Source organism: Streptomyces sp. NPDC048606 (assembly GCF_040650855.1).
In the GTDB taxonomy this organism is placed as follows: Bacteria; Actinomycetota; Actinomycetes; order Streptomycetales; family Streptomycetaceae; genus Streptomyces.
Window position 1 is genome coordinate 55,647 of the sequence record NZ_JBEZIB010000014.1, and the last position, 115,343, is coordinate 170,989.

The following is a 115,343-nucleotide window of genomic DNA, read 5'->3' on the forward strand; positions in this document are numbered from 1 at the left end:
GTTGGAGGGCGTTCATCGGCCGGCGCCTTCCAGTTGGGCCGCGGCCGTCCGGTCCGCGGCCGCCGCCCGGTCCCTCGGGGCGCTCGGATCGGCCTGCCGGCCGGGTCCGGTCGGTACGGGGAGGCCTGCGTCGACGCGGACGCCGGCGCGCGCGGCCCCGGCCGTCGGGGTCCCGGTCGCGGGGGTCCCCGCGGCGGGTACGGTCGTCAGCCGGACGAGCCGGACGCGTTCGGCGCGGTTGCGGCCGACGCGGCGGACGGAGACCCTCCAGCCGGGCAGCTCGGCCCGGTCGCCGGGGGCCGGGATGCGGCCCAGCAGGTCGGCGACGAGGCCCGCGACGGTCTCGTAGGGGCCCTCGGGCACCTCCAGGCCTATGCGGCGCAGGGTGTGCACGCGGCAGCTGCCGTCGGCCTCCCAGGAGGGGCGGCCGTCCTCGGCGGGTACGGCGGTCAGTTCGGGGCTGTCGTCCTCGGCGAGGTCGTGCTCGTCGCGGACCTCCCCGACGAGTTCCTCCACGATGTCCTCCAGGGTGACCACGCCGGCGGTGCCGCCGTACTCGTCGACCACCACCGCCATGGGCTGCTCGCTGCGCAACCGTTCCAGCAGCGGCTGCACCGGCAGGGAGCCGGGCACCAGCAGGGGGGCGACGCAGATCCGGCCGACGGTGGTGCGGGAGCGCTCGGGCTCGGGCACGGCGAGGGCGTCCTTGAGGTGGACGACGCCGGTGACCTCGTCGATGCGCTCGCGGTAGACCGGGAAGCGGGACAGGCCCGTGGCGCGGGTCAGGTTCAGCACGTCGGCCGCGGTGGCGGTGTGCTGGAGGGCGCTGACCTTCACCCGGGGGGTCATCACGTGCTGGGCGGTGAGTTCGCCGAGCGACAGGGTCCGTACGAAGAGGTCGGCGGTGTCCTGTTCGAGGGCTCCGGCCTGGGCCGAATGGCGGACCAGGGAGACCAGTTCGCCGGGGGTGCGGGCGGAGGCCATCTCCTCGGTGGGCTCGACGCCGAGCGCCCGTACGAGCCGGTTCGCGACGGCGTTGAGGCCGGCGATCACGGGCCGCAGGGCCCGCGAGAAGAGGGTCTGCGGGCCGGCGACGAAGCGGGCCACCTGGAGCGGCCGGGAGATCGCCCAGTTCTTCGGGACGAGCTCGCCGACGACCATCTGGACGGCGGAGGCGAGCAGCATGCCGATGACGACGGCCACACCGGGGACGGCGCCCCGGGGCAGGCCGGTCGCGGTGAGCGGCCCGGACAGCAGGGCGGCGAGGGCCGGTTCGGCCAGCATGCCGACGACGAGGGAGGTGATGGTGATGCCGAGCTGGGTTCCGGACAGCTGGAACGACAGCTCGCGCAGGGCCTTGACGACCGTACGGGCGCGGCGGTCGCCTTCGGCGGCCGCGCGTTCGGCCTCGGGTCTCTCCACCGTGACGAGGCCGAACTCGGCCGCCACGAAGAAACCGTTGGCGAGGATCAGGGCGAAGGCCGCCAGGAGCAGGAGTAGCGGGATGGTCATGCCGCCGCCTCCGCGGGGAGGGCGGCGCGGGTACTACCGGACGATCCGTCCATTGCTGGAGGGAGTCACTCCTCTGGTCGCAGGTGCCCACGGGCCACGGGAACCCGGGGCGGGTGGGAGGGCGCGCTGTTGCGCCCCGCCACCAGGGTAGTCATTGAGGTCGCGGCCGCAATGGGACGCAGCCACGAGGTCGACGGCCGCTCAGTCGTCGGCGCCGGTCCCCCGGGTCTCGGCCAGGGCGCGCAGGGCGCGGGCGTCGCCGATGGCCTGGGCCCGGGCCACGCCCGGCTGGATGCCGAGGACGGGCAGGCTGGTGCCGTCGCTGAGGTCGAGGAAGACCCAGGGGTCGCCGGGGCGGAGGTTGACGCGCAGGATCTGAGCCCACGCCAGGCGGCGGGTGGTGGTGAGGTTGACCACGGTGACCCCGGCCTCGTCCGCGACCACCTTGGGGCGGCTGAGCAGGACGAGGACGGAGCTCATCAGGGCGGCGGTGAAGACGAAGCTGATCCGCTCGCCGGTGCTGAGCCGCTCCAGCATCAGGGCGACGGCCGTGATGGTGGCGAACATGGCGAACCCGACGCTCAGCAGCACCGCCCGCGTGCGGGTCGGCCGGAAGGTGACCGGCAGGGCGGGGGGCGCGGGCTGTGCGACGGGCTGGCTCATGGTGCTGGTGATGCCTTCTGCGGGTGGGCTGGGCGTACGGGGCGGGGGCCGCGTACCGGTCAGAGGCGGCAGGCGTGGATCGAGGTGGTGAGGATCGCGCGCGCGCCGAGCTCGTACAGGTCGTCCATGATCCGCTGGGCGTCCTTGGCGGGGACCATGGCGCGGACGGCGACCCAACCCTCGTTGTGGAGCGGGGAGACCGTCGGCGACTCCAGGCCCGGGGTGAGGGCGACCGCGCGCTCCAGGTGCTCGGCGCGGCAGTCGTAGTCCATCATCACGTAGCTCCGGGCGACCAGGACGCCCTGGAGGCGGCGCAGGAACTGCCCGACCTTGGGGTCGTCGGTGTCGGCGCCGACGCGGCGGATGACGGTGGCCTCGGACTTGAGGATGGGCTCGCCGATGACCTCCAGGCCGGCGTTGCGCAGGCTGGTGCCGGTCTCGACGACGTCGGCGATGATCTGCGCGACGCCGAGCTCGATGGCGGTCTCGACGGCACCGTCCAGGTGGACGACGGAGGCGTCGACGCCGAGGTCGGCGAGGTGCTTGGCGACGATTCCCTCGTACGAGGTCGCGATCGTCATCCCGCCGAAGTCCTCGGGGCCCTTCGCGGTGCCGGGCTTGGTGGCGTAGCGGAAGGTGGACCGGCCGAAGTTCAGCGGCAGGATCTCCTCGGCGTTGGCCCCGGAGTCCAGCAGCAGGTCGCGGCCGGTGATGCCGATGTCGAGCTTGCCCGAGGCGACGTAGATCGCGATGTCCTTCGGGCGGAGGTAGAAGAACTCGACCTCGTTGTCCGGGTCGACGGTGACGAGTTCCTTGGATTCCTTGCGCTGGCGGTACCCGGCCTCATGGAGCATCGCCGACGCCGGTCCGGAGAGTGAACCCTTGTTGGGGACGGCGATGCGCAGCATGGATCTTCCTCGGGTGCGTAGGGAAAAGACGGGTGGACGGGCGGGGGGCCCGCGGTGGGTGCTCCGGCCTAGAGGTGCGCGTAGACGTCGTCGAGGGAGATCCCGCGCGCCACCATCATCACCTGGACGTGGTAGAGCAGCTGGGAGATCTCCTCGGCGGCGGCTTCCTTGCCCTCGTACTCGGCGGCCATCCAGACCTCGGCGGCCTCCTCGACGACCTTCTTGCCGATGGCATGGACGCCCTTGGAGACGAGCTCGGCGGTGCGGGAGGTGCTGGGGTCGCCGTTGGCGGCCTTGAGCTGGAGCTCGGTGAAGAGTTCTTCGAAGCTCTTGGAGGGTTTGTTCGCCATGATGGTCCTCAGAATAAGGGGTCCCCCGTCGCCACTCAGCGCCAGGGTTCGCTGACGGTACGCAGGGTCATGGCGGTGGAGACGGCGGCGGTGACCGCTTCGTGCCCCTTGTCCTCGTTCGACCCCTCGAGGCCGGCGCGGTCCAGCGCCTGCTCGTCGTTGTCGCAGGTCAGTACTCCGAAGCCGACGGGGACTCCGGTGTCGATCGACACCTGTACCAGGCCCTGGGTGACGCCCTGGCAGACGTAGTCGAAGTGCGGGGTGCCGCCGCGGATGACCACTCCGAGGGCGACGATGGCATCGTAACCGCGACCGGCGAGTACCTTCGCCACCACCGGCAGCTCGAAGCTGCCCGGGACGCGCAGGACGGTGGGTTCGTCGATGCCCAGTTCGTGCAGGGCCCGCAGGGCGCCGTCGACCAGCCCGTCCATGACCTTCTCGTGCCACTGGGCCGCGATGACGGCGACCCGGAGGTCGCCACAGTTCTTCACGCTCAGTTCGGGTGCGCCCTTGCCGCTCACAGCTCTGCTCCTCGGTGCGTTGCGTACTTCTCGTGGTTCGTTCGGGTGGTGCGGGTGTTACTGGTTGCCGCAGGCGGACGTGGGCACGGCCGCGTCCAGCCAGGGCAGCTCGTGGCCCATGCGGTCGCGCTTGGTGCGCAGGTACCGCAGGTTGTGCTCGCCGGCCTCGACGGGCATGGCCTCGCGTCCGGTGACGGCGATGCCGTGGCGGACGAGGGCCGCGGTCTTGTCGGGGTTGTTGGTCAGCAGGCGGACGCTGTGGACCCCGAGGTCGGTGAGGATCCGCGCGCCGGCGCCGTAGTCGCGGGCGTCGGCGGGCAGGCCCAGCTCCAGGTTGGCGTCGAGGGTGTCGCGACCGCGCTCCTGGAGTTCGTAGGCGCGCAGCTTGGACAGCAGGCCGATGCCGCGGCCCTCGTGGCCGCGCAGGTAGACGACCACGCCGCGGCCCTCGTCCTGGATGCGGGCCATGGAGGCCTGGAGCTGGGGGCCGCAGTCGCAGCGCTGGGACTGGAAGATGTCCCCGGTCAGGCACTCGGAGTGCATCCGGACCAGGACGTCCTCGCCGTCGCCGATCTCGCCGTGGACGAGGGCGACGTGCTCGACGCCGTCGACGGTGGAGCGGAAGCCGTACGCCGTGAACTCCCCGGCGGCGGTGGGCAGGGTGACCTCGGCCTCGCGGCGGACGGTCGGCTCGGCGGAGCGGCGGTAGGCGATCAGGTCCTCGATGGAGATGATCGTCAGGCCGTGCTTGCGGGCGAAGGGGATCAGCTCGGGCAGGCGCAGCATGACGCCGTCCTCGCCCGCGATCTCCACGATGGCGCCGGCGGGGCGCAGGCCCGCGAGGCGGGCGAGGTCGACGGCGGCCTCGGTGTGGCCGTTGCGGACCAGGACGCCGCCGGGCTTGGCGCGCAGCGGGAAGACGTGGCCGGGGCGCACGAAGTCGGAGGGCTCGCTGGCGGCCTGGGCCAGCAGGCGCAGGGTGGTGGCCCGGTCGGCGGCGGAGATGCCGGTGGTGACGCCGTGGGCGGCGCTCGCGTCCACGGAGACGGTGAAGGCGGTCTGCATCGACTCGGTGTTGTCGCCGACCATCTGGGGCAGTTCGAGCCGGTCCAGCTCGGGGCCCTCCATCGGGGCGCAGATCAGGCCGCGGCACTCGCTCATCATGAACGCGATGATCTCGGGCGTGGCCTTCTCGGCGGCGATCACGAGGTCGCCCTCGTTCTCGCGGTCCTCGTCGTCGACGACGACCACGGGGCGGCCGGCGGCGATGTCGCGGATGGCCTGCTCGACCGGGTCGAGGAGGAAGGCCTCGTGGAAATCGGTGTCGAGGACGTCGGGCACGGGCTTGAGGGTGGTCATGCCGTTGCTCCTTCGAGGGCCGGGGCGGGGGTGGTGCGCGAGCGCTGGTACCAGTCGTAGGCGCCCCACAGGACGAGGGCGAAGTAGACGACGTAGACGAGGCCGGAGAAGGCCAGGCCGCTCTGGAAGGCGAGGGGGACGCCGACGAGGTCGACGAGGAGCCAGGCGAACCAGAACTCGACGAGGCCGCGGGCCTGGGCCACCATCGCGACGATCGTGCCGACGAAGATGTAGGCGTCGGCCCAGGGGCTCCAGGAGAGCTGCGGGAAGAGGGTGAACAGGCCGCCGACGGCGAGGGTGCCGACCGCCGCTCCGGCCAGGAGCAGGCCGCGCTCCTTGTTGCTCGCGGTGCGGACGGCGATCGTGCCGTCCTGCGCCTTCTGCCGGCCGAGCTGCCAGGAGCGCCAGCCCCACACGGCGACGGAGATGACGAGGAGCTGCTTGCCGACGCCGCCCGCGAGGTGGGCGGAGGCGTAGGCGGCGACGAGGATCACCCCGGACAGGAGCTGGGCGGGCCAGGTCCAGATGGAGCGGCGCCAGCCGAGGGCGAGGGCGGCGAGGCCCATCAGGTTCCCGATCATGTCGGACCAGATGACCTTCTGGCCGAGGACCGTGAAGGCCTCGGTGTTCAGCCAGGTCAGGGCGCTCACTGCGCTGCTCCTTCGGCGTGCGGCGGGGTGACGCCGGCGGCCAGGAGGCGTTCGACGTACTTGGCGAGGACGTCCACCTCCAGGTTGACCGGGTCACCGCTCGTCTTGAGGCCGAGGGTGGTCAGCGCCAGGGTGGTGGGGATCAGGCTCACGGAGAACCAGTCGGCGGCGGCCTCGACCACGGTGAGGCTGACGCCGTCCACAGTGATAGAGCCCTTCTCTACGACGTACCTTGCGAGGTTCTCCGGGAGGGCGATCCGGACGATCTCCCAGTGTTCGGAGGGGGTCCGGGAGAGGATCTCGCCGGTGCCGTCCACGTGTCCCTGGACGAGGTGGCCGCCGAGGCGTCCGCCGAGGGCCATGGGGCGTTCGAGGTTGACGCGGGAGCCCTGGACGAGGGCGCCGAGGCTGGAGCGGTTGAGGGTCTCCTGCATGACGTCGGCGGTGAACTCGCCGTCCGCGGTCTCCACCACGGTCAGGCAGACGCCGTTGACGGCGATCGAGTCGCCGTGCTTGGCGCCCTCGGTGACGACGGGGCCGCGCAGGCGGAAGCGGGAGGCTTCGGCGAGCTGCTCGACGGCGGTGACCTCGCCCAGCTCTTCGACGATTCCGGTGAACACTCAGTGCTCCTTGAGGACGGTGGGGCGGGCGGGGTCCGCGGCCGCGGTGGGCTCGGCGGGTACTGCGGCTGCTTCGGGTACTGCGGTGATGCGGATGTCGGTGCCGACGGGCGTGCTGTCGGTGATCGTCAGGCGCAGCGCGTCGGTGATCGTGGTGATCCCGGCGTCGGCGAGGGCGGTGGGGCCCGCGCCGAGGAGGACGGGGGCGAGGTAGCCGACGACGCGGTCGACGGCGCCCGCGGCGACGAAGGCCCCGGCGAGGGTGGGGCCGCCTTCGAGGAGGACGGAGCGGATCCCGCGCCGGTGCAGCGCGGCCAGGAGGGCCTCGACGCTCAGCCCGCGGCCGGCGCGGGGCAGGCGCAGGAGGTCGACCCCGGGCAGGTGTCGGGTGTCGGCGTCCTCGGCGACGGCGATCAGGGTGGGCGCGGCGTCGTCGAGGACGCGGGCGCCCGGCTCGATCGTGGCGTGGGTGTCGAGGACCACGCGCAGCGGCTGGTCGACGCCGTCCGCGCCGCGTACGGCGAGGTGCGGGTCGTCGGCGCGCAGGGTGCCGGAGCCGACGACGACGGCGTCGGCCTCGGCGCGCAGCCGGTGGACATCGGCGCGGGAGGCGGCGGAGCTGATCCACCGGCTGGTGCCGTCGGCTGCGGCGATGCGGCCGTCGAGGGTCGCGGCGTACTTCCACAGGACGTACGGGCGGCCCTGGCGCACGGCGGTCAGCCAGGCGACGTTGCCCTCTTCGGCCTCCTCGCGCAGCAGGCCGGCCACGGCCTCGATCCCGGCGGCGCGCAGGGTGGCGCCACCGCCACTGGCCTGCGGGTTCGGGTCGGGGACGGCGTAGACGACCCGGCTGACGCCCGCCTCGATGAGGGCCTGGGCGCAGGGGCCGGTGCGGCCGGTGTGGTTGCAGGGTTCGAGGGTGACGTAGGCGGTGGCGCCGCGGGCGGCCCCGCCCGCCTCGCGCAGGGCGTGGACCTCGGCGTGGGGCCCGCCGGCCCGGTGGTGCCAGCCCTCGCCGACGACCTTGCCCGCGGGGTCGGTGATGACGCAACCGACGACGGGGTTGGGGCTGGTGGATCCGAGGCCGCGTGCGGCGAGCTCGACGGCGCGGCGCATGGGGGCGCTCGGGTCGTGTGCTGTCTGCGCGGCGTGTGTCGCCACCGGGTCCTCCTGCCTCATCGGGCACGGACTCCGGGGCCTGTCGGGATACGACAGATGAAGCGGGTGAGCACACGCGGGGACGCCGAGGCCGGCGATACGGGCCGTTCGAGACGTCTCCCCGGGAGGAAAACGCCGACGGACCGCCGACGGCGGCGTACCGGTGACTTGCCCGCCGCGCACTGCCTCCCATCCGGACTTTAACCGTCGGTCCAGGAATTTCACCTGGTCAACCGGCCGCTGGCTGCGGACGGGTCGCGGACTATACCGCCGGTTCGGAATTACACCGACCCCGGAGTGCGCTGCTACTGGTACTAGTGCCAGTGTGCCACGGGCGATCGTCGGCCATGCGAGTGAATCGCTGTGGCCTGGGTCACAAGCGGCCGGTTCTCGAGCGTCGCTGTCGCGCCGGCCGCGCGGGGGACGTTTCCCGCCGGCACTCACGAGCGAGCGTTGGTCCAGACCTATTGACGGGTTGGTCTAGTCCTCTTAACGTTCCCTTCATCTTCCCCGGGAGCCGACCCCGCCGACGTGCGCACGTCAGGGGTCAACCAGCGCCACGTTCAAGCCCGTTGCCGCAAGACGCCCGACCTCATCCCACGTCGTTCCGCCGCACCTCCGCAGTGGTTCCTGCTTCCGCGCTGCCGCTTCGCCCGCCGCCCGGCCGGCCTCGCCGCACGCCGTGTCCTGCCATCCTCCCCTCCCCAGGAGGCACCATGCTGTCCCCCACACGTACGAGAGCGATGCTCCTGGCATCCGGCGCCGCGATCGCCGGCCTGCTGGTCGGCGGGCTCTCCGCGGGCGTCTCGCACGCCGCAGACAACGAGAGCTGTCGCCCCGACGGCCTGTACAAGACGGCCGGAGTGGACGTCCCGTACTGCTCCGTCTACGACTCCGAGGGTCGCGAGAAGATGGGCGCCGACCACCAGCGCCGCGTCATCGGCTACTTCACGGGCTGGCGCACCGGCAAGGACGGCACCCCCGCCTACCTCGCCAACAACATCCCGTGGTCCAAGGTCACCCACCTGAACTACGCCTTCGCGCACATCGGTTCCGACAACAAGATCTCCGTCGGCGCGGACAACGTGAACAACGCCGCCACCGGGATGACCTGGCCCGGCGTCGCGGGCGCCGAGATGGACCCGGCCCTCCCCTACAAGGGCCACTTCAACCTGCTGAACAAATTCAAGAAGCAGTACCCGAACGTCAAGACGCTCGTCTCGGTGGGCGGTTGGGCCGAGACCGGCGGCTACTTCGGCGACGACGGCAACCGCGTCGCGTCCGGCGGCTTCTACTCGATGGCCACCAACGCCGACGGCTCCGTCAACCAGGCCGGCATCGACACCTTCGCCGACTCCTCCGTCGAGTTCATCCGCAAGTACGGGTTCAACGGCGTCGACATCGACTACGAGTACGCGACCTCGATGAAGGACGCGGGCAACCCGCTGGACTGGCAGCTGTCCAACGCCCGCCGCGCGGGCCTGGTCAAGGGCTACGACGCCCTCATGAAGTCCCTGCGCGAGAAGCTCGACCGGGCCGGCGCCGCCGACGGCAAGCACTACCTGCTCACCGTCGCCGCGCCCTCCTCCGGCTACCTGCTGCGCGGCATGGAGACGTACCAGATGCAGAAGTACCTGGACTACGTCAACATCATGTCCTACGACCTGCACGGCGCCTGGAACGAGTACGTCGGCCCCAACGCCTCGCTCTTCGACGACGGCAAGGACGCCGAGCTGGCCGCCGCGAACGTCTACGGCAGCTCCCAGTACGGCAACATCGGTTACCTCAACACCGACTGGGCCTACCACTACTTCCGCGGCTCCATGCCGGCCGGCCGCATCAACATCGGCCTGCCGTACTACACCCGCGGCTTCAAGAACGTCCAGGGCGGCACCGACGGCCTGTGGGGCAAGGCGGCCGCGACCACCTGCCCGGCCGGCGCGGGTCTGACCAAGTGCGGTGACGGCGCCGTCGGCATCGACAACCTGTGGCACGACAAGGACACCAACGGTGTCGAGTCGCCCGCCGGCTCGAACCCGATGTGGCACGCCAAGAACCTGGAGAAGGGGATCGTCGGCGACTACGTCACCAAGTACGGCTTCCCCGCGAACACCACGCTGACCGGCACCTACGTCCGCAAGTACGACGCGAACCTGGTCGCCCCGTGGCTGTGGAACGCCCAGAAGAAGGTCTTCCTCTCCACCGAGGACGAGCAGTCCGTGGCGGCCAAGGCCGACTACGTGGTCGACCGGGGCATCGGCGGCACCATGGTCTGGGAGATGGCCGGCGACTACGCCTGGAACGCGACCAAGGGCCAGTACGAGGTCGGCGACACCCTGACCTCGGTGATGTACGAGAAGTTCAAGGCGGCCGCCCCGTACGGCGCGAAGAAGTCCAACACCGCGCTCCCGAACCAGGCCGTGGACATCAAGACGGAGTTCACCGAGTTCAAGCTCGGCGACTCCAACTACCCGATCACCCCGAAGATCAAGATCACCAACAACACGAAGACCGCGCTGCCCGGCGGCACCGAGTTCCAGTTCGACTACTCGACCTCCGCCCCGTCCAACGCCTCGGACCAGTCCGGCTTCGGCACCAAGGTCATCAAGAGCGACCACACGGGCAGCAACGTGGGCGGTCTGAAGGGCGACTTCCACCGGGTCTCCCTGAAGCTCCCGGCCTGGCAGTCGCTGGCCCCGGGCGCCTCGGTCGACCTGGCGTTCAACTACTACCTGCCGGTGTCCACGCCCTCCAACTGGACGGTGAACATCTCCGGCACCACCTACGCCCTCGCCGGCGACCTGGCGCGCGGCACGACGCTGGTGGAGCCGGGCGGCGGCAGCCAGCCCCCGACCACCCCGCCGACCACTCCTCCGACGACGCCTCCGGGCGGCACGTGCACCAACCCGGCGTACGTGGCGGGGAGCATCTACAACAGCGGGAACGTGGTCTCGCACAAGGGCCACAACTGGAAGGCCCAGTGGTGGACGCAGAACCAGGAACCCGGCACCACCGGTGAGTGGGGCGTCTGGAAGGACCAGGGCGCCTGCTGACACCCCTCCCTTCCGGGTGAGATGAGATGACGTGAGGACCCGGTGGCCCGGCGGCCACCGGGTCCTCGCACGTCCGGGGCCGGTTCCGCACACGTGCGGGGCCGGTTTCCCGCACGTCCGGGGTGGAATTCCCGCACGTCCGGCCGCGTCCCGCGCGCGCTGTCACGTTCCGGGGCCCCGTCCTGTCCCCTGGTCGACAGCACTCCCCCGCGGAAGGACACCCCCCATGAGCACCATCCTCGTCACCGGCGGCACGGGCACCCTCGGGGTCCCGCTCGTCGAACGGCTGCGCGCGCTCGGCCACGAGGTCCGGGTCCTGAGCCGACGCTCCCCCACCCACCCCGTCGACCTGCGGGAGGGCACCGGGCTGGACGCGGCGATGGCGGGGGCGGAGGTGGTGGTGCACTGCGCCAGTGCCCCGCGCGGCGGTGACGACGTGGCCGCCGGACACCTGATCCGGGCGGCCCGCCGCAGCGGGACCGTCACCAACGTCGTCTACGTCTCGATCGTCGGCGTGGACGTCGTCCCCCTCGGCTACTACCGCACGAAGCTGGCCGTGGAGCGGCTGCTGGAGGGCTCCGGGCTCGGGTTCACGATCCTGCGCACCACCCAGTTCCACGACCTGCTCGCCCGGGTGGTGGGCGCGGCGGCGAAGCTGCCGGTGGTGCCGCTGCCGTCGGGCGTGCGGGTGCAGCCGATCGCCGTGGAGGAGGTCGCCGACCGCCTCGCGGAGCTGGCGGTGCCGACCCCGGCGGGCCGGGTCCCGGACCTGGGCGGCCCCGAGGTCCGCACCCTGGCGCAGTGGGGCCGGGTCTACCTCGCGGCGACCGGCGGCCGGCGCCGCGTCGTCCCGCTGCCGCTCGCCGGGAAGGCCTACGCGGGCTTCCGGCGCGGCGGGAACCTGGCGCCCGGGAGGGCGGTGGGCCGGATCACGTTCGAGGAGTTCCTGGCCCGCCGGGACCGTACGGGAGCCTGAGCGGGGCCGTCCGGGGCCGGGAGACCCGACGCGGCGGCGGGCCCCGGCGGGAGGCGCGGGCCCCGGCGGGACGCGGCGGCGGGGACCGGCCGGTCCGGCCGGGCGGCGAGGCCCCGGCAGGACGTGCCGGCCTCGGCGGGACGGTGGGACAGCGGGACGGCGGGACCCGGCAGGACGGCCGGATCCGGCGAGACCGCCCGACCGGACGGACCAGGAGGAAACCGGTCCCGGCGGCAGGGCTCGGCCGCAGCGGCCGGGTCCGGTCCCGACGGCCGGGCCGGCCGGGGGCGCGGCCCGCTCGGTCAGCCGGCGAACAGGACCGACTGGGCGGCCTCGCGGGCGGCCAGTCGGGCGCCCTCCAGCACCGCCGGACCGCCCAGCGCGGTGGCCCGGACCGCGGTCGGGACGGGGGTCAGCGCCGCCAGGCGGCGGGCCACCCGGTCCGCGAGCCCGGGACCGCCCGCCCGGCCGAGTTCCCCGCCGAGGACCACGCAGCCCGGGTCCAGGACCGCGGCGACGGCCGCGGCCCCGAGGGCGAGGCGCTCGGCCAGCGCGTCCAGGAAGGCCTCCCCGGCGGCGCCGGCGACGGCCTCCTCGGCCGGGCCGCGGAATCCGTGCTCCGCCGCGAGGGCCGTCACGGCCTCGCGGCCCGCCAGGGCGTGGAAGCCGCCGCCGCAGTCGGTGGCGGAGGGCAGGCCGGGAGTGCCGGGCACCGGGAGGAAGCCGATCTCCCCGGCTCCGCCGGAGGCGCCCCGGCGCAGTCGGCCGTCCAGCACGACGGCGGCGCCCACCCCCGCTCCGAGCCACAGCAGGACGAAGGAGTCCAGGTCGCGCGCCGCGCCGGCGCGCTGTTCGGCGAGGGCCGCGAGGTTGGTCTCGTTCTCCACCAGCACCGCGGCGGGCAGCCGGCGCTGGAGGGCGGCGACGAGGTCCCGGTGCCAGGCCGGCAGCCCGCTGGTGTCGCGCAGTTCGCCGGTGGCGGGCGCGACGAGGCCGGGCGCGCCGATCACCACGGTGTGCAGGTCCCGCGCGCCCGCCTCGCGGGTGAGTTCCGCGAGGCGGTCGACGGCCTCGTCGACGGCGTCCACGGGCAGCGCGGCCCGCGCCAGGGGGGTGCCGAGCAGGTCCGTGACCACGGCCGTGGCGCTGTCGGTGCGCACGTCGAGGGCGGCGAGGTGCGCCCGGCGGGCGACGATCCCGTGGAGGCGGGCGTTGGGGCCGCGCCGCCGGTCCCCGGACTCGCCGACGACCTCGATCAGCCCGGCCGCGGTCAGCCGCTCGACGAGGTCCGCGACGGAGGGTCGGGAGAGCCCGGTGAGCTGCTTGAGCTGGGTCGCCGTCAGGGGCCCCTGGTCCTGGAGGAGTTCCAGGGCGAGCCGGTCGTTGATGGCCCGTGCCGTACTGGGCGAGGCCGGTGAGGGCGGGGCCGGGTACGGGGCGCCGCGGTGGGGGGCGGCGGGCGGGGCGGCGGGGGTCGGTGCCTGGGCGGGGGTCACGCCGCTCATCCTAGGCGGGCCGACCCCCTAACCATCAGGCAGGGTCCCTGATAGTTTGCCGCCATGACCGGGGAAACCGACTTCAGCCCGGCGCGCCTGCGCCATGCCCGCTTCGCGATCGCCGCCGTCTTCTGCACCCACGGCGCCGTCACCGGCTCGTTCGCCACCCGCATCCCCTGGATCCAGGACCACGCGCAGCTCGGCGCGGGCACCCTGGGCGTCGCCCTCGCCTTCCCCGCCCTCGGCGCCGCGCTCGCGATGCCGCTCGCCGGGCGGATCAACCACCGTTTCGGCGCCCGCAACGCCCTGCGCGGCCTGCTGGCGCTGTGGACCCTGTCCCTGATCCTGCCGAGCCTGGCCCCGAACCTGGTGACCCTGTGCGGCACGCTCTTCGTCTACGGGGCCACGGCCGGCATGTCGGACGTGGCGATGAACGCCCTCGGGGTGGAGACCGAGAACCGGCTGGGCCGCTCCATCATGTCCTCGCTGCACGGCATGTGGAGCGTCGGCGCGCTGCTCGGCTCGGCCGCGGGCACGCTCGCCGCCCACACCGGGACGGACGCCCGGCCGCACCACCTGATCGCCGCCCTGGCCCTCACGGTGGCCGGACTCATCGCCGCCCAGGGGGTGCTCGACCTGCGCGGGGACCCGGACGGCGAGGCTCCGCCGCGTTTCGCGCTGCCGCCCCGCTCGGCCGTGCTGATCGGCGGCATCGGCTTCTGCGCGGTCTTCGCGGAGGGGGCGAGCCTGGACTGGTCGGCCGTGTACCTGCGCGACGTACTGGACGCGGGCGCGGGCCCGGCCGCCGCCTCCACCACCGCCTTCGCCCTGACCATGGCCGTGGCGCGGCTGGTCGGGGACCGGGTCGTGGACCGGTTCGGGCCGGTGCGCACCGTCCGGGCGGGCGGCGTACTGGCCACCGCGGGCGGGGTGCTGGTGGTGACGGCCTCGCACCCGGCGGCGGCGATGGCCGGCTTCGGGCTGATCGGGCTGGGCATCGCGGTGGTGGTGCCGCTGGCCTTCGCGGCGGCGGGGCGCAGCGGGCCGGCTCCGGCGCAGGCGATCGCGGGGGTCGCGACGATCACCTACACCTCGGGGCTGATCGCCCCGTCGGCGATCGGCGCCGTCGCGGACGCCACGTCGCTGGTGGTGTCGTTCGGATTGGTGACCGCGCTGTCCTGTGCGCTGGTCGTGGGCGCGGCCGTGCTGCGGCCGAGGACGGGTTCGGGGCCGACCGGTGCCGCCAACCAGGACGAACCTGCCCCTATACGGCCGTAATATGACCGCTGGCTCCGTGCGGCACCTCCGTGCGTGGCCAGGATGCTTGACGGGTCGTTCGAACGGAAGTGGTGGAACATGGGCTTCGGCGTTGGCTGGACCCTGCACGGAGACGGGCGGACCCCCGCTCCCGGCGCGGTGGTGCGGCCCGAGGAGCGGCTCTCGTGGCCGCGCACCGCCGGGCTCGGCGCACAGCACGTGGTCGCGATGTTCGGCGCGAGCTTCGTGGCTCCGGTCCTCATGGGCCTGGATCCGAACCTGGCGATCATGATGTCGGGCGTCGCGACCGCGATCTTCCTGCTGGCCACGCGCGGCCGGGTGCCCTCCTACCTGGGGTGCTCGCTGTCCTTCGTGGGCGTGGCCGCGGCGATCCGGGCCGGCGGCGGCGACAGCGCCGTGGTCACGGGCGCGGTGTTCGTCGTCGGCGCGGCGCTGTTCCTGGCGGGCCTGGCCGTCCGTCGGTTCGGCGCGCGGATCATCCACGCGGCGATGCCGCCGGTGGTCACCGGCGCCGTGGTGATGCTGATCGGCTTCAACCTGGCCCCGGTGACGGCATCCACGTACTGGCCCCAGGACCAGTGGACGGCGCTGCTGACGATGGCGTTCACCGGGCTCGCGGTGGTGTGCCTGCGGGGCTTCTGGTCCCGGATCGCGATCTTCCTGGGGCTGGTCTTCGGCTACGCGATCTCCTGGATCTTCGACCTGGTCTTCGGGAAGATCCACTCCCCCGTCGGCGGCCCCGAGGCGGTCGACCACTGGCGGTTGGACCTGTCGGGCGTCGGCAAGGCCGAATGGATCGGGCTGCCGTCCTTCCACGCCCCCGCCTTCGAGTGGTCGGCGATCCTGATCGCGCTCCCCGTGGTGATCGCGCTGATCGCCGAGAACGCGGGACACATCAAGGCCGTGGGCGAGATGACCGGGGACCCGCTCGACGACAAGCTCGGCACGGCCATCGCCGCCGACGGCGCCGCGTCGATGCTGTCCACGGCGGTGGGCGGCCCGCCGAACACCACGTACTCGGAGAACATCGGCGTCATGGCCGCCACCCGGGTCTACTCCACCGCCGCCTACTGGGCCGCCGCCGGCTTCGCCCTCCTCTTCGGGCTGTGCCCGAAGTTCGGCGCGGTCGTCGCCGCCATCCCGGGCGGGGTGCTCGGCGGCATCACCGTGATCCTCTACGGCATGATCGGCCTGCTCGGCGCCCAGATCTGGCTGAACGCCCGGGTGGACCTGCGCAACCCGCTCAACCTGGTGCCGGCCGCGGCGGGCATCATCATCGGCGTCGGCGGCGTGAAGCTGCGGTTCACCGACAGCTTCGAGCTGGGCGGCATCGCGCTCGGCACCATCGTGGTGATCACCGGCTACCACGCGCTGCGCCACTTCGCCCCGGCCCACCTCAAGCAGCAGGAACCGCTGCTCGACTCGGGCACGTCCGCCTACGACGACTCCGGGGACAAGCGGGGTTGACGGGCCTTCACCCGAACCGGGGAAGCGTACGGCCAAGTTCCCCGGGATCGGGGGGCGGACTGCGACGCTGCCTCCCATGGAAGCGGTGCTCGCGCGGATGCGCGCCCTCGATGAGCGGCTCCCCGCGCAGGACGGCGTCGCCGTCTTCAACCGGGTCTACCTGACCGTGACGGAGACCCTGCACCGCCGGATCGCGTACGGGGAGTTCCCGGCGCCCCGGCGGGCGGAGACCCTCAGCGTGCGCTTCGCCCAGCGGTACCTGACGGCGGTCGAGGCGGACCGGGCCCCGGCCTGCTGGCGGCCCCTGCTCCAGTACCGCCGCCACCCGGGGGTCCGGCCGCTCCAGCACGCGCTGGCCGGGATCAACGCGCACATCGGCCACGACCTGGCGGTCGCGGTGGTGTCCACCTGCCGGACGCTGGAATGCGAACCCGCGGCCCTCGAAGCCGACTTCGACCGGGTCGGCGACACCCTCGTGGCCCTGGAGGAGCACATCCGGGAGGATCTGATGCCGGGTCCCGACCTCCTGGAGATCGCCGACCCGCTGACCCACCTGATCGGTTCGTGGAGCCTGGAGCGCGCCCGCGCGGGCGCGTGGGCGGCGGCCCGACTGATGTGGACCCTGCGCCGTTCCCCCGAACTGGCGGAGGAGTTCCGCGCGTCCCTCGACTCCGGTGTCGGCCTGGTGGGCCGCTGCCTGCTGACGCCGGTCCGCGTGGTGCGGCAGCGGGCGTGAGGGCGCCGCTGTGAGGGCGCGGACATGAGTACGGGCCGCCGCCGCGTTCGTGCGCGGGGGCGGCCCGTGTCAGGGGGACCCTGGGGACCCCGAGGATTCCGGGATCCGGGATCCGGCCGGGGATCCGGGGATCAGTCCTCGGGGAGCTCGACCGGGGCGATCTCGTCGTAGACGTCACCCGGGCCGGGGTTGGCGGCGTCCGTGGAACCGCCGAGGTGGTGCATGACGCCCCAGACGGCGTTCAGGGCGGTCTGGACCGCGCCCTCGGCCCAGCCGGCCGTCCAGGAGATGTCGTCGCCGGCGAGGAAGATGCCGCGCTTGTCCTCGGGGAGGCGGTCCTGCATGAAGTGGGTGAACAGGCGCCGCTGGTAGCGGTAGTGACCCGGCAGGTTGGCCTTGAACGCGCCCATGAAGTAGGGCTCGTCCTCCCAGGAGACGGTGACCGGGTTGCCGATGATGTGACGGCGGATGTCGACCTTGGGGTAGATCTCGCCGAGGGACTTCAGCATGACCTCCATCCGCTCGTTCGCGGACAGCGGCAGCCACTTGAGGCTGTCGTCGCACCAGGTGTACGAGAGGCAGATGACGGCCGGCTTGTCGGGACCGTTGTCCAGCAGGTAGGTGCCGCGGGTCATGCGGTCGGTCAGCGTCATCGACATGACGTCGCGGCCGGTCTCCTCGTCCTTGTCCAGCCAGAACGGCCGGTCGACGGGGACGAACAGCTTGGACGACTCCATGTAGTGGGTGCGCTCGATCGCCGTCCAGTGGTCGATCGGGAACAGCGTGTCGTCGCACTCGATCTTCGACAGGAGCATCCAGGACTGGGCCGTGAAGATCGCGGCGCGGTACGTGCGGATGTCGCCGGAGGCGTCGGTGACCGTGATGCGGTTGCCGGCGGTGCGGTGCAGGCGGGTCACCGCCGGGCGCGGGGCGCCCTCGTGCAGGGAGGACAGGGAGGTTCCCTGGGCCCAGTGCAGGATCTTCTCGGGCTCGCGCTCCCACAGGCGCAGCGGCAGCTGCTGCGAGCCGCCGACGATGCCGCGGTGGTGGTCGTCCGCCTCGGTGTAGACGACGCGCAGGATCTCCAGGATGGAGTTCGGGAAGTCGGTGTCCCAGCCGCCGGTGCCGAAGCCGACCTGGCCGAAGATCTCGCGCTTGCGGAAGGACTTGAAGGCCTCGGACTTGCACAGGAAGCCGTAGAAGGTCTCGTCGTCGAGCTTCTCGACGAGCTTGGCCCAGATCTCGCGGATGCGCGGGACGTCCCGCTCGCGCATCGCGGTGTTCATGTCGGAGAAGTCGGCGCCCTCGTCGAGGCAGGCGTTCCACGCGGCCGACACGTCGCGGTAGATCTGCGGCAGGTCGGCGATGGTCTCGGCGTAGTGCGTCTCACCCTTGAGGTCGACGACCGTCGAGGGGGTGGACTCGGCGAGCGGGTTCGGGAAGGGCTCCGTGACCAGGCCGACGAGGTCGATGTAGTGCTGGAGGGCGGTGGAGGACGGCGGGAAGCGCATGGCGCCCATCTCCGCGGTCAGGCCCTCGGTCTCGGCGCCCTCGAAGCCGACGGTGCGCAGCCGGCCGCCGATCTGGTCGGCCTCGTAGACGACGGGCTTGAGGCCCATCTTCATCAGCTCGTACGCGGAGATGATGCCGGACAGGCCACCGCCGATGACGGCGACCTCCGTGCCGTGCTCGGTCGCCGGTATCTGACCCAGACCCGCCGGGTGGGCGAGGAAGTCGTCGTAGGCGTACGGGAAGTCCGGCCCGAACATGGTGATCGGGGGCTGACCGTCGCTGTGCGGGACGGCGGTGGTGGGCACCGTGGACGTCATGGGGGTACGTCTCCTTGCGGCAGAGCAGGCAGGGCGGGGGGAAGGGGCGGCGTCGGACTCAGACGAGCGAGGCGTAGAGCCCCGGGCGGCGGTCGCGCAGGTAGGGGTTGTTCTCGCGCGAGGCCGCGAGGAGCTCGGGGTCGACCTCGCCGAAGACCGTCTCCTCGCCGCGACCGGCGCGGGTGCGGGTGACGCCGTCGGGGCTCGCGAGGCAGCTGAGGCCGACGAACTCGAACTCGCCCTCGGGGCCGGTCCGGTTGACGTACGCGATGTACATCTGGTTCTCGAAGGCCCGGACGGGGACCAGCTGCTCGGCGACGAACTGGAACGGGTGCATCTGCGCGGTCGGGACCAGGAGGAGGTCGGTCCCGGCGAGCGCGTGCGCCCGCACGTTCTCGGGGAACTCCACGTCGTAGCAGATCATGATGCCGACGCGGAGCCCGTGCAGGTCCGCCTGGACGACGGGGATGTCGCCGGGGGTGAAGGCGTCCTGCTCGAAGCAGCCGAAGAGGTGGGTCTTGCGGTAGTTGGCGAGCGCGGTCCCGTCGGGGCCGATGAGCTGCGCCGAGTTGTAGACCGCCTCGCCCGACCGCTCGGGGTAGCCGTACAGGACGGCGATGTCGTGGCGGCGCGCGATCTCCCCGATGGCGACGGCGGACGGGCCGTCGGCCGGTTCGGCGATGCCGGGGACGTCCTGGAGGTCCAGCGCGTAGCCGGTCAGGAACATCTCCGAGGTCACGAGGAGCCCGGCCCCGCCCTGTGCGGCGCGCGCCGCGGCCTCGTCGAGCCGCTTCAGGTTCTCGGCGGTGTCGCCGAGCCGTCCGGAGCTCTGGAGGAGTGCGGTGCGCAGCGGGGGCATGGGCGAACCTCTGTGACTGGTGGGGTGGGGGTCGTAAAACGGTACGTTCGCGCGTTCGACCGCGACAAGCCGTCACCGTTGCGCTGGACGCATCGATTCGTTGCGCGTTCAGGGGGCTCGGCGGCGATTCGTTGCGTGGGGCCGTTCCGGCCGCTGGGGCGGGTTCCCGGGCGTGTCGTACGGCCCTCCGGACGACCCTGCGCGCGGCCTTCCCTCCGCCTCCCCGCGCCCCGTCCCGGCGCCCTCCCGGGGCGGCCCCGGCGGCACGGAAAAGGGCCTGCTCCGGGGTGGTCGCGGAGCATAGCCTGCGGGTGGCGGGCCCCCTCGGCCGCGGCCACGGCCGCCGCCGCCCGGGAGCCGGCTCCCCCACCCTACGGAAGGATCCGCGCAGCCATGTCACCCGAGTCACGCCAGGACGGCGCCGTGCTGGACAACCCGGTGTGGGCGGCCCTCAGCGGCCCGCACCGCGCCTTCGCCCAGTCCGTCGGGCGCGCCGCCCGCTACCTGCCGGACGCCAACCCGTTCGCCGCCGTCGCCGATCCGCGGGACCCCCGCGCCTGGGCGGACCTGGCCGAGCTGACGGGTCCCGGCCGGGAGGTGTGGCTGACGGGCCTGCCGACGCCGCCGCCCGGCTGGCGGACGCTGCGCACCATCCCCGGCGTACAGCTGGACGGGCGGGCGGTACGGGCCGAGGCGGACCCCGAGGCGGTCCGGCTCGGGGCGGCAGACGTGCCGGAGATGCTGGAGCTGGTGGCGCTGACCGCGCCGGGCCCGTTCCTGCCCCGGACCGTCGAGCTGGGCACGTACCTGGGGATACGCCACGAGGGGCGGCTCGTGGCCATGGCCGGGGAGCGGATGCGGCCCACCGGCTGGACGGAGATCAGCGCGGTGTGCACGCATCCGGACCACCGGGGGCGGGGTCTGGCCCAGCGGCTGGTCCGCGCGGTGGCGGCCGGGGTGCGCGAGCGCGGGGACCTCCCCTTCCTGCACGCGGCGGCCGACAACACGAACGCCGTCCGGCTCTACGGGGCGATGGGCTTCGCCCTGCGGCGCGAACCGGTCTTCATCGGCCTGCTCACCCCGGGGGAACCGGAGGACGGGGAGGCCGGGCACAGGAGCCCCGCAGGGGCCGGCACGAGGCCGTAACACGGTTTAACACGCGGTTCATTGAGTGCGGGCGGGGATGGTCGTAGCGTCGTCGGCACGGGAGCGCGGGCGAGGCACTCGGGTGTCCGTAGCGGTGAACACGTGGCAGATCAGCGGCCACCTCCGGCCCGCCCCGCTCCCGTACTCTCCCGGTTTTCCGCACTCTCCCGGTTTCCCGGGTTTCGTCGCCGGCCTCGCGGTCACACGCGGGGTGAGGGACGCAATCCACGGAAGGGAACCGTCATGACCGACGTCTCGCGCCTGCCCGGCGCCGCCCTCCACCACTGGCAGTGGCAGTCCTCGGCGGCCTGCCGGGGCCTGGGGCCCGGCCGCTTCTTCCACCCCGCCGGCGAGCGGGGCGACGACCGCGAGGACCGGGACCGGGCCGCGAAGCGGGTCTGCGGGGGTTGCCCGGTCCGGGAGGCCTGCCTGCGGCACGCCCTGCGCACCCGCGAGACCTTCGGCGTGTGGGGCGGGCTGACCGAGGAGGAACGCCGCCCCCTGCTGCACGGCGCCGCCGCCCGACCCGTGTCGGCGTAGGGCCGCACGCACCGGGCGCGGCCGCGCGCACCGCGCGCCGGGGTACGGGAACGCCCCCGGTGCGGCCTCGCGGGGCCGCGCCGGGGGCGTTCTCGTGGTGCGGGGTTACGCAGGTGCGCCCGAGGTGAAGCGGCGCAGGAGCGGGGAGAGGACCAGGACCGACTTGGTGCGCTCCACGAAGGGCTCGCCCGCGATCCGTTCCAGGACCCGCTCGAAGTGGCGCATGTCGGAGGCGAAGACCTGGACGAGGGCGTCCGCGTCGCCGGTGACGGTCGACGCGGACACCACCTCGGGGTAGCGCTCCAGCCCTCGGCGGATGTCGTCCGGCGAGGTGTTGTGGCGACAGTAGATCTCGATGAAGCCCTCGGTCTCCCAGCCCATCGCGGCGGGGTCGACGCGGACCGTGAAGCCGGTGATGGCTCCTTCGGCCCGCAGCCGGTCGACGCGCCGTTTGACGGCGGGGGCGGAGAGTCCGACCTCGGAGCCGATGTCCGCGTAGGAGCGGCGGGCGTCCTCGGCGAGGGCGTGCACGATGCGTTCGTCGAGATCGTTCAGTCGCACTGCGGGTGGATCACTTCTCTGCTGTGGCCAATGCTGAGCGGCGGATGCCGTACAGGAAGTAGACCACGAGGCCGACGGCCATCCAGACACCGAACGCGACCCAGGTGGCCACGGGCAGGCTGTACATCATGTAGCCGCAGGCGATGAAGCCGAGGATCGGGGTGACGGGGAAGAGCGCCACCTTGAAGGTGCGGGGCATGTCGGGCTTGGTGCGGCGCAGGATGACGACGGCGATGTTGACCAGGGCGAAGGCGAAGAGCGTGCCGATGCTGGTGGCGTTGGCCAGCTCACCCAGGGGGATGAAGGCCGCGAGGGCGCCGCAGAAGATCGAGACGATCAGCACGTTGGCGCGGGGGGCGCCGGTCTTCTCGTCGACCTTGGCGAAGACCTTGGGGACCAGGCCGTCGCGGGACATCGCGAAGAGGATGCGGGTCTGGCCGTAGAGGACGGCGAAGACGACGGAGGCGATGGCGACGACGGCGCCGGCGGCGAGGACGACGCCCCAGACGCTGGTGCCGGTGACGTCGGTCATGATCTGGGCGAGCGCGGCCTCGGTGCCCTCGAAGTCCTGCCACGGCATGGCGCCGACGGCGACGAAGGCGACGAGGACGTACAGGACGGTGACGATGCCGAGCGAGAGCATGATCGCGCGGGGCAGGTCCTTCTTCGGGTTCTTGGCTTCCTCACCGGCGGTGGAGGCGGCGTCGAAGCCGATGTAGGAGAAGAAGAGCGTGGAGGCGGCGGCGCTCATGCCGGTGATGCCGAGCGGGGCCAGCGGGGCGTAGTTGCCGGCCTTGATGCCGAGGACGCCGATGCCGATGAAGAGCACCAGGGTGACGATCTTGACGACGACCATGATCGTGTTGATGCGGGCGCTCTCCTTGGCGCCGCGCATCAGGAAGACCATGGCGAGCAGGACGACGACCAGGGAGGGAAGGTTGATCCAGCCGCCGTCGCCCAGCGGGGCGGCGGAGAGCTTCTCGGGGAGCGTGATGCCTATGGTGCCTTCGAGCAGCTCGTTGAGGTACTGGCCCCAACCGACGGCCACGGCCGAGACGGAGACGGCGTACTCCAGGACCAGGCACCAGCCGCAGATCCAGGCGATGAACTCGCCCATGGTCGCGTACGAGTACGAGTACGAGGAGCCGGAGACCGGCACGGAGCCGGCCAGCTCGGCGTAGGACAGGGCCGAGAACAGGGCGGTGAGGCCCGCGATGACGAACGAGATCGTCACGGCCGGACCGGCCTTGGGAGCCGCCTCGCCGAGGACGACGAAGATGCCGGTGCCCAGGGTGGCGCCGATGCTGATCATCGTCAGCTGCCACATGGTGAGCGAGCGGCGCAGCGAGCCGCCCTCGCCCTGGCCGCCCTCGGAGACCAGTCGCTCGACCGACTTGCGGCGCAGCAGCGGGTTGACGGGCTTGCGGGGCTCGGACGTGAGCGGTGGCGCCTGGCCGTGATCGAGCACGAGGGACTCCTTTGACACTGCGGATGGGGACGTTCAGGCGTCGACCGCAGCGGTCCGGAGCAGTTGACAGACAGGGCCGGGCCCTGTCTGGGCATGGGGGGACCGCCGAGCAGGCGGTCCGCGCCACTCCACGTACAGCGAGTGAGCCTACGAGCTGAGTGATACCGCCCGTAATGCACCATCCTTGCACATTGTCGAACAATCATTGCGCGGATCCGCCTGCGATGGTCGTTTGTTGCGCACAGACGATCGATCACTGCGCAACCCCTCCGCAGACCCCTCCCGGAGGTTCCACTTGACGCGTCGTCAGATCCCGTGGTCGGCGCGGCGGTGGAAGTGGTCCCTCCACGGGTACGGGTCACCCGTGCGGCCCCTGCCGAAGTGACGGGTTCCACACCCGCCGGCGGACCCCGGGGCCGCCGACCCACCGGCACCACCCGTACCCGTACCCGAGCAGCGGAGGCGAAGAGTGAGAGAACCCGGCCCCCGGGCGCACTGGCTGGACCCCGAACCGTTCCTGCGCGGGGTCGCCTGGCTGGACAAGGGCCGCCCCGTGCGCGCCGACCCGGCCGACACGATGCGGCTGCCCTGGGACACCGGCGAACGGGCCACGCTCCCCATAGGGGTCCGCCTGGAGTTCACCACCGCCACCGCGCACGCCGTGGAGATCCACTACCGGGCCGCCGTTCCGGGCCCCACCGACGCGCTGCGCGACCTCGCGCACGGCTTCGCCCTGTGGAACCGGCACGGGCTGATCACCGAGGTGTTCACCGAGCCCGCCGGCGAGTCCGTCGTACGCCTGGACCTGCCCGCCCGCCACGGCCCCTTCGTCCTGCACCCGCCGGAGGGCCAGTCCCCGGTGATCCTGGGCCTGCGCGGGATCGGCGGTGACCTCGCGCCCGCGCCCGCCGCCCCCCGCTGGGTGGTGCACGGCGACTCCATCACGGAGGGCTGGTGGTCCACCCGCCCCGCCCACGGCTGGCCCGCCGTCGCGGGCCGGGCCCTCGGCTGGGACACGGTCAACATCGGCTACGCGGGAGCCGCGCGCGGGGAACTGGCCACCGCCGAGCAACTGGCCGCCCTCCCCGCCGACGTCCTCACCCTCGCCTTCGGCACCAACTGCTGGAGCCGCGTCCCCTTCTCGGCGGCCCTCCTCTACGAGACCACCCGCGTCTTCCTCGACCTGATCCGCCAGGGCCACCCGAGCACCCCGCTGCTGCTCGTCTCCCCCGTGCTGCGCCCCGACGCCGAACGCACCCCGAACCGGCTGGGCGCCACCCTGGGGGCCCTGCGCGACGCCATGGAGCGGGCCACCCGGGACCGGATCGCCGCCGGCGACGGCCGGCTCGCCCTGCTGCCCGGCCGCGACGTGCTGGGACCCGAGCACCTCGCGGACGGACTCCACCCCAACGACGCCGGACACCGCACGCTCGGCCTCGCTGTGGTCACGGCCGTCAGGAGGGCCGGGTTCGACGCCGGCTGAGTGAAACAGGTCATACCGGCCGCGTTGAACAGGACGCTCCCGCCGACGCGTGTCCTGCACACGTCGCCGGGCTCCCGGCGGCGCGAACAGGCGCACACCACACGGGAGAGATCATCATGGGCATCAAGCGCGGAACGTCCCTGGCCGCCGTCGCCGTCGCCGTCGTCCTCACGGCGACGGCCTGCGGAGGCACCGACAAGGCGGCGGACGCGGTCAAGCCCGCCGGAGCCGCCGCCGAGGCCCCCGCCGCGGACCCCTACGCCCAGGACGCCGGGGCCTCGGCCGCCGCCGACGCGCCGGCGGGCGCCAAGCCCGCCGGGCAGCTGGTCGCCTCCACCACCGACCGGCTCGGCCCGGTCCTCACCGACAGCGCCGGCTTCACCCTGTACCGCTTCGACAAGGACACCGCGAAGCCCCCGACCTCCAACTGCGACGGCGACTGCGCGAAGGCCTGGCCCGTGGTCCCCGCCGGCGACGTGACGGCCCCCGCCGGCACCGACCCCGCCCTGCTGGGCGAGGTGGTCCGCAAGGACGGCACCAAGCAGCTGACGGTCGCCGGCTGGCCCGCGTACCGCTTCGCGAAGGACGCCAAGGCGGGCGACCTGAACGGGCAGGGCGTCGGCGGCACCTGGTTCGCCCTCGCCCCCGACGGCAAGAAGGCCGCCCAGCCGGCCGCCGGCGCGGCGCCGGAGGCCGCGGCCCCGGCCCCGGCCACGGGCAAGCTGTCCGTGGCCAAGGACCCGAAGCTGGGCGAGCACATCGTCGACGCGAACGGCATGACCGTCTACCGCTTCAAGCCGGACACCGCCTGGCCGATGGTGTCCAAGTGCGTCGGCGACTGCCTCGCCAAGTGGCCGGTGGTCCCGCCGACGGAGCGGGCGGCCGACAAGGGCATCGTCGAGAAGAACTACACGGTCCTGGACCGGCCGGACGGCAAGAAGCAGCAGTCGGTCAACTGCTGGCCCGTCTACACCTTCGCCGGTGACAAGAAGCCCGGCGACACCAACGGGCAGGGCGTCGGCGGCACCTGGTACGCCGTCTCCCCCGCCGGCGACATGATCACCAAGTAGCCCCTCCCGGCGGCGCACCCGCCCCTCCGGTCCGCGCGGCCCCCGCCCCCCCCCCCCGGGCGGGGGCCGCGCACCCCGTTGGCCCTCCACCGCCCCTTGCCCAGGGCCTGTCGTCGAACTCCCGCCTGCCCCGGGCGACGACAGGAGTTCGACGAGAGACCCTAGACTCGGCCCATGCTGCGCGTACTGGCCGTCGACGACGAGGAACCCCTGCTGGAGGAACTCCTCTACCTGCTGCGCTCCGACCCCCGGGTGAGCAGCGCGCAGGGCGCCGGCGACGCCACCGAGGCGCTGCGACGGATCACGCGGGCGCTGGAGGGCGGCCCGGACGGGCCCGACGGCATCGACGTGGTCTTCCTGGACATCCAGATGGCCGGGCTGACCGGCCTGGACATCGCCCGCCTGCTGTCCGGCTTCGCCCGGCCCCCGCTCATCGTGTTCGTCACCGCCCACGAGGGTTTCGCCGTCCAGGCGTTCGACCTCAAGGCGGTGGACTACGTCCTCAAGCCGGTCCGCCCCGAGCGGCTGGCCGAGGCCGTCCGGCGCGCCCGCGACCTGCTGGGCCGGCCCCCGCACGCGCCCGGGGCGGCGGAGTCGGACCGGGTCGCGCCGGACACCGCCGCGCCGCGCGGGGGCGCCCCGGCGTTCGCCGCCGTCGCCGACCGCGCCCCGGAGCAGATCGCCGTCGAACTGGGCGGTGTCACCCGGTTCGTGGCCATCGCGGACATCGCCTACGTGGAGGCCCAGGGCGACTACGCCCGCCTGCACACCGACGAGGGCAGCCACCTGGTGCGCATCCCCCTGTCCACGCTGGAGGAACGCTGGTCCGCCCGCGGGTTCGTCCGCATCCACCGCCGGCACCTGGTGGCGCTCGGCCGGATCGACGAGCTGCGGGTGGACGCGGGCACGACCACCGTCCGGGTCGGGCCGGCCGAACTCCAGGTCAGCAGGCGGCACGCGCGCGAACTGCGCGACCTGTTGATGCGCCACGCGACCGGCTGACCGGGCCGACGCCCTTCCCGCGCCGCACGAACCCGCCACGCGACCCCGCCACGCGACCCCGCCGCGCGACCGTCCGGCGTACCGCGGAGCCGTTCGTCGCACCGCGGCGGACGTACGGCGATCCACCGGGCCCGCCGACCGCAGCGGGCCCCGATCCCCGCACCGGGCCCCCGGGGCGCGCGTATCGTGGCCCCCACGGCCCGGAGGGAGCGAGATGTCCGAGATCCAGGCGCTGTTGGACGCGCTGGCCGGACTTCCCCGGACCCGGCCCGCCGGACCCGCCGAGGCGGAGCGACTGCTCGCCCGGCTGCGCAGCGCCGCCGCCCACTGGTCCGATGTGCTCTACGCGGCGCACCAGGACGCCCGCGGCCAGTTGCCGCCCCGCGCGGAGGCCGCGCTGCGGCTGGCGTTCCGGCACGCGGAGGACTCCTGGGTGGAGTTGGAGATCGCCCTGCGCGACTGCGCGGAGGACCGCGACCCGGCCCGGTGAGCGGAGCGAGCCTGTCGCCGCGCCGTCGCGCTGCGTAGACTCCGGCGGACCCCCTCCCCTGCCGAAGGACCCCGCGGTGAACCGGACGTACGCGCTGACCGCGGTCGCCGTCGTCGTCCTGGTCACGGTGCTCGTCGGCGCGCTCGGCCTGCGGATATCCCGGACCACGTCCGACTTCTACGTCGCCTCCCGCACGGTCGGCCCCCGCCTCAACGCGGCCGCCATCAGCGGCGAGTACCTCTCCGCCGCCTCCTTCCTCGGGGTGGCGGGGCTGGTGCTGCTCCAGGGCCCGGAGATGCTCTGGTACCCCGTCGGCTACACGGCCGGGTACCTGGTGCTGCTGGTGCTGGTCGCCGCCCCGCTGCGGCGTTCGGGGGCGTACACGCTGCCCGACTTCGCGGAGGCGCGGCTGCGGTCCCGGGCGGTCCGGCGGATCGCGGTGCTGTTCGTCCTCGGGGTGGGCTGGCTGTACCTGCTGCCCCAGTTGCAGGGGGCCGGACTCACCCTGGAGGTGCTGACCGGCGCTCCCCGGTGGGCGGGCGGCGTGGTCGTCGCCTGCGTGGTCGCCGCGGCCGTGGCGGCCGGCGGGATGCGCAGCATCACCTTCGTGCAGGCCTTCCAGTACTGGCTCAAGCTCACCGCCCTGCTGGTGCCCGCCTTCTTCCTGATCGCCGCCTGGGCCGGGGACGGGGCGCCGCGTGCCTCCTTCGACGCCCCGGCCGTCTTCCGGGAGCACACCGCGGTCACCCTGGGCGAGGACGTGCGGCTGTCGCTGCGCGACCCGCTGACCGTGACGGTGACCGGGCACCTCGACGGGCGGGAGGTGCGGGAGGCCCCCCTGACGCTGCCCGCCGGGCAGCACGCCGTACGGGCCGGCACCCGGCTGGAGTTCGCCCCCGGCAGCGTGGTGCCCGACTCCCGCGCCGGGGAGTCGGGGGACGTGCCGGGCTGGTCGCGGTCGCTGTCCGGGGAAGGGGGCGAGCACCGGCTGTACGCCACGTACGGGCTGATCCTGGCCACCTTCCTCGGCACGATGGGCCTGCCGCACGTCGCCGTGCGCTTCTACACCAGCCCCGACGGGCGGGCCGCGCGCCGCACCACCCTCGTGGTCCTCGGACTCCTGGGCGCCTTCTACCTGTTGCCGCAGGTCTACGGGGCCCTCGGACGGATCTACGCGCCGGAGCTGGCGCTCACCGGGGACGCCGACGCGGCGGTGCTGCTGTTGCCCGAACGGATGCTGGGCGGAGTGCTCGGCGAGCTGCTGGGCGCCCTGCTGGCCGGGGGCGCCTTCGCCGCGTTCCTCTCGACGGCCTCGGGGCTGACCATGGCGGTGGCCGGGGTGCTCCACCAGGACGTGCTGCCCCGGCGCGGGCTCGGCAGCTTCCGGCTCGCGGTGGTGGTCGCGCTGGCGGTGCCCCTGGCGGGCGGCGTGGTGGCCCGTGACGTGCCGGTCGCCGACGCGGTGGGGCTGGCGTTCGCGGTGTCGGCGTCCTCCTTCTGCCCGCTGCTGGTGCTCGGCATCTGGTGGTCGCGCCTGACCCCGCCGGGCGCGGTGGCCGGGCTGCTGACCGGCGGCGGGGCGGCGCTGGGCGCGGTGGTGGTGACCCGGTGGGGCCTGGCGCCCGGGGGCTGGACGCACGCCCTGCTGGCGTGGCCGGCGGTGTGGTCCGTGCCGCTCGGGTTCCTGACGATGGTGCTGGTGTCCCTGGCGACCCGGTCGCGGATCCCGGCCGGGACGGCCGGCGCGCTGGCCCGGCTGCACCTGCCCGAGGACGTGGTGGCCGACCGGCGCCCGGGGCGGGTGCGGTGAGCGGGGCGCTGCCGGCGGCGCTGGCGGTGCTGGTCGCGGCCCTGCTGTTCGCCGCGGGGTGGGTGGCGGGGCGGCGCCGGTCGTGGCCGGGCGGGCGCGCGGCGGGGGCGGACCTGGGCACGCCGGTCGAGCGGGCGACCTTCCACACGCTGCACACCGCCTCGCTGGCCGCTCCCCCGCTGCGGGCCGGGCTCACCGAGGACGCGGCGCGCAAGGCGGCCCGGCGGCTGCGCTCGCTGCTGGGGACCGAGGCGCTGTGCCTGACGGACCGGGACACGGTGCTCGCCTGGGACGGTCCGGGCGCCGACCACCACCAGCGACGGGCGATGGCCCGGGTGCGGACCATGCTGGAGTCGGGGCGCGGTCAGAGCGTGCGGACGGAGTGCCGCCGTCCCGACTGCCCGCTCCGGTGGGCCGTGTTCGCGCCGCTGACCGGCGAGGACGGCGTGCTGGGGGCGCTGGTGGCGTACGGCTCTCGGGAGTCGGCGGTCCTGGTGCGGGCGGCGACGGAGGTCGCGCGGTGGGTCTCCGTACAGCTGGAGCTGTCGGAACTGGACCGGGCCCGGACGCGGCTGATGGAGGCGGAGATCAAGGCGCTGCGGGCGCAGATCTCCCCGCACTTCATCTTCAACTCCCTCGCCGCCATCGCCTCGTTCGTGCGGACGGATCCCGAGCGGGCGCGGGACCTGCTGTTGGAGTTCGCGGACTTCACGCGCTACTCCTTCCGCCGGCACGGGGAGTTCACGACGCTCGCCGAGGAGCTGCGCTCGATCGAGCAGTACCTGGCCCTGGCCGGGGCCCGGTTCGGGGACCGGTTGAAGGTGACCCTCCAGGTCGCGCCGGAGGTGCTGCCGGTCGCGGTGCCGTTCCTGTGCCTGCAACCGCTGGTGGAGAACGCGGTGAAGCACGGGCTGGAGGACTCCACGCGGGAGTGCCGGATCACCATCGCGGCCCGGGACGCCGGCGCGGAGGCGGTGCTCAGCATCGACGACAACGGCGTCGGGATGGACCCGGCGCTGCTGCGGCGGATCCTGGCCGGGGAGGGCGGCGGTTCCTCCTCCGGGATCGGGCTGACGAACGTGGACGAGCGGATGCGGCAGGTCTACGGGGACGACTACGGGCTCGTCGTCGAGACGGGCGTCGGCGCCGGCATGAAGGTCACCGTACGGATCCCGAAGTACCGCGCGGGCGTGCACAGTTCCGAGCCGGGCCGGGGCAGGACCCGGGTGGAGCGGCCCGCGCCCCGACGCCCCGCCGACGGCGCGCCCTGACCGGAGCGGCCGCGCGCACCGGGCCGGAATCCACGGGGCGGGTCCGGGAAACGCCCGTGGCCCCGGACCCGCCCCGCGAGGGGAGGGTCCGGGGCCACGGGTGGCGTGCCTGCGGGGTACTAGCTCCAGCTGGCGTGCAGCGGCTTGCCCTCGGCGTAGCCGGCGGCGGACTGGATGCCGACGACCGCGCGCTCCTCGAACTCGGCGAGGGAGCCGGCGCCCGCGTAGGTGCAGGAGGACCGCACGCCCGCGATGATCGAGTCGATCAGGTCCTCGACGCCGGGGCGGGCCGGGTCGAGGAACATGCGCGAGGTGGAGATGCCCTCCTCGAACAGCGCCTTGCGGGCGCGGTCGTAGGCGGACTCCTCGGAGGTGCGGTTGCGGACCGCGCGCGCGGAGGCCATGCCGAAGGACTCCTTGTACAGGCGGCCGTCGGCCGCCTGCTGGAGGTCGCCCGGGGACTCGTAGGTGCCGGCGAACCAGGAGCCGATCATGACGTTGGAGGCGCCGGCGGCCAGCGCCATCGCCACGTCACGGGGGTGGCGGACGCCGCCGTCGGCCCACACGTGCTTGCCGTACTTCTTGGCCTCGGCCGCGCACTCCAGGACCGCGGAGAACTGCGGGCGGCCCACGCCGGTCATCATGCGGGTGGTGCACATGGCGCCGGGGCCCACACCGACCTTGATGATGTCGGCGCCGGCGTCGATGAGGTCCTTGACGCCCTCGGCGGCGACGATGTTGCCGGCGACGATCGGGACCTTCGGGTCCAGCGCGCGGACGGCCTTGATCGCGTTGATCATCGACTCCTGGTGGCCGTGGGCCGTGTCGATGACGAGGGTGTCGACGCCCGCGTCGAGCAGCTGCTTGGCCTTCTGCACGAAGTCGCCGTTGATGCCGACGGCGGCGGCGATGCGCAGCTTGCCCTCGGCGTCGGTGGCGGGGGTGTAGAGGGTCGCGCGCAGGGCGCCCTTGCGGGTCAGGATGCCGACGAGGCGGCCGTCCTTGTCGACGGCGGGGGCCAGCTTGCGGTGGCCCGCGTCGAGCTGGTTGAACGCGTCGCGGGGGTCGATGTCGGCGTCGATGAGCAGCAGCTCCTTCGACATGACCTCGGAGAGCTGGGTGAAGCGGTCCACGCCGGTCAGGTCGTGGTCGGTGACCACGCCGATCGGACGGTTGTCCGCGTCCACGACCACACCGGCGCCGTGGGCCCGCTTGGGCAGCAGGGACAGCGCGTCGGCGACGGTCTGGGTGGGCGCCAGCGTGATCGGGGTGTCGAGCACGTGGTGGCGGGTCTTGACCCAGGAGATGACGTCGGTGACGACCTCGATCGGAATGTCCTGGGGGATGACGACGATGCCGCCGCGGCGGGCGACCGTCTCGGCCATCCGGCGGCCGGCGATGGCCGTCATGTTCGCCACGACGAGCGGAATGGTGGTGCCGGTTCCGTCGGGCGAGGAGAGGTCGACGCCCTGGCGGGAACCGACCGCGGAGCGGCTCGGCACCATGAACACATCGTCGTACGTCAGGTCGTACGGCGGCTTCAGGTCATTGAGGAAACGCACGTGCTGAACATCCCAGTCGATCGAAGGATCCTGCTACGGCCTCGACAGGTAGGACAGCCGAGGAAACGCACGTACTTCATTCTCCCATGCCCCGGGGTTCACGCCGCCCGGGCCGATCGTCCAGGACATTCCGGGCCCGCTGGTCGTTTCCTACGGGACCTTGGTCCCGGCCCCCGTACGGCGGGGGACGCCGAACCGGCCGAGACTGGGGTGGGGGGCCATGGGAGTGAACCCCGCGCACCTGGAGGCGTCATGTCGGCAGCGCTCGTACGGGAGCAGACCCCCGTCGCCCTCGCGGGCGGTGGGGTGGAACTGCGGATGGAGGAGATCGGCGGTGACCTGACGGCGGCGTTCGTGCACCTGCCCGAGGGCACGGACCTCACCGCGGCGGTCAAGGGGCAGCCGGACGACATGTGCCAGTGCCCGCACTGGGGCTACCTCGTGTCCGGGCGGTTGATGATGCGGACCAGGGACGGCGACGAGGTGTACGAGGCGGGCCAGGCCTTCTACTGGTCGCCCGGCCACATCCCGGTGGCCCTGACCGACGTCGACTACGTGGACTTCTCCCCCACCCGCGCGTTCCGCGAGGTCATCGACCACGTGAAGGCGAACATGGGCTGAAGGAACACGGGCTGAAGGCGGGCGGGTCCGGCCCTCAAGGCCGTTCGGGGGCGGCGAGGAGCACCGTCAGCGGGGGTTCGTCCTCGGCGTCGCGCCAGAAGTCGACGGCCTCCTCCAGGACCTCCCGCAGGACGTCCCAGTCGTGCGGCCGTTCGGCGGCGTAGGGCCGCCAGGCGGTGACGGCGAGCAGCCGGCCGGGGGCGGGCGGCAGCCAGGACAGGTCGCGGGCGGCGTCGGCGAGGGCGTCCCAGTTCCCGCCGAACCAGTCGGGCGCCTCCAGGGCCCGCCCGCAGCGCCGCAGCACCGCGTCCTTGCTCCGTACGCCGTCCAGGTCCAGCCGGAGCACGGTCCAGCCGGCTTCCCGGGCGGCCGTGAGGGCGGGGGCGAGGGGTCGCGGGTCCAGGCTCATCGGAGCACCGCCTTGAAGCTCTGGTAGTGGTCGTCCGTGTAGTAGAACTCGCCGCCGCGGCCGGTCACGATCCGGCGGGCGCCGCGGTCGCGGGAGCCCGGGGTGCGCACGGTGAACTCGTGGTAGTAGCCGCGCTCCCGTTTGGGCAGGGCCCTCTCGAAGTTCCCGAAGACGGTCCCGTCCTGCCGGTGGGCGTACGGGCCGCCCTTGTCGATCAGGGCGAGCACCTCGCGCGCCTGCGGCGGCAACGCGTCGGCCCGCACGGTGGCCATGCCCTTGGCCCACGCGGGTGGGGAGGTCCCGCCCGAGGGCCGCGCCTGGGGCGCGTCGGAGTCGCCCCCGGAGGCACGGGCCGAGGCGCTCGTGGCGGGACGCTCGGGGGCGGACGTTCCGGCGCAGGCTACGGCGCCCGTGAGGACGACGAGGCAGAGGAACAGCGCCCTCAGGGCACGCCACGGCGACCGGGGCACGTTCCGAAGGATCATGCCCCGATCGTGCCAAAGATCCGATTCGCTCGCGAATCACCCGTTGGCGTGGGTTCGACCGGCGGGTCGCCCGGCGGGTCGCCCGGTGGCTCGCCCTGTGGCGTCAGAGGACGGACATCTTGGAGTAGGGGCTCAGGATTCGTTTCTGGACCGATCCGAAGTCCACGAGGACGGCGATCCCCTCCTCGACACCGACGACACGGCCGAGGCCGTGCTCGTCGTGACTCACCCGGTCGCCGACGTCGAAGTGCCGCAGGGGCGCTTCCACGGGGGCCTTGAACGGGCTGGACGGCAAATGACGGCGAGGTACTGCTGACTTGGTCATCGGGTTCAGTATGCGCCCCCCGGGGCCCCCGGCGGCCCGCTGTTCGGGTTTCGATCGGGACACCTTCCGCACCACCCGCCGCGCGGGCGGTGCGATCAGTCGTCCGGGTCGGCCCGATCCAGCGCCGGCCGCAGCCCCGGAGCGGACTCCGTCAGCAGGTAGTCAGCGACCGCGGTGTCGGTGACGAGGCTGGTCACGAGGCCGGAGCGGAGCACCGCGCCGATGGCGGCCGCCTTGCGCAGACCGCCCGCGATCGCCACGACCTCGGGGATCCGGCGCAGCCGGTCGGCCTCCACCGTGATGCACCGCTCACCGAGGTCCCTGCCGACCCGACGCCCCTCGGCGTCGAACAGGTGGGCGGACATCTCGGCCGCGACGCCGAGGGAGGCGTAGTGGGCCCGCTCCTCGTCGGTCAGCATGTCGTGAACGGTCGAGATGCCCGGCTCCCAGGAGCCGATCGACACGGCGGCGACGGTGACCTTGTCGAAGTACTCGAAGGCCCGGGCGATGCCCGTCTGGTTGCGCAGCGCCGCGGCCGTCGCCGGGTCGGGCAGCAGCATCGGCGCGTAGATCGGGTGCGCGTCCCCGCCGGAGACCTGCGCGGCCCTGCGGACGGCCTCCACGGAGCCGCGCTCGGCGGTCCCCGCGTCGTACACGCCGGTCAGCTGGACGACCGTGCAGGGGGGCAGCCGGTGCAGCGAGGCGGCCATGTGGATGGTCGAGCGGCCCCAGGCCAGGCCGAGCACGTCGCCCTCGTTGACGAGCTCGCCCAGCAGGTCGGCCGCGACCGCGCCGAGGTTCTCCGGATCGGGCGCGTCCTCGGTGGTGTCGGCCGGGGACTCGACCACGACGGCGTGCCGCAGCCCGTACCGGGCCCGGAGCGCGTCGGAGCGCTCCGCGTCCAGTTCGGCCGGCACGCGGATCTCGATGCGTACGAGGTCGCGTTCGAGGGCGGTCTCCAGGACCCGGGCCACCTTGAAGCGGCTGACGCCGAACTCCTCGGCGATCTGGATCTTGGACTTGCCCTCCAGGTAGAAGCGGCGGGCCATGGCCGCCGCCTGCACCAGCTCCGCGGGTCCCATCCGCAGGGCTGACCGTCCCGCCGACATAGCAGACACCGCGTTCTCCTCACTGCTGTTCACACTGTCGTGTTCACACTCTCGACTCGCCGTTCATCCTGTCAGATCCGACGGCCGTTGATCAGCCCGGACGGCTTCCGTTCACCGAGCCGTTCACCAACGCTTGTCTCAGTGGTCACAGGCCCAGGGCGCGGCGGCGATCGCCGCACCCGCCTGATCGCGCAGCGTGCGCACCGCGGCGGCCGGGTCGACCGCCCCGTATACGGCGCTGCCCGCCACGAACACGTCCGCGCCGGCCTCCGCGACCCGCTCGATCGTCGAGGCCGAGACCCCGCCGTCGACCTGGAGCCAGAGGTCCAGCCCGTGCTTGGCGATCAGCTCACGGGTGCGGCGGACCTTGGGCAGCATGATGTCGAGGAAGGACTGGCCGCCGAAGCCCGGCTCCACCGTCATGATCAGCACCATGTCGAGCTCGGGGAGGAGGTCCTCGTACTGCTCGATCGGCGTGCCGGGCTTGAGCGCCATGGCCGCCCGGGCCCCCTTGGCCCGGATCTCGCGCGCCAGGCGCACCGGCGCGGCGGCGGCCTCGGCGTGGAAGGTGACCGAACCGGCACCCGCCTCGACGTACTGCGGCGCCCACCGGTCGGGGTCCTCGATCATCAGGTGGAGGTCCAGCGGGATGTCCGTGGCGCGGCTCAGGGACTCCACGATCGGCATGCCGAGGGTGAGGTTCGGGACGAAATGGTTGTCCATGACGTCGACGTGCAGCCAGTCGGCCCCCTCGACGGCCTTGGCCTCCTCGGCGAGGCGGGCGAAGTCGGCGGACAGGATGCTGGGATTGATCTGAACGGCCATGCCCCAAGCCTGCCATGCCGTCGACCGGTTCCGGCCACGACCCCGGAACCCGGCCCGGGACCCCCGTGGCGCTCCGGAACATCGGCGATATAGGTCGCACCCGCATCATTCGGGCCGAGGCGATCAGCCGACGGACAGAACGGGGTGACCAGGCCGTGTACCGGAACGACCGGAACGACCGGATCCAGCAGGACGGGCAGCAGCGCGCGCTCACGGCGGGACAGCTGTCCATCTGGTACGGCCAGCGGCTGGACCCCGAGGGCTCCGCCTACCAGACGGGCGAGTACCTGGAGATCACGGGTGACCTGGACCTCGACCTGTTCGCCCGCGCGCTGCGCCGGGCCGTGGGCGAGTCCGAGTGCATGCACCTGGTCTTCCACGGGGACCCGGACGGCCCGGTGACCCAGAGCGTCGAGGTCACCGAGGACTGGCCGCTGCACCGGGTGGACGTGAGCGGGGAGGCGGACCCGCGCGCCGCTGCCCTGCGGTGGATGCGCGAGGACCTGGCCGGGCCCGGCGGCCTGGCCCGCCCCCTGTTCACCGAGGCGCTGTTCACCGAGGCCGAGGACCGTCACCTGTGGTATCACCGCATCCACCACATCGCCGTGGACGGACTGGGCGGCTCGGTCATCGCCGACCGGGTGGCACGGGTCTACAACGCCCTCCTGGCGGGCGAGGACGTCGAGGAGGGCGCCCTGGCGCCGCACGGGGTCCTGCTCGACGCCGACGCCGCCTACCGGGCCGGCGACGAGCGCCGGACCGACGCGGAGTACTGGCACGCGGTCCTCGCCGACCGCCCGGAGGCGCCCTCACTGAGCGAGCGCCGCCCCGGGCGCAACCTCCGTCCGCCCCTGCGCCGGCTCGAAACGGTCGAGGCGCGGGAGGTCACGGCCCTGAAGGCGGCCGCGCGCGGCTTCCGCACCAGCCTGTCGGGCCTGGTCATCGCGGCCACGGCGACCTACGTGCACCGGATGACGGGCGCCGGGGACATCGTCCTCGGCATGCCGGCCCCGGGCCGTACGGGCGCCGCCGCGAAGGCGGTCCCGGGCATGACCTCCAACATCCTGCCGATCCGCCTCTCGCTCACCCCCACCACCACCCTCGACGAGCTGTTCCGGCAGGTCGCCACGGCCGTCCGGGGCGCCCTGCGCCACCAGCGCCACCGCTACGAGGACCTCGCGCGGAACCTGCGGACCGCCGAGACCGGGGCCCTGTTCGGGCCGGTGGTGAACGTGGTCTCGTACGACTACGGCACGGGCTTCGGCGACTGCGTGGTGATCCCCCACGGCGTGGCCACGGGACCGGTCGACGACCTGAGCGTCAACGTCTACGACCGCGCGCACGACGGCAGCGTGGAGATCGCCTTCGACGCCAACCCGGCCTCCTACACGCGGGAGGCCACCGCGACGCACGCCCGGCGGTTCCTCTCGCTGCTGCACTGGTTCACCGGGGCCCGCCGCGAGGACCGGGTCCAGGACGCGGAGCTGCTCCTCCCGTCGGAGCGGGCGGCCCTGGACGCCGAGCTCGCGGCGGTGGCCCTGCGGCCCCGGGGCGCCACCCGCACCCTCGTGGAGCTGTTCGAGGCGCGGGTGGCCGCCGGTCCCGGGGCCGTCGCGGTGGTCTTCGGCGAGGAACGCCTGACCTACGCGGAGCTGAACGCCCGCGCCAACCGCCTCGCCCGCGCCCTCGTCGCGCGCGGCGTCGGCCCCGAGGACCGCGTCGGCGTCGCGCTGGGCCGCTCCGCGGAACTGGTCGTGGCCCTGCTGGCCGTGGTGAAGGCGGGCGCCGCCTATGTCCCCCTGGACCCGGCGTATCCGGCCGACCGGCTCGGCTACCTCCTCGACGACGCCGCCCCCGCCGTCCTCCTCACCACCACCGCCCTCACCGACTCCGTCCCCGAACGCGGCGTCCCCCGCCTCCTCCTCGACACCACCGCACTCACCGCCGAAGTCGGCCGGCACTCCCCCCACGACCTCACCGACCCCGAACGCACCACCCCCCTCCAACCCGAACACCCCGCCTACGTCATCCACACCTCCGGCTCCACCGGACGCCCCAAGGGCACCGTGATCCCGCACGGCAACGTGGTGCGCCTCTTCGACGAGACGGACGAGTGGTTCCGCTTCGGCCCCCGGGACGTGTGGACCTGGTTCCACTCCTTCGCCTTCGACTTCTCCGTCTGGGAGTTGTGGGGCGCACTGCTCCACGGCGGCCGGCTCGTCGTCGTCCCCTTCGAGGTGAGCCGTACGCCCTCGGAGTTCCTCGCGCTGCTGGTCCGCGAGGAGGTCACCGTGCTCAACCAGACCCCTTCCGCTTTCCTTCAGCTGATGCGGGCGGACGAGGAGGATCCGGAGCTGGGCCGACGCCTCGCGCTGCGCACCGTCGTCTTCGGCGGGGAGGCCCTCGACCCGGCACGGCTGGCCCCCTGGTACGCCCGGCACGCGGACGACGCGCCGACGCTGGTCAACATGTACGGGATCACCGAGACGACCGTGCACGTCACCCACCGCCCGCTCACCGCGGCCGACGCCCGCGCGGCGACGGCCGGTTCCGGGGCGCACGGCCCCGCCGCCGGCGCGGGCGTCGGCGCCGGGGCCAGCGCCGGCGGCCCGATCGGCCGGGGCATACCGGACCTGGGCGTCCTCGTCCTCGACGGCGGCCTGCGGCCGGTGCCGAACGGGGTGACGGGCGAGCTGTACGTCACCGGCCCCGGCCTGGCCCGGGGCTACCTGAACCGCCCCGACCTGACGGCGGAGCGGTTCCTGCCCTCGCCCTTCGGGGCGCCGGGCGGACGCATGTACCGCACCGGCGACCTGGCCCGCCGAACCGCCGAGGGCGAGCTGGAGTTCCTGGGCCGCGCCGACGACCAGGTCAAGATCCGCGGGTTCCGCGTCGAACCCGGCGAGATCGAGGCGGTCCTCGCCGGTCACCCGGAGGTGGCCGAGGCCGCCGTGCTCGTCCGCGAGGACCGCCCCGGCGACCCCCGGCTCGTGGCCTACGTGGTCCCCGACGGCCGGAGCGGGACGCTCGGGGCCGGCCGCGCCCCGACCCTGCGGGCGTTCCTCCTGGAGTTCCTGCCCGACCACATGGTCCCCTCGGCGTACGTCGAGCTGGACGCCCTGCCGCTGACCGTCAACGGGAAGCTGGACCGTCGCGCCCTGCCGGCCCCGGACGCCGGCTCGGTCGAGGCGGGCGGTCGCGGCCCGCGCGACGCCCGGGAGGAGGCCCTGTGCGCCGCCTTCGCCGAGGTGCTGGGCGTGGAGCGGGTCGGCATCGACGACTCCTTCTTCGCGCTGGGCGGGCACTCGCTGTCGGCGGTCTCCCTGGTGGAGCGCCTGCGCGGGCGGGGCGTCACGATCGACGTGCGGACGCTGTTCACCGCGCCGACGCCGGCGAGCCTCGCCGCCGCGGCCGGTCGCGCCGCCGTCACCGTCCCGCCCAACGGCATCCCGGCCGGGGGCACGGACACGATCACCCCCGAGATGGTGCCCCTGGTGGACCTGGACGCCGAGGCGCTCGCGCGGGTGGCGGCCTCGGTCCCCGGCGGCGCCCGGAACGTGGCGGACGTGTACCCACTCGCGCCGCTCCAGGAGGGGATCCTCTTCCACCACCTGCTGGGCGCCGAGGGGGCCGGCGGCTCCCACGGGGACCCGTACGTCATCTCGGCGGTCTTCGGCATCCGCTCGCGCGCCGGGCTGGACGGCTTCGTGACGGCGCTGCGCGAGGTGGTGCGGCGCCACGACGTCTTCCGGACGGCCGTGGTGTGGGAGGGGCTGCCGGAGCCGGTCCAGGTGGTGCTGCGGGAGGCGCCGCTGCGCGTCACGGAGGTGCCGCTGTCCGGCACGGGCGAGGCGGCCGTCGAGGAACTGCGGACCCGCTGGAACGGGCCCATGGACCTCGGGCGCGCCCCGCTGCTCGACCTGCACGTCGCCCGGGACGAGGGCGCGGACCGCTGGCTGGTGCTGTACCGCTTCCACCACCTGATCGGCGACCACACCTCCCTCGACGTGGTGGCCCACGAGGTCGGCCTCCTGCGCTCCGGACGCGGGGCGGAACTCGCCGCGCCGCTGCCCTTCCGGGACTTCGTGGCCCAGGCCCGGCTGCGGGTCTCCCGCGACGAGCACGAGGCCCACTTCCGGGCGCTGCTCGGGGACGTCACCGAGCCGACCGCCCCGTACGGGGTGCTGGACGTCCAGGGCGACGGCAGCGCGGTGGCCGAGGTGTCCGTCCCCGTGGATCCCGAACTGGGCGCGCGGGTGCGGGAGGTGGCGCGCGGGCTGGGCGTGAGCCCGGCCACGGTGTTCCACGTCGCGTGGGCGCGGGTCGTCGCGGCGCTGTCCGGCCGCGACGACGTGGTGTTCGGCACCGTGGTGTTCGGCCGGCTCCAGGCCGGGGCGGGCGCGGACCGGGTGCCGGGCCTGTTCATCAACACCCTGCCGGTACGGGCGGCCGTCGCCGGGGTGTCGGTGGCGCGGGCCGCGCACGCGATGCGCCGCGCGCTGGCCGACGTGCTGGTCCACGAGCACGCGCCGCTGACGCTGGCCCAGCGGGCCGGTGGCGTCGACCGACGGTCGCCGCTGTTCACGACCCTGTTCAACTACCGCTACAGCACCGCCTCGACCGGTACGGAGCCGGCCGCCCCGGCCATCGAGGGCGTCGAGTGGCTGTACGCGGCGGAGCGCACCAACTACCCGCTCACGGCGGCGGTGGACGACCTCGGTTCGGCCTTCCACCTGATGGTGCAGGCGACCCCGCCGATCGACCCGGCGGTGGTCTGCGGCCACCTGCACTCCACCCTGGAGCGGCTCGTCGAGGCGCTCGCGGCGGCTCCCGACTCACCGCTCGGGGAGGTGGACGTGGTGTCGCCCGGCGAGCTCGCGGCCCTCACGGCCGGCGGGGGCGCGGACGGCTTCGTACCGGACCACCGCAGCCTGGTGGAGCTGTTCGAGGCGCGGGTGGCCGCCGGTCCCGGGGCCGTCGCGGTGGTCTTCGGCGAGGAACGCCTGACCTACGCGGAGCTGAACGCCCGCGCCAACCGCCTCGCCCGCGCCCTCGTCACGCGCGGCGTCGGCCCCGAGGACCGCGTCGGGATCGCCCTCCCCCGGGGCCCCCGACAGGTCGTCGGCCTGCTCGCCACCCTCAAGGCCGGCGCCGCCTACGTCCCGCTCGACCCGGCGTATCCGGCCGACCGGCTCGGCTACCTCCTCGACGACGCCGCCCCCGCCGTCCTCCTCACCACCACCGCCCTCACCGACTCCGTCCCCGAACGCGGCGTCCCCCGCCTCCTCCTCGACACCACCCCGCTCACCGCCGAACTCGCCCGGCACTCCCCCCACGACCTCACCGACCCCGCACGCACCACCCCCCTCCACCCCGAACACCCCGCCTACGTCATCCACACCTCCGGCTCCACCGGACGCCCCAAGGGGGTGATCGTCCAGCACCACAGCCTCGTGAACACGGTCCACGCGGCGATCGGGGCCAACCGGATCACGCCGGACGGGCGGGTGCTCCAGTTCGCCTCCCCGAGCTTCGACGTCGCCGCCATGGAGGTGTGGATGACACTGCTGGCCGGGGCCCGACTGGTCCTGGCCCCGGCCGCCGACCTGCTGCCGGGCGAGGGTCTGGTGACCCTGCTGAAGCGGTACGCGATCACCCACGCGGGCATTCCGCCCGTGGTCCTCGCGGCCCTGCCGGCCGACGCCCTGCCCGCCGGCATGACCCTGGTCGTCGGCGGCGAGTCCTGCACGCCCGCGCTGGTGGAGCAGTGGTCGGCGGGCCGCCGCATGATCAACCAGTACGGTCCGACCGAGACCACCATCTGCGCCACCATGAGCGCCCCCCTGTCCGGGGCGGTCTCGCCCCCGATCGGGCGCCCCATCCCCGGCACGCGGGTGTTCGTCCTGGACGCCGCCCTGCGGCCGGTGCCGGCCGGGGTGACGGGCGAGCTGTACATCGCCGGCGTGGGGCTGGCCCGGGGCTACCTGAACCGCCCGGACCTGACGGCGGAGCGGTTCCTGCCCTGCCCGTTCGGGGCGCCGGGCGAGCGCATGTACCGCACCGGCGATCTGGGACGGTGGAACGCCGAGGGCGAGCTGGAGTTCCTGGGCCGCGCCGACAACCAGGTCAAGATCCGCGGGTTCCGCGTGGAACTCGGCGAGATCGACGCCGTCCTGGCCGGCCACCCGAGCGTGGACCGGGCGGCCACGGTGGTCCGCGAGGACCGCCCCGGCGACCGCCGGCTCGTCGCCTACGTCGTCCGCGCCGAGGACCCGGTCCCCTACCGGGACCCGAGCACGGACCCGGGCCCGGACACGGACACGAACCCGGGCCCCGACACGGACGCCGCCTCGCTGCGCCGCTTCCTGGAGGGCGTCCTGCCGGCCCACATGGTCCCGTCGGCCTTCGTCCTCCTCGACGAGCTGCCGGTGACCGTCAACGGCAAGCTCGACCACAAGGCCCTCCCCGCCCCCGACCACACCCCGGCCGCCACGGGCCGCGCACCCGTCACGGAGCTGGAGGGTCGGCTGTGCGCGGTCTTCGCCGAGGTGCTCGCGGTGTCCGGGGTCGCGGCGGACGAGGACTTCTTCGCGCTGGGCGGGCATTCCCTGCTGGTGGTCCGGCTCCTGGCCAGGGTCGCCTCGGAGCTGGACGTACGCGTCGGGGTCCGCGAGTTCCTCGCGGCGCCCACGGCGGGCGACCTCGCCGCCCTGGTGGAGGCCCGCCGGGCGGGCCGCACGGCGGGCCCGGTCGCGGTGGCGACGGACGCGGACGCCCGGCTCGACCCCGCGATGCGCTTCCCCGCTCCGCTCCCCGAGGCGGCCGGGCGGGACCCGCGTCGGATCCTGCTCACCGGGGCCACCGGCTTCGTCGGCGCCTTCCTGCTGCGGGAGCTGCTGGCGCGGACCGCGGACGGCGGCGCCGAGCTGCTCTGCCTGGTCCGGGGGCGGTCCCCGCAGCGGGCCCGCGCCCGGCTGAACGAGGTCGCGCTCTCCTACGGGCTGGGCCCGCTCGCGGACGACCCGCGCGTCGAGGTGCTCCCCGGCGACCTCGCCCTGCCGGGGCTCGGACTCGACGCGGCGGCGTGGCGGCGGCTGACGCACGGCGCGGGGGCGGTGGACGCGATCGTCCACTCCGGCGCCCACGTCCACCACCTCTCCCCGTACGAGCGGCTGAGGCCGGCGAACGTCGACGGGACGAGGGAGCTGCTGCGGCTCGCCGCCGAGGGCCGCCCGACGCGCTTCCACCACCTGTCGACCCTGGGCCTCTTCCGCCCCGGCGCGGCGCCCCGGCTGATCACCGAGGAGTCCGACACGGCGGGCGAGGCGCACCCGTTGGCGGACGGCTACGCGGCCGGGAAGTGGGTGGCCGACCGGATGGTGGGCCACGCCGTGGCCCGGGGGGCCGACGCCCGCGTCTACCGGCTCGGCCGTGTCTGGGCCGACTCCCGCGAGGGGGCCGTCAACCCGGACGACCTGTACTGCCGGCTGCTGACCACCTGCGCCGCGCTGGGCGCCTACCCGCGCGACGCGGTGGCGTGGGCGGACCTGGTGCCGGCGGACGTCGCGGCGCGCGCCCTGGCCGCCCTGGTCCTCGACCCGGAGCCGGAGCCCGCCGGGACGGCCGCGGCCGGCGTCCGCCACCTCCACCACCCCCGCCCCGTCCACGCGGGGGCCTTCCTCGGGGTGTACGACTCCCTCCACGGGACGCACACCCGGGAGGTCCCGCTCGGGGAGTGGCTGCGCCGGCTCAGGCAGGCCGCCGAGGCGGGTCGGGAGCTGCCCTTCCTGCCGTACCTGGACGCGTTCGAGGAGTACGCGCGCGCCCTCGCGACGGGCCCGGCGCCGGCCGTGGACACCTTCCGCAGCCGGCGGACGGTCGAGCGGCTGGAGGCCCTCGGGGTGGACCTCCCGGACATCGACACGGCGATGATCACCGCCTTCTGGCGGCGGCTGTCCGGCCCGACCCCGTAGGACGCCGGAGGGCCGCACCGGAACCCACCGGTGCGGCCCTCCCGCGCGTACGCGCGCGCCTACGCCGTGCGGCGCAGCAGGGCGAGGTACATCGCGTCCGTGCCGTGCAGGTGCGGCCACAGCTGGACGTCGGGGCCCTCGCCCAGGGCCGGGACGCCCTCCATGTACGGGCGGGCGTCGATCAGCTCCGCCGAGACCGGGGCGAAGCCGGCGCCGCGGCCCTTGAGGACGTCGTCCACGACGACCCGGGTCTCCGCCAGGTGCGGGGAGCAGGTCGCATAGCCGACGACGCCGCCCACGCGGACCGCGGAGAGGGCCTCGCGCAGCAGCGCGCGCTGGAGCGGGGCGAAGCCCTCCAGGTCCTCCGGGCGCCGCCGCCAGCGGGCCTCGGGACGGCGTCGCAGCGCGCCCAGGCCGGAGCAGGGGACGTCCATCAGGACCCGGTCGAAGGAGCCGGGCCGCCACGGCGGACGGGTGCCGTCGGCGGCGATGACCTGGTACGGGCCGGGGTTGCCGGCCAGCGAGCGCTCCACGAGCCGGGCACGGTGCGGCTGCTTCTCGGAGGCCAGCAGGACGGCGCCGCGCCGCGCGGCGAGGGCGCCGAGCAGGGCCGCCTTGCCGCCCGGTCCGGCGCACCCGTCGAGCCAGCGCGCGTCGCGGCCCTCGACGGGGGCCGCCGCGAGGGCCATCGCCACGAGCTGGCTGCCCTCGTCCTGGACGCCGGCGCGCCCCTCGCGCACCGCTTCCAGCGCGCCCGGCTCACCGCCCTCCGCCATGCGCACGGCATAGGGGGACCAGCGTCCGGGGAGCGCCGAGTCCTCGCCGAGGGCCTCGAACAGCTCCTCGGTGGTCGCCCGGCCCGGCCGGGCCACGAGGGTGACCTCGGGGCGCTCGTTGTCGGCCTCCAGGAGGTCCTCGATGCCGGCCCGGCCGCCGCCCAGGGAGTCCCACAGGGCGCTGACGACCCAGCGCGGGTGCGAGTGGTGGACGGCGAGGTGCTCCTCGGCGTCGTCCTCGTAGGGCGGCGCGACCCGCTCAAGCCAGGCGTCGAGGTCGTGCGCGGCGATCTTGCGCAGCACGGCGTTGACGAACTTGGCGCGACCGTCGCCGAGGACCACGCGGGCCAGCTCGACGCTGGCGGAGACGGCGGCGTGCGTGGGGATGCGGGTGCCCAGGAGCTGGTGGGCGCCCAGCGAGAGCACATCGAGGACCGGCGGGTCCACCTCGCGCAGCGGCCGGTCGATGCAGGCCTTGATCACCGCGTCGTAGGTGCCCTGGCGGCGCAGGGTGCCGTAGACCAGCTCGGTGGCAAGGGCGGCGTCGCGCGCCTCGAAGCCCTCGTTCTGGCGGGCCTTCTTCAGCAGCGGGGGCAGGACGAGGTTGGCGTACGCGTCCCGCTCGTCCACCGCCCTCAGCGCCTCGAAGGCCAGCATCCGGACGGGGTCCTTCTGCGGCCGGCGGTAGGGCTTGGCCGGACGGTCGGACCGGTTGCCGGCCGGCTTGCCGCCGCCGGCGGGACGACGGCCGGGCTGACGGCCCGGCTGACGGGGCTGTTCGCTCACGTGAAAGGTGCTCCGGAGGTACGAGGTGCGAGGGGGTGCGGGGTGCCTCGGGTACGACGGCCCGGGACGTCGTACCCGACGCTCCCGACCGTCACCGCGGCCGGTATCAGCCTACGTCGGCCCCGCCCAGGCGCTCGCCGGGAGCGATGCGCACCCCGCGGGCCCAGTCGGCGCCCTTCATCGGCTTCTTGCCCTGCGGCTGCACCCACAGCAGCTCGACGGCGTGGGAGCCGGTGCCGACGTACACGTTGTTCTTGGCGGGGGCGAGGACGCCCGGCGCCAGGTCCGTCCGGTCGGGGACGGGGGCGACGGAGATCAGCTTGAGGCGCTCGCCCCGGAAGACGGTCCACGCGCCGGGCGCGGGGGTGCAGCCGCGCACCACGCGGTCGGCGCGCAGCGCGGGCGCGTTCCAGTCCACGCGGGCGTCCTCGACGGTGATCTTCGGCGCGAGGGAGATCCCGTCCGCGGCCTGTTCGACGGCGCGCAGGGTGCCGTCCTCGATCCCGTCCATGGTCGCGGACAGCAGGCCGGCCCCGGCGAACGCCAGGCGCGTCAGCAGGTCCCCGCTGGTGTCGGTCGGGCGGACCTCCTCCGTCAGGATCCCGTAGACCGGACCGGTGTCGAGCCCCTCCTCGATGCGGAAGGTGGAGGCGCCGGTGACCTCGTCGCCCGCCATGATCGAGTGCTGGACGGGCGCCGCGCCGCGCCAGGCGGGCAGCAGCGAGAAGTGCAGGTTGACCCATCCGTGGCGGGGGATGTCCAGGGCGCTCTTGGGGATGAGCGCCCCGTAGGCGACGACGGGGCAGCAGTCCGGGTCGATCTCGCGCAGTCGGGCCTGGAAGGCCTCGTCGCGCGGGCGGACGGGCTTGAGGACCTCGATGCCGGCTTCCTCGGCCCGCTCGGCGACGGGGCTGGCGACAAGGCGTCGCCCGCGTCCGGCCGGCGCGTCCGGCCGGGTCACCACGGCGGCGATCTCGTGTCGCCCGGAAGCGATCAGGGCGTCCAGGGCGGGCACGGCGACCTCGGGGGTGCCTGCGAAGACCAGCTTCACCGGTTCCTACCTCGCTATCTCGGCTGTCGGCGACGCACCAGTCTATGGGGCGCCGCCGGCACCGCCCACCTGCGGTGTCGGGGGGCGTACGCACACCCGCGCGCCTCTCGCATATGCCGACACGCCCCCGATGCGTGACCTGGGCGCCCGCCGGCGCGTTGGTCAAGAGAGATTGACCGAAACGGGCCGCGCACGAGAACGGTGTCTGCGGCCCATCCGCTCTTCAGCACCGGTTCGAGAGGCTTCTTCATGGCCGACCACGCCACCCACGACGCACAGGCACGGGCCAGTCTGCACCTCCTGGTGCGGGACATCGAGCGGGTTCGCCGACAGGTGGACGCGCTGCGGACGCTCACCGCCCAGCTCGGCAACGTGTACCGCCCCCGCCGCTCCGGGCCCTCCACGGGCTTCGTCGTCTACGGCAGGGCCCCCGCCCCCACCGTCCGCCTCGCCCAGGAGCTGCGCGACAGCGTCGAGACCCTCGTCACCGCCGCGGTGGACTTCGACCGCTCGCTCGGTTTCTCCTGGGACGCCGTCGGTTCCGCCCTCGGCGTCACCAAGCAGGCCGTCCACCGGCGCTACGGGGCCCGCCGCGCGCAGGCCGCCGAGGCCGCGGAGGCACCCGCCGAGGGCACCACGACCCGCACCATGGGCCCGCTCCCCACGATCCCCGCGGCCCGCTCCGTGCCGCCGCAGCCGGTCCGCGAGGAGTCCCAGGCCGGGGCCCCCGCGGTGGCCGCGGCCCGGCCGCCCGCCTTCCCCGGCCCCCGCAACGGCTGACCCGCCGCACGCCCGTCACCGCCGGGTCGCCGACCCCCGACGGTGGGGCACGGCCACCCTCCCCGCCCCCGGCGGAGCGCCCTTCGGGGCCGCCCCGCCGGGGGCGGGGTCGTCGTCAGCCGATGTCGGGCGGGTCGATCCGGATGCGGACCGCCTCCCCCGCCGGGACCCCCCGGGCCAGGCGGGCGGCCTGCGCGGACTTCAGGGCCGCGGCCAGCGCCGCCCCGCTGCCGGGCGGCACCCGTACCAGCACCCGTTCCCCCGGGGAGGGCTCCCCGCGCCGCGCGGGCAGCGGTACGGGACCCAGCACCTCCGCGTCGGCCGGCAGCGCGGTGGCGGCGAGGAAGGCCTCCAGGGCCTCGCCCCGCCCCGCGACGGCGGCCATCCGCGACACCGGCGGGAAGCCCAGCTGGGCCCGCTCGGCCAGTTCGCGCACGGCGTGCCCCACCGGGTCCCAGCGCACCAGGGCCTGCACGGGCCGCAGCGTCGGCTCGGCGACGACCACCACCCGGCCCTCGGGCCGCACCAGCGAGGCCGCCCCGATCCAGCGGCGCAGGGCCTCCTCCCCCGCCCGCAGGTCGGGCCGGGACAGCATGGCCCACCCGTCCAGCAGCAGCGCGGCGGCGTACCCGGCGCCCGCCGCGACCGGTTCGGCGCCGGGGGTGGACACCACCAACGCGGGCCGGTCCGGCACCTCGTCGAGGACGTGGTCGCGCCCGGAGGTCCGTACGGCGACGGCCGGGAAGGCCCGGCCCAGTTCCTCGGCGGTGCGGCGCGCGCCCACCACCTGGGCCCGCAGCCGGAAGGAGCCGCACTCCCCGCAGTGCCAGGCGCTCTCGGCCCGCCCGCACCACCCGCAGTGCAGGTCCCGCTCGTCGGGCGCCTCCAGCGGGCCCGCGCACACGGTGCAGCGGGCGGGGGTGCGGCAGCGTTCGCAGGCCAACCGGGGCACGTACCCCCGCCGGGGCACCTGGACCAGCACGGGCCCGCTCGTCAGGCCCTCCCGGACGGTCTCCCAGGCCAGGGTGGGCAACCGGGCGGCGCGGGCGGCGCCGTCGCGGGCCAGCAGCTCGTCGCCGACGGTCCTGATGCGCGGCGCGTGGGCCCGTACGGTCTCCCGGTCGGCGACCAGCGGGCGGGCCCAGCCCGATTCGACGAGCTGGGCGGCCTCCACGGTGCAGCCGGTGGCGCCGACCAGGAAGCCGCAGCCCTCGCTGACCGCGCGCAGCTCCAGGACCTCGCGCACGTGCGGGAACGGCGCGTGGTCGTCGGCGTGACTGGAGTCCCCGTCGTCCCAGATCGCGACCAGTCCGAGGTCGCGTACGGGGGCGAACATCGCGGCCCGGGTGCCGACTACGGCCCGAACGGAGCTGCGGCTGACCGCGAGCCACTGCCCGTAGCGCTTCTCGGGCCCGGACTCGGCGGTCAGCAGGGCGTGCCGGCCGGCGCCCAGCAGGGCGGTGAGGGCCGCGTCGACCCGGGAGGCGGCGCGCCCGTCGGGCACCACGGCCAGGGCGCCGCGCCCGGAGGCGAGGGTGGCGGCCATGGCCCGGGCCAGTTCGTCGGCCCAGCCGGGGCCGGGCAGGGCGGTCCACACCGCGCGGGGGGCGCCGCCCGCGGCGAGGGAGCGCAGGAAGGCGGGCCCGGCCCCGTAGCGGGTCCAGCCGCCGGGTTCGGGGGCGGCGGGCGGCGGCAGCGGCTCGGGCGAGGGCCTGGCCTCGGCGCGGGCGTTGCGCGGGGGCAGGGCGAGCTGGAGGACGTCGGCGAGGCTGCCCGCGTACCGGTCGGCGACGGCCTGGGCGAGGGCCAGCATCCGGGGGCCGAGGACCACCTCGGGCGAGACGACCTGGGCGAGCGCGGCCAGCGCTCCGTCGTAGTCGGACTCGGCCCGCCGTTCGACGATGAACCCGTCGATGAGCCCGCCGCCCTCGCGGCGGCCCCCGTGCACCCGGTGGGAGCCCGCGCCGAAGCGGACCCGGACGCGGACGCCGGGTCGTGCGGTCTCGGACAGCTCGGCGGGGACGGCGTAGTCGAACAGCCGGTCGAGGTGCAGCATCCCCTTGTTGACGAGGACCCGCGCGACCGGCAGTTCCTCGGCGAGGGCGGCGCCGCGCCAGGTGCGCGGTTTGGCCTTGGGCGCCTTGGCCTTCGCCTCGGCGACCATCTCCCGGATCAGCGCGAGCTGTTCCGGCGGGGAATCGTTCGCGCTGCTCACACCAGCATTCTTACCAAATGCCACCGACAGCGAACGGCCCCGGACCGTCGAGGTTCGGGGCCGTCCGTCAGGCGGTGTCGCGCTCGTCCTACAGACCGGCGGCGGCGCGCAGGGCGTCGACGCGGTCGGTGCGCTCCCAGGTGAAGTCCGGCAGCTCACGGCCGAAGTGGCCGTAGGCGGCGGTCTGGGCGTAGATCGGCCGGAGCAGGTCCAGGTCGCGGATGATCGCGGCCGGGCGCAGGTCGAAGACCTCGCCGATCGCGTCCTCGATCTTCTGGACGTCGACCTTGGCGGTGCCGAAGGTCTCGACGAAGAGACCGACGGGCTCGGCCTTGCCGATCGCGTACGCGACCTGGACCTCGCAGCGCGCGGCCAGGCCGGCGGCGACGACGTTCTTGGCGACCCAGCGCATGGCGTAGGCGGCGGAACGGTCGACCTTCGACGGGTCCTTGCCGGAGAAGGCGCCGCCACCGTGACGGGCCATGCCGCCGTAGGTGTCGATGATGATCTTGCGGCCGGTCAGGCCGGCGTCGCCCATCGGGCCGCCGATCTCGAAGCGACCGGTCGGGTTGACCAGGAGGCGGTAGCCCTCGGTGTCGAGCTTGATGCCGTCCTCGACGAGCTGCGCGAGCACGTGCTCGACGACGAACTCGCGGATGTCGGGCGCGAGCAGCGAGTCGAGGTCGATGTCGGCCGCGTGCTGCGAGGACACGACGACGGTGTCGAGGCGGACGGCCTTGTCGCCGTCGTACTCGATGGTGACCTGGGTCTTGCCGTCGGGGCGCAGGTACGGGATGGTGCCGTTCTTGCGGACCTCGGACAGCCGGCGGGAGAGCCGGTGCGCGATGTGGATCGGGAGCGGCATCAGCTCGGGCGTCTCGTCGCAGGCGTAGCCGAACATCAGGCCCTGGTCGCCGGCGCCCTGCTTGTCGAGCTCGTCCTCGTCGCCCTCGACGCGCTTCTCGTACGCCGTGTCGACGCCCTGCGCGATGTCGGGGGACTGCGCGCCGATGGACACCGACACGCCGCAGGAGGCGCCGTCGAAGCCCTTCTTCGAGGAGTCGTAGCCGATTTCGAGGATCTTGTCGCGGACGAGCTGGGCGATCGGCGCGTACGCCTTGGTCGTCACCTCGCCGGCGATGTGCACGAGGCCGGTGGTGATGAGAGTCTCCACGGCCACACGCGAGGTCGGGTCCTCGGTGAGGAGGGCGTCGAGGATCGTGTCGCTGATCTGGTCAGCGATCTTGTCGGGGTGACCCTCGGTCACGGACTCGGAGGTGAACAGGCGACGGGACACAACGCTCCCTGGGGTTGCAGCGGCTGCTGGCTGATCATTTGGCGGAACCACACCGGGGGCTGCGCCCGATCACGTTCCGGGTGGCAGTTTATCGGTCGCCACCGTGGCGCGGACCACCGATCTCGCTTAGTGGGAACGATGTGACCTGCGACACTCCATTCTGGCCCATGGACTTCGTGTCGAGAAGAGCGACGCTCAGCGACTTGCCGGGCCCTCGGGGCGGGAGAGGAGCGGGGCCACCCGGTCCCAGATCACGTCGGCGAGAGCTTCCTTCGGGCCATGGGGAACGGGGGTCTCACTGCCGTCGGATGCCAGGACGACGGCTTCGTTCTCCTCGGAACCGAAGGTCTTGCCTACGCCGACCTCGTTGACCACGAGAAGGTCGCACCCCTTGCGGCGGAGCTTCGCGCGGCCGTTCGCGAGGACGTCGTCGGTCTCGGCGGCGAATCCGACGACGACCTGGCCCGCGCGGGGGCGCTCGGCGGAGATCTCCGCGAGGACGTCGGGATTGCGCACGAGGGCCACCGGCTCGGGCTCCTGCCCGTCCTTCTTCTTGATCTTGCCGTCCGCGTAGTGGGCCGGCCGGAAGTCCGCGACGGCCGCCGCCATGACCACGGCGTCGGCGTCGGCGGCGGCCTTCAGGACCGCCTCGCGCAGCTGGAGGGCCGTGCCGACGCGGACGACGTCCACGCCCGCCGGGTCCGGCAGGGCGGTGTTGGCCGCGACCAGGGTGACGCGGGCGCCGCGGGCGGCGGCGGTGCGGGCGAGGGCGTAGCCCTGCTTGCCGGAGGAGCGGTTGCCGAGGAAGCGGACCGGGTCGAGGGGCTCGCGCGTGCCGCCGGCGCTGACGACCACGTGGCGGCCGGCGAGGTCGGGGGCGGCCGCGCCGCGGGCCAGGACCCGGCGGCAGACCTCGTAGATCTCCTCGGGGTCGGGCAGTCGCCCCTTGCCGGTGTCCTTGCCGGTGAGGCGGCCCACGGCCGGCTCGATGACGACGGCCCCGCGTCCGCGCAGCGTGGCCACGTTGGCCCGGGTGGCGGGGTGCTCCCACATCTCGGTGTGCATGGCGGGCGCGAAGACCACCGGGCAGCGGGCCGTGAGCAGGGTGTTCGTGAGGAGGTCGTCGGCCAGGCCGTGGGCGGCCTTGGCCAGCATGTCGGCGGTGGCGGGGGCCACGACCACGAGGTCGGCCGACTGCCCGATGCGCACGTGGGGCACCTCGTGGACGCTCTCCCAGACCCCGGTGGAGGCGGGGTTGCCGGAGAGGGCGGCCCAGGTCGCCTCGCCGACGAAGTTCAGGGACGCCGCGGTCGGCACGACCCGTACGTCGTGTCCGGACTCGGTCAGCCGACGCAGCAGCTCACAGGCCTTGTAGGCGGCGATCCCGCCGCTGACCCCCAGCACGACCTTCGGCTTCGCCACCACGCACTCCCATCCGCGGATCCCTCCCGTTCGGGATCCGCCTACGACATCACCTATGACACACCACAGGCCCGGCAGATGTTCTGCCGGGCCTGTGGTGAAAGGAATTCCCGCGTGTTACTGGGCCGGGGCCTCGATGGCCTCGGAGGTCAGCAGACCCGCGTTGATCTCGCGCAGCGCGATCGAAAGCGGCTTCTCGTGGACGTGGGTGTCCACCAGCGGGCCGACGTACTCGAGCAGGCCCTCACCGAGCTGCGAGTAGTACGCGTTGATCTGACGCGCGCGCTTGGCCGCGTAGATCACGAGGCTGTACTTCGAGTCCGTGGCCTCGAGCAGCTCGTCGATCGGCGGGTTGATGATGCCCTCGGGCGCGGTGATGGAAGAGGACACGCTCTACCTTCCGAAGATGGGTGAAAGATCGGTCCGATCGGCTGTCGACCGATCAGGAACATCGACCAACGATCAGACAACGTCCATCAAGGCTAGCAGCTCACGCGCCACGTCCTCGACGGAGGTGTTGACCAGGGTGGTGTCGAACTCGGGCTCGGCAGCGAGTTCGATCTTGGCGGCTTCCAGCCGTCGCTCGATGACCTCGGCCGATTCCGTGCCGCGACCGGTGAGGCGGCGGACGAGCTCGTCCCAGCTCGGCGGGGCCAGGAAGACCAGCTGTGCGTCGGGCGAGGACTCACGGACGAGTCGGGCGCCCTGGAGGTCGATCTCCAGCAGGACCGGTTCGCCGTTCTCCAGGCGTTCCGATACCGCGCCGCGGGGTGTGCCGTAGCGGTTGCCCGCGAACTCGGCCCACTCCAGCAGCTCGCCGTTGGCGATCAGCTTGTCGAACTCGTCGTCGTTGACGAAGAAGTAGTGGATGCCGTGTCGCTCACCGGGCCGCGGCTTGCGGGTGGTGGCCGACACCGAGAGCCATACCTCGGGGTGGACCTTGCGCATATGCGCGACGACCGTGCTCTTGCCGACCCCCGAAGGGCCGGAGAGCACGGTCAGCCGCGGACGAACCTCTGCTGCCATAGAGCGATTATCCAGGTTCTCGGGACTGCCTGAGAACGCCGGGAGAACTTCGGGGGGCGCCTCAGGCGGCCTTGCCGCCGAACTCACGCTCCAGAGAGGCGATCTGGTTGGAGCCGAGACCTCGGACACGCCGGGACTCGGAGATGCCGAGGCGCTCCATGATCTGCTTGGCACGGACCTTGCCGACGCCGGGCAGGGACTCGAGCAGGGCGGAGACCTTCATCTTTCCGATGACGTCGTTCTCCTGACCCAGCTTGATGACGTCGTGGAGGGAGGCACCGGAGTGCTTGAGTCGATTCTTCACCTCGGCCCGCTCCCGGCGAGCCGCGGCGGCCTTTTCGAGCGCTGCTGCGCGCTGTTCAGGGGTAAGGGGCGGAAGAGCCACGCCTACGTCACCTCGGATGTCGAACTGTCGGATACGGACCGGCGCAGCACTCAGGGCACCACGCCAGGCGAGCTCCCGAACAGCGATGGAACTCGTTCGCTGCTCGTTCACTCTGCTCGGAGACTAGCGGCCAAGGCCGCTCCAGTCAGCGAGAACGGACGAAAAGTCCTGGTCAGCCTCGACTGAACCGTACATCACGGACAAAACACCCCGGTTTTGTCCGGGTAATTACGTTCGAATTTCGTCAAGCCGTGCCGCGCGGGCTTCCGACGGCACCCGCGAACGGCCCGAAATCGCGCCCGTCGGAGCTCCGCACCTCCTCCGATCCGCACCCCGTCGTGCCGGCGGGGCCGCCGATCGGAGGGACAGGAGCGTTCCTGTACCCGTCCCCGAGCCGCCCCCGAGGGCGGACCCGGCCGGCGACCCCGCCCGACGCGGTGACGTACTCGGCGACGTACGCGGCGACCTAGGCGGAGACCGCCTCCCGGATCTCCTCGGCGAACCGCTTGGCGCTGTCGCGCAGGGCGGTCGCGTCGGGACCCTGCGCGAGGACGCCCCGGGAGACGTTCGGGACGACGTTGGCGACGGCCGCGCCGAAGACCGCCGGAAGGTCGGCGGCGGTCGCGCCCTGGGCGCCGATGCCGGGGGCCAGCAACGGGCCGTTGATGTCCAGGTCGAAGGAGGACAGGTCCCCCAGCGTGGCGCCGACCACCGCGCCGAAGGAACCCATGGGCTCCGCGCCGGCGTTCTCGGCGGCCAGGTGCGCCAGCATCGTCGCGCCGATGGTGCGGCCGTCCTCGCGCAGCGCCCTCTGGACCTCCGAGCCCTCCGGGTTGGAGGTGAGGGCCAGGACGAACAGGCCCGCGCCCGATTCCCGCGCCAGGTCGACGGCCGGCTTCAGGGAGCCGTAGCCCAGGTACGGGGAGACCGTCAGCGCGTCCGAGAACAGCGGGGAGGACGGGTCCAGGAAGGCGGAGGCGTACGCGGCCATGGTGGAGCCGATGTCACCGCGCTTGGCGTCCATCAGCACGAGCGTGCCCGCCGCCCGCGCGTCCGCGACGGTCCGCTCCAGCACGGCCACGCCGCGCGATCCGAAGCGCTCGAAGAAGGCCGCCTGCGGCTTGAAGACGGCCACCTGGTCGGCGAGGGCCTCCACGACCGTGCGGGAGAAGCGCTCCAGGCCCGTGATGTCGTCCTCCAGGCCCCAGGAGGCCAGCAGGGAGGCGTGCGGATCGATCCCGACGCACAGGGGGCCCCGCGCGTCCATCGCGGCGCGCAGACGGGCACCGAAGGGGGTCACAGGGGTCTTCGCGGTCACGGCGCGACCTTTCGGGTCTCGGCGCCCACGGCCTCGGCCAGGGTCGCGTACGGGCTGTTGGCCAGGCGCGCGGCCAGGCCCTTGTGGATGGCGCGGGCGTAGAAGGGGCCCTCGTAGATGAAGGCGCTGTAGCCCTGGACCAGGGTGGCGCCCGCCAGGATGCGCCGCCAGGCGTCCTCGGCGTTCTCGATGCCGCCGACGCCCACCAGGACGATCCGGTCGCCCACGCGCGCGTACAGGCGGCGCAGGACCTCCAGGGAGCGTTCCTTGACCGGGGCGCCGGACAGTCCGCCGGTCTCCTTGATCAGGGACGGGGAGGACTTCAGCCCGAGCCCCTCGCGGGCGATTGTCGTGTTGGTGGCGATGATGCCGTCCAGGCCCAGCTCCAGGGCGAGGTCGGCGACCGCGTCCACGTCCTCGTCTGCGAGGTCCGGGGCGATCTTGACGAGCAGCGGGACGCGCCGGTCGGTCACCACCCGGTCGGCGGCCTCGCGGACGGCGGTCAGCAGCGGGCGCAGCGACTCGGTGGCCTGGAGGTTGCGCAGGCCGGGGGTGTTCGGGGAGGAGACGTTGACCACGAGGTAGTCGGCGTGGCGGGCGAGGCGCTCGGTGGAGAGCACGTAGTCGGCGGCGGCCTCCTCCTCCGGGACCACCTTCGTCTTGCCGATGTTGACGCCGACGACGGTCTTGAAGACCGGGTTGCGGGCGGCCAGGCGGGCGGCGACGGCGGCCGAGCCCTCGTTGTTGAAGCCCATGCGGTTGATCAGCGCGCGGTCCGGCACGAGGCGGAAGAGGCGCTTCTTGGGGTTGCCGGGCTGCGCCTGGCCGGTGACCGTGCCGATCTCGACGTGGTCGAAGCCGAGCATCGACATGCCGTCGATGGCGACGGCGTTCTTGTCGAAGCCGGCCGCGAGGCCGAAGGGGCCGTGCATGCGCAGGCCCAGCGCCTCGGTGCGCAGCTCCTCGTGGCGGGGGGCGAGGGTCGCGGCCACGAAGGTGCGCAGGACGGGCGTGCGGGCGGCGAGGCGGATCCACCGGAAGGCCGTGTAGTGGGCCCGTTCGGGGTCCATCCGCTTGAAGACCAGGTTGAAGAAGAGCTTGTACATCGTCGTGATCCCTCTGCGCTGGTGGGGTCCGGGGGGCGGTCCGGGACGGGCCGGCTCACGAAGAGGGGGACAGCCGGCGCGCGGTTCGCGCGCGCCGGTGTCCCCCTTCCCGTGGACGGGCGGTCAGTCGCGGGCGGCCGTCAGGTGCTCCGCGTGCTCCTGGAGGGAGCGCACGCCGACGTCGCCGCGGTTGAGCGCGTCGATGCCCTGGACGGCGGCGGCGAGCGCCTGGACCGTGGTCAGGCACGGGACGCTGCGGGCCACGGCCGCCGTACGGATCTCGTAGCCGTCGAGGCGGCCACCGGTGCCGTACGGGGTGTTGACGATCAGGTCGACCTGGCCGTCGTGGATGAGCTGGACGATGGTCTTCTCGCCGTCGGGGCCCTCGCCCTCGCTGAGCTTGCGCACCACGGTGGCGTTGAGGCCGTTGCGGCGCAGCACCTCGGCGGTGCCGGAGGTGGCGAGCAGCTCGAAGCCGTGGGCGACGAGCTCGCGCGCCGGGAAGATCATCGAGCGCTTGTCGCGGTTGGCGACGGAGATGAAGGCGCGTCCCTTGGTGGGCAGCGGGCCGTAGGCTCCGGCCTGCGACTTGGCGTACGCCGTGCCGAAGACCGAGTCGATGCCCATGACCTCGCCGGTGGAGCGCATCTCCGGGCCGAGGACGGTGTCGACGCCGCGGCCGTGGATGTCGCGGAAGCGCGACCACGGCATGACGGCCTCCTTGACGGAGATCGGCGCGTCGAGCGGCAGGGTGCCGCCGTCGCCGGTCTTCGGGAGGAGGCCCTCCTCGCGCAGTTCGGCGATGGTGGCGCCGAGCGAGATGCGGGCGGCGGCCTTCGCGAGCGGGACCGCGGTCGCCTTCGAGGTGAAGGGGACGGTGCGGGAGGCGCGCGGGTTGGCCTCCAGGACGTAGAGGATGTCACCCGCCATCGCGAACTGGATGTTGATCAGGCCGCGGACACCGACGCCGTCGGCGATGGCCTCGGTGGAGGCGCGCAGCCGCTTGATGTCGAAGCCGCCGAGGGTGATCGGGGGCAGGGCGCAGGCCGAGTCGCCGGAGTGGATGCCGGCTTCCTCGATGTGCTCCATGACGCCGCCGAGGTAGAGCTCGGTGCCGTCGTAGAGGGCGTCCACGTCGATCTCGATCGCGTCGTCGAGGAAGCGGTCGACCAGCACGGGGCGGGTCGGGGAGATCTCCGTCGACTCCGCGATGTACGACTCCAGGCGGGTCTCGTCGTAGACGATCTCCATGCCGCGGCCGCCGAGCACGTAGGACGGGCGCACCAGGACCGGGTAGCCGATCTCGTCGGCGATGGCCTTGGCGCCGGCGAAGGTGGTGGCGGTGCCGTGCTTGGGGGCGGGCAGGCCGGCTTCGGCGAGGACCCGGCCGAAGGCGCCGCGGTCCTCGGCGGCGTGGATGGCCTCGGGCGAGGTGCCGACGACCGGGACGCCGTTGTCCTTGAGGGCCTGGGCGAGACCGAGGGGGGTCTGGCCGCCGAGCTGGACGACGACGCCGGCGATGGGGCCGGCGAGGGACTCGGCGTGGACGATCTCCAGCACGTCTTCGAGCGTCAGCGGCTCGAAGTACAGGCGGTCGGAGGTGTCGTAGTCCGTCGAGACGGTCTCGGGGTTGCAGTTGACCATCACGGTCTCGTAGCCGGCGTCGCTGAGGGCGAAGGAGGCGTGGACGCAGGAGTAGTCGAACTCGATGCCCTGGCCGATGCGGTTCGGGCCGGAGCCCAGGATGATCACCGCGGGCTTGGTGCGGGGGGCGACCTCGGACTCCTCGTCGTAGGACGAGTAGAAGTACGGGGTCTTCGCGGCGAACTCGGCGGCGCAGGTGTCGACCGTCTTGTAGACCGGGCGCACGCCCAGCGCGTGGCGGACCTCGCGGACGACGTCCTCGCGCAGGCCGCGGATCTCGGCGATCTGGGCGTCGGAGAAGCCGTGGCGCTTGGCCTCGGCGAGCAGCTCGGGGTGGAGCTTCTCGGCGGCGGCCAGCTCGTCGGCGATCTCCTTGATCAGGAAGAGCTGGTCGACGAACCAGGGGTCGATCTTCGTGGACTCGAAGACCTCCTCCTGGGTGGCGCCGGCGCGGATGGCCTGCATCACGGTGTTGATGCGGCCGTCGGTCGGGCGGACCGCGGTGGCGAGCAGCTCCTCCTTGTCGCCGGGCTCGCCGACGAAGGTGAACTGGGAGCCCTTCTTCTCCAGGGAGCGCAGGGCCTTCTGGAGGGCCTCGGTGAAGTTGCGGCCGATGGCCATGGCCTCGCCCACCGACTTCATGGTGGTGGTGAGGGTGGCGTCGGCGGCCGGGAACTTCTCGAAGGCGAAGCGCGGCGCCTTGACGACGACGTAGTCGAGGGTCGGCTCGAAGGAGGCCGGCGTCTTCTCGGTGATGTCGTTCGGGACCTCGTCCAGCGTGTAGCCGATGGCGAGCTTCGCGGCGATCTTGGCGATCGGGAAGCCGGTGGCCTTCGAGGCGAGCGCCGAGGAGCGCGAGACGCGCGGGTTCATCTCGATGACGATGACGCGGCCGTCGACCGGGTCGATCGCGAACTGGATGTTGCAGCCGCCGGTGTCGACGCCGACCTCGCGGATGATCGCGATGCCGACGTCGCGCAGCCGCTGGTACTCGCGGTCGGTCAGCGTCATCGCCGGGGCGACGGTGATGGAGTCGCCGGTGTGGACGCCCATCGGGTCGAAGTTCTCGATGGAGCAGACGACGACCACGTTGTCCTTGGTGTCGCGCATCAGCTCCAGCTCGTACTCCTTCCAGCCGAGGATGGACTCCTCCAGGAGCACCTCGGTGGTCGGGGAGAGCGTGAGGCCCTGGCCGGCGATGCGGCGCAGCTCGTCCTCGTCGTGGGCGAAGCCGGAGCCGGCGCCGCCCATGGTGAAGGAGGGGCGCACGACGACGGGGTAGCCGCCGAGGGTGTCGACGCCCGCGAGGACGTCCTCCATCGAGTGGCAGATCACCGAGCGGGCGGACTCGCCGTAACCGATCTTGGCCTTGACGGCCTCGACGACGCCCTTGAAGAGGTCGCGGTCCTCGCCCTTGTTGATCGCCTCGACGTTGGCGCCGATGAGCTCGACGCCGTACTTCTCCAGCACACCCTGCTCGTGCATGGAGATGGCGGTGTTCAGCGCGGTCTGGCCGCCGAGGGTCGGCAGGAGCGCGTCGGGGCGCTCCTTGGCGATGATCTTCTCGACGAACTCGGGGGTGATCGGCTCGACGTACGTGGCGTCGGCGATCTCCGGGTCGGTCATGATCGTCGCCGGGTTCGAGTTGACCAGGATGACCCGCAGGCCCTCGGCCTTCAGGACGCGGCAGGCCTGGGTGCCGGAGTAGTCGAACTCCGCGGCCTGGCCGATGACGATCGGGCCGGAGCCGATGACCAGGACGGACTGGATATCGGTGCGCTTAGGCACGCTCGGCCTCCATCAGGGCGGTTTCCATCAAAGACGTGAAGCGGTCGAAGAGGTACGCGGCGTCGTGCGGGCCGGCGGCAGCCTCGGGGTGGTACTGGACGGAGAAGGCCGGCTGGTCGAGCAGCTGGAGGCCTTCCACCACGTTGTCGTTCAGGCAGACGTGGGAGACCTCGGCGCGGCCGAAGGGGGTCTCGGAGACCGTGTCGAGGGGCGCGTCGACGGCGAAGCCGTGGTTGTGCGCGGTGATCTCGACCTTGCCGGTGGTCCGGTCCTGGACGGGCTGGTTGATGCCGCGGTGGCCGTACTTCAGCTTGTAGGTGCCGAAGCCGAGCGCGCGGCCCAGGATCTGGTTGCCGAAGCAGATGCCGAAGAGCGGGGTCTTGCGGGCGAGGACGCCCTGCATGACGGAGACCGCGTGGTCGGCGGTGGCCGGGTCGCCCGGGCCGTTGGAGAAGAACACGCCGTCGGGCTCGACCGCGTAGACGTCCTCGACGGTCGCCGTGGCGGGCAGGACGTGCACCTCGATGCCGCGCTCGGCCATGCGGTGCGGGGTCATGCCCTTGATGCCGAGGTCCACGGCGGCGACGGTGAACTTCTTCTCGCCGATCGCGGGGACCACGTAGGCCTCCTTGGTGGCGACCTCGGCGGACAGGTTCGCGCCCTTCATCTGCGGGGCCTCCTGGACGCGGGCCAGCAGGGCGGCGTCGTCGGCCACGTGCTCGCCGGAGAAGATGCCGACGCGCATGGCGCCGCGCTCGCGCAGGTGGCGGGTCAGGGCCCGGGTGTCGACGCCGGAGATGCCGACGACGCCCTGCTCGACGAGCTCCTCGTCCAGCGACCGCCGCGAGCGCCAGTTCGAGGGGACGCGGGCGGGGTCGCGCACGACGTAGCCGGCGACCCAGATCCGCGAGGACTCGGGGTCCTCGTCGTTGACGCCGGTGTTGCCCACGTGCGGGGCGGTCATCACGACGACCTGTCGGTGGTAGGACGGGTCGGTGAGGGTCTCCTGGTAGCCGGTCATGCCGGTGGAGAACACGGCCTCGCCGAAGGTCTCCCCCACAGCGCCGTAGGCGCGGCCGCGGAAGATCCGACCGTCCTCCAGGACGAGTACGGCGGGAGCTTTGGCTGCTCCCCTGGTGGAGGTCGTCATCGTTCGGCGCCTTCCGTCGTGATGGATGGGTTCATGTGGTTGATCGCTTCGACCCAGGCGGCGTGTTCGGCCGCCCGGTCGGAGCGGAATCCGGAGTCGATCAGCTTGTCGCCGTGCGCCCAGGTGACGACGAGCAGACCGCCCTCGGTGAGTACCTTGCCCGCGATTCCCTTGTCGAGGCGGGCGCCGCGCAGCTGCGCGGCCGGTACGAAGAAGTCGGTGGCACCCGGTCGGACCACGTCGAGGCCCGCGTCGGTGAGCGTGAGCTCGACCCGGCTGCGCACCCCCAGACCGTGGGCCACGATCCGGTCGAGCCACTGTCCGGCGGTGGTGGACCCGTGGTACCGGCCGGTGAGCGCCAGCCGGTGTTCGGGCAGTCCGTCGGGGGTGGCGGGCAGCTCCGGCAGGTCGTCCTGCAGGGCGCCGCGCCATTTCCAGCCCTGCCGCATCAGCCAGTAGACGAAGGCGATGAAGACGATCAGTCCGATCACCCAGGCGATGCGGGCACCGAAGTTCGTCACCTCCGCCGACTGTCGTTCGGCGGCCTCGACGGCCAGTTGGATTACTGCAGGTGTCACGCCAGATTCCCGTCCACGACCGTTGCCCGGCCCCGCAGGAAGGTGTGAGTGACGCGACCCGGCAGCTCGCGGCCCTCGTAGGGCGTGTTGCGGCTGCGGGAGGCGAAGTGTGCGGGGTCCACGACACCACGGTACGAGGTCTCGACCAAGGTCAGGTTCGCGGGTTCACCTGCCGAGACGGGCCGGCCGTGGTTCCCCAGGCCGCCGATGCGCGCCGGGGCGAAGGACATGCGTTCGGCGACGCCCGCCCAGTCGAGCAGTCCCGTCTCCACCATCGTCTGCTGGACGACGGACAGCGCGGTCTCCAGGCCGACCATGCCCATGGCCGCGGCGGCCCACTCGCAGTCCTTGTCCTCGTGCGGGTGCGGGGCGTGGTCGGTGGCGACGATGTCGATCGTGCCGTCGGCGAGCGCCTCGCGCAGGGCCATGACGTCGCGCTCGGTGCGCAGCGGCGGGTTCACCTTGTAGACCGCGTTGTACGAGCGGACCAGTTCGTCGGTGAGGAGCAGGTGGTGCGGGGTGACCTCGGCGGTGACGTCGATGCCGCGGGACTTGGCCCAGCGGACGATCTCGACGGAGCCGGCGGTGGAGAGGTGGCAGATGTGGACGCGGGAGCCGACGTGCTCGGCGAGGAGGACGTCGCGGGCGATGATCGACTCCTCCGCGACGGCCGGCCAGCCGCCGAGGCCGAGCTCGGCGGAGACGACGCCCTCGTTCATCTGGGCGCCCTCGGTCAGGCGGGGCTCCTGGGCGTGCTGGGCGACGACGCCGCCGAAGGCCTTCACGTACTCCAGGGCGCGGCGCATGATCACGGCGTCGTCGACGCACTTGCCGTCGTCGGAGAAGACGGTGACGCGGGCGGCGGAGTCGTGCATGGCGCCCAGCTCGGAGAGCTGCTTGCCCTCCAGGCCGACGGTGACGGCGCCGATGGGCTGGACGTCGCAGTAGCCGGATTCCTTGCCCAGGCGCCAGACCTGCTCGACCACGCCGGCGGTGTCGGCGACCGGGAAGGTGTTCGCCATGGCGAAGACGGCGGTGTAGCCGCCGGAGGCGGCGGCGCGGGTGCCGGTGAGGACCGTCTCGCTGTCCTCCCGGCCGGGCTCGCGCAGGTGGGTGTGCAGGTCGACCAGGCCCGGCAGGAGGACCTTGCCCTCGGCCTCGATGACGGTCGCGCCCTCGGCGGACAGTCCGGTGCCGACCTCGGCGATGGTCTCGCCGTCGATCAGGACGTCCTGCGCCTCGCCACCGAGTACCTTCGCGCCACGGATCAGGATCTTGCTCATGGTTACTTGTTCTCCTCGGTGCGCGCGGCGGCGGGGGCGGGGGTGGTGGCGACGGCGGGCTCGGATCCGCCGAGCAGCAGGTACAGGACGGCCATCCGGGTGGAGACGCCGTTGGCGACCTGCTCGACGGCCGTGCAGCGGTCGGAGTCGGCGACCTCGGCGGTGATCTCCATGCCGCGGTTCATCGGGCCGGGGTGCATCACGATGGCGTGCTCGGGCATCTTGGCCATGCGCTCGCCGTTCAGCCCGTAGCGGCGGGAGTACTCGCGCTCGGTCGGGAAGAAGGCGGCGTTCATGCGTTCGCGCTGCACACGCAGCATCATGACCGCGTCGGACTTCGGCAGCACCTTGTCGAGGTCGTAGCTGACCTCGCAGGGCCAGGTCTCGACGCCGATGGGGACGAGGGTGGGCGGGGCCACCAGGGTGACCTCGGCGCCGAGGGTGTGCAGCAGGTGCACGTTGGAGCGGGCCACGCGGCTGTGCAGGACGTCGCCGACGATCGTGATCCGGCGGCCCGCGAGGTCCTTGCCGAGTCCGGCGTCGCGGCCCACCAGGCGGCGGCGCATGGTGAAGGCGTCGAGCAGGGCCTGCGTGGGGTGCTCGTGGGTGCCGTCGCCGGCGTTGACGACGGCGGAGTCGATCCAGCCGGAGGTCGCGAGCCGGTAGGGGGCGCCGGAGGCGTGGTGGCGGATGACGACCGCGTCCGCGCCCATGGCCTCCAGGGTCAGCGCCGTGTCCTTCAGGGATTCGCCCTTGGAAACGGAGGAGCCCTTGGCGGAGAAGTTGATGACGTCGGCGGACAGCCGCTTGGCGGCCGCCTCGAAGGAGATCCGGGTGCGGGTCGAGTCCTCGAAGAAGAGGTTGACGACCGTGAGGCCGCGCAGGGTGGGCAGCTTCTTGATCGGCCGGTCGGCGACCCGGGCCATCTCCTCGGCGGTGTCGAGGATCAGGACGGCGTCGTCGCGCGTGAGGTCGGCGGCCGAGATGAGGTGGCGCTTCATCTGGATGGCTCCGTATGTCTGGAGGGCAGGCAGGCTGGGGGCGTGCTGGAGGTGCGGGCGGGCAGGCCTCGGCGCGGATCCCGCGGGTGCGGGATCCGGGTGCGGGAGGGTCTACTGGCCGCCGGCCCGGTCGGTCCGCTGGCCGAGCAGCACGGCGTCCCGGCCGTCCTCCTCCTGGAGCTGGACCTTGACGGTCTCGCGCAGCGACGTCGGGAGGTTCTTGCCCACGTAGTCGGCGCGGATCGGGAGCTCGCGGTGGCCCCGGTCGACGAGGACGGCGAGCTGGACGGCGCGGGGTCGGCCGATGGCGCCGAGCGCGTCGAGGGCGGCGCGGATGGTGCGGCCGGAGAAGAGCACGTCGTCGACGAGGACCACGAGGCGGCCGTCGATGTCGTCGCCGGGGATCTCGGTGCGGCCGATGGCCCGCGCCGGCTTCAGGCGCAGGTCGTCGCGGTACATGGTGATGTCGAGGGAGCCGACGGGGATCTTCGCGCCGGTGATCTCTTCGAGCTTGGCCGCCAGCCGGCGGGCGAGGAAGACGCCGCGGGTGGGGATGCCGAGCAGCACCACGTCGTCGGCGCCCTTGGCGCGTTCGACGATCTCGTGGGCGATGCGGGTGAGGACCCGGGCGATGTCCTGCGCCTCCAACACGGGGCGCGCGGCGCCGCCGTCCTGGAACGCGGCGGCCTCGGGGGAAACCTGGCTGTCCATGAAAAGGACCTCCTTCTCCGCCTCACGGGACGGACCTTAAAGGACGTCTGATGTACGCCGACCACGTTACCAGGGCGGCCGGGCCGACCTCGCACGGGGGCCGGTCCGGGGGCCTCGAAGGGGGACGTCGATGACCATTCGGCTTGACGCATCCACGTAACGCTGCGTAACCTCACAGTGAGTTACCAGCCGCGCGGCGGAGCCGCATGTTGTAAGCGGCACAGCGTCCATGTCGTCACGGCGTCCATGTCGTCACAGCGTCACAGCGTCCGGGAGCGTTATGTCCAGCGAATACGCCAAACAGCTCGGGGCCAAGCTCCGCGCCATCCGCACCCAGCAGGGCCTCTCCCTCCACGGTGTCGAGGAGAAGTCCCAGGGCCGTTGGAAGGCCGTGGTGGTCGGGTCCTACGAGCGCGGGGACCGCGCCGTGACCGTCCAGCGCCTCGCCGAGCTGGCGGACTTCTACGGGGTTCCGGTCCAGGAACTGCTGCCGGGCACGACCCCCGGCGGAGCGGCCGAGCCGCCGCCGAAGCTGCGCCTCGACCTGGAGCGCCTCGCGGGCGTCCCCGCCGAGAAGGCCGGTCCGCTCCAGCGTTACGCCGCCACCATCCAGAGCCAGCGCGGCGACTACAACGGCAAGGTGCTGTCGATCCGCCAGGACGACCTGCGCACCCTCGCCGTCATCTACGACCAGTCCCCCTCGGTCCTGACCGAGCAGCTGATCAGCTGGGGCGTCCTGGACGCCGACGCGCGTCGCGCCGTGGCCCACGAGGACATCTAGTCCCCGGGGCTCCAGGGCCCAAGCAGAAACGTTACCGGCGGGTGCCGGTGCCCTCGGGGGCGCCGCCACCCGCCGTTCGCGTTCCCGGGGGCCGCTCCCCCGTTCACGGACACACGGAAGGGCCCGCAGCGCGATGCCGCGGGCCCTTCCGTACGGCGTTCGGCCTGCCGGCCGCGCCGGTCAGCTCTCGCTGCGGCGCAGGTTCGGCTTCAGGTCCTTGAAGCGACCCAGCAGCCCGTTCACGAACGACGGCGAGTCGTCCGTGGAGAACTCCTTGGCCAGCTGGACGGCCTCGTCGATCGCCACGGCGTCCGGGGTCTCGTCGACCCAGATCAGCTCGTAGGCGCCCAGCCTCAGGATGTTCCGGTCGACGACCGGCATGCGGTCGAGCTCCCAGTCCACGGCGTAGGTGACGATCAGGTCGTCGATGCGGTTCACCTTGTCGGCGTACCCCTCGACAAGATCCATCGTGAAGGCGCTGACCGGCGGCTGCCGGTCGTCGGACCGCGCGTGGCGGATCCAGTCCGCGAGGACCTCGCGCACGGGGACCCCGCGCTGGTCGGCCTCGAAGAGGATCTGGAAAGCGCGCTTGCGCGCGTTGCTCCGGGCAGCCACGGTTAGCTGTTCACCCGGCCGAGGTAGTCGCTGGTGCGGGTGTCGACCTTGATCTTCTCGCCGGTGGTGACGAAGAGCGGGACCTGGATCTCGTGACCGGTCTCCAGCTTCGCCGGCTTGGTGCCACCGGTGGACCGGTCGCCCTGGACGCCCGGGTCGGTGTGCTCGATGGTCAGCTCGACGGCGGCCGGGAGCTCGACGTAGAGCACCTCGCCGTCGTGCTGGGCCACGGAGGCGGTGAAGCCCTCGATGAGGAAGTTGGCGGCGTCGCCGACAGCCTTGCGGTCGACCATGAGCTGGTCGAAGGTGCTCATGTCCATGAAGACGAAGTAGTCGCCGTCCATGTACGAGAACTGCATGTCACGGCGGTCGATGGTGGCCGTCTCGACCTTCACACCGGCGTTGAAGGTCTTGTCGACGACCTTGCCCGACAGCACGTTCTTGAGCTTGGTACGCACGAAGGCCGGGCCCTTGCCGGGCTTGACGTGCTGGAACTCGACGACGGACCAGAGCTGGCCCCCGTCGAGCTTCAGCACCATGCCGTTCTTGAGGTCGTTCGTGGAAGCCACGGTTGCGGAATCTCCTGCACTGGAAGACCACGGGTGCGCGCCCACAGCCCGGCGAAGGGCTAGAGCGCGAGCAGCTCCTTGGTCGTAATGGTGAGTAGCTCGGGACCGCCGTCCGCCTCGGGGCGCACGACGAGCGTGTCATCGATCCGGACACCTCCCCGGCCCGGGAGGTGAACCCCCGGTTCGACGGTGACCGGCACGCAAGCGTCCAGTTTACCCATTGCCGTAGGTGCAAGCTGCGGGTCCTCGTCGATTTCGAGTCCGATCCCGTGTCCCATCCATCCGGCCAGCGCTTCCGCGTGCCCGGCGGAGTCCAGTACGGACCGCGCGGCACGGTCCACGTCGCGGTACGCGGCGCCCGGCAGCAGGGCCTCGCGGCCCGCCCGCTGGGCGGCGAAGACGAGGTCGTACAGCTCGATCTGCCAGTCGGCGGGAGTGGTGCCGATCACGAAGGTGCGGCCGATCTCGCAGCGGTAGCCCCGGTAGTTGGCGCCCAGGCACACCGAGAGGAAGTCGCCCTCCTCCACCCGCCGGTCGGAGGGCCGGTGCCGGCCGCGGCCCGAATGCGGGCCGGTGCCCACGGAGGTGGGGAACGCCGGTCCGTCGGCGCCGTGGTCGACGAGGCGGCGTTCCAGCTCCAGGGCGAGGTGCCGCTCGGTGCGTCCGACCAGGATCGACTCCAGCAGCTCCCCGAGGGCCTGGTCGGCGATCTCGGCGGCGATCCGCAGGCAGGCGATCTCCTCCTCGTCCTTGACGAGGCGCTGCTGTTCGACGGCCGGACCCAGGTCGATCAGGCGCAGCCGCGGCGCGACCGAGTGCAGGGCCCGGTGCCGGGCGACCGTGAGGTGGTGCTCCTCGACGGCGAGGGACTCCGCCCGGGCGGCCGCCGCCAGGTCGGCGGCGGCCACGGCCGGGTCGGCGCCGGGCCCGGGCAGCACCGACAGGCGCAGGTGCTCGTCGAGGCGCCCCTCGTCGGCTTCGCCGGACGGGGCGCAGGCGCTGAACAGCACGTCCTCCTGCGGCCCGACGAGCAGGACGGCGGACGGCGGGAACGCCCCGGCGAGGTAGCGGACGTTCGCCGGACGCGTGATCAGCGCCGCCGAACCGCCGGCGGCGGCGCAACGGTCGCGGAGCAGGCCCCTGCGGGTCGCGTACACGTCTGACATGTATTCGAGCCTACGAGCGCCCCGCGCATCCGGCCCGGCGAGCGCGTCCGGACGGGGCGGGCTCGGGAGCGGGGCGGGCGCGGGGCGGGCACGGGCACGGGGCGCCCCGCGTGCGGGTCCGGGCCGGGTCCGCGCCGGTGGTCTGGGGCGCCCCGCCGGCGGACGGCACGCCGGCGCCGTACGGGCCCGTCCGGCCCGTTCAGCCGGCGGGGGCGGCCAGGATCCGGGCGAGGGCCTCGTCGAGGGCGCGGGCGGTGCCCTCCACGTCGAGGTGGGAGTTGTCGATGATCGGCAGGCCGGAGCCGTACCAGCCGGCCATCCGGCCGTGGATCCGGGCGACTTCCTCGTCGGACAGGCGCCGGTTGCCGGAGCGGGCCGCGTTGCGCTCCAGGACGATCTCCAGGCCGGGCAGCAGGACGACGGGGAGCAGTCCGGGGCCGACGTGCCGCTTCCAGCCCCCCAGGCCCACCACGGGCCGGTCGGGGAAGACCGCGTCGTCGAGGATGCAGGAGATGCCGTTGGCGAGGAAGTTGCGGGCGGCGAAGCCGCAGGTACGGCGGGCCAGGCGGTACTGGGCCTCGGAGTGTTCGTTCCAGCCGGCCTGCGGGTCGGCGAACCCGGACCGGACCCACTCGCGCACGTCGTCGAGGCTGATGTGCGCGGTGGCCACCGGTCGGCTCGCCGCCCAGTGGCGGGCCACGGTGGTCTTGCCGGCGCCCGCCGGGCCGATGAGGAGCACGGCCAGGGTGGCGCCACCGGTGGCCGGCGCGGGGGGCTGGTGCGGCGCGGGGACCGCGGGCGGCAGGGGGATGTGTCCCGTCGCCTCGGGAACGGGTGTCACCGGCCAGCCCTGCGCCGGGGGTATAGGCGGTTGCGGGGGCGCCGCCGGGTGGTGTCCCGGCGGGCCCCAACCCCCCACTCCGTGCTGCATCCGCGCCACTCCGTCTCGTTCAGGCGACTGATGCGAGAACGTTATCTCAGGAGCCGACCTCTTCCGCCAGCGCGCGCAGCGCCAGGCGGTAGGAGCCCAGTCCGAAGCCCGCCACGGTCCCGGTGGCCACGGCCGCGATGACCGAGGTGTGCCGGAACTCCTCGCGGGCGTACGGGTTCGAGATGTGCACCTCGATCAGCGGCGCGGTGCGCTGGGCCGCCGCGTCCCGCATGGCGTACGAGTAGTGCGTGAAGGCGCCCGGGTTGATGACGACCGGGACCTTGCCGTCGGCCGCCTCGTGCAGCCAGCGCACGATCTCGCCCTCGTCGTTGGTCTCGCGGACCTCCACGTCGAAGCCGAGCTCCTCGCCCAGGGCGCGGCAGCTCTCGACGAGTCCGGCGTACGAGGTGGCCCCGTAGACGTCGGGCTCGCGCGAGCCGAGCCGGCCCAGGTTGGGTCCGTTGAGGACGAGCACCCTGCGGCTCACGCCGACACCTCGCCGTAGGCGGCGACCAGGTGGGCCGGGTCGGGGCCCTCCAGGACGGTCGGCTTGCCCAGGCCGTCGAGGACGATGAAGCGCAGCAGGTTGCCGCGGGACTTCTTGTCGACCTGCATGGTCTGGAGCAGCTTGGACCACTGGTCGCCGCGGTAGGTCAGCGGCAGGCCGACGGAGGCGAGGACCGCCCGGTGCCGGTCGGCCGTCTCGTCGTCGAGCCGGCCGGCGAGCCGGCCCAGTTCGGCGGCGAAGACCATGCCCACGGAGACGGCGGCGCCGTGGCGCCACTTGTAGCGCTCGTTCTTCTCGATGGCGTGGGCGAGGGTGTGCCCGTAGTTCAGGAACTCCCGGATCCCGGATTCCTTCAGGTCGTTGGAGACCACGTCGGCCTTGACCCGGATGGAGCGCACGATCAGCTCGGCCGTGTGCGGGCCCTGCGCGGTGCGGGCCGCGGCCGGGTCCTCCTCGATCAGGTCGAGGATCACCGGGTCGGCGATGAAGCCGGCCTTGATGACCTCGGCGAGGCCGCTGACGTAGTCGTTGACCGGCAGGGAGTCCAGCGCGGCGAGGTCGCACAGGACCCCGGCGGGCGGGTGGAAGGCGCCGACGAGGTTCTTGCCCTCGGCGGTGTTGATGCCGGTCTTGCCGCCGACGGCGGCGTCGACCATCGCGAGGACGGTGGTCGGGACCGCGATCCAGCGCACCCCGCGCAGCCAGGAGGCCGCGACGAAGCCGGCGAGGTCGGTGGTGGCGCCTCCGCCGACGCCGACGATCACGTCGGTGCGGGTGAAGTTGGACTGCCCGAGCGCCTTCCAGCAGTACGCCGCGACCTCGACGGTCTTGGCCTCCTCGGCGTTGGGCACCTGGATGGCGATGGCCTCGTAGCCCTGCGCCGCCAGGTCGTCCCGCAGCGCCTCACCGGTCGAGGCCAGGGCCTCGGGGTGGATGACGGCGACCCGCTGGGCCTTGGTGCCGATCAGGCCGCCCAGCTCGCCGAGCAGCTGCCGGCCGACCAGCACGTCGTACGGGTCGTGACCGGCGTTCCCGCCGACGTGGATCCGCGTCACCTGGTCTGTCATACGTCCTTCAACTCCAGTGCGTCGAGGACCGCCTGGGCGACCTCTTCGGGGGTGCGGTCGTCGGTGGCCACCACGACGCGCGCGACTTCGGTGTACAGGTGGCGCCGTGCCTCCATCAGCTCGCGCCACTGACGGCGCGGGTTGACCGCGAGCAGCGGGCGCGCGGCGCCGAGGCCGACGCGACGCACGGCCTCCTCGACGTCCATCGACAGGTAGGCCACCGGGCGCCCGGCGAGCAGGGCGCGGGTGCCCTCGTCGAGGACGGCGCCGCCGCCGAGGGCGAGGACTCCGGTGTGCCCGGAGACGGCGTCCGCGACGGCCCGCCGTTCCAGCTCACGGAAGTACGGCTCGCCCTCGTCGACGAAGATGTCGGAGATCTCGCGGCCCTGGGCCGCGACGATGTCCGCGTCGGTGTCCCGGTAGGCGACCCCGAGCCGTTCGGCGAGGAGGGCGCCCACCGTGGACTTGCCGGAGCCCATGGGCCCGACGAGCACGACCAGGGGACCGCCGGTCACCGGATCTGCAGGTTGTCGAGGTACGACCGGACGTTGCGACGGGTCTCGGGGACGGAGTCGCCGCCGAACTTCTCGACGAGCGCGTCCGCGAGGACGAGCGCGACCATGGCCTCGGCGACGATGCCCGCGGCGGGCACGGCGCACACGTCGGAACGCTGGTGGTGCGCGGCGGCGGCCTCGCCGGTCGCCACGTCCACGGTGGCGAGCGCCTTCGGGACGGTGGCGATCGGCTTCATGGCGGCGCGGACGCGCAGCAGCTCGCCGGTGGTCAGACCGCCCTCGGTGCCGCCGGAGCGGCCGGAGGTGCGCCGGATGCCCTCGGGGGTGGAGACGATCTCGTCGTGGGCCTGGGAGCCCGGCACGCGGGCCAGGTCGAAGCCGTCGCCGACCTCCACGCCCTTGATGGCCTGGATGCCCATGAGGGCCGCGGCGAGGCGGGCGTCGAGGCGGCGGTCCCAGTGGACGTGCGAGCCGAGGCCGACGGGCACGCCGTAGGCCAGGACCTCGACGACGCCGCCGAGGGTGTCGCCGTCCTTGTGGGCCTGGTCGATCTCGGCGACCATCGCCTTCGAGGCGTCGGCGTCCAGGCAGCGCACCGGGTCGGCGTCGAGACGCTCGACGTCGGCGGGGGTCGGGTAGACGCCGTGGGGGGCCTTGGCCGAGGCCAGCTCCACCACGTGGGAGACGATCTCGATGCCCGCGGTCTCCTTGATGAAGGACCGGGCGATGGCGCCGAGGGCGACCCGGGCGGCCGTCTCGCGGGCGCTGGCGCGCTCCAGGATCGGGCGGGCCTCGGAGAAGCCGTACTTCTGCATGCCCGCGAGGTCGGCGTGGCCGGGGCGCGGACGGGTCAGCGCCGCGTTGCGGCCGGTCTCCTTGAGCAGCGAGGGGTCCACCGGGTCGGCCGACATGACCGTCTCCCACTTGGGCCACTCGGTGTTGCCGATCATGACGGCGACCGGGGACCCCTGCGACAGCCCGTGGCGGACGCCGCCGAGGAAGGTGATCTCGTCCTGCTCGAACTTCATCCGGGCGCCGCGGCCGTAGCCGAGCCGACGCCGGGCGAGGTGGTCGGCCACCAGCTCGGTGGTGACCGGGACGCCGGCGGGAAGGCCCTCCAGCGTCGCAACCAGCGCCGGTCCGTGCGACTCTCCGGCGGTCAGCCAACGCAACCTGCTCAACGATGCTCCTCATGCTCGCGCCTGGCACTGCGACGGGCGCGACCGGGTGCGCTGCCCGGACCCGCCATGCCCTGATCCTCCCACGTCCGGGCGGGTGAACCGGCGCCCGGTCCAGCTATCGGACGCCGGATCCGTCAGGTACGGTGCGGGATCCGTCAGTGGCGGGCCGCGAGCGCCCGCTCACCGGCCGTCCGCATGGCGGCCAGCGGACCCGGGGCACGGCCCGTCATCAGCTCGACCTGGAGCACCGCCTGGTGCACGAGGAGGTCGAGGCCGCCGACCAGGGCGCCGCCCCGACCGGACCAGGCCGCGGCGAGGGCGGTGGGCCAGGGGTCGTAGAGGACGTCGAAGAGGGTTCCGGGGGCCTCGGGCACGGATGCCGCGAGCTCGTCGGTGGCACCGGCCGGGGTGGTGGCGATGACCAGCGGGGCCTCCAGGGCCGCCGCCGCCTCGCTCCAGTCGGCGGTGCGGACGGCGACGCCGAGCCGCTCGCCCCACCCGCGCATCTCGTCGGCCCGGGCCCGGGAGCGGACGTACGCGGTGACCTCGCCGGTGCAGATCCGCGCGAGGGCGGCCAGCGCCGAGGAGGCGGTGGCGCCCGCGCCGAGGACGGCCGCGGACGGCACCTTCTCCACGCCGCGCTCGTGCAGGGCGGCGACGATCCCGGGGATGTCGGTGTTGTCGCCGAGCCGCCGGCCGTCCTCGGTGAGGACGACCGTGTTGACGGCCTCGACGGAGGCGGCCGTGTCGCTGATCCCGTCCAGCAGCGGGATGATCGCCCGCTTGAGCGGCATCGTCAGGGACAGTCCCGCCCACTCGGGCCCCAGGTCGGCCACGAACCCGGGGAGCGCGGCCTCGTCGATCTCGAACCGGTCGTAGGACCGTTCGAGGAGGCCGAGCTCCCGGTAGGCGGCGCGGTGCAGCACCGGCGAGAGGGAGTGCTCGATGGGCGAACCCAGCACCGCGGCCCGTATCCGTGACATGTCCTGCTACCCGCCGTTCTTCTGCTTCTGCCGCTCTTGGAACTCGTCCGCGAGCTTCTGGTGCTCCTCGTAGGTCTTGGTGAAGGTCGTCTTGTTGCCGTCGACCGACACGAAGAACATCCAGCCGCCGTGGTCGGGGTTGAGCGTAGCGGTCAGGGCGTCCGTCCCCGGGTTGCCGATCGGGCCCGGGGGCAGTCCCTTGACGAAGTGCGTGTTGTACGGGTTGTCGAACACCCGCGCTTCCTTCAGGGAGAAGTTGAGGTTGTTCGTGCCCTTGACGTAGTTGTACGTGGAGTCGAACTCCAGCTTCTGGTTCGTGACCGTGTTGGTCTTCTTGAGGCGGTTGTAGACCACCTCGGACATCTTCCGGAAGTCGTCGTGGTCCTTGCCCTCGGCGTTGACGAGGCTGGCCACGGTGACGACCTGGAGCGGGTTCTCCAGCCCCAGTTCCTTGGCCTTGGCCTCGATGCCGAGCTCGGCGTACTTGCCGCTCGCCCGCTGGACCATTTGCTTCAGCAGGGACTCGGGGGTGACGTCCTTGCCGAGGTCGTAGCGCGCGGGGAAGAGGAAGCCCTCCAACGGGTCGATGAGCTTCGGGTCGTTGCCCACCCAGGCCGGCAGGCCGAGGTTGCGGCCCTCGCGCAGGGCGATGTCGCGGGTGGTGCCGGCGGGCTTCTCCAGCTTCTTGTCGATCAGGTCGTAGATCTCGACGTTGCGCCTGCCCTCGGGAACGATCAGGACGTGCAGCTTGGAGGGGTCGAGCATGAGCGCGACCGCCGCGGCCGCCGACATGCGCTTGTGCAGCGGGTAGACGCCCGGCTGGATGGTCTTGCCCTTGCCCGTGGCGGTGGCGGCGTCCACGAAGGCCTGGGCGCTCGCGACGACGCCGGCCTCCTTGAGGATGCGGCCCATCTGGCCGAGTCCCGCGCCGGTGGGGATCTGCACGTCGACGGTCTCCTCGGAGCCGGAGCCCGCGAAGTCCTCGGCCGCGCCGAAGCGCGCCTTCAGGTAGCCGTAGCCGTAGTAGCCGCCACCGCCGACGACGCCGACGATGACCAGCGCGGCGATCAGGCAGGCCGCGCCGCTGCGCTGTTTGCCCTTGCCACCCTTCGAACGGCCCGAGCGGCCTCCTCGGCCCCCGCGTCGACCGGGGCCGTCCTCGTCGCCGGAGCCGCCGCCGGCGGCCGCGAGAGCGGCCTCCTCGGCCTCGTCCGGGTCCAGGGACTCCGGTTCCGCTTCGGGTTCCGCTTCGGTTTCGAGGTGCCGCAGGCCGGGGGGCGTGGGAGGCGGGTAGGCGTCCTCGGTGGTGTACAGGTCGGGGGTGTCGGCGGGGTAGGCGCCGACCGCCTGCTGGGCGTACGGATCCGTGCCCGCGTACGGGTCGGTCTGCACGTCGGCCACCATGTACGGGCCCTGGCCCTGACCCTGCCCCTGGACGTGACCCTGGCCCGTGTCCCAGCCCTGGCCGTCGTACATCGGCTGCTGGGGCTGGGGCTGGGCGTGCGTCTGCTGCGGGGCGTAGCCCTGCTGTTGTTCGACGTACTGCGGGTACTGCCCGGGGTACTGCGGGTGTTGCTGGTGCTGCTGCACGTACTGCTGCTGTGCGTACTGCTGTTCGGGGTACTGCTGGTACTGCGGCTCCTGCGGGTACTGCTGCTGCGGGTCAACGCCGTAGGGCACCTGGCCCTGCTGGGTCTGGGACGCGGTCCACCCCTGGTCCCCGTAGAGGGGATCAGCGGGGTGCCACGGTTCGGAGCCACCGCCCCGGCCATACTCAGTCATCGGTCCCCTAGAGCCGCGAGACGAAGGCCACGGCTTTTCGTCGGCCGCGACACCCGGTACCGCCTCTTTGGTGGTGGGCGACGGCTGTTCGAATGCCGTCTCATCGCGCGGAACGTTACCGTATCGCGATCAGACAACCACTTCGACGCACTCACCAGGCGGATTACCTGATACCCGTTCGGTCTCCAGAGCGTTCTGGAGGATGACCACAGCGGCCGCCTGGTCGATCACCGAACGCCCCTTCTTGGCGTTCCTGCCCGAGGCCCGCAGGCCCTGGGCCGCGGTGACCGTGGTCATCCGCTCGTCCACCAGGCGGACCGTCACCGGCTTGATGCCCTTGGCCAGTTCGTTCGCGAAGGCACGCACCTTGGCCGCGGCCGGCCCCTCCCGCCCGCTGAGCGAACGGGGGAGGCCGACCACGACTTCGAGGGGCTCGTACTCCTCGACGAGCTGCCGCAACCGCCGGTGGGCGAACGGGATGTCCCGGCCCGGGACGGTCTCGACCGGTGTGGCCAGCACCCCGTCGGGGTCGCAGGACGCGACCCCGATCCGGGCGTCGCCCACGTCGATGGCCAGTCGGCGGCCGCGGCGCAACGTCATCGTCAGACCGTCTCCACCACGAGGCGCTCGACGGCGCTGATGGCCTCCGGGACGGCGCCCGGGTTCTGGCCGCCGCCCTGGGCCACGTCGGGCTTGCCGCCACCGCCGCCGCCGAGGGTCTTGGCCGCGGTGCGGACCAGGTCACCGGCCTTGAGGCCGCGCTCGCGGGCCGCCTCGTTGGTGGCGATCACGGTCAGCGGGCGGTCGTTCGCCACGGTGAACAGCGCGACGACGGCCGGCCGGTCGCCCTGGATGCGGCCGCGCACGTCGAGGACCAGCTTGCGCAGGTCGTCGGCGCCGACGCCGTCCGCCACCTGACCGACGACGAGGGCCACGCCGCGGATGTCCTGGGCGCCGGCGGCGAGACCGGCGGCGGCCTGGAGGACCTTCTCCGCGCGGAACTTCTCGATCTCCTTCTCGGCGTCCTTCAGCTTGCCGAGCATGGAGGCGATCTTCTCCGGCAGCTCCTCCGGACGGCCCTTGACCAGCTCCTGGAGCTGGGCGACGACCGTGTGCTCCTTGGCGAGGAAGTTGTATGCGTCCGCGCCCACCAGCGCCTCGACGCGGCGCACGCCGGAGCCGATGGAGGACTCGCCGAGCAGCTTCACCAGACCCAGCTGGGCGGTGTTGCCGACGTGCGTGCCGCCGCACAGCTCCTTGGAGAAGTCGCCGATGGTGACCACGCGGACCTGCTCGCCGTACTTCTCGCCGAACTCGGCGATGGCGCCCTGCTTCTTCGCCTCGTCGATGCTCATGATCTCGGCGGTCACTTCGAGCTCGCGCGAGAGCACGTCGTTGATCTTCTGCTCGACGTCGGTCAGGACCGAGCCGGGGACGGCGTTCGGGGAGCCGAAGTCGAAGCGGAAGCGGCCGGGGCTGTTCTCGGAGCCGGCCTGGGCGGCCGTCGGGCCGAGGGCGTCGCGCAGCGCCTGGTGCGTCAGGTGCGTGGCGGAGTGGGCGCGGGCGATGGCCCGGCGGCGGCCCACGTCGATGGCGGCGTACGCGGAGGCGCCCACCGTCACCTCGCCGACCTGGACGGATCCCTTGTGGACGGAGACGCCGGGCACCGGCTGCTGCACGTCGCGGATCTCGATGACGGCGCCGGTGTCGAGCTTGATGCGGCCCTGGTCGGCGAGCTGGCCGCCGCCCTCGGCGTAGAACGGGGTGCGGTCGAGGACGACCTCGACCTCGTCGCCCTCGGAGGCCGCCGGCGAGGAGACGCCGTTGACCAGCAGGCCGACGATCGTGGACTCGCCCTGGGTGGTGGCGTAGCCGGTGAACTCGGTGGCGCCGGAGCCGTCGGCGATCTCGCGGTAGGCGGACATGTCCGCGTGACCGGTCTTCTTGGCCTTGGCGTCGGCCTTGGCGCGGTCGCGCTGCTCCTGCATCAGACGGCGGAAGCCCGGCTCGTCCACGGAGAGGCCCTGTTCGGCGGCCATCTCCAGGGTGAGGTCGATCGGGAAGCCCCAGGTGTCGTGGAGCAGGAACGCCTTGTCGCCGGAGAGGACCGTGCCGCCGGCGGCCTTGGTCTCGGTGACGGCGGTGTCGAGGATGTTCGTGCCGCCCTTGAGGGCCTTGAGGAAGGCGGCCTCTTCGGCGAGCGCGACGGTCTCGATGCGCTTGCGGTCGGTGACCAGCTCCGGGTACTGCTGCCCCATCGTCTCGATCACGACGTCGACGAGGTCCTTGACCACCGGGCCGGTGGCGCCCATGAGGCGCATGTTGCGGATGGCGCGGCGCATGATGCGGCGCAGCACGTAGCCGCGGCCCTCGTTGCCGGGGGTCACGCCGTCGCCGATGAGCATCACGGAGGTGCGGACGTGGTCGGCGACCACGCGCAGCGAGACGTCCGTGTTCTGAGCGGCTCCGTAGCGCACGCCGGTCAGCTCGGTGGCCTTGTCCATGACCACGCGCAGGGTGTCGGTCTCGTACATGTTCCGCACGCCCTGCAGGATCATCGCGAGGCGTTCGAGGCCGAGACCGGTGTCGATGTTCTTCGAGGGCAGGTCGCCGAGGATCGGGAAGTCTTCCTTCCCGTCGCCCGCGCCTCGCTCGTACTGCATGAAGACCAGGTTCCAGATCTCCACGTAGCGCTCGTCGTTGACGGCGGGGCCGCCCTCGACGCCGAACTCGGGGCCGCGGTCGTAGTTGATCTCGGAGCACGGACCGCAGGGTCCCGGGACGCCCATGGACCAGAAGTTGTCCTTCTTGCCCAGGCGCTGGATGCGCTCCTGCGGGACGCCGATCTTGTCGCGCCAGATGGCCTCGGCCTCGTCGTCGTCGAGGTAGACCGTGATCCAGAGCTTCTCCGGCTCCAGGCCGTAGCCGCCGTCCGCCACGGAGCCGGTGAGCAGCTCCCAGGCGTAGCGGATGGCGCCTTCCTTGAAGTAGTCGCCGAAGGAGAAGTTGCCGCACATCTGGAAGAACGTGCCGTGGCGGGTGGTCTTGCCGACCTCTTCGATGTCCGGCGTGCGGACGCACTTCTGCACGCTGGTGAGCGTGGACGCCGGCGGCTTGACCTCGCCCAGGAAGTAGGGCTTGAAGGGCACCATGCCGGCGGGCACCAGCAGCAGAGTCGGGTCGTCCGCGATGAGCGACGCCGAAGGGACAACGGTGTGACCGCGCTCCTCGAAGAAGCTCAGCCAGCGGCGGCGGATTTCAGCCGACTCCATCAGTGGTCCTCATTCCGGTTGTACGTGACCGCCGAGCGGTTCGGGCGGTGTGTCGTCTTGTCGTTCTGGTGGTACGCGATGGCCCGCAGGCGCCGCGGCCCGGGGAGGGCGGTGACGTTGTCGGGCCGATCGGGATCCTGGGTGAGCCCCAGTGCGTCGTTCAGCTCGTCCTCGCGCTGCGTCATTCCCGCCTTGACGTCGAGGGCGAAGTCCTTGAGGCGGTGCCCCGCCTCCACGGCCTTGTCTGCGGCCTGGGCGGCGAGGCTCTCCGGCGTCAGCTTCTTCAGCTGCCGGTTGACCTTGGTGGTGGCCCACACGCCTGCGGCGGCGCCTGCGGTGAACCAGAAGGCTCGGCGGAACATCGGCGGTCTCAGCCCTTCTGCTTGCGGCGTCCCGGCGCCGGCACGGTACGGCCGACGATCACGGAGCGGCGCGTGGTCTTCGCGGGCGCCTGCTCGCCCCGGCCCAGCGCCTTGCGGACGCCGTAGCCGAAGGCCGCCACCTTGACCAGCGGGCCGCCGAAGGTGGAGGCCACGGTCGAGGAGAGGGCGGAGGCGTTGGAGGTGACTTCCTGGACGTCGCTCGCGATGGCGTCGACCCGGTCGAGCTGGGTGCGCGCGGAGCGGACGGTGGTGGAGGCGTCGGCGAGCAGGGGGACGGCCTGCTCGGTCACGTCGGCCACCAGCTTGGTGGTCGCCCTGAGCACCTGGGCGAGCCTCACCAGCACCACGGCGAGGAAGGAGACCAGGATGGCCCAGAAGACGGCCACGAGGATCCCGGCCACCTCTCCACCGGACACTTAGCACCGCTTCCTGAACTGGGGAACCCGACGAGAAAAAGTCTCCTCCGACCCTATCGCGCCGGAGATCCGCCGCAGTACCTGAATTCGGAGGTCGACGCCCGCGCGGCCGGCGGCGCCGGACGCCCGCCTTGTACCGAGCGCGTCCGGGTCTGTACTCTCCGTGTCCCATGCGACACGGACCCCTCCCGAATGCGACCCGGGGCAATCTTCCCTCGGAACTGAGTTCCTTCGTCGGGCGGGGTGACGAACTGGCCGGGCTCGGGCGCCTGCTGGAGTCCTCGCGGCTGGTGACGGTGACCGGGACGGGCGGGGTGGGCAAGTCCCGGCTGGCGCTCGCGGCGGCCCGCGCGTGGGCCCGGGGGGCGGAGGAACGCTCCTGCGACGGGGTCTGGACGGCCGACCTGTCCTCCGTGCGCGATCCGGCCCTGCTCGAGTTCACGCTGGCCGAGGCCCTCGGGCTCACCGACCACACCACGCGGCCGCCCCGCACGGTCCTCGCGGAGCACCTGGCCGACCGGCGGCTCCTGCTGCTCGTGGACGGCTTCGAGCAGCTGGTCGAGGAGAGCGCCGAGCTGCTGCGGGAGCTGTTGCGCCGCTCCCCCGGCCTGCGGGTGCTCGCGGCGGGCCGGCGGCCGCTGGGCCTGGAGGGGGAGGCGGTGTTCCCGTTGGCCCCGCCGGCGCCGGAGCAGGCCCTGGAGCTGCTGGTCGCGCGGGCGACGGAGGCGGATCCCGCCTTCGCGGCGACGGCGACGGGGCCGGGCCGGGCGGCCCTGGTCGAGCTGTGCGCACGCCTCGACGGGATCCCGTTGGCGCTGGAGCTGGCGGCGGGCCGGTTGCGCACGCTCTCCCCGGAGCAGGTGCTGGCCCGACTGGAGGACCGTTTCGCGCTGCTGACCGGCGGCGCGCGCGGGTCCCTGCCCCGGCACCGGGCGCTGCGGACCGCGATCGGCTGGAGCCACGAGCTGTGCACCCCGCGGGAGCGCCTGCTGTGGGCCCGGCTGTCGGTGTTCGCCGGGCGCTTCGACCTGGACGCCGCCGAGTACGTGTGCGCCGGCGAGGGCCTGCCGGTGGACGAGGTGCTCGACCTGGTCGGGGAGCTGCTGGCGCAGTCGGTGCTGTCCCGGGAGGAGACGCCCGCCGGGGTCCGCTACCGGATGCTGGAGACCGTACGGATGTACGGGGCGGGGTGGCTGGAGTCGACGGGTGACGCGACGCGGCTGCGGCGTCGCCACCGGGACTGGTACGTGGGCCTGGCGACCTGGTGCGAGCTGGACTGGTTCAGCCCGCGCCAGCGGGAGGTGGCGGCCCTGGTCGAAGGGGAGCTGGGGAACCTCCGACTGGCACTGGAGTGCTGCCTGGACGATCCACGGGAGGCGCACCTGGCGCAGTACCTGGCGGGCACCCTCTGGTTCTTCTGGGCCGGCTGCGGGCGGCTCACCGAGGGCCGGCACTGGCTGGAGCGGGCCCGGGAGGCGGGCCGGGCGGAGGAGGAGTACGAGGGGTCGCGGCTGAAGACGCTGTGGGTGCTCGGCTACGTGGCGGCGCTCCAGGGCGACGCGGTGGCCTCGATGGGCGCGCTGCACGAGTGCCGGGACGCCGCCGAGCGGACCGGGAACCGGGTGGCCTCCGCCTACGCCGTGCACCGGCTGGGCTGCCTGGCGCTGGTCTCGGACGACATGGCGCGGGCCGGGCGGCTGCTGGGGGCGGCGCTGGAGCTGTACCGGGAGGCCGGGGAGCTGAACAGCAACGTCCTGATGTGCCAGGTGGAGCTGGGGATGGCGCTGGCCTTCCAGGGGGACCTGGCGGGCGCGGTCTCGCTGAGCGAGGAGGTCCGCGAGATCTGCCGGGAGCGCGGGGAGCGCTGGACCAAGGCGTACGCCCTCTACGTCCTCGCGTACGCGGCCCTGGACTCCGGGGACACCGGGGCGGCGCGCCGGCTGCTGACCGAGTGCGTGGGCGTCAACCACGCCTTCCGCGATCTGGTGGGGCTGGTGCTGGCGCTGGAGCTGTTGGCGCTGGTCACGGCGGTGGAGGGGCGGCCGGCCGAGGCGGCGGTGCTCCAGGGCGGGGCGGAGCGGATGTGGGACGGCGTGGGGCTGCGCCTCTTCGGCTCGGGGTACTTCAACGCCCCGCGGCTGATGTGCCGGGAGCGGGCGGGCGAGGTGTTGGGCGCGGAGCGGTACGAGGCCTGCGCGCGGCACGGCCGGGCCCTGTCGGCGGAGGAGCTGGTCGAGCGGGCGCTGCGGGCCCCCGATCCGGAGCCGGAACCGCGGCCGGAGCCCGCGTGGCCCGCGGGACGGCTGCCGAGGCCCCGCGACGGGGAGGCGGCGGGCGCCGGCGCGGCGGCGGGCGCGGTGGAGCGTCCGGACAGCAGGAAGCCCGCCGGCTCCCCCAAGGGGGAACCGACGGGCTGACCAGCCTGTGAGGCTACGTCCGCCGAATCAGCGGGCGTAGTACTCGACGACGAGCTGCTCGTCGCAGATGACCGGGATTTCCTTGCGGTTCGGGTCACGGTCCAGGCGGAAGGCCAGGGCCTTCAGGTTGACCTGCAGGTAGCGCGGGGTCTCGCCCTCGCCTGCGTAGCCACCCTCACGGGCGACCTGGAACGGAACCTTCTCGCGGCTGCGCTCGCGAACGGTGATGACGTCGTCCGGGCGGACACGGAACGACGGCTTGTCGACCTTGGCGCCGTTGACCTCGATGTGGCCGTGGACGACCATCTGGCGGGCCTGGTAGATGGTCCGGGCGATGCCCGAACGCAGCACCAGGGCGTCGAGACGACGCTCGAGCTCGACGACCAGCGCCTCGCCCGTCTTGCCCTCGGCCTTCTTCGCGCGGTCGTACGCGCGGGCCATCTGACGCTCGGAGATGTCGTACTGCGCGCGCAGACGCTGCTTCTCCAGCAGACGGACCTTGTAGTCCGAGTTCTGCTTGCGGCCACGGCCGTGCTCGCCCGGCGGGTAGGGGCGGGCCTCGAAGTACTTGACGGCCTTCGGCGTCAGGGCGATGCCGAGAGCGCGAGACTTCTTGACCTTGGGTCGCTTCTGGTTCACGTGGAACCTACCTCCATGTAAGTTAGGTGAGGCTTACCTTAGCGAGGAGGACGTAATGTCTCGACCACATGGGATCCCCCTGCCCAGTGCGCAGCGCAGTTCGAATTCCAACGAAACGGAATCCGCTTGCGCCGACGATAAGCAAGGTCAGCCGCGTCCCAGGGAAGGCGTTCGGCAGCTCACCGGAGCCGAACGCGTACGAACCCTCGTAGAGTCCAACGCCTCAGTATCCCTCACGCTGCCGGGTGCTCTTGACCAGGCGGAGTTCGGGACGGGGATGCCGGTCGCACGGACCGTCACCCCGGACGGGGACGTGATCCTCCTCGTTTCCGGGGAATCCGCGGCTGCCAGGGCGGCCGCTCACGCCCAGGACGACGACCTCACGGCCGTGATCGAGATCACGGACGTGGCGCCGGTGTCCGTGCCCCATCGTATACGGGGTCGCGCCTGGCTGGCCGGGTGGCTGACGCCCGTACGCGGTGACGACCGCGCCCCCTGCGCCGCCCTCCTCGCCGAGCGGCAACCGGTGGGCGAGCTGCTCGGCATGTCCGAGTCCCTCGACGCCCCCCACACCGGCCGCCCCGCCTGGATGATGCTGCGCCTGGAGGTCGGCGAGATCTCCGTGGACGACCTGTGGGGCGCCGAGCGCGTGGACCCGGAGGAGCTGGCGGCCGCCGAACCCGACCCCGTCTCGGCCCACGAGGCGGAGCTGCTCCAGCACCTGCACTCCGCCCACGCCGAGCGGATCGCCGACCTGTGCGCGCTGCTGGGCGCCCGCGACACCGCCGGCATGACCGCCGTACCCCTCGCCCTGGACCGCCTCGGCCTGCGCGTGCGCTTCACCGGAGCGCCCGGCAGCGCCTCCTTCGACGCCCGCTTCGACTTCCCGGAGCCCGTGAAGGACATCTGCGGACTGCGGCGGGCCATGCACCACCTCTTCGCGGCCGCCTCTCACTAGGCGTACGGCACTAGGGAGGGCAGGCGGCCAGCAGCGCCCGGAGCGCCGACTGCTCGGGCGGGGTGACGGACAGCGCGTACTTCGCCTTGATGCCGACGTAGCGGCGCGCGTACTCGCACCGGTACGCCTGCCGGGGCGGCACCCACTTGTCGGCGGTCCTGCTGCCCTTGTCCTGGTTCGTCTGCTTGTCCACCGCGAGCAGGACGTCGAGGTCGTTCGCGTACTCCAGCCTGCGCCGCGGGGTCCAGGCGTACGCGCCGGCCCGCCAGGCCGCGCCGAGCGCCACCACGTGGTCCGTCTGGATCTGCGAGGCGCGCCGGTAGGAGTAGGGCAGCGCCTTGCCGGTGTACGGATCGTGCAACACCCCGGAGAGCACCACGCACGGGTTGCGGTCGCCCTCGCGCAGCTCGGCCAGGTCCCGCCGCAGCACGTCGTCCCGGGTGTCGCAGCCGTTGCGGCCGCCGATCGCGTCGGTCTCGTCCGACCAGGTGCGGCCGAACTCCTCCCGCCGGTACGTCTGCCAGTTCCGGCCCCACTCCACCTTCAGCCCCGCCAGCAGCCGCCCCGCCGTCGCCGCGTCCGGCGGGAATCCCGCGCTCGCGAGCGGCACCCGCGCCACGAGCCCCGCGGCGCTGGCCCGCGCCCGCGCGGCCTCGTCGTCGTGGTGGCATCCGGTGAGCGCCGCCACCACCGTCAGGGCCAGGAGCACGGCACGACGTCCCATGCCCGGAGCCTAGGTGCTCCCTCCCCGATCCCGCCCGATCCGCGCCGGTCAGGAACCCGAACCGCCCCGCAGGCGCTCACGGACCTTGTCCACCACGTCCGCGTACCGCGCCTCGGCGCCGTAGCGGGTGGGCTCGTAGTACCGCTTGCCGTGCAGCTCGTCGGGGGCGTACTGCTGCGCCGCGATGGCGCCCGGCACGTCGTGCGGGTAGACGTAGCCCACCGCGTGCCCCAGCTTGGCCGCGCCCTTGTAGTGCCCGTCGCGCAGGTGCGTCGGCACCGGACCGGTGAGCCCGGCCCGTACGTCGGCCAGGGCCGCGCCGATCGCCGTCGTGGCGGTGTTCGACTTGGGGGCCAGCGCGAGCGCGATCGTGGCGTGCGACAGGGTCAGGGCGGCCTCGGGGAAGCCGATCATCGCCACCGCCTGGGCCGCCGCCACCGCGAGCGGCAGGGCGCTCGGATCGGCGAGGCCGATGTCCTCGCTCGCGGAGATCATCAGGCGGCGCGCGATGAACCGCGGGTCCTCCCCCGCCTCGATCATCCGGGCCAGGTAGTGCAGCGCGGCGTCCACGTCGGAGCCGCGGATGGACTTGATGAGGGCGCTCGCCACGTCGTAGTGCTGGTCGCCGTCCCGGTCGTACTTGACGGCGGCCCGGTCGACGGCCTCCTCCAGGGTCTGGAGGGTGATCTCCGCCTCGCCCTTGGCGAGGGCCGAGCCCGCCCCGGCCTCCAGGGCCGTCAGCGCCCGGCGCGCGTCACCGCCGGCGATCCGCAGCAGGTGCGCCTCGGCGTCGGCCGGCAGGGTCACCGCCCCGCCCAGGCCCCGCTCCTCCGTCAGCGCGCGCCCCATCAGGGCGCTGAGGTCCTCGTCGGTGAGCGGTTCGAGGGTGAGCAGAAGCGAGCGCGACAGCAGCGGGGAGATGATCGAGAAGTACGGGTTCTCGGTGGTCGCCGCGATCAGGGTGACCCAGCGGTTCTCCACGGCCGGCAGCAGGGAGTCCTGCTGCGCCTTGCTGAAGCGGTGGATCTCGTCGAGGAAGAGGACGGTCTCCTTGCCGTACCCGCCGGCGGCCCGCTTGGCGCCCTCGATGACCGCCCGGACCTCCTTGACCCCGGCGGTGATCGCCGACAGTTCGACGAACCGCTTGCGCGTGGCCTGGCTGACCACGTAGGCGAGGGTGGTCTTGCCGATCCCGGGAGGACCCCAGAGGATCACCGACGAGGCCCCGGCCGGACCCCCGGCCCCCTCCCCCACCAGGCGGCGCAGCGGCGAGCCGGGCTTCAGCAGGTGCTGCTGGCCGACCACCTCGTCCAGGGTGCGGGGGCGCATGCGGACGGCGAGCGGCGAGCTCGCGGGGTCCTTCTCCCGGCGTTCCTCGGCGGCGGCGGTGAAGAGGTCTGGTTCCACACCGGAAGCCTATGCGAGGCCGCCGACAGCGCGGCCCCGGGCGACGGCGGCGGCCCCGGACGACGGGGTCGCCCCCGGGGCCGCCGGTCGCGCGCGATCGGCTCAGGAGGTCCAGAAGTCCCACCAGCGGGTCAGGATCAGCATGCCGATGATCCCGACGTGGAGCACGGGCAGGACCCAGGTGAACTCGTCGAGGAAGCCGCGCAGCCAACCGGGGGCGGGCAGCAGGCCCTGGCGCACGTTGTGGGAGGTCACGTACCAGAACATGACGATCGTGGCGACCCAGGCCAGGCAGCACCACAGGCACAGGGAGTTGATGTTGTACAGCGACTGGTACGTCAGCCAGGCGCAGAAGACGACGCCGAAGAGCATGCCCGCGTTGAGGGTGAGCCAGTACCAGCGGCCGAAGCGGGCGCCGGCCAGCAGGCTCATGCCGACGCAGATCACGATCCCGTAGGCGACGAGCCCCATCATCGGGTTCGGGAAGCCGAAGGCCGCCGCCTGCTCGCTCTTCATGATGTTGCCGCAGGAGACGATCGGGTTCAGGCTGCAACCCGGCGTGAAGTTCGGGTCCTCCAGCAACTTGAACTTGTCGATGGTGATCACCCACGCCGCGAGCAGTCCCGCCGCTCCGGTGATCACGAGCAGCAGGGCCAGGGCCCGGCCGCCGCCGTACGTCCGCGGTGCGGTGTCCGCCCCGGCAACCGTTGTCGTCATACCCGCCCGCTCCACATCTGCAAGGTCATCAAGCACCGGCCATTGTGCCGTACATGTCCGCTCCTCCACCGTTCGGTGGGGATAAGGAAGCGGGGCGGGGCCGGGGATCGTCTCCCCCGCCCCGCCCCGTTCCGGGACGGCCGCGATCAGACCAGACGGGCCTTGACCACCTCGACCAGGTCGGCCACGGCGACCGGGGTCTGCTCACCGGCCTCCATGTCCTTGAGCTGGACGACGCCCTCGGCGAGGTCGCGCTCGCCGGCCACGACGGCGAAGCGGGCGCCGGAGCGGTTCGCGTCCTTCATGGCGCCCTTGAGGCCCTTGCCGCCGTACGAGAAGTCCGCCGCGACCCCGGCCCGGCGCAGCTCGGTCACCTTGCCGAACAGCACCCGGCGGGCCTCCTCGCCCAGCGCCACCGCGAACACGGAGGTGGCGGCCGGGATGTCCAGCTCCACGCCCTCGGCCTCCAGGGCCAGGACGGTGCGGTCCACGCCGAGCGCCCAGCCGACGGAGGGCAGCGCCGGGCCGCCGATCATCTCGGACAGGCCGTCGTAGCGGCCGCCGCCGCCGACCGCCGACTGCGAGCCCAGGCCGTCGTGGACGAACTCGAAGGTGGTGCGGGTGTAGTAGTCGAGGCCGCGCACGAGCTTCTCGTCGTCCTCGAAGGCGACCCCGGCGGCCGTGATCAGCGCCCGGACCTCCTCGTGGTACGCCTTGCACGCGTCGCACAGGTAGTCCCGCAGCATCGGGGCGCCGACCAGCTGCTTCTGGACGTCGGCCCGCTTGTCGTCGAGGACGCGCAGCGGGTTGATCTCGGCCCGGCGGATGGTCTCGGCGTCGAGGTCGAGGCCGCGCAGGAAGGTCTGGAGGGCCTCGCGGTAGACGGGGCGGCACTCCTTGTCGCCGAGCGAGTTCAGCAGGATGCGGAAGTTCCGCAGGCCCAGCGAGCGGTACGCCTGGTCGGCCAGGATGATCAGCTCGGCGTCCAGCGCCGGGTCCTCGGCGCCGATCGCCTCGGCGCCGACCTGCGAGAAGTGGCGGTAGCGGCCCTTCTGGGGGCGCTCGTAGCGGTAGTAGGAGCCGGAGTACCAGAGCTTGACCGGCAGGTTGCCCTGCTTGTGGAGGCTGGCCTCCAGCGCGGCGCGCAGGACGGAGGCGGTGCCCTCGGGGCGCAGGGCGAGCTGGTCGCCGCCCTTGGTCTCGAAGGCGTACATCTCCTTGGAGACGATGTCGGTGGACTCGCCGACGCCGCGCGCGAACAGGCCCACGTCCTCGAAGCCGGGGGTCTCGATGTAGCCGTAGCCGGAGTTGCGCAGCGGGGCGGAGATGGCCTCGCGCACCGCCAGGTACTTGACGGAGACCGGCGGGATCAGGTCGTACGTGCCCTTGGGGGCCTTGAAGGTGCTCACGAAACTCTCGTCACATTCCTCGTCGTGGGGCGGCGGTGCCGTTCCCCAGGCCGGCGGCGACCTCCCGCAGGTACGGGTTGGTCGCGCGCTCGCGGCCGATGGTGGTCTGGGAACCGTGGCCGGACAGCACCACCGTCGAGTCGTCCAGGGGCAGGCACACGCGGGCCAGCGACTGGAGCATCTCGGCGTGGGAGCCGCCGGGCAGGTCGGTGCGTCCGATGGAGCCGGCGAAGAGCAGGTCGCCCGAGAAGAAGACGGGCGGGATGTCGGCCCGCTCGGGCATCCTGAAGGTCACCGACCCCTTGGTATGACCGGGCGCGTGCGCCACCGAGAACTCCATCCCGGCCAGCTTCAGGGTGCTTCCGTCGGTCAGCTCGCGGACGTCGTCCGGCTCGCCCACGGTCAGTTCCCCCATGAGCGGCTGCCCGATGGAGCGGCCCAGGGCCTTCTCCGGGTCGCTCATCATGTAGCGGTCCTCGGGGTGGATCCAGGCCGGTACGTCGTGTGCTCCGCACACCGGGACCACGGAGGCCACATGATCGATGTGGCCGTGGGTCAGGACGACCGCGACGGGCTTGAGCCGATGCTTCTTCAGCGTCTCCTCGACACCCTGGGTGGCCTGGTGGCCCGGGTCGATGATGACGCACTCCTCACCGGCGGCGGGGGCGACCAGGTAGCAATTGGTCCCCCAGGCCCCGGCGGGGAACCCGGCAATCAGCACGTTCGTCCTCAATCGTCGTCCGGCGGGAGGCAGCGGATCGGAATCTGCTGCTCAGAGCCTACCGGCGCCGCTCATTACACAGCGAACCCATATACGGTACGGCCTAACCGAGCCCGGACAGCGGTACCAGAGACGTACAAGGAGACGACCCGGTGGTCACGAGCGATCAGCGGCGGCGACAGCTCGCCAAGGAGAAATTCGAGCGCCAGCAGAAGCGCCGGGCGGAGGCCCGCCGCAAGGCGCGGCAGCGCTGGGCGATCGCGGGGGCCGCCGGGGCCGTGGTGGTGGCGACCCTGGTCGGCCTCGTCGTGGGCGGCGTCTTCGACTCGAAGGACACGAAGGACGCGGCGGCCGAGCCCTCGCCCTCGGCGTCCGCGCCCACCCCCAAGCAGTCGCCGTCCCCGGCGATGGCGATCGACGACAAGGCGAAGTACTCCTTCGACCTGAAGACGAGCGCGGGCGACGTCCGCTTCGAGATGGACGCGTCGAAGACCCCGCAGACGGTGAACTCCTTCAAGGCCCTGGCCGACAAGGGGTTCTTCGACAAGACGAAGTGCCACCGCCTGGTGACCGGCGGGATCAAGGTGCTCCAGTGCGGTGACCCGGAGGGCACCGGTCGGGGCGGTCCGGGCTACAACATCCCGGACGAGAACCTGGATTCCCTGGGCAAGCCGAACGAGCAGGGCCAGGTGGTGTACCCGGCCGGCACGGTCGCGATGGCCAACACCGGTCAGCCCGGCACGGGCGGCAGCCAGTTCTTCCTCGTCTACGAGGACAGCCCGCTGGCCCCCACCTACACCCCGTTCGGCAGGATCGACGCGGCCGGGCTGAAGGTCGTCCAGGAGATCGCCAAGGCGGGTACCGCCGACGGCGCCCCGGACGGCGCCCCCAAGACCCCCGTGACCATCGAGAAGGGCACCGTCACCAAGAACTAGACCGGGACCGGCGCCCCGGGACCGGCGGGCCGCGTGCCCGTACGTCGATATTGCGTCGTGCGGGATGCGGACAGCCGGCCCGGCGGTCGCCTATGTTGGCGTTGTGCAGGGCGGGCGGTGCCCGCCCCAGGAAACTGTGGACGATGCCCGGGGGCGAACCCCTCACGGGCATCAGGTGGAGGAGGCGCTGTGAGCAGCGACCCGTGGGGCCGAGTCGACGAGACCGGCACCGTGTACGTGCGTACTTCCGAGGGCGAGCAGGTCGTCGGCTCGTGGCAGGCGGGCACCCCTGAGGAGGCCCTGGCCTACTTCGAGCGCAAGTACGAGGGCCTGGTGGTCGAGATCGGCCTCCTCGAACGACGGGTGCGGACCACCGACCTGTCCGCCAAGGACGCCCAGACGGCCATCGACCACCTGCGCACGCAGGTGGACGAGCACCACGCCGTGGGTGACCTGGAGGCGCTGCGCGTCCGGCTCGACAAGCTGGTGGCGACGGTGGACTCGCGCCGTGAGGAGCGCAAGGTCCAGAAGGCCAAGCAGGCGGACGAGGCGCGGACCGCGAAGGACTCCCTGGTCACCGAGGCCGAGCAGCTGGCGCAGAGCGACCAGTGGCGCAGCGCCGGTGAGCGGCTGCGGGCCCTGGTGGACATCTGGAAGGGTCTGCCCCGGCTCGACCGCAAGTCGGACGACGAGCTGTGGCACCGCTTCTCGCACGCCCGTTCCGCCTTCTCCAAGCGGCGCAAGGCCCACTTCGCCGCCCTGGACGCCCAGCGCGAGGACGCCCGCAAAGCGAAGGAGAAGCTGGTCGCCGAGGCGGAGTCGCTGTCGAAGTCGACGGACTGGGGTCCGACGGCGGCCCGCTACCGCGAGCTGATGGACAGCTGGAAGGCCGCGGGCCGGGCGCAGCGCGAGGCCGAGGACGACCTGTGGAACCGTTTCCGCGGGGCGCAGGACGTGTTCTTCGCGGCGCGCGGCGAGGTCTTCGCGGAGCGCGACGCCGAGCAGGTCGAGAACCTGAAGCTGAAGGAGGAGCTCGCCGTCGAGGCGGAGAAGCTCGTCCCGGTGACGGACCTGAAGGCGGCCCGTGCCGCGTTCCGCTCCCTCAACGAGCGCTGGGAGGCCATCGGCCACGTGCCGCGGGACGCCCGTCCCAAGGTCGAGGGCCGGATGCACGCCGTGGAGCGGGCCATCCAGGAGGCCGAGGAGGGCGAGTGGCGGCGTACGAACCCGGAGGCGCGGGCCCGTGCGGCCGGTCTGACGGGTCAGCTGCAGGCGGCCGTCGACAAGCTGCGTGGGCAGATCGACGCGGCGCGCGCCGCGGGCAACAACGCGAAGGCCGACAAGCTGGCCCGGGAGCTGGAGGGTCGGCAGGCCCTGCTGGACCAGGCGCTGAAGGGTCTTGAGGAGTTCGGCGGCTGACGCCGGCCGCCTCGCGCCGCGGGCACCGTCGGACCTCTCCGGCGGTGCCCGTTCGCTTTCGCGGCGCGTCCGGCGGACGCGGCACCCGTATCCCGTACCCCATTTGTTACGTGGTCCGAACACAGGGTGCGCGCCGGCGGCACCTGACACCTGTGTACCGTTGTACGGTGCCGCAGGTGGCGGCCTTCTGCCGGGCGACGACCAGGATTGAATGTGACGCATACCCAGATACGCGCTGATGTCCCAGACGCACTACTCGTTGCCGAGCCGCTCACCAGCAAGAAGGACTCCGGCCTCCGAGGTGTCGGACGGCGCGTACGCGACAGCCTGGTGCGGGCCCGGAAGGCGCTGCTGATCCACATCGCGCTGCGCGCCACCGGACTGGCGGTCATGGCGGTCTGGGCCGAGCGCAAGGACGTGCGGCCTCTGGAGATCCTCGGCGGTCGCTGGGACGCGATCTACTACCTGCACATCGCCGAGAACGGTCTGACCACCCCGCTGGCGACCCCGTCGCCGTGCGCCTTCGCGGGGCCGAGCTGCCAGATGGCGTTCTTCCCCGTCTATCCGATGCTGACGCGCTGGACCTCGTACGCCACCGGGCTGCCCATGAACTGGGTGGGCATGGGGCTGGCCCTGCTCGCGTCGGTGGTCGCGGCCTGGGGCATCTTCGCGGTCACCGACAAGATCTACGGTCGTCGCGTCGCGCTCTTCACCTGCGCGCTGTTCGCGATCGTGCCGGCCGCGCTGGTCCAGTCGATGGCGTACACCGAGCCGCTGTTCCTGGCCCTGTCGGTGTGGGCGATGTACGCGGTGATGACGAAGTCCTGGTTGACGGCGGGCGTGCTGGCCTTCTTCGCCGGGGCCACCCGGCCGTCGGGTTCGGCCATCGTCGCGGCCGTGGTGCTGGCGGGCGTCTGGGAGTTCGTCCAGTGGCGGCGCGGTCGTCGTGCGCAGCGGCCGCCGGTGGGCCGGATCGTGGCGGCCTCGCTGATCGCCCCGCTGGGGTGGTTCGGTTACGTCGGCTACGTCGGCTGGCACTTCGGGCGCTGGGACGGGTACTTCGAGCTCCAGCGCCGTTGGGGTTCGGTCTACGACGGCGGCTTCGACACCCTGATCGAGCTGAAGAAGACCTTCACCGAGGTGCACACCACCCTCAACCACGTCGTGGTCTCGCTCACGGTGGTCACCGCGGTGGTGCTGTTCGTCCTGATGACGCGCAAGCGGCGGCCCCCGATGGTCGTGTGGATCTTCGCCGCGATGATCATGCTGATGGCGCTGGGCGGCGCGGGCTTCTACTTCTCGAAGATGCGCTTCATCATGCCCGCGTTCCCGCTGCTGTTCCCGTTCGCGCTGGCGCTGGCACGGGCCCGCCGGAGCACCGTGGTGTGGATCATCGGCTCCGCGACGGTGGTCTCGGCCCTCTTCGGCGGCAACCTGAACTTCGTCTGGTGGGGTTGTCCCTGATCCGACCCGGACGCCACCTGTCCTCGTGACGAAGGGCGCCACCCCCTCGGGGGTGGCGCCCTTCGCCGTTCCGGGACCGGGGCCGCGGTGGTACGAGGCCCGCGGCCCAGGGCCTCGGGCCTCGTACCTCGGTGCCTACGGCCTGCGGGCCGAGGTGACGCGGTAGACGTCGTAGACGCCCTCGACGCCCCGGACGGCCTTCAGGACGTGGCCCAGGTGCTTCGGGTCGCCCATCTCGAAGGTGAACCGGGAGGTGGCGACCCGGTCCCGCGAGGTCTGCACGGCCGCCGAGAGGATGTTGACGTGCTGGTCCGACAGGACCCGGGTGACGTCCGACAGCAGCCGGGACCGGTCCAGCGCCTCGACCTGGATGGCCACCAGGAAGACGGAGGACTGGGTCGGCGCCCACTCCACCTCCAGCATCCGCTCGGGCTGCTGCGAGAGGGAGTCCACGTTCACGCAGTCGGCGCGGTGAACCGATACGCCACTGCCGCGGGTGACGAACCCGATGATCGGGTCGCCCGGCACCGGGGTGCAGCAACGGGCCAGCTTCACCCAGACGTCGTCGACGCCCTTGACCACCACGCCGGGGTCGGCGCTGCCGCGCCGCTTGCTTCGCCCGCGCGCCGGCGGGATGCTCTCCTCGATGTCCTCGTTCGCGGCCTCCTCGCCGCCGAGGGCCTGCACGAGCTTCTGCACGACGCCCTGCGCGGCCACGTGGCCCTCGCCGATCGCCGCGTACAGGGAGGAGATGTCGGGGTAGCGCATCTCGTGCGCGAGGGTGACGAGCGAGTCGCCGGTCAGGATGCGCTGGATCGGCAGGTTCTGCTTGCGCATGGCCCGCGCGATGGCGTCCTTGCCGTGCTCGATGGCCTCGTCGCGGCGCTCCTTGGAGAACCAGGCACGGATCTTGTTGCGGGCCCGGGGCGATTTGACGAAGCCGAGCCAGTCGCGGGACGGGCCCGCGCCCTCGGCCTTGGAGGTGAAGACCTCGACGAGGTCGCCGTTGTCGAGGGTCGATTCGAGCGGTACGAGGCGCCCGTTGACCCGCGCCCCTATGGTGCGGTGACCGACCTCGGTGTGGACGGCGTAGGCGAAGTCCACGGAGGTCGCCCCGGCGGGCAGCGCGATGACGTCGCCCTTGGGGGTGAAGACGAAGACCTCGTTGCGGGAGAGGTCGAAGCGCAGCGAGTCCAGGAACTCGCCCGGGTCCTCGGTCTCCTTCTGCCAGTCGAGCAACTGCCGCAGCCAGGCCATGTCGTTGACGGTGTCCTGGCCGGCGCTGCCCTTGGCGGCCTGCGGGACGTCCGTGCGGACCTTGGAGGTGCCGGCGACGGTCTGCTGCTTGTACTTCCAGTGCGCGGCGATGCCGTACTCGGCGCGGCGGTGCATGTCGAAGGTGCGGATCTGGAGTTCGACCGGCTTGCCGCTGGGTCCGATGACCGTCGTGTGGAGCGACTGGTACATGTTGAACTTGGGCATCGCGATGTAGTCCTTGAACCGGCCGGGGACCGGGTTCCAGCGCGCGTGCACCGTGCCGAGGGCCGCGTAGCAGTCCCGGACGGTGTCCACGAGGACGCGGATGCCCACCAGGTCGTAGATCTCCGCGAAGTCACGGCCGCGGACGATCATCTTCTGGTAGACGCTGTAGTAGTGCTTGGGGCGGCCGGTGACCGTGGCCTTGATCCGGGCGGCTCTGAGGTCGGTCTGCACCTCGTCGGTGACGACGGCCAGGTACTCGTCGCGCTTGGGGGCGCGCTCGGCGACGAGCCGGACGATCTCGTCGTACATCTTGGGGTAGAGGATCGCGAAGGCGAGGTCCTCCAGCTCCCACTTGATGGTGTTCATGCCGAGGCGGTGGGCCAGCGGCGCGTAGATCTCCAGGGTCTCGCGGGCCTTCTTCTCCTGCTTCTCCCGCTTGAGGTAGCGCATGGTGCGCATGTTGTGCAGGCGGTCGGCGAGCTTGATGACGAGGACCCGGGGGTCCTTCGCCATGGCCACGACCATCTTGCGGACGGTCTCGGCCTGCGCCGCCTCGCCGAACTTGACCCGGTCGAGCTTGGTGACGCCGTCGACGAGCAGGGCCACGGCGTCGCCGAAGTCGCGGCGCAGCTGTTCGAGGCCGTACTCGGTGTCCTCGACGGTGTCGTGCAGCAGGCCCGCCATGAGGGTGGCGGGGTCCATGCCCAGCTCGGCGAGGATGGTGGTCACCGCGAGCGGGTGGGTGATGTACGGGTCGCCGCTCTTGCGCTTCTGACCGCGGTGCCAGCGCTCGGCGACCTGGTACGCCTGTTCGATCTGGCGCAGCGTCTCCGTGGAGATCTTCGGGTCGTTGCCGCGGACTATGCGGAGCAGGGGTTCCAGTACCGGGTTGTACGGGTTGGAACGCTGTACGCCGAGGCGTGCCAGCCTGGCGCGCACCCGGTTGGAGGACCCGGCCGGCTTCGCCGGAGCGGGCTTGACCGGCGGGGCCGGCGGGGGCGTGGCTGCGGCCGCCGCGGCCGCTTCGGCCTGCGGGTCGGGCTGCGCGGCGGAGAGTGGCTGGACCTCGTCTGGCAAGAGCGCTCCTCACGGGGGTCCCCCCAGACGGAGTCAGGGGGAGGATCCGGGGCCCCGGTCAGGTCCGGATAACCCATGGTAGCGAGGGTTCCGCCGGCCCGTTCCCCCGTGCCCGCCCCGCGGGACGGCGCCCTCGGCGCGGGGCCCGTACGACGAAGCGGCGGGCACCCGGGAGTCCCGGATGCCCGCCGCTTCGCGGTGCGCGGTGTCAGACCACGATGAGCGCGTCCAGCGGGGCGCCGGCGAGGGCGCCCGTGAGCTTCTCGCGGCCGGGGAGGAAGGACAGCTCCATCAGGACCGCCACTCCCGCGACCTCGGCGCCGGCCCGTCGGATCAGCTCCAGCGAGGCCTCGGCGGTGCCGCCGGTGGCCAGGACGTCGTCGATGACCATGATCTTGTCACCGGCCGACAGGTCCTCCGCGTGGACCTCGATCTCCGCGGTGCCGTACTCCAGCTCGTAGGCCTGGGAGAGCGTGGCTCCCGGGAGCTTGCCGGCCTTGCGGACCGGAACGAAGCCGATGCCCGCCTGGACGGCGACCGGGGCGGCGAGGATGAACCCGCGCGCCTCCAGGCCGACGATCTTCGTCGCGCCGTAGCGGCCCGCGAGGTCCACCAGCGCCCCCGTGAGGGCCGCGAAGGCCTTCGGGTCTGCCAGCAGCGGGGTGATGTCCTTGAACATCACCCCCGGCTTCGGGTAGTCCGGGACGTCCTTGATCCGGCTGAGCAGCAGCTCGCGGACCTCGGGGGAACAGGGCGCGGTGGTCACCGGCGACGCCTCCCCTGACCGCCCTGGCCCACGACCTCCGGCGAGTCCTCGCCGGTCTCGTCGACCTCGTCGGTGGACTCGCCCTTGGCACCGGCGGCCGCGCGCTTGGCGAGGACGCGCTTCTTCAGCGCCTTCATGGCCGGCTCGCGCTCCTTCAGGTCCGCGACCAGCGGGGTCGCGATGAAGATCGAGGAGTACGCACCGGCCGCGAGGCCGACGAACAGCGACAGCGAGATGTCGTTCAGCATGCCCGCGCCCAGGAAGCCGCCGCCGATGAACAGCAGGCCGGCGACCGGCAGCAGGGCGACGACGGTGGTGTTGATCGAGCGGACCAGCGTGCCGTTGATGCTGCGGTTGGCGATCTCGCTGTACGTGAAGCGGGTCTGCTTGGTGATGTCCTTCGAGCCCTCCTTCAGACCGTCGAAGACGACGACGGTGTCGTAGAGGGAGTAACCGAGGATCGTGAGCAGACCGATCACCGTGCCGGGGGTGACCTCGAAGCCCACCAGCGCGTACACGCCGACGGTGATCGTGAGGTCGTGGATCAGCGCGACCAGCGCGGCGACGGCCATGCGCCACTCGAAGGCGATGGCCAGGTAGATCACCACGAGGATCATGAAGATCCCGAGGCCCGTCCACGCCTTGTTGGCGATCTGCTCGCCCCAGCTCGGACCGACCAGGTCGGCGTTGATGTCGCCCGCGGGGACCTTGAGCTCGGTGGCGAGCTTCGCCTTGACGTCGGCCGCGGCCGAGGTGTCCAGACCGGAGATCTGGATGCGCAGGGCGCCGGTACCCAGCTCCTGCACGATCGCGTCGTGCCCCGAGACCTCCTCGGCGGTCTCCGTGGCCTTCGCCACCGAGACGGCCGTCTTCGGGGTGGTGAAGACGGCACCGCCCTTGAACTCGATGCCCATGTTGAGACCCTGGACGGCCAGGGCCACGATCGCCGTGATGGTGATCAGGATGGAAACGCCGTACCAGAGAAAGCGCTTGCCGACGAAGTCGTACCCGACCTCACCTCGGTACAGCTTGGCGCCGAGATCTCCCAGCTTCGACATCTCTCACGCCTCCTTTGCGTCGACGGGGGCGGGGACGGGACCGGTGCGGCGGGACCGGCGCAGCGGCGGCTTCGCGCCGAGACGCTCGGGGTCCAGCCCGGACCACGGGTGACCGCTCGAGAAGAACTTCGTACGCGCCAGCAGCGTCATGATCGGCTTGGTGAACAGGAACACCACGACCACGTCGAGCAGGGTCGTCAGACCCAGCGTGAAGGCGAAGCCCTGGACCTTGCCGACGGTGACGATGAAGAGCACCGCGGCGGCGAGGAAGGACACGAAGTCGGAGACCAGGATGGTGCGGCGGGCGCGCGGCCAGGCGCGCTCGACGGCCGGACGCAGGGTGCGGCCCTCGCGGATCTCGTCGCGGATGCGCTCGAAGTAGACGATGAACGAGTCCGCCGTGATGCCGATGGCGACGATGGCGCCACAGACTGCGGGCAGGTTCAGGGCGAAGCCGATGCCCTTGCCGAGCAGCGACATGATCGTGTACGTGAGGATCGCGGACACCATGAGGCTGACGATCGCGATGAACGCCAGACCGCGGTAGTAGACCAGCAGGTAGATCACGACGAGGATCAGGCCGATGGCACCGGCGATCAGACCGGCCTTCAGCTGCTCGCCGCCGAGGGCGGCGGTGACGGTGGTGACGCTGTCCTCGCTGAAGGAGAGCGGCAGGGCGCCGTAGGAGAGCATGTTGCCCAGGTCCTGGGCGCTCTGCTGGGTGAAGCCGCCGGAGATCTCGGCGTTGCCCCCGGTCAGCGCCTGGCTGACGGAGGGGTCGGAGATGACCTTGCCGTCGAGGACGATCGCGAACTGGTTCTGCGGGGACTGCTTGGTGGCGAGCTCACCGGTGATCTTGGCGAACTTGTCGGCGCCCTTGTCGGTGAACTGCATCGTGACGATCCACATGCCGCGCTGCGGGTCGATGACGCCCTTGGCGTCCTTCACGTCCTGGCCGTTGACCTGGGCCGGGCCCAGGACCCACTTGCCCCAGACGTCGCCGCGCTGGCCACAGGCCAGGACCGGGTCCTCGGGCCTGGCGCCCTTGCCCACGGCGGCGCGCTGGTCCTCCTTGGTGCAGTCCAGGGCGACGAAGCGGGCCTGGAGGTCGGCGACGGCGGGGTCCACGGGCGGCGCGCTCGGGGCGGGCGCGGACGCGGAGGGGGTCGCCTTGTTGTCGTCTGCCTTCTTCGACTCGCTCGCCGAGGGCGAGGGAGTGGGGGTGCTCGGGGCCTTGAGGGCCTCGCTGAGCACACGGCCCTGGGAAGTGGCGCTGGACGACGGGGTGGCCTGGCCGGAGGGCTTCGCGCCGCCTTCGGCCTTGGGGGCTCCGGACCCGCTCGCGGAGGGGGTCGGGGAAGCGGAGGTGCTCGGCTTCGGCTCGGGCGCCGCGGGGGCGCCGTCGGCGAAGGCCAGCACGGGGCGGAAGTACAGCTGGGCGGTGGTGCCGACCTGCTCGCGCGCCTGCTGCTCGTTCACGCCCTTGGGGATGTTCACGATGATGTGGTCGCGGCCCTGGGTCTGGACCTCGGCCTCCGAGACGCCGAGACCGTTGACGCGGCGGTCGATGATGCCGACCGCCGTGTTCATGTTGGTCTCGTTGATCGCGTCCGGTTTGCCGGGCTCGCTCTTGGCCTTGAGCGTGATGCTCGTACCGCCCGCGAGGTCGATCCCCAGACGCGGGGTCGTCTGCTTCGTGAGGAACATCCCCGCGGTGAGCGCCACCATCGCGATCAGGATGATGGCCAGGGCACGCCCCGGCCTCCCCTGAGCCCCCGTGGGCCGCCGGCCCTTCTTCGGTGCTGCCACCTTGTCGTTTCTCCCTGTCCAACCGTCCCGCGCCGGGTCAGCGCGCGGACGGCCACGAAATGTGTGGTGGGGACCCCTGCCCCCCGCAGAAGTTCACTGCGGGTACCGCGACGCCGCCGGTCGGACGTCGCCGCGGTCCCCGACCGGCCGCTACTTGGCGCCGGTCTCGCCGTCGGACTTGCCGTCCTTGGGCTCGTCGTCCTTGCCCAGGTCGAGCTTGGGGGTCTCGTCCGTACCGGAGTCCTTCGACAGGTCCGTCTTCGGGGACTCGGACTCGGTCAGCGAGGAGGCGTCGTCCGGGACGACCGGCGCGTCGCCGGTCAGGACGTCGGGCGTGCCGTGGACGATGCGGTTGTACTCCTCGTCCTCCAGCACGGCGCCGATGGCGTTCTTCGCGAAGATGGCGTGGACGCCGGGCGCCACCTCGAGGGTGACGGTGTCGTCACCGATCTCCTTCACCGTGGCGTACATGCCGCCGATGGTGCGGACACCGGTGCCGGGCGTCATTTCGTCGCGCATCTGCGCGGCCGCCTGCTGCTTCTTCTTGGCGGATCGGGTCATCAGGAACATCGCCCCGATGAGCACGATGAACGGGAGGAGTGTCACGAGATTCACGGGACGGAGATCCTTCGCACGACCGCACGGGAGACGGCCTTTTTCTACGGGGGTGGGCACGCCGACCCGAAGGGTCGGCATCGGCGGAGTCTAGGCGAGTCCGCACCGATGGAACAACGCCCAGCATGTCACCGCAGTTCCTGACCCGGGAAACGCCCGCGCCGTCAGGCCCCGAACAAGCCCTGTTGTCCGCTTGATCCACTCCCGGGGGCGGTGGGCGGGACGAGCCCCAGGTGGGCCCATGCCGCGGGGGTCGCGACCCGACCTCGGGGGGTACGGGCGAGCAGCCCCTCCCGGACCAGGAACGGCTCGGCGACCTCCTCGACGGTCTCGCGCTCCTCGCCGACGGCCACGGCGAGCGTCGACAGGCCGACGGGACCGCCGCCGAACAGCTTCAGCAGGGCCTCCAGCACGGCGCGGTCCAGCCGGTCCAGACCGCGGGCGTCGACCTCGTAGACCTGCAGGGCGGTACCGGCCACCTCGCGGGTGATCACTCCGTCGGCCCTGACCTGGGCGTAGTCGCGGACGCGGCGCAGCAGGCGGTTGGCGATGCGGGGGGTGCCGCGCGAACGGCCCGCGATCTCGGCGGCGCCGGCGGTGTCGATCTCCACGTCGAGGAGGCGGGCGGAGCGGTGGACGACGCGCTCCAGCTCCTCGGGGGCGTAGAACTCCATGTGCCCGGTGAAGCCGAAGCGGTCGCGCAGGGGCGGGGGCAGCAGGCCGGCCCGGGTGGTGGCGCCGACCAGGGTGAAGGGCGGCAGCTCCAGGGGGATGGCGGTGGCCCCGGGGCCCTTGCCGACGATGACGTCGACCCGGAAGTCCTCCATGGCCATGTAGAGCATCTCCTCGGCGGGCCGCGACATGCGGTGGATCTCGTCGAGGAAGAGGACCTCGCCCTCCTGGAGGGAGGACAGGATCGCGGCGAGGTCGCCGGCGTGCTGGATGGCGGGGCCGGAGGTGATCCGGATCGGGGCCCCCATCTCCGCCGCGATGATCATGGAGAGGGTGGTCTTGCCGAGGCCCGGGGCACCGGAGAGCAGGACGTGGTCGGCGGTGGCGCCGCGTTGACGCGCCGCCTTGAGGACGAGGTCGAGCTGTTGGCGGACCTTCTCCTGGCCGACGAACTCGCCGAGGTCCTTCGGACGCAGCGCCGCCTCGACGGCGGTGTCCTCGCCGTCCGCGGCGGGCGCCACGATCCGGTCCTCGCTCGCGTCATCCCAATTCACGGTGTCTGTCTGCCTTCTCGGTGCGTACGGGGGTCCCTGCGGCGGCGGCGCGCTCAGCGGGCCCGGTTCAGGGACTGGAGGGCGGCGCGCAGCAGCTGCGGCACGGGGGCGGAGCCGCCGGCGGCGATGGCCTCCTCGGCCTGCGGGGCGACGGCCGCGACCGCCTCGTCCGCGTCCCGGGGGGCGTAGCCGAGGCCGATCAGCGCGGCCTGGAGCTGTTCCGTCCACGGCGCGGGGCCGGTGGCGGCGGCCCGCTGGGCGCCCACGAGGCCGCTCGTGCCCTGGGGGGCGCCGAGTTTGCCCTTGAGTTCCAGGAGCAGCTTCTGGGCGCCCTTCTTGCCGATGCCGGGCACCGCCATGAGGGCCTTCTCGTCGCCCGTGGAGACCGCGAGGCGCAGCGCGTCGGGGCTGTGGGCGCCGAGCATGGCCTGGGCGAGGCGCGGGCCGACCCCGCTCGCGGTCTGGAGGAGCTCGAAGACCTGGCGTTCGTCGTCGTCGGCGAAGCCGTACAGGGTCAGCGAGTCCTCCCGGACGACCAGGGAGGTGGCCAGTCGGGCGGGCTCGCCGGTGCGTAGGCCGGCGAGGGTGTTCGGGGTGCAGTGGACGGCCATGCCCACGCCGCCGACCTCGATGACGGCCTGGGTGGGGGCGAGGGCGGCCACCTGGCCGCTGACGAAGGCGATCATCGGGTACGGCCTTTCGAGGCGTGCTGGGCGACCGCCTGCTGGAGGCGGCTCTGGGCGGGGGCCCGCCAGATGTGGCAGATGGCCAGGGCGAGGGCGTCGGCGGCGTCGGCCGGTTTGGGCGGCGCGGCCAGCCGCAGGAGTCGGGTGACCATGGCCCCGACCTGTGCCTTGTCCGCGCGGCCGGAGCCGGTCACGGCGGCCTTGACCTCGCTGGGGGTGTGCAGGGCGACCGGTATGCCGCGGCGGGCGGCGCACAGCATGGCGACGGCGCTGGCCTGGGCGGTGCCCATGACGGTGCTGACGTTGTGCTGGCTGAAGACCCGTTCGACGGCGACCACCTCGGGGCGGTGGGTCTCGATCCACTCCTCGATGCCGCGTTCGATGGCGACGAGCCGGTCGCCGAGCTCGGCCTCCACGGGCGTGCGCACCACGCCGACGCCGATCATCGTCAGGGGTCGGCCGGCGACTCCCTCGACGACCCCGACACCGCATCGGGTCAGTCCCGGGTCCACACCGAGTACGCGCACCGCCCACCCCCTTCGTCGATCGCCTGTGCGTGTGCGTGCAGGCTATCGGGCGCCACCGACAACGGGCGCCACCGACAGAGCGACGGGCCGACAGGGTGTGCCCTGTCGGCCCGTCGTGTGGATCCGGGGAGGTCAGGCGTCGACCTTCTCCATGACCTCGTCCGAGACGTCGAAGTTGGCGAAGACGTTCTGGACGTCGTCGCTGTCCTCCAGCGCGTCGATCAGCTTGAAGATCTTGCGCGCGCCCTCTTCGTCGAGCTCGACCTGCATGGTCGGCAGGAAGTTGGAGTCGGCCGAGTCGTAGTCGATGCCCGCCTGCTGGAGCGCGGTGCGGACCGCGACCATGTCGGTGGCCTCGCTGATGATCTCGAAGCTGTCACCGAGGTCGTTGACCTCTTCGGCACCGGCTTCGAGCACCGTCTCCAGGACGTCGTCCTCGGAGAGCTCGCCCTTGGGCAGCAGGACGACGCCCTTGCGGTTGAACAGGTACGAGACCGAGCCCGGGTCTGCCATGGAGCCGCCGTTGCGGGTCATGGCGACGCGGACGTCGGAGGCGGCGCGGTTGCGGTTGTCGGTGAGGCACTCGATGAGCACCGCGACGCCGTTCGGACCGTAGCCCTCGTACATGATCGTCTCGTAGTCGGCGCCGCCGGCTTCGAGACCGCCGCCGCGCTTGACCGCGGAGTCGATGTTCTTGTTCGGGACCGAGCTCTTCTTGGCCTTCTGAATGGCGTCGAAGAGCGTCGGGTTGCCGTCGATGTCGGCGCCGCCCATGCGGGCCGCGACCTCGATGTTCTTGATCAGCTTCGCGAAGAGCTTGCCGCGCTTGGCATCGATCACGGCCTTCTTGTGCTTCGTCGTAGCCCATTTAGAGTGGCCGGACATCCGCCTGTCTCCTTCGCGTAACCAACAGTGTTCGTCTCCGATCCTACCGGGAGCTCGTCAGAGCCCCGCGCGCACCATGTCGACGAAGTACGCGTGGACGCGGTCGTCGCCGGTCAGCTCGGGGTGGAAGGACGTCGCCAGCACGTTGCCCTGGCGTACGGCGACGGTGTGGCCGTCGTACGTCGCGAGCACCTCGGCGGCGGCGCCGACCGACTCGACCCAGGGGGCGCGGATGAAGACGCCCTCGACGGGTCCGCCCTCTATGCCGGCGAAGTCGATCTTCGCCTCGAAGGACTCGTTCTGCCGACCGAAGGCGTTGCGGCGCACGATCATGTCGATGCCGCCGAGCGTCTCCTGGTCCTCACGGCCGTCGAGCAGCTTGTCGGCGAGCATGATCATGCCGGCGCAGGTGCCGTAGACCGGCATGCCGGCCTTCACGCGCTCGCGCAGGGGCTCCAGCATGCCGAAGAGCACGGCGAGCTTCGACATCGTCGTGGACTCGCCACCGGGGATCACCAGGGCGTCGACCTCGGCGAGTTCCTCGGGGCGCCGGACCGGCCTGGCCACGGCGTCCGCCGCGGCCAGGGCGATCAGGTGCTCCCGGACGTCGCCCTGGAGGGCCAGGACACCGATCACGGGGGTGTTCGTCATGTCCGTACTACCAGCCGCGGTTGGCGTAGCGCTCGGACTCGGGGAGGGTGTCGCAGTTGATGCCGACCATGGCCTCGCCCAGGTTGCGGGAGGCGTCCGCGATGACCTTCGGGTCGTCGTAGAAGGTGGTGGCCTTCACGATGGCGGCGGCGCGCTTGGCCGGGTCGCCCGACTTGAAGATGCCGGAGCCGACGAAGACGCCCTCGGCGCCGAGCTGGCGCATGAGCGCGGCGTCGGCCGGGGTGGCGACGCCACCGGCGGAGAACAGCACGACCGGGAGCTTGCCGAGCTCGGCGACCTCCTTGACCAGCTCGTACGGGGCGCGCAGCTCCTTGGCGGCGGCGAACAGCTCGTTGTTGTCGTAGCCGCGCAGGCGGGCGATCTCGTTCTTGATCTGGCGCAGGTGACGGACGGCCTCGACGACGTTGCCGGTGCCGGCCTCGCCCTTCGAACGGATCATGGCCGCGCCCTCGGCGATGCGGCGCAGGGCCTCGCCCAGGTTGGTGGCGCCACAGACGAAGGGGGTGGTGAAGGCCCACTTGTCGGAGTGGTTGACCTCGTCGGCCGGGGTCAGGACCTCGGACTCGTCGATGTAGTCGACGCCGAGGGACTGGAGGACCTGGGCCTCGACGAAGTGGCCGATGCGGGACTTGGCCATGACCGGGATGGAGACGGCGCCGATGATCTCTTCGATCATGTTCGGGTCGGACATGCGGGCCACGCCGCCGTCCTTGCGGATGTCGGCCGGAACCCGCTCCAGGGCCATGACGGCCACGGCACCGGCGTCCTCGGCGATCTTCGCCTGCTCGGCGTTGACCACGTCCATGATCACGCCGCCCTTGAGCTGCTCGGCCATGCCGCGCTTGACGCGGGAGGTGCCGATGGCCGACTCAGCGGACGGGGAAGAGGTGGGAAGCGTGCTCACGGGTTGACCTCACTCGAAAGGAAGACGGCGGTACCACCGGTCTGACGGGTGGCACGGGTTCTACCTGGCCGAGAAAACCTCACCGACCAGTCCACTGCAAGGGCCAATGTGGAGCCGGTGGCTCTTCGACTTGTCCCCCGCGGCCCTGGACCCCGCTCCCGATCCTCAGGCGGGCCGGTCCGCCAGGTCTACCGGAGGCTCGTCGTCCATTTCGAAGGCGAGCGGGAACGGGGCGTGTCCCGCCAGCCTGAACCATCGGACCTTGCGGTGCCGGCGGAGCGCGCGGGCGGCCCGGACGGCGTCGTTCAGGAACCGGCGCGCCATCGGGACCCGGCGCACGGCGGCCGCCAGTTCCTCGGCGGCGGCCTCTCCCCCGGGCGCCGCCTTGAGCACCTCGACCTGGTCGGCGTCGGCGAACACCGCGCGCAGGGCCTGGCTCAGCTCGCTCTCGGCGACCTCGCGGTGTTCCTCCTCGGCCTGCCGGGCCGCGTGCGCGGCCTCGTACAGCACCAGCGAGGAGGCGGGGTCGAGCGCCCCGGAGGTCGCCACCTCCAGCACCACCGACGCCCGCCGCACGAGCTGCGCGTCCAGCGCCGCCCGCGCGGCGTCCATCCGCGTGTGCAGCCGGTCGAGGCGCCCGGCGGTCCAACTCAGATAGACCCCGACGACGCCCAGCGCCACCGCGATCCAGACAAGGTTTTCGATCACGGGCGGCGACACTACCCGGCCGGCCCCGCGCCCCGCTCACCCCGCCCGCCCGCGCGACCCCGCGGGCGGACGGGCCGGCGGGCGGGCCGGCGGGTCGTCAGTCCCGGGAGAAGCCCAGGCGGGTGCGGAGCGGGACGCGTTCGTCGGTGGCGACGGCGGCCGCGCCGTCCGTGACCGTCTCGTACACCGCGAGGATGTCCGCGCCGACCGTCGACCAGTCGAAGCGGCGTACGTGCGCGGAGCCTCGCTCGCCCAGCTCCGCGCGCCGGTCCGGGTCGCGCAGCAGGGCCACGGCCGCCGCCGCGAGCGAGACGGGGTCCTCGTTCGCGAACAGGTCGCCCGCCGCGCCCTGGTCGAGGACCTGCGCGAAGGCGTCGAGGTCGGAGGCCAGGACGGCGGCGCCCGCCGAGAGCGCCTCCACCAGGATGATGCCGAAGCTCTCGCCGCCGGTGTTGGGGGCGACGTAGACGTCGACGCTGCGCAGCAGCCGCGCCTTGTCCTCGTCCGAGACCATGCCGAGGAACTCGACGCGGGAGCGCAGGTCTTCGGGCAGGGAGGCCACCGCCTCCTCCTCGTCGCCCCGGCCGGCGACGAGCAGGCGTACGTCGGGGCAGGCCTCGACGATGGCGGGGAAGGCGGCCATGAGCACCGGCAGGCCCTTGCGGGGTTCGTCGATGCGGCCGATGAAACCGAGGGTCTGCCCGCCCCATTCGGGCTTCGGGTCGGCCTTGGCGAAGAAGTCCACGTCCACGCCGTTGGGGATGACCACGGCGTCGCCGCCGAGGTGCTCGACGAGCGTGCGGCGCGCGTACTCGCTGACCGCGATCCGCGCGCTGATCTTCTCCAGCGCGGGCTGGAGGATCGGGTACGCGGCGATCATGGCCCGGGAGCGGGGGTTCGAGGTGTGGAACGTCGCCACGATCGGCCCCTGCGCCGCCCAGCAGGACAGCAGCCCGAGCGAGGGCGAGGCGGGTTCGTGGATGTGGATCACGTCGAAGACCCCGTCGTGCAGCCAGCGGCGCACCCGGGCGGCGGAGAGGAAGCCGAAGTTCAGGCGGGCGACGGACCCGTTGTACGGCACCGGCACCGCCCGTCCCGCCGAGACCACGTAGGGCGGCAGCGGGGTCTCGTCGTCGGCCGGGGCCAGCACCGACACCTCGTGGCCCAGGCGGATCAGGTGTTCCGCCAGGTCACGGATGTGGAACTGGACGCCGCCCGGGACGTCCCACGAGTAGGGGCACACGATGCCGATCTTCACTACGGGCGTTCCTCCAGGTCGTCGAGCCACAGGCGCTGCAACATGTGCCAGTCCTGGGGGTGCTCCGCGATCCCCAGGGCGAAGGCGTCGGCCACCGTCTGGGTCATGGCGGCGGTCTTCTCCGCGCGCGTGCCCGTCTTCGGCACCTCCACCTCGGGGTGGACGCGGCCGTACATGTGCGGCGTGTCGCCGTAGTACAGGGTGACCGGGAGCAGGATCGCCCCGGTCTGCTGGGCGAGGAGCGCGGGCCCGGCCGGCATCCGCGCCGCGGCGCCGAAGAAGTCCACCTCGACGCCGGAGGCCGACAGGTCCCGGTCGGCGACCAGGCAGACCAGGCCGCCGGAGCGCAGCCGGCGCGCGAGGGTGCCGAAGGCGGCGCCGCCGTTGTGCGGCAGGACCTCCATGCCCAGGCTCTCGCGGTAGGCCACGAAGCGGTCGTAGAGGGATTCGGGCTTGAGGCGCTCGGCGACCGTGGTGAAGGGGACGCCGAGGTGGCTCGTGACCCAGGCGCCGGCCAGGTCCCAGTTCGCCAGGTGCGGCAGGGCCGCGACGACCCCCCTGCCCGAGGCTATGGCCTCGCGCAGGATGTGGTCGTCCTGGAGGCGGACCTCGCGGGCGAAGCGGGCGGGGTCCATCGCCGGCAGGCGGAAGGACTCCATCCAGTAGCGCATGTACGAGCGCATGCCCGCGTGCGACAGCTCGCGCAGCCGTTCGGGCGAGGCGTCCGGCACGACCCGCGCCAGGTTCGACTCCAGGCGCAGCACGCTCTTGCCGCGCCGTTTCCAGGCCACGTCCGCGATCTTGCGGCCGAGGGCCACGGCGGCGGGCTCGGGGAGCTTCTTCACCCCGGCCCAGCCGAGCCCGTAGACCCCGTCGATCAGTTTGTCGCGTGCCGTCCCCATCAGCGGGAACCCCCTTCGGTGCCGGTCCCGGCGGCGTCGGCCTCGGCGGCCTCGCGGCGTACGGTGACCACGCGCTGGATCAGCGTGACGAGCGAGCCCACCGCGACGATCCACAGGGCGGCGGGGAGCAGCACCCCGATCCACGAGGGGACGCCGAAGGTCTGGAGGCCGGAGAGGCCGGCGGCGACGAGCGAGATCACCAGGCGTTCGGCGCGTTCGATGAGCCCGTTGACGGCGACCGGCAGTCCGATCGACTCGCCGCGGGCCTTGGTGTAGGAGACGACCTGGCCGCTGGCCAGGCAGAAGATGGCGACGGCGCACAGGGCGTTGTCGTTGCCGGAGCCCGCGTACCAGAGCGCGAGGCCGCCGAAGATGGCGGCGTCGGCGACCCGGTCGAGCGTGGAGTCGAGGAAGGCACCCCACCGGCTGGAGGTTCCGGCCTGGCGGGCCATGTTGCCGTCCACCAGGTCGGAGAAGACGAAGAGGGTGATGGTGATCGTGCCCCAGAAGAACTCGCCCCGGGGGAAGAAGACCAGCGCTCCCGCCACCACTCCGGCGGTGCCGATGAGGGTGACCGCGTCCGGGCTCACCCCCCGACGGAGCAGAAATGCGGCGAACGGCGTGAGAACACGCGTGAAGAACGCACGCGCGTACTTGTTCAGCATGGCCTTCCCGGAGGGTCGCTGGGCCGTACGGCCACCACGGCCACCGGCTGGCCCATCGTAGCCGGCAGCCCCGGCCCCGGGCGCCGCACACCCACCGGTTCGCCCCCGGCAACCCCCGCACGCCCCACATGTAAGGGCGACGTAAGGCCTACGTCGCCCCCGCGGCACGCGCCGGCCGGTGGCCGGTACGCCGTATGGACGCGCTGTGACGCCGGTGCAAAGCTCGAAGGACCCCGAATCACCCTCCTCACCGCGACACCGGGAGGCACGAGCACCATGGGAGCCACATCACACCAAGCCGGGGCCGCCGGCAGGGCACTGACGGCCGACCGCCCCGCTTCCGTACGGAACGTCGTGCTGGTCGGCCACAGCGGCGCCGGCAAGACCACGCTCGTCGAGGCCCTGGCCCTCACCGCGGGGGCGGTGAAGCGGGCCGGCCGGGTCGAGGACGGCACCTCCGTCTCCGACTACGACGACATCGAGCACCGCCGCCGGCGCTCGGTCCAGCTCTCGCTGGTCCCCGTCGAATGGGACGGCATCAAGATCAACATCTTGGACACCCCCGGATACGCCGACTTCGTCGGGGAGCTCAGGGCCGGTCTGCGCGCCGCGGACGCGGCCCTCTTCGTCGTCTCGGCCGCCGACGGGATCGACGGGTCCACCCGGATGGTCTGGGACGAGTGCGAGGCCGTCGGCATGCCCCGGGCCATCGTCGTCACCCACGTGGAGGCGGCCCGCGCCGACTACGCGCAGATGACGAACATCTGCGGACAGGCCTTCGGCTCCGACGACCCCGACGCCGTCGTCCCGCTCCACCTGCCCCTCCACGGCCCCGCCGGACCCGACGGCCACGCCCCCGTCGTCGGCCTGCTGGCCCTGCTCTCCCGCCGCGTCCACGACTACTCCACCGGCGAGCGCGTCGAACGTGACCCCGACCCCGCCGAGCTGGCCCTCATCGACGGCGCCCGCTCCCGGCTGATCGAGGGGATCATCGCCGAGAGCGAGGACGAGAGCCTCATGGACCGCTACCTCGGCGGCGAGGACATCGACCTCCAGACCCTCGTCGACGACCTGGAGCGGGCCGTCGCGCGCGGCACCTTCCACCCCGTCCTGATGGCCTCCCCCGCCGCGGACGGCGCCCGCCAGGGCCTGGGCACCGTCGAGCTCCTCGAACTCGTCACCGGCGGCTTCCCCACCCCCCTGGAGCGCGCCCCCGTCGCCGTCACCTCCCCCGACGGTGCCGCCCGACCCGCCCTGGGCTGCGACCCCGCCGGACCGCTCCTCGCCGAGGTGGTCAAGACCTCCTCCGACCCCTACGTCGGCCGCGTCTCCCTCGTCCGCGTCTTCTCCGGCACCCTGCGCCCCGAGGCCACCGTCCACGTCAGCGGGCACGGCCTGGCGGACCGCGGTCACGAGGACCACGACGTGGACGAGCGCGTCGGCGCCCTGACCGGCCCCTTCGGCAAACAGCAGCACCCGCTCGGCCAGTGCGTCGCCGGCGACCTGGCCTGCGTGGCGAAACTCACCCGCGCGGAGACCGGCGACACCCTCTCCGACAAGGACGCCCCGCTCCTGATGGAGCCGTGGGCCATGCCCGAGCCGCTGCTGCCGCTGGCCATCGAGGCCCACAGCAAGGCCGACGAGGACAAGCTCTCGCAGGGCCTGGCCCGCCTCGTCGCCGAGGACCCGACCATGCGCCTGGAGCAGAACCCCCACACCCACCAACTGGTGCTGTGGTGTCTGGGCGAGGCCCACCAGGACCTCGCGCTGGAGCGCCTGCGGACCCGCTACGGAGTCCAGGTCGACCCGGTCCCCCACAAGGTCAGCCTCCGCGAGACCTTCGGGGCGGCCGCCGAGGGCCGCGGCCGGCACGTCAAGCAGTCCGGCGGCCACGGCCAGTACGCCATCTGCGAGATCGAGGTCGAACCCCTGCCGCCCGGCAGCGGCATCGAGTTCGTCGACAAGGTGGTCGGCGGCGCGGTGCCCCGCCAGTTCATCCCGTCCGTGGAGAAGGGCGTACGGGCGCAGGCCGCCCGCGGCATCGCGGCCGGCCATCCGCTGGTCGACGTACGGATCACCCTGCGCGACGGCAAGGCGCACTCGGTGGACTCCTCCGACGCCGCCTTCCAGACCGCGGGCGCCCTCGCCCTGCGCGAGGCGGCCGCCGGGACCCCCATCCACCTGCTGGAACCCGTCGCCGAACTCGACGTCCTGGTCCCCGACGAGTACGTCGGGGCGGTCATGAGCGACCTCGCGGGCCGCCGGGGCCGCGTCGTCGGCACCGAACAGGCGGGCGCGGGCCGCACCCGGGTGCGCGCCGAGGTCCCGGAGATCGAGATCGGCCGCTACGCCGTGGACCTGCGCTCGGTGTCCCACGGCACCGGCCGCTTCGGCCGGGCCTACGCCCGCCACGAGCCGATGCCCCCGCACCTGGCGGACAAGATGCGCGAACAGGCCGAGAAGGGCAGCAAGTTGACATAGCGCCACGGCGAGCCGCCCACTCAACCCGCTTGCGGTGGGCGGTATTTCCCTGTCCCATGACCATGGGGCAGGCTGCGCGGATAGGCTTTTCGGCGCGACGGAGCAGGGCGGCACGGCACGCACGGCACGCACGGCACGGCGACGCGCCGGGCGGCACGGCACGGCGCGAGACGGCACGGCACGGCAAAAGCACAGGGGCACGGCGATGGGGGCAGCGGTGGCGGACGACGGCTTCGACTTCAGGCCCGGCGCGCAGATTCCACTCCAGGGGGGTGGCGGCCAGACCGCGGCGACCAACGCGCTCGCGTCCGCCGCCTACCGCGACGGCGGCAAGGACACCAAACTCTCCTCCATACTCACGGCCAACACCGACAACCACCCGGCCTCCGTCAAGGAGCCGAGGATCTCCCTCTTCGAGCCCAGCCTCGGCGAGGCCTTCTGCCGCGCCGTCGAGGCCCGCACCCTGGGCGCCGGCCGCAAGCCGCTCATCCAGTCCTTCGGCGCCGACCCCCAGACGGTCGTGGAGCACTGCCTGGCGGCCTCGCGCATCCGCAAGGAACGCGACCGCAGGCTGCGCCTGATCACCCTGGTCTGCGGCGTGCTGTTCCTGCCCGGCCTGCTGCTGTGGCTCGGCCTCTTCCAGCTCCGCAGGACCCTGTCCGGCGGCGAGTCGAAGAAGAACTCCTGGATCGGCACCGCCCTGCTGGTCGGCGTCGCGGGCATCACGGCCGTGCTGCTCTACCGGGTGCTCCACCGGGAGCCCGGCAGCGGGGTCCTGGAGCTCTACCTGCTCGGCTCGATCATCGCCCCCGTCCTCGGGTGGTACCTGGCCCGGCGCATCTGCGAGCGGACCGCCGCCGACATGCGCTCCCGCTGGGACGGCCTGCTCGGCGGAGGCGGCGCGGTGACCGCGAAGATCCCCGAGGCGGTCCCCGGCAACCCGGACGAGAAGGCCCGCGAGGACCTGCGCCACCAGCTGGCGAAGCTGACGGCCGAGGACCGCAGCAACTCCGTGTTCTACGCCGGCCCCAAGGGCATCCTCGGCATGGGCACCCGCTGGGGCAGCTGGCAGCTCGCGGAGGAGCTCACGCCCAAGAACGAGGGCGCCGAGATCCACCCGTTCCGCAGCTGGGACGTCATACGCGCGATCGACACCCAGCTGCGCAAGCTGGAGCGCGGCCCCCTGCACACCGGGGGCTTCCCGGCGGCCTCGATCCAGCACTGGATCGTCACCCCGGTCGGCGAGGGCGCGGGCGAGGTGGCCCGCCCCACCGGCGAGGACGTGGACACCTTCGTCATCAAGCCGCACGAGATCACCCGGATCTGCAACGAGCAGCAGTTCAGCGCGGGCAACCGGCACTACCTGGGCATCCAGTACCCGCTGTGGGACGGCCAGCTGGTCATCACCATGCTGGTGACCGTCACCGTGCTCTACAAGACGCTGCGCGTGGACGTCACCGCCCACGCCCTCGGTCCGGTGGCCGGCCTCTTCACCACGAAGTCCAAGGCGCCCGTGATCGAGGTCCCCAAGTCGATCCGCTTCTGGGAGACCGTCGAACGCCCGCTCCCCCTGGTGGACGCGCAGGAGGTGGTGCGGCTCGCCGTGCGCGCCCCCCTGACCTGGTACCCGCCGCTGCTGGAGTACTTCGGCGGCAAGCTGGTCCTGCCCGAGCCGTTCGGTCTGCGCCACGTGTGGGCCGGCTCGATGTGGCGCCACCGCTTCATGGCGGACGACGCCCTGCGCACGGTGGCCCCGGTCCTGCGCGCGGTGCACACCGCGGCCTTCAGGGTGCTGGACGAGAACGGCGTGGACACCGCCGCCTTCACCAACCGCTCGTCGATCATGAGCGGCATGATCCAGGAGCCTTCCCCGCGCAAGGCCGACATGTACGACGCCTGAGCCGGCCGCCTCGGTAGGCTGGAAGGGCCGGAGCGTACGGCGCGCGGACGTCGGGCGTCGCCGTACGGGTGGGGAACGAACCGAGGAGGCACCGACCGTGACCGAGCGCAAACCGCCGGGCGTCAGCTTCGAGTCCTTCGTGGACCGCCAGATCAAGGAGGCGGGCGAGCGCGGTGACTTCGCGCGGCTGCCGGGCTTCGGCAAGCCGCTGGCCTCCCTGGACGCGCCGTACGACGAGATGTGGTGGATCAAGGGGAAGATGCACCGCGAGGGCTTCTCCTCCCTGCCCCCGGCCCTGGCGCTGCGCAAGGCCGCCGAGGACGCGCACGAGGCCGCCCTGGCCGCCCGGAACGAACGTCAGGTGCGGGAGATCCTCACGGAGGTCAACGAGAAGATCGCGGCGGCCCTGCGCATGCCGCCGCCGGGCCCGCCGCTGAACCTCACCGAGTTCGACGTCGAGGCCGTGCTGGAGCAGTGGCGGGCGGGCCGGCCGGAGCGGACGGCCTGATCAGTCGTTCGGCCAGGCGTCGGCGAGCATCTGGCGGGTGTCCGCGAGCAGTTGCGGCAGCACCTTGGTGTGCCCGACGACCGGCATGAAGTTCGTGTCCCCGCCCCAGCGGGGCACGATGTGCTGGTGCAGGTGCGCGGCGATGCCGGCGCCGGCCGCCACGCCCTGGTTGAGCCCGATGTTGAAGCCGTGCGCCCCGGAGGCCTTGCGCAGCGCGACCATGGCCCGCTTGGTCAGGTCCGCCAGCTCCGCCGTCTCCGGCCCGTCGAGCTCCGTGTAGTCGGCGACGTGCCGGTACGGGACGATCATGGTGTGGCCGCCGTTGTAGGGGTAGAGGTTCAGCACGGCGAACACGTGCTTGCCCCGCGCCACGACCAGCCCGTCCTGGTCGGACATCTCCGGAATCCCGCAGAAGGGACAGCCGTCCCCGGCCTCCGGGCCGGTCGGCTTGTTCTCGCCCTGGATGTAGGCCATCCGATGAGGGGTCCACAGCCGCTGGAACCCGTCGTGCGTGCCCACACCGTTCTGCCGCTCCGGCTCAATCGTCATAGGACGCAGCATATGACCTCGTCCGTACGAACGAGGAAGGCCCCCGGAAAGTGATCACTTCCCGGGGGCCCGCACCGTCCGCGGCGGCCCGGATCGGGCCCGCGCTCAGACCTGGACGCGACGCTCCACGACGTCGGCCAGCTTCGCCAGCGCCTGGTCGCGCGGGATGCCGTTCTCCTGCGAACCGTCGCGGTAGCGGAAGGAGACGGTGCCCGCCGCCATGTCCTCGTCACCGACGATGATCATGAACGGGACCTTGAGCTTCTGGTGGTTGCGGATCTTCTTCTGCATGCGGTCGGAGGAGGCGTCCACCTCGACCCGCAGGCCCTTCTTCTTCGCCTCGGCGGCGAACTCCTGGAGGTACTCCACGTGTCCGTCGCCGATCGGGATGCCGACGGCCTGGACCGGCGCCAGCCACGGCGGCATGGCGCCCGCGTAGTGCTCCAGCAGCACGGCGAAGAACCGCTCGATGGAACCGAACAGGGCGCGGTGGATCATGACCGGCCGCTGACGGGAACCGTCGGGGGCGGTGTACTCCAGGTTGAAGCGCTCCGGCAGGTTGAAGTCGAGCTGCACGGTCGACATCTGCCAGGTGCGGCCGATGGCGTCGCGCGCCTGCACGGAGATCTTCGGGCCGTAGAAGGCCGCGCCGCCCGGGTCGGGGGTCAGCGGGAGGCCCTGCTTCTCGGCCACCTGCTGGAGGACCGCGGTGGCCTCCTCCCAGACCTCGTCCGAGCCGACGAACTTCTCCGGGTCCTTGGTGGACAGCTCCAGGTAGAAGTCGGTCAGACCGTAGTCGCGCAGCAGGTTCAGCACGAAGGTGAGCGTGCGGTCGAGTTCCTCGGCCATCTGCTCGCGGGTGCAGTAGATGTGCGCGTCGTCCTGGGTGAAGCCGCGGGCCCGGGTCAGGCCGTGGACCACGCCGGACTTCTCGTAGCGGTACACGGTGCCGAACTCGAACAGGCGCAGCGGCAGCTCACGGTAGGAGCGCCCGCGCGCGTCGAAGATCAGGTTGTGCATCGGGCAGTTCATGGGCTTGAGGTAGTAGTCGGTACCACCGTCGAGCTGCATGGGGGGGTACATGCCCTCCGCGTACCAGTCCAGGTGGCCGCTCTTCTCGAAGAGGGCGCCCTTGGTGGCGTGCGGGGAGTAGACGAACTCGTAGCCCTCCTCCTCGTGCCGGCGGCGCGAGTAGTCCTCCATGACCCGGCGGATGATGCCGCCGCGCGGGTGGAAGACGGCGAGGCCGGAGCCGATCTCGTCCGGGATGGAGAAGAGGTCGAGCTCGTTGCCGAGCTTGCGGTGGTCGCGCTTCTCGGCCTCGGCGAGGAAGTCGAGGTGGGCCTTCAGCTCGTCCTTCGAGGGCCAGGCGGTGCCGTAGATGCGCTGGAGCATCGGGTTCTTCTCGCTGCCGCGCCAGTAGGCGGCCGCGTTGCGCATCAGCTTGAACGCCGGGATGTTGCGGGTGGTGGGCAGGTGGGGACCGCGGCAGAGGTCCTTCCAGCACAGCTCGCCGGTCTTCGCGTCGAGGTTGTCGTAGATGGTCAGCTCGCCGGCGCCCACCTCGACGTTCGCGCCGTCGTCGGTCGACGCGGAGCCCTTGATGCCGATGAGCTCCAGCTTGTACGGCTCGTCCGCGAGCTCCTCGCGGGCCGCCTCGTCGCTGACCACGCGGCGGGAGAAGCGCTGGCCCCGCTTCTGGATCTCCTGCATCTTCTTCTCGATGGCCTTGAGGTCATCGGGGGTGAAGGGCCGCGCGACGTCGAAGTCGTAGTAGAAGCCGTTCTGGACCGGCGGGCCGATGCCCAGCTTGGCCTCGGGGAACAGCTCCTGCACGGCCTGCGCCATGACGTGCGCGGTCGAGTGGCGCAGGATGTCGAGCCCGTCCGGGGAGGAGATCTCCACCGGCTCGACGGTCTCGCCGTCCTTCACCTCGTACGCGAGGTCCTTGAGCTCGCCGGCGACGCGCGCGGCGACGATGGTGCGCTCGCCGGCGAAGAGCTCCGCCGCCGTAGTGCCCGTGGCCACCACGCGCTCGTCCCGCTCGGAATCGCGTTGGATGATCACACGGACGTCTGACACCGGTCTCTCCTGACTCAGGGGGTGCGCGAGCGATCACTGCGCGCCTGAATCGTACCGAGCCGAGTGCCCCCGCCGCGAAACGGTTGTGCCCGACCCCGTCCCGGCCCGTAGCGTGAGGGGCCCGAACCGCCCCTTCCCTAGGTGAGGAACCCGCCCGTGACCGGCCCGCACGCCTTCCGCGTCCTCCCGCTCGACCTGACCGACGACGCGACCGCCGCCGCCGTGCACCGGATCGGCAGGGCCGCGTACGCCGTGGAGGCGGAGCTGATCGGCTTCGACGGCATCCCCGCCCTCGCGGAGGACCTCGCCGGGATGCGGGCGGCGCCGCTGCGCTGGTCGGGCGCCGTCCACGGGGAGGGCTCGATCGCCGGGTTCCTGGCCTGGGAGGAGGCGGCCGACGGGGTCGTCACGGTCGACCGGCTCTGCGTGGACCCGGCCGCCTTCCGCCGGGGCGTCGCCTCGCTGCTGCTGCGCCACGCGCTCTCGGAGCTGTTCCCGGGCCGCGCGGTGGAGGTCACCACGGGCGCGGACAACGCCCCCGCCGTGGCCCTGTACGCACGCCACGGTTTCCTGCGCGGCCCGGACTTCTCCCCCGCGCCGGGCCTGCTGATGGCCTCCTTCCGGCGCCCGGGCGGCGAACTCCCCGCGCCGAAGGGCGTGGCCAACTAGCATGTGCCCCCAGCGAGTTGCGACTCCTCGGGGGGCTACATGATCGTGCGCGTCGACCTGGTGGGAGATCCGGCGGGCGATGAGCTGCGCCGCCTCGAACACTGGCTGCGCCAGGACGGGCGCCTTCGGGGGGTCTCCGTCACGGGCCGCCCGGCTCCGCTCCGCGACGGGGACATGGGCCCCGTACTGGAGGCGCTCCAGCTGGTGCTCGAACCGCAGGGCCTGCTCACGGCGGTCGCGGCCTCCCTGGGCACCTGGGCGGGGGTCCGGCGCCGGCAGGTCCGCGTCCGGGTGCGCAGCGGGGAGAAGGAGGTGGAGATCGACGCCTCCCGGCTCGACGCGCCCGAGGACGTGGCCCTGCGGATCGTGCGCGCGCTGGAGGAACCGGTCGCCTCCGAGGACCCGGACGGCTCCCGGGACCCGGGGACGCCGGACACCCCGGACACCCCGGGTGCCCCGCGCGCGTCCGACGACCGGTGAGCGGGCACCCCCGGCTGCCGTACGCGTCCGCGCGCGCCGTGCTGATCGGCTCCGCCTCCTACGACTCGCGCGACCTCGGGCCGATCCCGCACTCCGCGCGCAACGTCCGCGCCCTGCGGGCCGTCCTCACGGACGGGTCCCTGGCCGGCTTCGCGGAGCGGGACGTGACGCTCGTGGACGATCCGCGCCGGCCCGGCGACATCATGCGGCCGGTCATCGCCGCCGCCGAGCGGGCCCGGGACCTCCTGCTGGTCTACTTCAGCGGGCACGGGCTGCTCTCGGGCACCGACAGCCGGCTGCACCTCGGCGTCGCCGACAGCGAACCGGACGAGCCCTGGACCAGCCTGCGCTTCTCCTACCCGGCGGACGTCGTCAAGCGGTCCCCGGCCAAGGTGAAGATCGTCATCCTGGACTGCTGCTACAGCGGCCGGGCGCACGCGGACCTGATGAGCGCCGAGTCCCGCCTGATCAGGGACGAGCTGGGGGTCGCCGGCGTGTACTGCCTGACCTCCGCCCCGGACAACGAGCGATCCCGGGCGCCGGCCGGGGCCAC

The 115,343-nt window shown here is 72.6% G+C and carries 102 protein-coding genes and 1 riboswitch (2 of these 103 cut by a window edge); of the genes, 28 read left to right on the plus strand and 74 right to left on the minus strand.

All coding sequences use genetic code 11. The features are described from left to right. From AB0D01_RS17510 to ribD, 10 genes are all read right to left on the minus strand, one after another. Positions 1–16, minus strand: partial view of a hemolysin family protein gene (locus AB0D01_RS17510; RefSeq protein ID WP_363056064.1) — the beginning only. The gene continues 1,058 nt to the left of window position 1, outside the view; the window shows 16 of its 1,074 coding nt (coding positions 1–16); it begins with the start codon at positions 14–16; the stop codon falls past the left edge of the window. Next, on the minus strand, positions 13–1,512 hold the full coding sequence (locus tag AB0D01_RS17515) for a hemolysin family protein (RefSeq protein WP_363056065.1): 1,500 nt from the start codon (positions 1,510–1,512) through the stop codon (positions 13–15). Before AB0D01_RS17515 ends, AB0D01_RS17510 begins: the two co-directional genes overlap by 4 nt. A 201-nt stretch (positions 1,513–1,713) precedes the next feature. After that, on the minus strand, positions 1,714–2,175 hold the full coding sequence (locus AB0D01_RS17520; protein ID WP_363056066.1) for a PH domain-containing protein: 462 nt from the start codon (positions 2,173–2,175) through the stop codon (positions 1,714–1,716). Between the two features lie 59 nt (positions 2,176–2,234). Continuing rightward, entirely contained in the window at positions 2,235–3,083 is an 849-nt protein-coding gene (hisG, locus tag AB0D01_RS17525; protein WP_363056067.1) for an ATP phosphoribosyltransferase, read from the minus strand. A gap of 68 nt (positions 3,084–3,151) precedes the next feature. Next, positions 3,152–3,433, minus strand: a complete 282-nt coding sequence (locus AB0D01_RS17530) for a phosphoribosyl-ATP diphosphatase (RefSeq protein WP_266937995.1) — start codon at positions 3,431–3,433, stop codon at positions 3,152–3,154. A 35-nt stretch (positions 3,434–3,468) separates the two neighbouring features. Continuing rightward, positions 3,469–3,954: a 6,7-dimethyl-8-ribityllumazine synthase gene (gene ribH, locus AB0D01_RS17535; RefSeq protein WP_215031692.1), complete on the minus strand. Its 486-nt coding sequence runs from the start codon at positions 3,952–3,954 to the stop codon at positions 3,469–3,471. Positions 3,955–4,011: 57 nt separating this feature from the next. Further along, positions 4,012–5,313 (minus strand): bifunctional 3,4-dihydroxy-2-butanone-4-phosphate synthase/GTP cyclohydrolase II, encoded by a 1,302-nt coding sequence (locus tag AB0D01_RS17540; RefSeq protein ID WP_363056068.1) that lies wholly within the window; start codon positions 5,311–5,313, stop codon positions 4,012–4,014. Next, positions 5,310–5,963 carry a nicotinamide mononucleotide transporter family protein gene (locus AB0D01_RS17545; protein WP_363056069.1) on the minus strand — a complete coding sequence of 218 codons (654 nt, stop codon included), beginning with the start codon at positions 5,961–5,963 and terminating at the stop codon, positions 5,310–5,312. The genes AB0D01_RS17540 and AB0D01_RS17545 overlap by 4 nt, the downstream gene beginning before the upstream one ends. After that, on the minus strand, positions 5,960–6,583 hold the full coding sequence (locus AB0D01_RS17550; RefSeq protein WP_363056070.1) for a riboflavin synthase: 624 nt from the start codon (positions 6,581–6,583) through the stop codon (positions 5,960–5,962). The genes AB0D01_RS17545 and AB0D01_RS17550 overlap by 4 nt, the downstream gene beginning before the upstream one ends. After that, positions 6,584–7,762 carry a bifunctional diaminohydroxyphosphoribosylaminopyrimidine deaminase/5-amino-6-(5-phosphoribosylamino)uracil reductase RibD gene (ribD, locus tag AB0D01_RS17555; protein ID WP_363056071.1) on the minus strand — a complete coding sequence of 393 codons (1,179 nt, stop codon included), beginning with the start codon at positions 7,760–7,762 and terminating at the stop codon, positions 6,584–6,586. 154 nt (positions 7,763–7,916) lie between these two features. Next, positions 7,917–8,046, minus strand: a riboswitch (FMN riboswitch). Between the two features lie 411 nt (positions 8,047–8,457). Between ribD and AB0D01_RS17560 the strand changes: the two genes are divergently transcribed. Together AB0D01_RS17560 and AB0D01_RS17565 are read left to right on the plus strand one after the other, a co-directional pair. Next, entirely contained in the window at positions 8,458–10,794 is a 2,337-nt protein-coding gene (locus AB0D01_RS17560) for a chitinase C-terminal domain-containing protein (protein ID WP_363056072.1), read from the plus strand. 226 nt (positions 10,795–11,020) lie between these two features. After that, positions 11,021–11,770: an NAD(P)H-binding protein gene (locus AB0D01_RS17565; RefSeq protein WP_363056073.1), complete on the plus strand. Its 750-nt coding sequence runs from the start codon at positions 11,021–11,023 to the stop codon at positions 11,768–11,770. A gap of 302 nt (positions 11,771–12,072) precedes the next feature. On the opposite strand, the gene AB0D01_RS17570 is transcribed toward AB0D01_RS17565, so the two are convergent. Next, a complete protein-coding gene (locus AB0D01_RS17570; protein ID WP_363056075.1) occupies positions 12,073–13,275 on the minus strand; it encodes an ROK family transcriptional regulator in 1,203 nt (400 codons plus the stop codon). Positions 13,276–13,329: 54 nt separating this feature from the next. On the opposite strand from AB0D01_RS17570, the gene AB0D01_RS17575 reads away from it, so the two are divergent. The 3 genes from AB0D01_RS17575 to AB0D01_RS17585 all read left to right on the plus strand — a co-directional run bounded on the left by AB0D01_RS17575 (position 13,330) and on the right by AB0D01_RS17585 (position 16,747). Next, complete coding sequence (locus tag AB0D01_RS17575; protein WP_363056077.1) at positions 13,330–14,544, plus strand: MFS transporter; 1,215 nt, start codon at positions 13,330–13,332, stop codon at positions 14,542–14,544. Positions 14,545–14,622: 78 nt separating this feature from the next. After that, complete coding sequence (locus tag AB0D01_RS17580) at positions 14,623–16,011, plus strand: solute carrier family 23 protein (RefSeq protein WP_363056079.1); 1,389 nt, start codon at positions 14,623–14,625, stop codon at positions 16,009–16,011. A 76-nt stretch (positions 16,012–16,087) separates the two neighbouring features. Further along, positions 16,088–16,747, plus strand: a complete 660-nt coding sequence (locus tag AB0D01_RS17585) for a DUF5995 family protein (protein WP_363056081.1) — start codon at positions 16,088–16,090, stop codon at positions 16,745–16,747. A gap of 131 nt (positions 16,748–16,878) precedes the next feature. Here AB0D01_RS17585 and AB0D01_RS17590 read toward each other — a convergent pair whose 3' ends face one another. Then, complete coding sequence (locus tag AB0D01_RS17590) at positions 16,879–18,576, minus strand: NAD(P)/FAD-dependent oxidoreductase (protein WP_363056083.1); 1,698 nt, start codon at positions 18,574–18,576, stop codon at positions 16,879–16,881. Between the two features lie 58 nt (positions 18,577–18,634). Continuing rightward, positions 18,635–19,435, minus strand: a complete 801-nt coding sequence (locus AB0D01_RS17595; RefSeq protein WP_363056085.1) for a carbon-nitrogen hydrolase family protein — start codon at positions 19,433–19,435, stop codon at positions 18,635–18,637. Positions 19,436–19,828: 393 nt separating this feature from the next. On the opposite strand from AB0D01_RS17595, the gene AB0D01_RS17600 reads away from it, so the two are divergent. After that, positions 19,829–20,581, plus strand: coding sequence for a GNAT family N-acetyltransferase (locus AB0D01_RS17600; protein WP_363056087.1), 753 nt, complete (start codon positions 19,829–19,831; stop codon positions 20,579–20,581). Between the two features lie 243 nt (positions 20,582–20,824). After that, entirely contained in the window at positions 20,825–21,121 is a 297-nt protein-coding gene (locus AB0D01_RS17605) for a WhiB family transcriptional regulator (protein WP_363056088.1), read from the plus strand. 105 nt (positions 21,122–21,226) lie between these two features. Here AB0D01_RS17605 and AB0D01_RS17610 read toward each other — a convergent pair whose 3' ends face one another. Together AB0D01_RS17610 and AB0D01_RS17615 are read right to left on the minus strand one after the other, a co-directional pair. Next, the gene (locus AB0D01_RS17610) at positions 21,227–21,682 is read right to left on the minus strand and encodes an Lrp/AsnC family transcriptional regulator (RefSeq protein WP_007262967.1); all 456 of its coding nucleotides are present in this window, start codon (positions 21,680–21,682) and stop codon (positions 21,227–21,229) included. Positions 21,683–21,692: 10 nt separating this feature from the next. Further along, positions 21,693–23,150, minus strand: a complete 1,458-nt coding sequence (locus AB0D01_RS17615; protein ID WP_363056090.1) for an amino acid transporter — start codon at positions 23,148–23,150, stop codon at positions 21,693–21,695. 469 nt (positions 23,151–23,619) lie between these two features. Between AB0D01_RS17615 and AB0D01_RS17620 the strand changes: the two genes are divergently transcribed. The 6 genes from AB0D01_RS17620 (at position 23,620) to AB0D01_RS17645 (ending at position 30,276) form a co-directional block, all read left to right on the plus strand. Further along, positions 23,620–24,633, plus strand: a complete 1,014-nt coding sequence (locus AB0D01_RS17620; protein ID WP_363056092.1) for a GDSL-type esterase/lipase family protein — start codon at positions 23,620–23,622, stop codon at positions 24,631–24,633. A gap of 116 nt (positions 24,634–24,749) precedes the next feature. After that, positions 24,750–25,703, plus strand: coding sequence for an SCO0930 family lipoprotein (locus tag AB0D01_RS17625; protein WP_363056094.1), 954 nt, complete (start codon positions 24,750–24,752; stop codon positions 25,701–25,703). Positions 25,704–25,877: 174 nt separating this feature from the next. Beyond that, positions 25,878–26,705 (plus strand): LytTR family DNA-binding domain-containing protein, encoded by an 828-nt coding sequence (locus tag AB0D01_RS17630; protein WP_363056096.1) that lies wholly within the window; start codon positions 25,878–25,880, stop codon positions 26,703–26,705. A gap of 214 nt (positions 26,706–26,919) precedes the next feature. Next, positions 26,920–27,195 (plus strand): hypothetical protein, encoded by a 276-nt coding sequence (locus AB0D01_RS17635; RefSeq protein ID WP_363056097.1) that lies wholly within the window; start codon positions 26,920–26,922, stop codon positions 27,193–27,195. 76 nt (positions 27,196–27,271) lie between these two features. Beyond that, positions 27,272–29,005 carry a cation acetate symporter gene (locus AB0D01_RS17640; protein WP_363056099.1) on the plus strand — a complete coding sequence of 578 codons (1,734 nt, stop codon included), beginning with the start codon at positions 27,272–27,274 and terminating at the stop codon, positions 29,003–29,005. Further along, positions 29,002–30,276 (plus strand): histidine kinase, encoded by a 1,275-nt coding sequence (locus AB0D01_RS17645; protein WP_363056101.1) that lies wholly within the window; start codon positions 29,002–29,004, stop codon positions 30,274–30,276. The genes AB0D01_RS17640 and AB0D01_RS17645 overlap by 4 nt, the downstream gene beginning before the upstream one ends. Positions 30,277–30,395: 119 nt before the next feature. Here the strand turns inward: AB0D01_RS17645 and AB0D01_RS17650 are convergent, their stop codons facing one another. Continuing rightward, entirely contained in the window at positions 30,396–31,838 is a 1,443-nt protein-coding gene (locus tag AB0D01_RS17650; RefSeq protein ID WP_363056103.1) for a GuaB1 family IMP dehydrogenase-related protein, read from the minus strand. A gap of 252 nt (positions 31,839–32,090) precedes the next feature. Between AB0D01_RS17650 and AB0D01_RS17655 the strand changes: the two genes are divergently transcribed. Further along, positions 32,091–32,459, plus strand: a complete 369-nt coding sequence (locus AB0D01_RS17655; RefSeq protein WP_363056105.1) for a hypothetical protein — start codon at positions 32,091–32,093, stop codon at positions 32,457–32,459. 34 nt (positions 32,460–32,493) lie between these two features. On the opposite strand, the gene AB0D01_RS17660 is transcribed toward AB0D01_RS17655, so the two are convergent. The 5 genes from AB0D01_RS17660 to rpe form a co-directional block, all read right to left on the minus strand. Continuing rightward, on the minus strand, positions 32,494–32,868 hold the full coding sequence (locus AB0D01_RS17660; protein WP_363056107.1) for a barstar family protein: 375 nt from the start codon (positions 32,866–32,868) through the stop codon (positions 32,494–32,496). Beyond that, positions 32,865–33,353 carry a ribonuclease domain-containing protein gene (locus AB0D01_RS17665; RefSeq protein ID WP_363056109.1) on the minus strand — a complete coding sequence of 163 codons (489 nt, stop codon included), beginning with the start codon at positions 33,351–33,353 and terminating at the stop codon, positions 32,865–32,867. The genes AB0D01_RS17660 and AB0D01_RS17665 overlap by 4 nt, the downstream gene beginning before the upstream one ends. Before the next feature lie 103 nt (positions 33,354–33,456). Beyond that, complete coding sequence (locus AB0D01_RS17670) at positions 33,457–33,678, minus strand: hypothetical protein (RefSeq protein WP_363056111.1); 222 nt, start codon at positions 33,676–33,678, stop codon at positions 33,457–33,459. Between the two features lie 95 nt (positions 33,679–33,773). After that, a complete protein-coding gene (locus AB0D01_RS17675; protein WP_363056247.1) occupies positions 33,774–34,787 on the minus strand; it encodes a sugar-binding domain-containing protein in 1,014 nt (337 codons plus the stop codon). Between the two features lie 138 nt (positions 34,788–34,925). Then, complete coding sequence (rpe, locus tag AB0D01_RS17680) at positions 34,926–35,612, minus strand: ribulose-phosphate 3-epimerase (RefSeq protein WP_363056113.1); 687 nt, start codon at positions 35,610–35,612, stop codon at positions 34,926–34,928. A 155-nt stretch (positions 35,613–35,767) separates the two neighbouring features. Here rpe and AB0D01_RS17685 point away from each other — a divergent pair, with 155 nt between their 5' ends. Further along, positions 35,768–43,585, plus strand: coding sequence for an amino acid adenylation domain-containing protein (locus tag AB0D01_RS17685; RefSeq protein WP_363056114.1), 7,818 nt, complete (start codon positions 35,768–35,770; stop codon positions 43,583–43,585). Between the two features lie 59 nt (positions 43,586–43,644). Here the strand turns inward: AB0D01_RS17685 and AB0D01_RS17690 are convergent, their stop codons facing one another. Beyond that, positions 43,645–45,147 (minus strand): transcription antitermination factor NusB, encoded by a 1,503-nt coding sequence (locus tag AB0D01_RS17690; protein ID WP_363056116.1) that lies wholly within the window; start codon positions 45,145–45,147, stop codon positions 43,645–43,647. A gap of 106 nt (positions 45,148–45,253) precedes the next feature. After that, on the minus strand, positions 45,254–46,198 hold the full coding sequence (gene fmt, locus AB0D01_RS17695) for a methionyl-tRNA formyltransferase (protein ID WP_363056118.1): 945 nt from the start codon (positions 46,196–46,198) through the stop codon (positions 45,254–45,256). A gap of 249 nt (positions 46,199–46,447) precedes the next feature. On the opposite strand from fmt, the gene AB0D01_RS17700 reads away from it, so the two are divergent. After that, positions 46,448–46,978, plus strand: a complete 531-nt coding sequence (locus tag AB0D01_RS17700) for a hypothetical protein (protein ID WP_363056120.1) — start codon at positions 46,448–46,450, stop codon at positions 46,976–46,978. Positions 46,979–47,093: 115 nt separating this feature from the next. Here the strand turns inward: AB0D01_RS17700 and AB0D01_RS17705 are convergent, their stop codons facing one another. From AB0D01_RS17705 to pyrR, 14 genes are all read right to left on the minus strand, one after another. Next, positions 47,094–49,193: a primosomal protein N' gene (locus AB0D01_RS17705; protein WP_363056122.1), complete on the minus strand. Its 2,100-nt coding sequence runs from the start codon at positions 49,191–49,193 to the stop codon at positions 47,094–47,096. A gap of 88 nt (positions 49,194–49,281) precedes the next feature. Further along, positions 49,282–50,490 carry a methionine adenosyltransferase gene (gene metK, locus AB0D01_RS17710; protein WP_363056124.1) on the minus strand — a complete coding sequence of 403 codons (1,209 nt, stop codon included), beginning with the start codon at positions 50,488–50,490 and terminating at the stop codon, positions 49,282–49,284. Positions 50,491–50,685: 195 nt separating this feature from the next. Further along, a complete protein-coding gene (gene coaBC, locus AB0D01_RS17715) occupies positions 50,686–51,912 on the minus strand; it encodes a bifunctional phosphopantothenoylcysteine decarboxylase/phosphopantothenate--cysteine ligase CoaBC (RefSeq protein ID WP_363056126.1) in 1,227 nt (408 codons plus the stop codon). Between the two features lie 117 nt (positions 51,913–52,029). Further along, positions 52,030–52,302, minus strand: coding sequence for a DNA-directed RNA polymerase subunit omega (gene rpoZ, locus AB0D01_RS17720; RefSeq protein ID WP_004948662.1), 273 nt, complete (start codon positions 52,300–52,302; stop codon positions 52,030–52,032). Between the two features lie 72 nt (positions 52,303–52,374). Further along, positions 52,375–52,938: a guanylate kinase gene (gene gmk / locus AB0D01_RS17725; RefSeq protein WP_363056128.1), complete on the minus strand. Its 564-nt coding sequence runs from the start codon at positions 52,936–52,938 to the stop codon at positions 52,375–52,377. Positions 52,939–52,999: 61 nt separating this feature from the next. Then, entirely contained in the window at positions 53,000–53,323 is a 324-nt protein-coding gene (locus AB0D01_RS17730; RefSeq protein ID WP_249765158.1) for an integration host factor, read from the minus strand. Between the two features lie 466 nt (positions 53,324–53,789). After that, a complete protein-coding gene (pyrF, locus tag AB0D01_RS17735; RefSeq protein ID WP_363056130.1) occupies positions 53,790–54,641 on the minus strand; it encodes an orotidine-5'-phosphate decarboxylase in 852 nt (283 codons plus the stop codon). Next, positions 54,638–55,747 (minus strand): quinone-dependent dihydroorotate dehydrogenase, encoded by a 1,110-nt coding sequence (locus AB0D01_RS17740; protein ID WP_363056132.1) that lies wholly within the window; start codon positions 55,745–55,747, stop codon positions 54,638–54,640. Before AB0D01_RS17740 ends, pyrF begins: the two co-directional genes overlap by 4 nt. 123 nt (positions 55,748–55,870) lie before the next feature. Further along, positions 55,871–59,179, minus strand: a complete 3,309-nt coding sequence (carB, locus tag AB0D01_RS17745; RefSeq protein ID WP_363056134.1) for a carbamoyl-phosphate synthase large subunit — start codon at positions 59,177–59,179, stop codon at positions 55,871–55,873. Next, entirely contained in the window at positions 59,172–60,329 is a 1,158-nt protein-coding gene (gene carA / locus AB0D01_RS17750) for a glutamine-hydrolyzing carbamoyl-phosphate synthase small subunit (RefSeq protein ID WP_363056136.1), read from the minus strand. Before carA ends, carB begins: the two co-directional genes overlap by 8 nt. Further along, complete coding sequence (locus AB0D01_RS17755; RefSeq protein ID WP_363056138.1) at positions 60,326–60,907, minus strand: hypothetical protein; 582 nt, start codon at positions 60,905–60,907, stop codon at positions 60,326–60,328. Before AB0D01_RS17755 ends, carA begins: the two co-directional genes overlap by 4 nt. Next, entirely contained in the window at positions 60,904–62,190 is a 1,287-nt protein-coding gene (locus AB0D01_RS17760; RefSeq protein WP_363056140.1) for a dihydroorotase, read from the minus strand. Before AB0D01_RS17760 ends, AB0D01_RS17755 begins: the two co-directional genes overlap by 4 nt. Positions 62,191–62,192: 2 nt before the next feature. Then, complete coding sequence (locus AB0D01_RS17765; RefSeq protein WP_363056142.1) at positions 62,193–63,191, minus strand: aspartate carbamoyltransferase catalytic subunit; 999 nt, start codon at positions 63,189–63,191, stop codon at positions 62,193–62,195. Between the two features lie 111 nt (positions 63,192–63,302). After that, complete coding sequence (gene pyrR / locus AB0D01_RS17770) at positions 63,303–63,902, minus strand: bifunctional pyr operon transcriptional regulator/uracil phosphoribosyltransferase PyrR (RefSeq protein ID WP_363056144.1); 600 nt, start codon at positions 63,900–63,902, stop codon at positions 63,303–63,305. A gap of 280 nt (positions 63,903–64,182) precedes the next feature. On the opposite strand from pyrR, the gene bldD reads away from it, so the two are divergent. Beyond that, positions 64,183–64,683 (plus strand): transcriptional regulator BldD, encoded by a 501-nt coding sequence (gene bldD / locus AB0D01_RS17775; RefSeq protein ID WP_007263032.1) that lies wholly within the window; start codon positions 64,183–64,185, stop codon positions 64,681–64,683. Between the two features lie 180 nt (positions 64,684–64,863). Here bldD and nusB read toward each other — a convergent pair whose 3' ends face one another. From nusB to AB0D01_RS17845, 14 genes are all read right to left on the minus strand, one after another. Beyond that, positions 64,864–65,298 (minus strand): transcription antitermination factor NusB, encoded by a 435-nt coding sequence (gene nusB / locus AB0D01_RS17780; protein WP_363056146.1) that lies wholly within the window; start codon positions 65,296–65,298, stop codon positions 64,864–64,866. A gap of 2 nt (positions 65,299–65,300) precedes the next feature. Further along, on the minus strand, positions 65,301–65,867 hold the full coding sequence (gene efp / locus AB0D01_RS17785) for an elongation factor P (RefSeq protein WP_363056148.1): 567 nt from the start codon (positions 65,865–65,867) through the stop codon (positions 65,301–65,303). A gap of 59 nt (positions 65,868–65,926) precedes the next feature. Next, positions 65,927–67,033 (minus strand): aminopeptidase P family protein, encoded by a 1,107-nt coding sequence (locus AB0D01_RS17790; RefSeq protein WP_363056150.1) that lies wholly within the window; start codon positions 67,031–67,033, stop codon positions 65,927–65,929. A gap of 199 nt (positions 67,034–67,232) precedes the next feature. Continuing rightward, complete coding sequence (locus AB0D01_RS17795; protein WP_363056152.1) at positions 67,233–67,964, minus strand: AAA family ATPase; 732 nt, start codon at positions 67,962–67,964, stop codon at positions 67,233–67,235. A gap of 46 nt (positions 67,965–68,010) precedes the next feature. Continuing rightward, positions 68,011–68,451 (minus strand): type II 3-dehydroquinate dehydratase, encoded by a 441-nt coding sequence (gene aroQ / locus AB0D01_RS17800; protein WP_363056154.1) that lies wholly within the window; start codon positions 68,449–68,451, stop codon positions 68,011–68,013. After that, on the minus strand, positions 68,448–69,539 hold the full coding sequence (gene aroB, locus AB0D01_RS17805) for a 3-dehydroquinate synthase (RefSeq protein ID WP_363056156.1): 1,092 nt from the start codon (positions 69,537–69,539) through the stop codon (positions 68,448–68,450). Before aroB ends, aroQ begins: the two co-directional genes overlap by 4 nt. After that, entirely contained in the window at positions 69,536–70,054 is a 519-nt protein-coding gene (locus AB0D01_RS17810; protein WP_363056158.1) for a shikimate kinase, read from the minus strand. The genes aroB and AB0D01_RS17810 overlap by 4 nt, the downstream gene beginning before the upstream one ends. Further along, positions 70,051–71,235 carry a chorismate synthase gene (gene aroC, locus AB0D01_RS17815; RefSeq protein ID WP_363056159.1) on the minus strand — a complete coding sequence of 395 codons (1,185 nt, stop codon included), beginning with the start codon at positions 71,233–71,235 and terminating at the stop codon, positions 70,051–70,053. The genes AB0D01_RS17810 and aroC overlap by 4 nt, the downstream gene beginning before the upstream one ends. Positions 71,236–71,390: 155 nt before the next feature. Continuing rightward, on the minus strand, positions 71,391–72,218 hold the full coding sequence (locus AB0D01_RS17820) for a shikimate dehydrogenase (RefSeq protein ID WP_363056161.1): 828 nt from the start codon (positions 72,216–72,218) through the stop codon (positions 71,391–71,393). 6 nt (positions 72,219–72,224) lie between these two features. Continuing rightward, positions 72,225–74,000, minus strand: coding sequence for an endolytic transglycosylase MltG (gene mltG, locus AB0D01_RS17825; protein ID WP_363056163.1), 1,776 nt, complete (start codon positions 73,998–74,000; stop codon positions 72,225–72,227). Between the two features lie 129 nt (positions 74,001–74,129). Further along, positions 74,130–74,600 (minus strand): Holliday junction resolvase RuvX, encoded by a 471-nt coding sequence (gene ruvX, locus AB0D01_RS17830; RefSeq protein WP_030028999.1) that lies wholly within the window; start codon positions 74,598–74,600, stop codon positions 74,130–74,132. Between the two features lie 2 nt (positions 74,601–74,602). After that, positions 74,603–77,272, minus strand: a complete 2,670-nt coding sequence (gene alaS, locus AB0D01_RS17835; RefSeq protein WP_363056165.1) for an alanine--tRNA ligase — start codon at positions 77,270–77,272, stop codon at positions 74,603–74,605. After that, entirely contained in the window at positions 77,272–77,634 is a 363-nt protein-coding gene (locus AB0D01_RS17840; protein ID WP_363056167.1) for a DUF6167 family protein, read from the minus strand. Before AB0D01_RS17840 ends, alaS begins: the two co-directional genes overlap by 1 nt. 8 nt (positions 77,635–77,642) lie before the next feature. Beyond that, the gene (locus AB0D01_RS17845) at positions 77,643–78,071 is read right to left on the minus strand and encodes a DUF948 domain-containing protein (RefSeq protein ID WP_363056169.1); all 429 of its coding nucleotides are present in this window, start codon (positions 78,069–78,071) and stop codon (positions 77,643–77,645) included. Positions 78,072–78,241: 170 nt separating this feature from the next. On the opposite strand from AB0D01_RS17845, the gene AB0D01_RS17850 reads away from it, so the two are divergent. Then, positions 78,242–80,488, plus strand: coding sequence for an NACHT domain-containing protein (locus AB0D01_RS17850; RefSeq protein WP_363056171.1), 2,247 nt, complete (start codon positions 78,242–78,244; stop codon positions 80,486–80,488). Positions 80,489–80,515: 27 nt separating this feature from the next. Here AB0D01_RS17850 and rpsD read toward each other — a convergent pair whose 3' ends face one another. Further along, positions 80,516–81,127, minus strand: coding sequence for a 30S ribosomal protein S4 (rpsD, locus tag AB0D01_RS17855; RefSeq protein ID WP_030026606.1), 612 nt, complete (start codon positions 81,125–81,127; stop codon positions 80,516–80,518). Positions 81,128–81,404: 277 nt separating this feature from the next. Here rpsD and AB0D01_RS17860 point away from each other — a divergent pair, with 277 nt between their 5' ends. Further along, on the plus strand, positions 81,405–82,085 hold the full coding sequence (locus AB0D01_RS17860; protein ID WP_363056173.1) for a DUF2470 domain-containing protein: 681 nt from the start codon (positions 81,405–81,407) through the stop codon (positions 82,083–82,085). A 10-nt stretch (positions 82,086–82,095) separates the two neighbouring features. On the opposite strand, the gene AB0D01_RS17865 is transcribed toward AB0D01_RS17860, so the two are convergent. The 5 genes from AB0D01_RS17865 to AB0D01_RS17885 all read right to left on the minus strand — a co-directional run bounded on the left by AB0D01_RS17865 (position 82,096) and on the right by AB0D01_RS17885 (position 87,063). Continuing rightward, positions 82,096–82,809, minus strand: coding sequence for an HNH endonuclease family protein (locus tag AB0D01_RS17865; protein WP_363056175.1), 714 nt, complete (start codon positions 82,807–82,809; stop codon positions 82,096–82,098). A gap of 48 nt (positions 82,810–82,857) precedes the next feature. After that, positions 82,858–84,216, minus strand: a complete 1,359-nt coding sequence (locus tag AB0D01_RS17870) for a replication-associated recombination protein A (protein ID WP_363056177.1) — start codon at positions 84,214–84,216, stop codon at positions 82,858–82,860. Positions 84,217–84,318: 102 nt separating this feature from the next. Then, on the minus strand, positions 84,319–84,933 hold the full coding sequence (locus AB0D01_RS17875) for a vitamin K epoxide reductase family protein (RefSeq protein ID WP_363056179.1): 615 nt from the start codon (positions 84,931–84,933) through the stop codon (positions 84,319–84,321). 146 nt (positions 84,934–85,079) lie between these two features. Further along, a complete protein-coding gene (gene hisS, locus AB0D01_RS17880) occupies positions 85,080–86,342 on the minus strand; it encodes a histidine--tRNA ligase (protein ID WP_363056181.1) in 1,263 nt (420 codons plus the stop codon). Between the two features lie 10 nt (positions 86,343–86,352). Then, positions 86,353–87,063, minus strand: coding sequence for an MBL fold metallo-hydrolase (locus AB0D01_RS17885; protein WP_363056183.1), 711 nt, complete (start codon positions 87,061–87,063; stop codon positions 86,353–86,355). A 152-nt stretch (positions 87,064–87,215) separates the two neighbouring features. Between AB0D01_RS17885 and AB0D01_RS17890 the strand changes: the two genes are divergently transcribed. From AB0D01_RS17890 to AB0D01_RS17900, 3 genes are all read left to right on the plus strand, one after another. Further along, positions 87,216–87,998 (plus strand): peptidylprolyl isomerase, encoded by a 783-nt coding sequence (locus AB0D01_RS17890; protein WP_363056185.1) that lies wholly within the window; start codon positions 87,216–87,218, stop codon positions 87,996–87,998. Positions 87,999–88,187: 189 nt separating this feature from the next. Then, positions 88,188–89,417 (plus strand): DUF349 domain-containing protein, encoded by a 1,230-nt coding sequence (locus AB0D01_RS17895; RefSeq protein ID WP_363056187.1) that lies wholly within the window; start codon positions 88,188–88,190, stop codon positions 89,415–89,417. A 330-nt stretch (positions 89,418–89,747) separates the two neighbouring features. Next, positions 89,748–90,881: a hypothetical protein gene (locus AB0D01_RS17900; RefSeq protein ID WP_363056189.1), complete on the plus strand. Its 1,134-nt coding sequence runs from the start codon at positions 89,748–89,750 to the stop codon at positions 90,879–90,881. Positions 90,882–91,016: 135 nt separating this feature from the next. Here the strand turns inward: AB0D01_RS17900 and AB0D01_RS17905 are convergent, their stop codons facing one another. From AB0D01_RS17905 to pgsA, 15 genes are all read right to left on the minus strand, one after another. After that, positions 91,017–93,440, minus strand: a complete 2,424-nt coding sequence (locus AB0D01_RS17905; RefSeq protein WP_363056191.1) for a bifunctional (p)ppGpp synthetase/guanosine-3',5'-bis(diphosphate) 3'-pyrophosphohydrolase — start codon at positions 93,438–93,440, stop codon at positions 91,017–91,019. A gap of 208 nt (positions 93,441–93,648) precedes the next feature. Next, complete coding sequence (locus AB0D01_RS17910; protein ID WP_363056193.1) at positions 93,649–94,206, minus strand: adenine phosphoribosyltransferase; 558 nt, start codon at positions 94,204–94,206, stop codon at positions 93,649–93,651. Continuing rightward, positions 94,203–95,264 carry a protein translocase subunit SecF gene (gene secF / locus AB0D01_RS17915; RefSeq protein WP_363056195.1) on the minus strand — a complete coding sequence of 354 codons (1,062 nt, stop codon included), beginning with the start codon at positions 95,262–95,264 and terminating at the stop codon, positions 94,203–94,205. Before secF ends, AB0D01_RS17910 begins: the two co-directional genes overlap by 4 nt. Positions 95,265–95,267: 3 nt before the next feature. Further along, positions 95,268–97,073 carry a protein translocase subunit SecD gene (gene secD / locus AB0D01_RS17920; protein WP_363056197.1) on the minus strand — a complete coding sequence of 602 codons (1,806 nt, stop codon included), beginning with the start codon at positions 97,071–97,073 and terminating at the stop codon, positions 95,268–95,270. A 150-nt stretch (positions 97,074–97,223) separates the two neighbouring features. After that, on the minus strand, positions 97,224–97,688 hold the full coding sequence (gene yajC / locus AB0D01_RS17925; RefSeq protein ID WP_363056199.1) for a preprotein translocase subunit YajC: 465 nt from the start codon (positions 97,686–97,688) through the stop codon (positions 97,224–97,226). Positions 97,689–97,852: 164 nt separating this feature from the next. Continuing rightward, positions 97,853–98,914, minus strand: a complete 1,062-nt coding sequence (ruvB, locus tag AB0D01_RS17930) for a Holliday junction branch migration DNA helicase RuvB (protein ID WP_363056201.1) — start codon at positions 98,912–98,914, stop codon at positions 97,853–97,855. 53 nt (positions 98,915–98,967) lie between these two features. Beyond that, positions 98,968–99,600 (minus strand): Holliday junction branch migration protein RuvA, encoded by a 633-nt coding sequence (gene ruvA / locus AB0D01_RS17935; protein ID WP_363056203.1) that lies wholly within the window; start codon positions 99,598–99,600, stop codon positions 98,968–98,970. Then, positions 99,597–100,127, minus strand: coding sequence for a crossover junction endodeoxyribonuclease RuvC (gene ruvC, locus AB0D01_RS17940; RefSeq protein WP_363056205.1), 531 nt, complete (start codon positions 100,125–100,127; stop codon positions 99,597–99,599). The genes ruvA and ruvC overlap by 4 nt, the downstream gene beginning before the upstream one ends. 132 nt (positions 100,128–100,259) lie before the next feature. After that, complete coding sequence (locus AB0D01_RS17945) at positions 100,260–101,012, minus strand: YebC/PmpR family DNA-binding transcriptional regulator (RefSeq protein WP_053786045.1); 753 nt, start codon at positions 101,010–101,012, stop codon at positions 100,260–100,262. A 57-nt stretch (positions 101,013–101,069) separates the two neighbouring features. Continuing rightward, on the minus strand, positions 101,070–101,663 hold the full coding sequence (gene pdxT / locus AB0D01_RS17950; protein WP_363056207.1) for a pyridoxal 5'-phosphate synthase glutaminase subunit PdxT: 594 nt from the start codon (positions 101,661–101,663) through the stop codon (positions 101,070–101,072). Between the two features lie 7 nt (positions 101,664–101,670). Next, a complete protein-coding gene (pdxS, locus tag AB0D01_RS17955) occupies positions 101,671–102,588 on the minus strand; it encodes a pyridoxal 5'-phosphate synthase lyase subunit PdxS (RefSeq protein ID WP_363056209.1) in 918 nt (305 codons plus the stop codon). Between the two features lie 165 nt (positions 102,589–102,753). Beyond that, a complete protein-coding gene (locus AB0D01_RS17960; protein ID WP_363056211.1) occupies positions 102,754–103,296 on the minus strand; it encodes a hypothetical protein in 543 nt (180 codons plus the stop codon). A gap of 97 nt (positions 103,297–103,393) precedes the next feature. Beyond that, positions 103,394–104,554 (minus strand): glycosyltransferase family 4 protein, encoded by a 1,161-nt coding sequence (locus AB0D01_RS17965; RefSeq protein WP_363056213.1) that lies wholly within the window; start codon positions 104,552–104,554, stop codon positions 103,394–103,396. Next, complete coding sequence (locus AB0D01_RS17970; protein WP_363056215.1) at positions 104,554–105,456, minus strand: phosphatidylinositol mannoside acyltransferase; 903 nt, start codon at positions 105,454–105,456, stop codon at positions 104,554–104,556. Before AB0D01_RS17970 ends, AB0D01_RS17965 begins: the two co-directional genes overlap by 1 nt. Then, the gene (gene pgsA / locus AB0D01_RS17975; RefSeq protein ID WP_363056217.1) at positions 105,456–106,121 is read right to left on the minus strand and encodes a phosphatidylinositol phosphate synthase; all 666 of its coding nucleotides are present in this window, start codon (positions 106,119–106,121) and stop codon (positions 105,456–105,458) included. The genes AB0D01_RS17970 and pgsA overlap by 1 nt, the downstream gene beginning before the upstream one ends. A 276-nt stretch (positions 106,122–106,397) precedes the next feature. Between pgsA and AB0D01_RS17980 the strand changes: the two genes are divergently transcribed. The 3 genes from AB0D01_RS17980 (at position 106,398) to AB0D01_RS17990 (ending at position 111,010) form a co-directional block, all read left to right on the plus strand. Then, positions 106,398–108,602 (plus strand): elongation factor G-like protein EF-G2, encoded by a 2,205-nt coding sequence (locus AB0D01_RS17980; protein ID WP_363056219.1) that lies wholly within the window; start codon positions 106,398–106,400, stop codon positions 108,600–108,602. Between the two features lie 205 nt (positions 108,603–108,807). Further along, a complete protein-coding gene (locus AB0D01_RS17985) occupies positions 108,808–110,502 on the plus strand; it encodes a hypothetical protein (protein WP_363056221.1) in 1,695 nt (564 codons plus the stop codon). Positions 110,503–110,599: 97 nt separating this feature from the next. Beyond that, on the plus strand, positions 110,600–111,010 hold the full coding sequence (locus tag AB0D01_RS17990; protein ID WP_363056223.1) for a DUF1992 domain-containing protein: 411 nt from the start codon (positions 110,600–110,602) through the stop codon (positions 111,008–111,010). Here AB0D01_RS17990 and AB0D01_RS17995 read toward each other — a convergent pair whose 3' ends face one another. Next, positions 111,011–111,571, minus strand: coding sequence for an HIT domain-containing protein (locus AB0D01_RS17995; protein WP_363056225.1), 561 nt, complete (start codon positions 111,569–111,571; stop codon positions 111,011–111,013). It abuts the gene before it with no gap. Between the two features lie 93 nt (positions 111,572–111,664). Next, positions 111,665–113,641 (minus strand): threonine--tRNA ligase, encoded by a 1,977-nt coding sequence (thrS, locus tag AB0D01_RS18000; protein WP_363056227.1) that lies wholly within the window; start codon positions 113,639–113,641, stop codon positions 111,665–111,667. 156 nt (positions 113,642–113,797) lie between these two features. On the opposite strand from thrS, the gene AB0D01_RS18005 reads away from it, so the two are divergent. The 3 genes in view from AB0D01_RS18005 to AB0D01_RS18015 are tightly spaced (at most 39 nt apart) and all read left to right on the plus strand, a layout consistent with a single transcriptional unit that may run on beyond the window. Next, entirely contained in the window at positions 113,798–114,310 is a 513-nt protein-coding gene (locus AB0D01_RS18005; RefSeq protein ID WP_363056229.1) for a GNAT family N-acetyltransferase, read from the plus strand. 39 nt (positions 114,311–114,349) lie between these two features. Further along, complete coding sequence (locus tag AB0D01_RS18010) at positions 114,350–114,790, plus strand: hypothetical protein (protein ID WP_363056231.1); 441 nt, start codon at positions 114,350–114,352, stop codon at positions 114,788–114,790. After that, positions 114,787–115,343, plus strand: the 5' end (the start) of a protein-coding gene (locus tag AB0D01_RS18015; protein ID WP_363056233.1) for a caspase family protein. 979 nt of this gene lie beyond the right edge of the window; the window shows 557 of its 1,536 coding nt (coding positions 1–557); it begins with the start codon at positions 114,787–114,789; the stop codon falls past the right edge of the window. The genes AB0D01_RS18010 and AB0D01_RS18015 overlap by 4 nt, the downstream gene beginning before the upstream one ends.

What these genes read in the sequence shown, in the direction of transcription:
- AB0D01_RS17515 (WP_363056065.1), bottom strand. Translation starts at nt 1,512, where the DNA reads ATGACCATCCCGCTACTCCTGCTCCTGGCGGCCTTCGCCCTGATCCTC.
- AB0D01_RS17520 (WP_363056066.1), bottom strand. Translation starts at nt 2,175, where the DNA reads ATGAGCCAGCCCGTCGCACAGCCCGCGCCCCCCGCCCTGCCGGTCACC.
- hisG (WP_363056067.1), bottom strand. Translation starts at nt 3,083, where the DNA reads ATGCTGCGCATCGCCGTCCCCAACAAGGGTTCACTCTCCGGACCGGCG.
- AB0D01_RS17530 (WP_266937995.1), bottom strand. Translation starts at nt 3,433, where the DNA reads ATGGCGAACAAACCCTCCAAGAGCTTCGAAGAACTCTTCACCGAGCTC.
- AB0D01_RS17540 (WP_363056068.1), bottom strand. Translation starts at nt 5,313, where the DNA reads ATGACCACCCTCAAGCCCGTGCCCGACGTCCTCGACACCGATTTCCAC.
- ribD (WP_363056071.1), bottom strand. Translation starts at nt 7,762, where the DNA reads ATGAGGCAGGAGGACCCGGTGGCGACACACGCCGCGCAGACAGCACAC.
- AB0D01_RS17560 (WP_363056072.1), top strand. Translation starts at nt 8,458, where the DNA reads ATGCTGTCCCCCACACGTACGAGAGCGATGCTCCTGGCATCCGGCGCC.
- AB0D01_RS17565 (WP_363056073.1), top strand. Translation starts at nt 11,021, where the DNA reads ATGAGCACCATCCTCGTCACCGGCGGCACGGGCACCCTCGGGGTCCCG.
- AB0D01_RS17570 (WP_363056075.1), bottom strand. Translation starts at nt 13,275, where the DNA reads ATGAGCGGCGTGACCCCCGCCCAGGCACCGACCCCCGCCGCCCCGCCC.
- AB0D01_RS17575 (WP_363056077.1), top strand. Translation starts at nt 13,330, where the DNA reads ATGACCGGGGAAACCGACTTCAGCCCGGCGCGCCTGCGCCATGCCCGC.
- AB0D01_RS17580 (WP_363056079.1), top strand. Translation starts at nt 14,623, where the DNA reads ATGGGCTTCGGCGTTGGCTGGACCCTGCACGGAGACGGGCGGACCCCC.
- AB0D01_RS17585 (WP_363056081.1), top strand. Translation starts at nt 16,088, where the DNA reads ATGGAAGCGGTGCTCGCGCGGATGCGCGCCCTCGATGAGCGGCTCCCC.
- AB0D01_RS17590 (WP_363056083.1), bottom strand. Translation starts at nt 18,576, where the DNA reads ATGACGTCCACGGTGCCCACCACCGCCGTCCCGCACAGCGACGGTCAG.
- AB0D01_RS17595 (WP_363056085.1), bottom strand. Translation starts at nt 19,435, where the DNA reads ATGCCCCCGCTGCGCACCGCACTCCTCCAGAGCTCCGGACGGCTCGGC.
- AB0D01_RS17600 (WP_363056087.1), top strand. Translation starts at nt 19,829, where the DNA reads ATGTCACCCGAGTCACGCCAGGACGGCGCCGTGCTGGACAACCCGGTG.
- AB0D01_RS17605 (WP_363056088.1), top strand. Translation starts at nt 20,825, where the DNA reads ATGACCGACGTCTCGCGCCTGCCCGGCGCCGCCCTCCACCACTGGCAG.
- AB0D01_RS17625 (WP_363056094.1), top strand. Translation starts at nt 24,750, where the DNA reads ATGGGCATCAAGCGCGGAACGTCCCTGGCCGCCGTCGCCGTCGCCGTC.
- AB0D01_RS17630 (WP_363056096.1), top strand. Translation starts at nt 25,878, where the DNA reads ATGCTGCGCGTACTGGCCGTCGACGACGAGGAACCCCTGCTGGAGGAA.
- AB0D01_RS17635 (WP_363056097.1), top strand. Translation starts at nt 26,920, where the DNA reads ATGTCCGAGATCCAGGCGCTGTTGGACGCGCTGGCCGGACTTCCCCGG.
- AB0D01_RS17655 (WP_363056105.1), top strand. Translation starts at nt 32,091, where the DNA reads ATGTCGGCAGCGCTCGTACGGGAGCAGACCCCCGTCGCCCTCGCGGGC.
- AB0D01_RS17660 (WP_363056107.1), bottom strand. Translation starts at nt 32,868, where the DNA reads ATGAGCCTGGACCCGCGACCCCTCGCCCCCGCCCTCACGGCCGCCCGG.
- AB0D01_RS17665 (WP_363056109.1), bottom strand. Translation starts at nt 33,353, where the DNA reads ATGATCCTTCGGAACGTGCCCCGGTCGCCGTGGCGTGCCCTGAGGGCG.
- AB0D01_RS17670 (WP_363056111.1), bottom strand. Translation starts at nt 33,678, where the DNA reads ATGACCAAGTCAGCAGTACCTCGCCGTCATTTGCCGTCCAGCCCGTTC.
- AB0D01_RS17675 (WP_363056247.1), bottom strand. Translation starts at nt 34,787, where the DNA reads ATGTCGGCGGGACGGTCAGCCCTGCGGATGGGACCCGCGGAGCTGGTG.
- rpe (WP_363056113.1), bottom strand. Translation starts at nt 35,612, where the DNA reads ATGGCCGTTCAGATCAATCCCAGCATCCTGTCCGCCGACTTCGCCCGC.
- AB0D01_RS17700 (WP_363056120.1), top strand. Translation starts at nt 46,448, where the DNA reads ATGGCCGACCACGCCACCCACGACGCACAGGCACGGGCCAGTCTGCAC.
- gmk (WP_363056128.1), bottom strand. Translation starts at nt 52,938, where the DNA reads ATGGCAGCAGAGGTTCGTCCGCGGCTGACCGTGCTCTCCGGCCCTTCG.
- AB0D01_RS17740 (WP_363056132.1), bottom strand. Translation starts at nt 55,747, where the DNA reads ATGTACAAGCTCTTCTTCAACCTGGTCTTCAAGCGGATGGACCCCGAA.
- carA (WP_363056136.1), bottom strand. Translation starts at nt 60,329, where the DNA reads ATGACGACCTCCACCAGGGGAGCAGCCAAAGCTCCCGCCGTACTCGTC.
- AB0D01_RS17760 (WP_363056140.1), bottom strand. Translation starts at nt 62,190, where the DNA reads ATGAGCAAGATCCTGATCCGTGGCGCGAAGGTACTCGGTGGCGAGGCG.
- AB0D01_RS17765 (WP_363056142.1), bottom strand. Translation starts at nt 63,191, where the DNA reads ATGAAGCGCCACCTCATCTCGGCCGCCGACCTCACGCGCGACGACGCC.
- pyrR (WP_363056144.1), bottom strand. Translation starts at nt 63,902, where the DNA reads ATGGACAGCCAGGTTTCCCCCGAGGCCGCCGCGTTCCAGGACGGCGGC.
- bldD (WP_007263032.1), top strand. Translation starts at nt 64,183, where the DNA reads ATGTCCAGCGAATACGCCAAACAGCTCGGGGCCAAGCTCCGCGCCATC.
- AB0D01_RS17790 (WP_363056150.1), bottom strand. Translation starts at nt 67,033, where the DNA reads ATGTCAGACGTGTACGCGACCCGCAGGGGCCTGCTCCGCGACCGTTGC.
- AB0D01_RS17795 (WP_363056152.1), bottom strand. Translation starts at nt 67,964, where the DNA reads ATGCAGCACGGAGTGGGGGGTTGGGGCCCGCCGGGACACCACCCGGCG.
- aroB (WP_363056156.1), bottom strand. Translation starts at nt 69,539, where the DNA reads ATGACAGACCAGGTGACGCGGATCCACGTCGGCGGGAACGCCGGTCAC.
- AB0D01_RS17820 (WP_363056161.1), bottom strand. Translation starts at nt 72,218, where the DNA reads ATGTCACGGATACGGGCCGCGGTGCTGGGTTCGCCCATCGAGCACTCC.
- mltG (WP_363056163.1), bottom strand. Translation starts at nt 74,000, where the DNA reads ATGACTGAGTATGGCCGGGGCGGTGGCTCCGAACCGTGGCACCCCGCT.
- ruvX (WP_030028999.1), bottom strand. Translation starts at nt 74,600, where the DNA reads ATGACGTTGCGCCGCGGCCGCCGACTGGCCATCGACGTGGGCGACGCC.
- alaS (WP_363056165.1), bottom strand. Translation starts at nt 77,272, where the DNA reads ATGGAGTCGGCTGAAATCCGCCGCCGCTGGCTGAGCTTCTTCGAGGAG.
- AB0D01_RS17840 (WP_363056167.1), bottom strand. Translation starts at nt 77,634, where the DNA reads ATGTTCCGCCGAGCCTTCTGGTTCACCGCAGGCGCCGCCGCAGGCGTG.
- AB0D01_RS17850 (WP_363056171.1), top strand. Translation starts at nt 78,242, where the DNA reads ATGCGACACGGACCCCTCCCGAATGCGACCCGGGGCAATCTTCCCTCG.
- AB0D01_RS17860 (WP_363056173.1), top strand. Translation starts at nt 81,405, where the DNA reads ATGCCGGTCGCACGGACCGTCACCCCGGACGGGGACGTGATCCTCCTC.
- AB0D01_RS17865 (WP_363056175.1), bottom strand. Translation starts at nt 82,809, where the DNA reads ATGGGACGTCGTGCCGTGCTCCTGGCCCTGACGGTGGTGGCGGCGCTC.
- AB0D01_RS17875 (WP_363056179.1), bottom strand. Translation starts at nt 84,933, where the DNA reads ATGACGACAACGGTTGCCGGGGCGGACACCGCACCGCGGACGTACGGC.
- secF (WP_363056195.1), bottom strand. Translation starts at nt 95,264, where the DNA reads ATGTCGAAGCTGGGAGATCTCGGCGCCAAGCTGTACCGAGGTGAGGTC.
- ruvA (WP_363056203.1), bottom strand. Translation starts at nt 99,600, where the DNA reads ATGATCGCCTTCGTCAGCGGCCAGGTGGCCGCCCTCGCCCCCACCCAG.
- AB0D01_RS17945 (WP_053786045.1), bottom strand. Translation starts at nt 101,012, where the DNA reads ATGTCCGGCCACTCTAAATGGGCTACGACGAAGCACAAGAAGGCCGTG.
- pdxT (WP_363056207.1), bottom strand. Translation starts at nt 101,663, where the DNA reads ATGACGAACACCCCCGTGATCGGTGTCCTGGCCCTCCAGGGCGACGTC.
- AB0D01_RS17970 (WP_363056215.1), bottom strand. Translation starts at nt 105,456, where the DNA reads ATGGGGACGGCACGCGACAAACTGATCGACGGGGTCTACGGGCTCGGC.
- pgsA (WP_363056217.1), bottom strand. Translation starts at nt 106,121, where the DNA reads ATGCTGAACAAGTACGCGCGTGCGTTCTTCACGCGTGTTCTCACGCCG.
- AB0D01_RS17980 (WP_363056219.1), top strand. Translation starts at nt 106,398, where the DNA reads ATGGGAGCCACATCACACCAAGCCGGGGCCGCCGGCAGGGCACTGACG.
- AB0D01_RS17985 (WP_363056221.1), top strand. Translation starts at nt 108,808, where the DNA reads ATGGGGGCAGCGGTGGCGGACGACGGCTTCGACTTCAGGCCCGGCGCG.
- AB0D01_RS17995 (WP_363056225.1), bottom strand. Translation starts at nt 111,571, where the DNA reads ATGCTGCGTCCTATGACGATTGAGCCGGAGCGGCAGAACGGTGTGGGC.
- AB0D01_RS18010 (WP_363056231.1), top strand. Translation starts at nt 114,350, where the DNA reads ATGATCGTGCGCGTCGACCTGGTGGGAGATCCGGCGGGCGATGAGCTG.